Raw genomic sequence first — 82,435 nt, forward strand, 5'->3', positions numbered from 1 at the left:
GAGTTCGAAATTTGTTCACTTTGAGCGTGTTTTGATAGCGGCGCTCGACTTGAAGCTTAGTAATCTAAGTGAAAGGAGAGCAACAAAGAGCAAAGCGCGCTCAAATGAACCCGCAGGGCAGCGCGAGTTGGTCATTTCTACGGCGTTATCGCCTGACTCACGTAGAATAACTACGCTACGCAGGCTCTGCCTTGTATAAATACCCAACTCGCAGCTGCAAAAGTGAACAGCAAAGATAAACAGACCCTAGTGTACCTTGCAAAATATTAAATTGCAGATCTTTACGTAGTCTTTACATTGCTTTGCGTTGCTTTTCATCCCAGTGGTTAAGCTATTAATGACAAATTCAACGAGCATGTTTAAGGCAATATTATGAAAGCAATATCAGTATTAATTATCGGTGGTAGTTTACTATTTAGTGCTTTGAGTGAAGCGGGGCAAGGCAGACATCATGATGAGCACTTTTTACTGTCAGACAAAGCGGCCAGCACGCTTAACTTGAGTAAAGAACAGCAGCAAAAGATAGCCGACATTCTTGAGCAGAAAAAGGCCGCAATGAAAGGCCTAAAAGTTATGCGCCATAATCATAAAGATGAGTTTAAAGAGTTGATCGAAAAAGATTTCTTTGATGAGCAGCAAGCAAGGAGTTTGATAGCTAAAACCAGTGAAGCTAAAAATGAGGCGTTAATAGCTAAACTAAAAAGTAAGCAGCAGCTATGGCAAGTGCTTACTCCCGAACAACGCGAAAAACTTGAAAAAATAAAGCATCGAAAAGCGCATCGACATGCAAAGTAATCACGCAATTATGAACTAGGTGATGGGCGCAAAAGCGCCCTTTCTATTGTTTGAAAAATGTATCTTCGCTTTGCGCGAGCATCGCTTCGATATCTTCAAGCATTTCTTGCTGATCTTCAGCACTCATCTGCGTATTGGAGGTAATCGCTGTAGAGATTTTATTGTTCTCAAAAGACCATTCTCCTAGGTCTATCAGCTGGCATCGCTTAGAGCAAAAGGGTCTATTCGGACTTTGTTCTGACCAAACAACATCGGCTTGGCAGGTTGGGCACTTAACAATGGTGGGCATAAACGGCTCCCTTGAGATATTTTGCCCACAGTGTAATGAAAATCAAACGTAGATACCAGCGTAGGTATCGCTCTAGCATTGCCTAATAGCTGGTAACTCGGTTGATTTCGCTTAACGATGTGACCCCTGACGCAGCTTTTCTTAGTCCTGAAGTCCTAAGGTTAGCAAAACCGAGTTTGTCGGCTATTTTGGCTATTTCCATCGAATTTCCCCCAGACATAATTAGCTGTGAGATTTCCGGGGTTATTTTCACCATTTCGTAAATACCAACTCTACCTTTATAGCCATCGGTGCAATGTTCACAGCCTTTTGGTGTAAATAGGCTGATATTACTTAATTGCGCTTGAGTGAAACCTTGGTTCAGTAATTCTTCTTGGGGTAGGGTCTCAGGCTCTTTGCAATGCTTACATAAGCGTCTTGCAAGACGTTGCGCAATAATAAGGTTTACTGAGCTTGCAACATTATATGCCGGTACACCCATGTTAAGTAAGCGAGTGAGTGTTTCTGCAGCTGAATTGGTGTGCAAGGTACTCATGACCAAGTGGCCCGTTTGCGCTGCTTTAATCGCAATTTCTGCGGTTTCAAGGTCTCGGATCTCACCTACCATGATCACATCTGGATCTTGGCGCAAGAATGCTTTTAGGGCATTGGCAAAGGTCATTTCAGCTTTTGGATTGATCTGAACTTGATTGATCCCCTCTAGGTTAATCTCCACAGGGTCTTCTGCAGTACTGATGTTACGTTCAGGTTTATTGAGAATATTTAAGCCAGTGTATAAAGACACTGTTTTACCCGAGCCTGTAGGCCCTGTAACAAGGATCATACCTTGTGGCTGCGCAAGCGCATCAAGGTACATTTGTTTTTGCTCGCTCTCATAACCAAGTGCGTCTATGCCCATCATCGCGCTCGATGAGTCTAGAATACGCATTACTATCTTTTCACCCCACATGGTGGGCATGGTACTGACACGAAAATCGATACTTTTGCGTTCTGAAATTTTTAGCTTGATGCGGCCATCTTGCGGTTTGCGCTTTTCAGAAATATCGAGTCGCGACATTACTTTAATACGTGCAGCTATGCGCGTTGATAAAGTGGTTGGAGGGCTCGCCATTTCATGCAAAATGCCGTCAATTCTAAAACGAACGCGATATTTGTGCTCATAAGGTTCAAAGTGCAGATCCGATGCGCCTTTTTTTATCGCATCCATCAATATTTTGTTGATATACACGATGATGGGAGCGTCATCTTTGTCTTTTTCTTTATCATCAGTGTTTTGCAAAGACTTTTGATCGTCTTCTATATCTAGGTTTGCAAACTCTTTAAATTCGTCCTCGCTGAGCGAAAGACCTTGTGATGAGTCAAAAAGTTGCTCTATTTTCTTTTCTAATTGTTTGTGATCAACAACCACAACCTCACATTGAAGACCTGTGCTAAATTCGAAGTTTTCAAAGGCACCATAATCAGTGGGATCTGAGGCTGCGATGTAGAGCTTGCGACCTTTTTTATGCAGAGGCAAAACTTGGTGCTGACGGATCAGCTTATCGTTGATGAGCTTTTCGGGGATCTGATTGATATCAAATTCGCTCAAATCAAACAAAGGCACGCGGAATAAGTCTAGGCACTGCATGGCAAGCTCTGCGCTACTGATACCACTGCACATACATATGAGTTCGGCTGTTGAATGTGCTTCGTTTTGCTTTTTCTTGATTTGTTCTGGTGTTACTCGACCTAGCGTAATAAATTTACGTAATAATGGTGAATGATGTTCCATAAGCCCTCAGACATAGACATATCAACTACTTATCAATTTACATCAATTGGTTATAAATAAACTTATGAACCTCAATATGACAACTATAAGTTAAGCACTTGTTGAATGATTTACTGCAATAGAAACAAAGTTTTGATGCAAGATTTCTAACTCATTATACATATCAGTTAATGATTTATCATTATTTAGTATGGTATTTGCACGTTTTTGTTTCTCAGAGCGAGACATTTGTGCAGCAATAATGTTTTTTACTTGCTCGGTCGAAACCCCATCACGCGCGGCAGTACGCGCTAATTGAATAGCCTCTGGCACATCAACTAGTAAGGTGTGATCGCATAATTTATCAAGGTGGTTTTCAAATAGTAGTGGTGCAGATAGCACCACATAAGGACTCGTCGCATCTTTTAGCTGAGATAATATTTCATGTCGGATCATTGGATGTAACAGCTGTTCAAGCCATGTTTTACTCGGCTCATCAGCAAAGATAATGGCACGTAACTTCGCTCTGTCTAACGTACCATCTGTGTGAAGTATGGCTGCACCAAACTTATCTACAATGGCTTGCAAGCCTGAGCTGCCAACTGCAACCACTTGCTTTGCAATAACATCTGCATCAACAATCGTAATGCCTTTTTCAGCGAGGGCATTGCTGACTGCCGTTTTGCCTGCGCCAATGCCCCCTGTTAGTCCCAATACCCAATTACTCATACTATGATCACGCTAAGATTAAACTAAAATACCAGTTTTCAATGATGTCACCGAATAGCAACGTCAACCAACCCGCGATGGCTAAATAGGGTCCAAACGGGATCGGAGTGCTTTTGTCTTTGCCTTGTACAGCTAGTTGAATACTCCCTATAATGGCACCCACACAGCTTGATAGCAGCACAATAGTTAAGATTGCTTGCCAGCCTAAAAGTGCGCCAAAAATGGCTAATAATTTAAAATCTCCATAGCCCATCCCCTCTTTGCCCGTGGCTAACTTAAACAGCCAATATACACTCCACAAACTTAAGTACCCAACTGCAGCACCGATAATTGCCTCAGTGGGGGCAATAGTTATGTTGAAGGTGCTGGCAATGAGCATCAACCACAAAAGAGGCTGGGTAATTTGATCCGGCAACAACATATGGTCAATGTCAATAAAGATAAGTGCGATCAGCGCCCATGTAAGTACAAGATATAAAGCGGTTTGCTCGCTTGCACCAAAGTGCCAAGCAACCAATAGTGCGCTCAATGCAGTGCCTAGTTCAATCAATGGATAACGCATTGAAATGGGCGTTTTACAGTCGTTACATCGACCACGCAATATCAGCCAACTGAGCAGAGGTATGTTATGCCATGGCTTGATTTTGGCGTTGCATGCAGGACAATGGGAGCCGGGCGTTGCCAAGTTAAATGACAATGATGGGGTATTGTGTTGCTCGGTTATTTGCTCATTGAGCAGCGATTCACATTCGCAGCGCCATTGCTCGTGTAGCATTTTGGGCATGCGGTAAATCACCACATTTAAAAAACTACCAATACATAGACTGACAAGCCCCACCACCAGCAAAAAGAACCAAGTGTGTACTTGCATGAGTTGAAATACTTCAAGCATAGTTATTCTTATTCAAATGTAATGGGATTAAATAACGGATCCCAATTGGAAAATTGGTAAATACATGGCAATAATAAGGCCGCCAATTAAAACCCCTAAAACCGCCATAATTAATGGTTCAAGTAGGCTTGATAAGCCATCAACTAAATCGTCAACCTCTTGTTCATAGATATTTGCGACTTTTGCTAGCATGCTGTCCAAAGAGCCAGACTCTTCACCAATGGCGACCATTTGGATCACCATATCAGGAAACACACTGGTGTTTCTCATTGCCCAGTTCATTTGATTCCCTGAGCTTACTTCGCTTTTGATATCTAAAATGGCATTTTTGTAAATTGCGTTGCCTGAAGCACCAGCAGCTGAGTCAAGTGCATCTATCAAAGGCACACCAGCGGCAAAGGTAGTCGAAAGCGTTCTGGCATAGCGAGCTACCGCTGCCTTGTCTAGTATCAAGCCGACAACGGGCAGTTTAAGCAGCAATCTGTCATTAAAGTTACGCAGTGCTTTGGAGCGAAATAGCATTTCTTTATAGGTGTAGCCACCTAAAAATAGTACCCCAAGTATCATCCACCAATATTTTTGCATGACTTCAGAAATAGCGATAACCATTAAGGTAAAAGCGGGCAGCTCTGCGCCAAAACCATTAAATATTTCCTGAAATTGCGGTACCACAAAAATCAGTAGGATTGAGGTTACAACTAGGGCAACTACAATTACGGCGATAGGGTAAAACAGTGCTTTTTTAATTTTTGATTTGAGTGCTTCGGCTTTTTCTTTATAAATAGCAATACGTTCAAACACATGATCAAGCGATCCTGATTGTTCACCTGATTGGACTAAATCACAGTATAAATCATCAAAATAGCGTGGATAGGCACGAAGTGATTTAGATAAAGGTTGACCCGTTCTTACTTCATCCGCAATAGAAGTTATCAGCTTTTTCATGCTTTTGTTGTTAATGCCCGAGCCTATCATATCGAGTACTTGAATAAGCGGTACACCGGCATTGAGCATGGTGGCAATTTGTCGCGTTGTGATGGCGATATCTTTGGCGTTCACTTTCGGAGTGCGGCTCAAACCGAAAAGTGGTTTGGGTTTACGCTTAACTTTAGAGGGAGTAATACCCTGTTTACGCAGTTGCGCTTTAACCAGAGCAACACTGACTCCTGTCATTTCTCCTTCAAGGCGTTTGCCTCGAGTGCTTACTCCAACCCACTGAAAAGTATCAAGTTGTTGTTCAGGTTGTTTTTTCATAGTTATTGACCTTTCAGCATAAACCTACATCTGTACATGTTCCTGAAGCTTGCCAAGTAATAGTTTTCTGAGCATTAATCGTTGGAGTTAGTATATATGTTATAGCTACGCCATCATAAGATAGCGTACTTTTTATATTAATAACGCCATTTGAAACTGTAGCCTCATCAATGATTTCATGTCTTGTTACTTGTGTGGCATTATTCTGAGGGATACCGAGCTTACCACCATCAAAATCATCAAGTGTTGTGGACTTACCAGAATGAAAAGCAGTTTCAATAGAATTTTTGTATAAGCTTGAGGCTAAAATAACCTCAGAAAATCGAACCCTTTCTTCGTAGAGTCTATATTGAGGAATAGCTACAAGCATAAGTATAGTGATGATTGCAACCGCCACCAGCACCTCAATCAGTGTAAAACCCTTACAATAAGGAAAACATCTTTGTGACATAGAGGTGCTGGGCGTTATCAATTAGCAGTAACCGTTAGTTAAGCAGCTACCAGCTTGAGTCCATGTTACAGGCGGTGTAACGCCACCCGCTGTTAGCGTATAAGTAATACCTGCTAAAGATGAACTATCACTTTTCCATGTTACGGTAATAACACCATCAGCGACCGTAACTCCATGTGCAGTTGCTGATACTGCAATAGTTGCTGGAATACCCAACGTACCCGCATCAAGAGCCGCTAGATCAGCAGGGTTTTTAGTTTGAATAGCCACCTCTGTAGCTGTTTTGTAGGGCGTTGCAGCAAGAATTGCTTCTGCAAATTTAGCTCTATCAGCATATGTTTGATACGCTGGCAACGCAACCGCTGCCAAAATACCGATGATTGCAATTACTATCATTAATTCAATAAGGGTAAAACCACCCTGTTGTTGTTTTGCCATGATGTGTCTCCTCGAGGAAATTGTTTAACTTACCCAGTGTAAGTTAAAAAGATATTAAAATCTTTATGGTTATGAGTTGAGTCTATCTCTAAGTATAGCCATGATTAGCATAAATCGCTTTATGCAATTGATTTAAATACCTTAAGATAAGTTGCAATATAATCATGTGATTGATTTAAGTTTACAACTCATTCTTTTGTCGTATTTAAAAGCTTAGCTGCGATATTGTCAACAAGTTAGTAGCAAAAGCCAATAATTGGCGAGTAACTATTCAAAACGCATCGACAGATCAATGCTTTGTAAATGCTTTGTCAGTGCGCCACTTGAGATAAAATCCACGCCAGCTTGAGCATAAGTGTTTAATGTTTCAAGTGTCATATTGCCTGAAACTTCAAGTTTTGCTTTGCCTTGGGTCAAAGTCACAGCTTGTTTTATGTCTTCAACAGTAAAGTTATCAAGCATGATGATATCTGCCCCCGCTGTTAATGCTTGGTTTAACTCATCCAAGTTCTCGACTTCTACTTCTACAGGCTTATCTGGATGGTTGCTTCTTGCTTGTGATACGGCTTTATCAATACCACCGCATGCTGCAATGTGGTTTTCTTTGATTAAAAACGCGTCGAACAGGCCAATGCGGTGATTTTTTCCGCCACCACAGGTTACAGCGTACTTTTGCAGCGCACGCAAACCAGGAATTGTTTTACGGGTATCGAGTAACTGCGTTTGGCTGCCAGCTAGCGCTTTGACATAGTGTGCAGTAGTGGTTGCTGTACCTGACAGTGATTGTACAAAGTTTAGCGCTGTGCGCTCTGCGGTTAAAATTGCGCGGGCACTGCCCGATGCACTAAACAGCTTGCTGTTTGCCGCAACTTGCTGGCCATCTTCGACAAACACAGTGACTTTTACAGAAGGGTCTACTTGTTTGAAAACTTCTAAAATGAGCGCTTTACCGCAAAACACGCAATCTTCGCGGGTGATCACATATGCATTAGCTTGTTGCTCTTGGGGAATAAGCTGTGCCGTAATATCTCCTTGTGATGCCGATTGATAGTTTAAGTCTTCGTTAAGTGCTTGTTTTACCAGCTGGCTAATTAATTCGTTAGAGATATGTTGACTTTGCATAGTACTGTCACTTGTATTGGCTAATGTGGAGAGAATGCGAATTTTACTGTGTTGCGCGCATTTACACAATCGTCGCTAGTGAATTTATATCAAGCTTGATAAGGTAACAGTATGATAATTAGAGAGCATTTTGTATTATGTCGTTAGATTGGTTGGTTGAAGCTCAAAGGCGGCCATGTACCTTCTATAATGATAGGCCTGAGCAAGAAGAGATTTCTCTTTTGGTGATCCACAATATCTCTTTGCCTGCGGGGCAATTTGGCACGCCTTATGTGGATGCACTGTTTTGTGGCACATTGGATTGCAGCGCACATCCTAGCTTTGTAGATCTAGAAGGGTTAAAGGTATCAGCGCATTGCTTTATCAAACGAGATGGGCGTGTACTGCAGTATGTGCCTTTTAGCAAGCGAGCTTGGCACGCAGGCGTATCAAGTTTTGCTGGGCGAGAACACTGTAACGATTTTAGCATTGGTATAGAACTAGAAGGGACTGATGACTGTGCTTACAGTGAGGCACAATATAACCAGCTTGCTGCGATTACAACGCAGTTGATGCAAGCTTACCCTGCTATTACTAAACAACGAATTGTAGGTCATTGCGATATTGCACCTGGGCGCAAAACAGATCCAGGCGATGCGTTTCAATGGTCACAGTTTTTTAATCAATTAAAACAATAAAGAGCAATGTTATGATTTTAATTTCAATCATTTTGGCGTTAGCGATTGAGCGTTTAGCGGCGAGAGGGAAATATTGGCAGATGAGTCATTATGCTGAAGTTTACCTTGCCCAAAGTGCATCGTTCAAAAGCGTGTTCAAATCAGGGTTTGGCGTTATAACTTGGCTTGTTATGCCAAGTATTTTGTTGGCTTTAATATATGATGCATTTGATTCGGTTTTGCTAGAGTTGGTGCTAAACGTATGCGTGCTACTTATCTGTTTTGGCTGCGCGCAGCAGCGAGCACGTTATAAAGGCTATCTTAATGCATTAACGCGTGGCGACAATGAAGCTGCAACTTTATATGCCTTACAAATGGGACAAAAGCGCACTGAGCTTGAGCAGGGCGGTGAGTGGTTTGGACAAACCTTGGTGTGGGTTAATTTTCGCCACTACTGTGCGGTAATTTTTTGGTTTGTGTTTTTGGGGGCTGCTGGCGCAGTATTGTATGCGTTAGCGCGCAGTCTATTTGAAGCAATTGATGAAGACTCGGAACACGCATTGAAAAATCATGGCCAGCGTTTGCAAACCTTATTGCATTGGTTAGATTGGCTACCTGCTAGAGTTGCGAGTTTTGGTTACTTGATAATCGGTAACTTTTCAAAAGGCACAAGTTGTTGGCTTAAATATGTACTTGATTTCAAAGTGTCGAATCGTTGTGTTGTTACCTCTACAGCGCTTGCTGCAGAGCAAATCGAACAGCAGTATGCTGGTTGTACTTACGAAGCAACATGTATGATGCGTTTGGTGAAGCGCAATATCTTGTTTTATTTGGTATTGATTGCATTGCTAACGTTGTTTGGCAACTTAGCTTAACAGCTGAAACTTAATGCCGAGCAATGTTTTGCTCGGCATTTTAAACTTAGCTAGGACTTAGGTTTCTTAATTGTCGCGCCTCTTTAACTAGCATTAATATAGCAAATAACTGTAGCGCGATAACTATGCGTTTTAATATTGGATAATTGTAGTAGACCCAATCCCAACTCCAGAACATTTTTGCTGAGCTTTCTTCTAACCCTAAATATTCTAAATTGCGAATAAAGTTTTCACCGAGTGCAAGTAAATTAACAATAATAAAAAGCGCGTAAACACTAATGAGTAATACTTCAGCCTTCATCATATGCACGTCCTTTGTATAAGACGGACAGAGGGTCCTTGAGAGTGCAGGACGAAACATAACAGCAAACAAGGCAACAATATCGAACCCTAGGTATGTAGAATAGATAATCGTGTTCCGCCAAACATTTGCGAGTTCAGTATTGGGTATCAAAATTTGACTCACTTGAATGGCTGTTTCAGTAGAAATGATCACGAATAGTAAAATCGATAGATGCAACACATTAATATTGTGCCTACCTGAGATAGCGGCCAAAATTACGGCAGAAATTAGGATTGCTTCAGTATATGCTGATGTATCAAGTAAAATAAGTATAAACGCTGATGCAGCCAGTATGGCAAAATTAATCATGTTATTCCTAAGGCGACTGTGTTGATTGTACCATTGGTGGAACTGGAGCAAATTTAGCTACCTTTGGGCCATTGCCATTGCGATCGCCACTCCCCCCACATATTTTTTTTAGATCTTTCGTTGATAGTTCTTTCATCATGATTTTTTCTCTCGTGTTTTAATTTCATCTATTTTTTTGCCACGTATTTGAGAAAAGATGGAACTAAAGTCAATACAATGATAGGTGCAAAGTATTATAAATTGGTTTACTTTTGGTTGAGTAATATCGTTCTCCCAATTTTCATACGTTTGGCGAGTGACACCGAGTGCCTTTGCTACTTGTTTTGTTGTCTTACGTCTATTAACACGCATTCGACGCAAATCATCGCCTGTAATGTTATTAAAAAAATCTCGCAAGACTTATCCTTAGCCGTTAGTAATTTAAGGAATAAAGTACATTGGGTGTTTATTGTTTGTAAATTTATTTTACATTTAATTTGCAAAATAAATTTGTCATTCAGTACGCTATTATTTAGACACTATCTAATATGGAGTTACAATTGTGAATGAGAATAACATACTTATAAATGCCCTTTCTAATGCTGCTCTTGAATTGCTTCTCAGAACGTCAGGAACAAATTGCGATTACACAATCGCAATTGAGTATTTACTCTCTCAAATATCAGCTTTAACTAAGGAATAGCTAGCTTTTATCTGAATCTGGAACGTGCTCTCTGGATTGTTTAGCTCAGGATACTTTTAAGCCAAGCTTGCTTTCGAAGCTTCATAGCCGTGACCAATTTATTATCCAAATCAAGCGTTCTAAGGTGCTCATCAGTTACATCAATTAAGTCACACACACCGGTTACTTTCCATAACCCTTCTTCTAACTCCTTTGCTTTATGTAGCGCGTAATGGCTCACATATCGCAGTTCATTTGCTAAGTAATCAGTATCGGGGCGTCCTGTTTTTGACACATGTAAGTGAAACACAAACAAAATATTCTTCGACACGGCTTTTTTCAAAAACAACGTCAAAGGCTCTTGAGGCTCACCCTTTTCAATACAGTGACTTTTTAGGGCTTTGCTTAGCTCTTTTTCATTGCTGTCAAAACTCACGAACAGGTTGTATTTGAGTGGCTTACTCTTACGACTATGCTTTCTTACAGCTTCAGTTAAAGCACCTTCAACAAAGCCTGATGGGAACAGCGGCCTGATATTCAACTGGCCTTGCTTCGCATTGTGATAATACATCAATAAGCGATGTATTGGCGTAGGGTAGAGGCCTACGCCAACGGCACCAATTTTGTAATGTGACGTTTCTTTATGCAGATAAAACGGAAATTGACACACACTTTTGGTGATCATATTTCTCAAAGCGGTCGACAAGCCAGGGATCCTTGGTGACTCTTTGCAAGGCTGTAGCTTATCTTTGTTACTGTCAATCAGCAGCTTGAAAAACTCACTGGCTACTTGCGGTAAATCTGTAAGCTTACTTACCTTGAGGTTAATTGTGGTTTTAGTCTTACTAACAGCAACAACCTCATAACGCAGATTGCTCAAGGTATATTGTTTAGTGATTTTTTGTAGATCGGGTAAATCAAGGTGAATAATATCACCTTTGGTCATGGTAGTTGGTTGCGCCAGTTGTACTTGCAGCCCCATAACTGATAAATCAAGTGTGTAACCACTTACCTCTGTGTGATTGTCAATATGAATGACCACCGCAGTTTTGTACAGGTAGCGTTTGTGCGATCGTAAGTTGACATATTCTAACGAAACCACTTCTAATTTGGGCGGGTTTAATGCTTTTCCTCGGCCAAAAATCTTTAGCTGATTAACGATACTTTTATCAAACAATACCTTTTTATAGGCCTCTTTTTGATGCTCTGACGAAATATCTGTAATGAGTGCTAAATATTTGACATTGTTGATATGGCTTTGTACTCGTGGGGTAGGAGGCTTATTCAGTTTTTCAATATTTTTACTCGCGTTGGCCGGCAATGAAAGAGGAATGAAGGCATCTTCGTGGTGGCTGGGCATAAGTTGAACTTTAAAGGTTCTCCAGCTATTTTTCTGTGCGCCATAAGCAACAAACAAGTTACGCAGCTGTGCTTGCTTAGCTAATTCAAAATCAAAGGCAGAGTAATGATAAATTTTCCCTTCTTTGATATGTGTAAAACAATAAAGAATGCTTTCTTTAACCGCGCTTGGTAGCGCAAGCATAGTACTTAAACGTGTCTGCGATAAGATTTGATACAAGCAAGATGTTTTTCTTTCATCTTCAAAGTAATAATTAATAAAGGCGTTATTTTCGTTAGTTAAAGCAATAGTGGGGAGAAGTAGCTGCTCTGCTTGTGAAATAAAAACGAATAACGAGCTTACTCTTGGATGGTAATATTGCTCATATCCTTTGCAGATAATTGCATCCATGGTGTTGTCTAAGTTCACTTTATAGCGGCGCTTATTGCCATGGATAAAGCTGTTTAAAAATTCATCAAACGAGTTGCTGTTTTCAATAAAAGTTCTTTTCAGTCTGACGTGCTGTTGCTCTCTAGATAAAGGTTCTACAGCCACAACTTCATACTGAATGCCATCTTTTAGACCGAGCTCAAACTCTTGCTCTAAACCAATTAGTCGCACGCTGACCAGCTGTGAGGGCTTAACACGTTCTTTTGCTGGGATCTTTATTTTGGCACCACTGAGGGAAATATCAGAGGTTGTACCGCTGACAGAATGTCCTTTGCCAAGCTCGATAGAAATTTTTATTGAATAGTTCATTCGCTCTTCAATACGGCTCTCGTACGATGCAAAACGAATGAGCTTGGCATGGTTAGGAAGATCTGGAGCAATGTCATTTATTAGACTTTCATTATCAAGCGCTTTTTTTTGCATAACCCGAAAGTTATTTTCGGTCTGCATAACTTCTTCATAAACGGCTAACGTGTATTTACCATGGCGTTCAATTTCTCGTTCAAACACTTCTATGGCTAAATCATCCATAAAGTGTTGCTTTCCTTCGTACTCATAGGGCTTAACTTCGCCGTCAACTTGACCTCGTAAGTCGATAAAGCGGGCAATAGGCTGCGACAAACGAGACATTTCCATTTTTAGTAAGAACCTGTCAGGCTTGGAAATATCTTTAGTCATTTGATCAAAAATTTTATCGAAGTTAGGATCGCCCAACTGCGCTTTTAATTCTTTGATCAGAGGTTGATACTTCTGTAGCTTATCTTCAGCCATAATGACCCATTGTATTATCCATGTTTAAGCCCCAAGGCTTATTCGTTATTATTTGTTATACCAAGTCAGAACTATGACAATATTAAATCATAGTTAATTAATTCTAAACAATTCTGTTAACTTAGTCTGCTATTGCAGCCTTTATATTCTAAAGAGACAAAGTTACAGAATTTAAGCAATAAGTGTGCCCAATAGTATGGTAAAAAAGAAAACCGCCTTTGTATGTAGTGACTGCGGAGCAGAGTTTGCTCGTTGGCAAGGACAGTGCTCTGAGTGTAGAGCGTGGAACACAGTCACAGAATTTCGTGTCCCTTCTGTAAAGGCACCACCGCGCAGTGCTGCAATGGCAGGCTATGCGGGGATGGTGGACGCCAAGGTACAAACTTTGGATGAAGTAAATTTAGAAAGCTTGCCACGCTTTAGTACAGGCTTTAAAGAATTCGACAGAGTGCTTGGTGGTGGGGTTGTGCCAGGAAGCGCGATATTAATTGGTGGCTCACCAGGGGCGGGTAAAAGTACTGTGCTGCTACAAACCATGTGTTTGCTCGCGCAAACCATGAATACCCTTTATGTGACGGGTGAAGAATCACTGCAGCAGGTTGCGATGCGGGCTCATCGCCTTGGCTTGCCAACGGATAAACTACGCACTCTCGCCGAAACCAATGTAGAGACTATTTGCCAATTAGCCTTACAAGAAAAACCCAGCATTATGGTCATTGACTCCATTCAGGTTATGCACATGAGTGATGTTCAGTCGGCACCAGGTAGTGTGTCACAAGTGCGAGAAAGTGCAGCGTACCTCACTCGATTTGCCAAGCAAAACCAAGTTGCTATCTTCATGGTAGGGCATGTTACCAAAGATGGTAGCTTAGCTGGTCCTAAAGTATTAGAGCACTGTATTGATTGTTCGATTTTATTGGAAGGTAGTTCAGATAGCCGTTTTAGGACTCTACGAGGCAATAAAAACCGCTTTGGTGCGGTGAACGAGTTAGGGGTTTTTGCGATGACAGGGCAAGGACTTAAAGAAGTAAGCAATCCTTCTGCTATTTTCTTGAATCGAGGTGAAGAGCAAACGCCAGGTTCTTTAGTCATGGTTATCTGGGAGGGAACGAGGCCGCTGCTGGTCGAGGTACAAGCATTGGTGGATTATTCCCAACTGGCCAATCCTCGTCGCGTAACGGTTGGTTTGGAGCAAAACCGCTTGGCTATGTTACTTGCCGTATTACATCGCCATGGAGGTTTGCAAGTGGCTGACCAAGATGTCTTTGTTAATGTTGTGGGCGGTGTAAAGGTATCCGAAACCAGCGCTGATTTAGCTTTGATAGTTGCGTTGGTATCGAGTTTTAAAAACTATTCGTTAGAGCGTCAGCTGGTGGTTTTTGGCGAAGTTGGATTGGGAGGTGAAATTCGCCCAGTACCCAGCGGCCAAGAGCGCTTAAAGGAAGCGGCCAAGCATGGCTTTAAACGTGCAATCGTACCCAGTGCAAATAAACCAAAAGAGCCGATTGAAGGCATGGAAGTGATAGCGGTTAATAGCTTAAGTGAAGCACTCGATGCACTTTTTTAAAGAGACTTAATGATGAAAAAGGTACTACTTGTACTTGGGGCTGTACTGGTTGGTTATGGGGCTATGCAGCAAGTGGCCAATCATAATATTCAGACCAAGCTTGAACAGCAGCTAGTCAATATTCAAAAGCAAAGTGGTATCAATATATCTTACCAAGATGTTGGTGTTGATTTGTTGAGTGATACCGTGAATATACATAATCTGGTTGTGGACGACAAAGAGCATAACACTATGTTCAGCATCAATAAATTAACACTTATAGGGTATGAACCAAATAAGATAAGCGAGCTGACGCGTTTAAAACTAACGGGATTGACCTATAGCCAATATGCAAAGTCACTGCTGCCTGAGGTTGCTTCTTTGTTGAAAGATAGCCGACTTAACTTTGATATTTCACTTGCATATGACTCGCTCAATGGGGACTCTACATTGGTAGCTAAAGCAAATGCAGAGCAGGTAGTGTCTTGGGAGTTGGGCGTTGCATTGAGTAACACGACACCGCTAATGGAGTCGTCTTTACTTGTGCGGGAACAACAAGCCGAACCTTTTGCTAAAAATGAGAATGAACTGACATCTGATGAGAAGCAGCTAATTGAGGCGATATCTCGCGTTTATATCAATGCGTTGCACTTTAAAGTTAAAAACTTAGGCGCGATGTCAGAATTTTTGACGCAGCAACTAAAAATCAATCAATATGATGATAAGACGTTTTTAGTGCGCACTAAGCAATGGGTAGAGCAAAGTGAGTTGAAGCAGGAGGTTAAAGCGGGCTTAATGCGTTTTTTAAACGGACAACAGATGTTAAATATAACAATGACACTTCCTGAGCAAACAACACTTGAGTCTTTGTCTCATAACCTGACAATGTTAAATCATGATGTAAGCGCATTTTCAGAATATGTACAACTACAAGTGACAGGTCAATAAACAAAAAGGCCGCGAGCACTGCGGCCTTTAGATGCTTTTCTTTTAATTACAGAATTAATGTAAGATCCTAGCTCGGATAGTACCTTCAACAGCACTTAATTCTTTTAAAGCGACTTCTGAATGATCGCTATCCACATCAATAACAACGTAACCTATCGTATCGTCGGTTTGTAGATACTGAGCCGCAATGTTAATGCCGTGCTGTGCAAACGCTTGGTTGATCTGTGTTAACACGCCAGGACGGTTGTGGTGAACATGTAACAAACGACTGCGATTAGCAAGCTCAGGAAGAGACACTTCAGGGAAGTTAACTGCGCTAAGCGTTGAACCATTGTCAGAATACTTTGCTATTTTACCCGCGACTTCTATACCGATGTTTTCTTGAGCTTCTTGTGTTGAACCACCAACATGCGGTGTTAAAAGTACATTATCAAACTCTCGCAGCGGAGATATGAATTCTTCGTCATTTGATTTTGGCTCTACAGGGAAAACGTCAATAGCAGCCCCTGATAGCTTTTTGTCTCTTAGTGCTTCTGCTAGTGCATCAATATCAACAACGGTGCCGCGAGATGCGTTGATCAAAATAGCGCCTTGCTTCATCACTTCTAATTCAGCCATGCCAATTAGGTTTTTCGTTGAAGGGGTTTCTGGCACATGCAAACTGACGACGTCTGAGCGTTGCAAAAGCTGTGTCATGTTTTGAATTTGCTGTGCATTTCCCAGTGTTAGTTTGTCTTCAATGTCATAGAACTCGACTTTCATGCCGATATTCTCTGCCATGATCCCTAACTGAGTTCCGATGTGGCCGTAACCAATGATGCCTAACGTTTTACCACGTGCTTCATATGAGCCCACCGCTGACTTGAACCATTCACCACGATGCGCCATAGCATTGCGTTGTGGAATACCACGTAACAATAACAATATTTCACCTAATACCAGCTCGGCAACAGAGCGGGTATTTGAAAAAGGCGCGTTGAAAACGGCAATACCACGTTCTTTGGCGGCTTGCAGATCAACTTGGTTAGTTCCAATACAAAAACATCCTACAGCAACTAGTTTTTCTGCGGCATCAAGTATTGATTCGGTTAAATTTGTGCGAGAGCGGATACCCACAAAGTGGGCATCTTTGATACGCTCTTTCAACTCATTTTCAGGTAACGATGTTTTTACGTAATCTATATTACTGTAGCCATTGCGTTTGAGTGTTTCGACTGCGCTTTGGTGTACGCCCTCTAACAGCAAAATTTTGATTTTATCTTTGGCTAACGATACCTTACTCATGACTGATTCCTATTAACTGATCTTAGGGCCCTCAGGGGTCCCAATAATAACAATATCGGCTCCACGCTGCGCAAATAAGCCATTAGTCACAACGCCGACAATTTGGTTGATAGTTTGTTCTAACTGCTTAGGTTCCTCGATTTGCAAGTTATGCACATCAAGGATGACATTGCCGTTATCGGTGATAACACCTTGTCTATAAACAGGGTCACCACCTAATTTTAATAATTCTCTTGCAACATAGCTGCGTGCCATTGGGATCACTTCCACTGGTAGTGGGAAAGCGCCCAAAGTGGTAACATGCTTGGTATTATCCACAATACAAATAAATTGTTTGGCGACCGCCGCGACGATTTTTTCACGCGTTAGTGCAGCGCCACCACCTTTGATCATGTCGTTGCTAGCATTAATCTCATCAGCGCCATCAACATATATATCAAGGACATCCACATCGTTGAGCTCAAATACTTCAATACCAAGTGCCTTGAGCTTTTGTGTTGACGCTTCAGAGCTAGAAACAGCGCCTTTAATTTGTTCTTTAATGCTACCTAAGGCATCGATAAAGTGGTTCACTGTTGAGCCTGTGCCAACACCTACTATGGTGTCTTTTTTCACATATTCTAATGCAGCCCACGCAGCTGCTTTTTTCATTTCATCTTGGGTCATTACGTAATTCACTGTGTTGTCAAATAGAACACTGTGAGTATATCGTAATTGTGGCCTAAGAATGAGTCTGTTTATGTGTTACCACTGATAAAATTTGCTTGGCGTAATGATCTGCTGTAGCGGAACATCCCATGCTTCCACCGGGAGTTGTTCAACCTGCTGGCAATCATGTGCAAGGCCAATTAACTCAGGCTTTTGCAAGTTTTCTTGGTAATAGCGCGCCAAAGTTTTATCGTAATAACCGCCGCCCATGCCCAAACGATTTCCAAAGCTGTCAAATGCAACGAGAGGCATCAGCAAGTAATCGAGTTCATAAAGCGGACAAATATGACTACAGTTCAACTTGGGTTCCAAGATAGCATAGCGATTAAGCTTCATGGGTGAATTTTTTTCATATCTCTGGAAGAGTAATGTGGTGCCATTGAAAGGGTGGATTACAGGTAGGAATACTTGGTGTTTTTTATCATTAAGTGATTGTATTAATTCGGATGTATCTAGTTCTCCATCATTGCTTAGATAGAGGCCTATTTTGGCGTTTTTAGTGAGTTTTTTGTGTTGAAAAAAATTAATATTAATTTTTTTCGCGGCGAGTTTTTGCTCTGAATCACTCAGGTTATTTCTCGCTTTCCTAATATTCTTGCGAATATCTGAACGTGATAGGCTTAAACTTGATTGATGATGAGGCATTTATCTAATCTAAATTGAACCATTGTGGATACATGATAGCCAACGCTAATACCGTTAATAATACAATTAGCACGGTAGCGAGTAGGTATTGCAGTTTACGTGTTGGCAATTTCTTTTTTGTTTCAAGATCTAACTCTAATTCGTCGAACAACTCGTCATCTTGCCATTGAGGAGACTCTTGTTGTTGCTCTTCACGCACTTGCTCCGGTAGGCGTTGTTCAAGCTCTTCTAAGCGTTCCTCAATACGAATCAGGCTGCTGGTGATATAGTCTAGCGCTTCAAATACGCGTTCATCTTTTTGTTGTTGGGCAAGAATTTGAGACACATTTTCTTCTATGGGGATAAGCTTTGCTTGAATACCGAAACTAGCTAGGAGTTTGACTTGTTTTAAGCACTTGGCTTTATCAGCCACAGCAAATAAGGGTTTATTCGCTAAAAAGCCATTAGCCTTTTGCTCTGAGATTTTTAATTTAGCACATAAATTTGTCACAACTTCTTCAGCTGATGTAGTGTTCTCTAATCCCACAAATGAGACGCGGTATCTTTGTGACATGGTTATTCCTAAAGCTTTGCTAATGCTTTGAGTATACCGAAATTTTTATAGGTTGCGAATGTGTTGTGCAGTACATGCGTGGTGAGATAAATTAGGCCAGCTTGTCGCTGGCCTAAAGGAGTATTTATTGTTGCTCTCGAGCAATAGCGCGATACGCAATATCAGTACGATATTCTACGCCGTCCCAGTGGATATCTTTAACGAGAGAGTAAGCACGCTTTTGTGCTTCAGTCACAGAGTGGCCAAGAGCAGTTGCACATAACACTCGACCGCCAGCAGTAACAACATCTTCACCGTCTTGCTTAGTGCCCGCGTGGAATACTTTTTCCCCTTCAGGATAGCTCACTTGAAGGCCTGTTATAACGTCGCCTTTCGGGTAGTCACCTGGATAACCTTTAGCCGCTAGAACAACACCTACTGCAGCGCGAGGGTCAAACTTAATATCAAATTTATCAAGCTCTTCTCTATTTGCAGCTTCAATGAGTTCAACCAAATCAGATTGTAAACGCAACATGATAGGCTGTGTTTCAGGATCGCCAAAACGACAGTTATACTCAATAACTTTAGGCGTACCATCAGCGGTGATCATCAGACCTGCGTATAAGAACCCTGTATATGGGTTGCCTTCGCTCGCCATTCCCTCAACGGTTGGATAAATCACTTCATCCATAACTCGTTGGTGGATTTGCGCAGTAACAACCGGTGCAGGAGAGTACGCTCCCATGCCACCTGTGTTCGGACCTTCGTCGCCATTGTATGCACGTTTGTGATCTTGGCTGGTGGCAAATGGCAGTACATTTTTACCGTCAACCATAACGATAAACGATGCTTCTTCACCTTCTAAGAACTCTTCGATAACTACGCGGCTACCGGCTTCACCAAACGCATTACCAGCTAGCATGTCGCGAATAGCTTCTTCAGCTTCGGCTTCTGTCATTGCAACAATAACGCCTTTACCCGCAGCTAATCCGTCTGCTTTTACAACAATTGGTGCACCTTGTTCTTTCAAGTAGGCCAATGCAGGCTCTACTTGTTCAAACGTTTGGTACTGAGCTGTTGGGATATTGTGACGCGCTAAGAAATCTTTGGTGAAAGATTTTGATCCCTCTAACTGTGCTGCCGCAGCAGTTGGACCAAAAATAGCTAGGCCTTCTTCGCGGAAGCGGTCGACCACACCAATTACCAGTGGAGCTTCAGGACCAACAATAGTCAGTTCTACTTTATTGTCCTTTGCAAATGTAACCAGCGCTTCGATATCTTCAACACCAATAGCTACGTTGGTTAGCTTAGGCTCTAATGCAGTGCCGGCGTTGCCCGGTGCTACAAATACTGTTTTTACCGATGGGTTTTGAGCGGCTTTGAACGCAAGTGCATGCTCGCGGCCACCACTGCCAATGACAAGTACATTCATGGCGTTATTTTCCTATTAAAGCTTTTTAAATTTCAGAGTCATGCGATCGCTTTCCCCAATAGCGTTGTATTTATCAGCTTGCTCTTCACCTAGTGCTAAACGAGGCGGTAAAGTCCATACTCCTTTAGGGTGATCAGCCGTGTCTTTTGGGTTTGCGTTGATATCGCTTTGTGCGACTAATTCAAAACCTGCTTGTTTTGCTACTTCAATCACGTAACTTTGCTTCATATAACCTGAGCGTTTTTGGTCAGCATCATCACGCTCTTCTGGTAAGCGGTGCTCTACCACGCCTAAAATACCGCCAGGTTTAAGCGCTTTATTAAATGCTTTAAAGGCACTTAGCACACCTTGATGTTCTCCTCGCATGTACCAGTTATGTACATTTCGAAAAGTCAGAACCATATCGGCGCTGCTAGCAGGTGCAATATCTAAATGAGTAACAGGTGCAAATTCGGTTATTTTAACTTCACTAAAGCGCGGATCATTCGCCACTTTGTCTTTAAAGCCATCTAAAGAGCGTTTGTAATACCCTTGTGAGTCAGCAGGAAAGTGTGCAGCATACAATGTACCTTGACCTTTTAACGCAGGAGCTAAAATCTCAGAGTACCAGCCACCACCAGGGGCAATTTCAACAACCGTCATACCGTCTTGAAGACCAAAGAACGCGAGTGTTTCTATCGGATTGCGGTATTGGTCACGAGCTCGGTTTTCTTCAGAGCGCTCTGCATTTTGTGTCGCAGAAATAATAGCTGATGCGCTCGCAGATCCGCCTGTCACCTGAGTGCTGTTAGCGTTATTGCTATTACAGCCTGTTAGCGCGGTTATAATCGTTGCAGCAAGTAGTGTTTTTAAACCAAATTTCATTCTCTGTTCCTTCACTTTTGTGATTGTGTTTTAAGCAGAATACTTGAAATTAGTGCAAACAAAAAGCGCGAATCGTTAAACGGTTCGCGCTGTAATTTTTAGTGACGGAAGTGACGCATTCCGGTAAATACCATCGCCATGCCAGCTTCGTCGGCTGCTGCGATGACTTCTTCATCGCGCATCGAGCCACCAGGTTGAATCACGGCGGTAATTCCAGCTTCAGCCGCGGCATCAATACCATCGCGGAATGGGAAGAAAGCGTCAGAGGCCATAACAGACCCTTTGACTTCTAAGTTTTCATCCGCTGCTTTGATACCTGCGATTTTTGCTGAATATACGCGACTCATTTGACCTGCACCGACACCAATCGTCATGCCATCACGGGCATAAACAATGGCGTTTGATTTAACGAATTTAGCGACTTTCCAGCAGAACAGCAGATCTTGTAACTCTTGCTCAGTAGGTTGGCGTTTAGATACAACTGTTAGGTCATCTAAAGTAACCATGCCCTGATCTCTGTCTTGTACAAGAATACCGCCGTTAACACGTTTGATATCTGCTTGTGTGGTCTTGGCACCCCATTGTCCGCATTCTAATAGGCGAACATTCTTTTTCGCAGCAACAATTTGTGCCGCTTCTTCAGAGATGCTAGGAGCGATTATCACTTCCACAAACTGGCGAGATACGATGGCTTCAGCAGTATCACCATCTAACTCGCGGTTGAATGCGATGATGCCACCAAACGCTGAGGTTGGGTCAGTTTTAAATGCGCGGTCATAGGCTGCGAGGATGTTGTCATCTACAGCAACACCACATGGGTTCGCGTGCTTTACGATTACACAAGCTGGTGCATCAAATTCTTTTACGCATTCAAGCGCTGCGTCTGTGTCGGCAATATTATTAAATGATAAAGCTTTACCTTGCAGCTGTTTAGCGGTGGCTACAGAGGCTTCTTGCAAATCATTTTCTACGTAAAAAGCGGCATCTTGGTGCGAGTTTTCGCCATAACGCATATCTTGCTTTTTAGTGAATTGCATATTGATAGTGCGTGGAAATTTGGTTTCAACAGCCGCTTCATCTGTGTAATCAGGAACCATATTACCAAAATAGTTGGCTATCATACCGTCATACTGAGCGGTGTGCTCATAGGCTGCGATGGCTAAATCAAAGCGAGTTTTATAAGTTGTCGAGCCATTATTTTCTTTTAGCTCTTTAATAACGCGGTTATAGTCATGCGTATTCACAACAATGGTTACATCTTTATGGTTTTTAGCCGCGGCGCGAACCATAGTAGGTCCACCAATATCGATGTTTTCAATTGCATCTTCAAGGCTACAGTCAGCTTTTGCAACAGTTTGTGCAAAGGGGTATAAGTTAACCACAACCATGTCGATAGCGCAGATATCATTTTCGGCCATAACGGCTTCGTCTTGGCCGCGACGCGCTAAAATGCCGCCATGTACTTTGGGGTGCAAAGTTTTTACACGGCCATCCATGATCTCGGGGTGACCTGTATAGTCAGATACTTCCGTGGCAGCAATGCCGTTATCCGTTAGTAATTTAAATGTACCGCCTGTAGAGAGGATTTCTACGCCGTGTGCGTTTAGTGCGCGGGCAAGTTCTACGATACCGGTTTTATCTGACACGCTTAATAACGCGCGACGAATTGGACGATGTATATCCATGATGGTTTGGATTTCCTCAATGATAAGTTAAGGGCTAGCTTAGAAGGGCGCTATTTTAGCCTAATTTACGTAAGAAAACGATCATAAACCGCGATGTGCCATTGAGAATTTCTGAATTTATTGTTGGAGCAATATGTTAGCGCGCAGGCATAAGTATAGGAATGAAGCATGAAACGTAAAAAAGCACCCTAAGGTGCTTTTTTATTTACGTAATGAACAGATTTGATTTTAGTTCATGCCGTATTTTTTAAGCTTTTTACGTAAAGTACCACGGTTGATACCTAGTAAAATCGCAGCGCGAGTTTGGTTACCACGAGTATAAGTCATTACTTCCTCAAGTAACGGCGCTTCTAGCTCTGAAAGAACAAGATCGTAAACGTCTTGCACATCTTGACCGTTAAGCTGCTTTAAATAGTGATGAACAGCTTTTTTTACTGCATCGCGTAAAGGTTGCGGTTTCTCTTGTGACTGAACATGAGCGTTAGTGATAAATGGAGAAGTCACATTTTGTTCGAACATCATTATGTCTCTTTCTTTCTTAGTTAGCTGCTAGTGTTTCAAAGTATTGTTCTAATGCCTCGATCTGCTCATTTGGCGTCTCAAGAGCATTAAATACTCGCCTAAACTGACCTGCTTGGTCATGAGTTTGCAAATACCATGATACATGTTTGCGTGCGATGCGCGCTCCCATCGGCTCACCGTAAAACTGATGAAGATTTTCTAAATGCTCCATCAAAATGCTACGTACCTCAGAAACTTCTGGTGCTGGTAGCTGTTCTCCAGTTCGCAAAAAGTGGTCTATCTCCCTAAATATCCAAGGGCGACCTTGGGCGGCTCGACCAATCATGATGGCATCTGCGCCCGTATAATCCAGTACCTGCTTCGCCTTTTGAGGAGACGTAATATCCCCATTGGCAACCACAGGTATGTTCACTGCACGTTTGATATCCCTTATCGTGGCATATTCAGCTTCTCCTTTGTACATACACGCTTTAGTGCGGCCATGTACGGCAAGAGAGGCTATGCCATTACGTTCAGCAATTTTAGCTATTTCAACACCGTTGCGATTTTGCGTATCCCAACCCGTACGGATTTTTAGCGTTACAGGCACTTCTACAGCTTCGACCACTGCTTGAACTATCTGCTCTACTAATTCTGGATACTGCAACAGTGCAGAGCCTGCTAGTTTCTTATTCACTTTCTTTGCAGGGCAGCCCATATTGATATCTATGATCTGCGCCCCATTTGCTACATTGAACTGCGCTGCTTGTGCCATCAACAAAGGATCGGCACCGGCAATTTGCACTGAACGAATGCCAGACTCGCCACTATGATCCATTCGGTTCATTGACTTATCTGTTTTCCATACCTTAGGGTTTGACGACATCATTTCTGATACAGCTAAGCCTGCACCCAATCGACGACATAATTGTCGAAAAGGTCTATCAGTGATCCCCGCCATAGGGGCCACAATAATGTTGTTATCAAGTTGGTATGGACCAATACGCACAGTAGTTCAATCTGCCTCTTTTCAAGGGGCGCTAAGTTTACGGTTTTTTTTGCAAAAATCAAAGGCTATAAATTGAACATTATTGCTTTTTTTTTGAACTTTCTGGGTTGACTTTTTATAACAGTTTGAGTCGTGAGTCTATTTGTTTGATTTTTGTTCAGAAGAAGATAGGGAGTGTATAAAAATAAATCGATGCTTGCTGTGAAAAAACAGTAAAGCCTGTTAAACACAGGCTTTAGCTGTTACAAGTTACTAACTCTGAGTTCCAATAAAAACTCTGCTTTTAAGCTTTTTGACCACTTACTCGAGTCCATTCGCCATCTTGTGCAATGTCATCAAGCGCAATAAAAGGCGCATACACGTCAGCAACTGATTGTGCTTGCTCAGCTAAGATACCTGACATGGCAATTAGGCCATCAGGTTTTAAAAAGCCCAAGATAATTTCGTGCAGCTCTCTAAGTGGCTGTGCGAGGATATTTGCAACCACTACATCGGCCGCAAATTCAGGCTGATCTTCGGGTAAGTAAACCTCTAATTTATCTGCCACGCCGTTACGCTGCGCATTGTCTAAGCTCGCAGCTAGTGCTTGAGGATCAATATCAATACCTATCACGCGCTGCGCACCTAGCTTGATGGCTGCAATTCCCAAAATGCCAGAGCCACAGCCAAAATCAACTACTGTTTTACCTCTTAAATCTTGGCTCTCTAACCACTGCAAACATAGTGCTGTGGTTGCGTGTGAGCCAGTACCGAAAGCCAACCCTGGGTCTAACAATACATTGATTGCTTCAGGGTCTGGAACATCTCGCCAACTTGGGCATATCCATAACCGCTCACCAAACTTAATAGGATGGAAGTTATCCATCCATTCTCGTTCCCAGTCTTTATCTTCAAGTTGCTCGATTTTATACGTAAGCGGTTGTTCACTATTGGCTTTTAGATAAGCAACAACTACATCCATATCATGAGCGGCATCAAACAAGCCAATCACAATCGTGTCTGGCCAAAAGATCACTTCACCAGGTTTTGGTTCGTAAACGGGGTTGTTGCTGCCGTCCATAAAAGTGACCGAAGGGCAACCTACATCGAGTAATAAATCACTGAGTTTGTCAGCTGTTTCTTTGTTAGCGTGAATGCGGATTTGGATCCAAGCCATGAGCTTTCCTAAAATTTGCGAGTTATTAAAAAGGCCGCAGTTGCGGCCTTTATTCAATTCTTGTTGAATTAAAAGGGCATTAACCTTTTACATCCAAAAAGCTTTTCAGAAGATCTGAGCGTGAAGGGTGGCGCAGCTTACGTAGCGCTTTTGCTTCAATCTGACGAATACGTTCACGTGTTACATCAAACTGTTTGCCCACTTCTTCAAGTGTATGATCAGTATTCATGTCGATACCAAAGCGCATACGTAGTACCTTCGCTTCACGAGCGGTTAAGCCCGCTAGTACTTCGTTGGTTGCACCGCGAAGACTTTCCATTGTTGCCGAGTCGATTGGCGACTCAATGGTTGTGTCTTCGATGAAATCACCAAGATGAGAATCTTCATCATCACCGATAGGCGTTTCCATAGAGATTGGCTCTTTAGCAATCTTCAGTACTTTGCGAATTTTATCTTCAGGCATCATCATACGCTCAGCAAGCTCTTCAGGGTTTGGCTCACGGCCCATTTCCTGAAGCATCTGGCGAGAGATACGATTAAGCTTATTGATAGTTTCAATCATATGTACCGGAATACGAATAGTACGCGCTTGGTCAGCAATTGAACGTGTAATTGCCTGGCGGATCCACCATGTAGCATAAGTAGAGAACTTATAACCACGGCGATACTCAAACTTATCAACCGCTTTCATCAAACCAATGTTACCTTCTTGGATTAGATCTAAGAATTGTAAACCTCGGTTGGTGTATTTTTTAGCGATTGAAATTACAAGACGCAAGTTTGCCTCAACCATTTCTTTTTTCGCACGGCGAGCTTTAGCTTCACCAATACTCATACGACGGTTGATATCTTTAATTCTTTCAACGGTTAAGCCGGTGCTTTCTTCAATAGCTTTAAGCTTGTTGATACAACGCTCAATTTCAGGTTTAACTTCGGCTAGTTTCTCAGAATGCTTTTCACCCGCTGCGATTTCAGCGTCAATCCAAGACATATCTGTTTCGTTATTAGCAAAATGCTTAACGAATGTTTTCTTTGGTACTCTAGCAATTTGAACAGCTTGTTTCATGACGATACGTTCTTGTACACGTACTCTGTCCATCATTTCGCGCATGTTGTTAACCATGCGGTCAAACTGTTTTGGCACTAGTTTGAAAGTACGGAATAACTCGCCAATTTCAAAAATTGCAGCTTGTGAATCTGGGTGTGCACGGCCTTTTGCTTCAAAGACTTCTCTTGCTTTATTATATAAAGCACGAAGCTGTTCAAAGTGAACGCGAGCTTCTTCAGGATCAGGCCCCGTATCGGCATCTTCTTCATCTTCGCTGCTTTCATCATCTTCATCATCTTCATCAGCTAAGTCTTCATCGCTTAGCTCCGAGCCGATGTGCGTTGCAGAGATTTGCGTCTCTTCAGCGTTAGGGTCAAAAAAGCCTGATACGATGTCGCTTAGGCGCATCTCTTCAGCTTCAAACTTGTCCCATTGCTCAAGCAAATAAGTGATAGCTTCTGGGTACTCTGCTACAGAGATTTGAACTTGGTTGATACCTTCTTCAATTCGCTTTGCGATTAAAATCTCGCCTTCGCGAGTTAGTAGCTCAACAGTACCCATTTCACGCATATACATGCGTACCGGATCGGTAGTACGACCGATTTCTTTATCTACCGAAGCAAGTGCTGCTGCTGCTGCCTCTGCGGCATCTTCGTCGGTAGTGGTTTCCTGCATCATCAATTCATCGGCATCAGGGGCGCTTTCGGCTACCTGAATACCCATGTCATTGATCATACTGATGATGTCTTCTACCTGATCTGAGTCTATTATGTCTTGTGGAAGGTGATCGTTAACTTCTGCAAAAGTTAAGTAACCTTGCTCTTTACCTTTCTGAATCAGAAGTTTGAGTTGTGACTGAGGAGATTGATCCATAGAGATTTATGCTTCCACTCTGATAAGTTGATACAACAGGCGCCAGCTAAAAACACCCAACAATTTGCATGACGCAGTGAATAGAACATTATAGCAGCAAAATTTAATTTTGACTAGCTCTTCTACCGCTTTAAAGCTTGCATCAATAGTGCACATTCTTGTCGTTCTTCGCTGGTTAAACCTTGTGTTTTGTCTTTTATAAATAAGGTCTCTAACCTAAAGTTTAAACATTGATCTTCAATAAACTGAAAAGTATTTTGAAATTCTTGTATTAAAGCTTGGTCATTGATCTCATGTTGCCAAACGGCCAGTTTTTGTAACGCCTGATATTGTGGTTTGTCCCTAAAATATTCAAGTAGTTGTGCTGTGGTATAACTTGGATGATTTAGACAAACAGACTGCAGCTCTAACAGTAACTCAATACCGGGAATATTCATTTGCGCAAGTTCGGGTAGGTAGTCAATGCAAGTCGCTAGGCTTGGATGCTGTATTAGCAAACCAATCGCTCTGCGCATTGGGGTTACCTTAAACTTTCGCTCAATATTTTTTTGCTGTTTTGGGGTTGCAAGCTTGGCAGATAGTTGTTCAGTGGTTCTGCCTATAAGCCGTGCTAGCTTTTCTAGTAAACTTTCTTGGTAAAACTCACTGGGGAGTTTACTTATCAAAGGTAAAGCATCACTGAGTAATTTAGCTTTACCAGCATCATTTGTTAAATCGCAACTTTGCGCTAACTTATCAAATAATACTTTCGAGAATTCTTTTGCTTGCGATAAACGTTGCTCGAACTTATCTTTACCTTCTTTTTGTACTAATGAGTCAGGGTCTTCGCCATCGGGTAAAAATACGAATTGCAGAGACTTGCCATCTTTTAAATACGGCAAGGCATGTTCAAGCGCGCGCCATGCGGCATCTTTGCCGGCTCTATCGCCATCATAACAGCAGATAACCTTATCAGTGGTTCTGAATAATGTTTGCATGTGCTCAGCTGTGGTTGCCGTACCAAGAGCTGCAACGGCATAGGTTATACCTTGCTCTGCTAGCGCCACAACATCCATATAACCTTCAACAATCAATATTTTATCAAGCTTATCATTAGCTTGTTTAGCTTCAAAAAGACCATACAGTTCAAAGCCTTTATGGAAAATGCGTGTTTCAGGTGAGTTGAGATATTTCGGCCCTTGAGCGTCTCCCATAACGCGACCACCAAACGCAATTACGCGGCCACGCTTATCCCTGATGGGAAACATTAATCTATCTCGGAAAAAATCAAATTGGCGACCAGGTGTCTTTTCCGATGCGAGTTTCAACTCAATTAATTGCTGCTTTTGTTGCTGATTTCTACCAACTTGTTGGCATAGAGATTCCCATTCTGGCGGGGCATAACCAATCATGTAATGTTGAACTGTTTCACCAGACAGACCGCGGCTTTTAACGTATTCAATGACTTGACTGGCATTTTTATGATGTTTCAACTGATGTTGATAAAACTTGGCAGTTTGCATCATTAAGTCGTAATCGGAGCGCTTTTGTTCAACTGTTCGCTCAGGTTTGCCAGTGCTTTGTTCACGAGGCACTTCTAGATTTAGAAGACTTGCAAGTTCTTCTATGGCGTCGACAAATTCAAGTTTGTCGTACTCCATCATAAATGAAATTGCGTTGCCATTCGCACCACAACCAAAACAATGGTAGAACTGTTTGTCTCTTGATACGGTAAATGAAGGGGATTTTTCGTTATGAAAAGGGCAGCATGCTTGATAGTCTTTACCTGCTTTTTTTAGCCCAACACGAGCGTCGATCAAATCGACAATGTCGGTTCTATCAAGTAATTCATCAATAAACTGTCTTGGGATCTTTCCAGCCATACTTATTCTAACGAAGTTCCTTTATGCCTAGACGAAGAAACCGAGCGCTAGGCTCGGTTCACTTTATCATACAATCTGTATGCGGGATTACGCGCTTAATCGTTGTTTAATTAAACCTGAGATCTTACCCATGTCGGCGCGACCTTCAGCTTTAGACTTGATTATGCCCATAACTTTACCCATGTCTTGCATACCTGCTGCGCCGGTGTCGGCAATAGCAGTATCAATCAATGCGACTATTTCTTCTTCAGTCAAAGGCTGAGGTAAGAAAGTTTCTAGAACAGTGATTTCATTTGCTTCTATTTCAGCTAAATCGTCACGACCAGCATCTTTATACTGGGTGAAAGAATCACGGCGCTGTTTAACTAACTTCACTAAGACAGTGGTAATACCTGCATCATCAAGTGTTGTTTGATTGTCAATTTCACGCTGTTTAATTTCAGCAAGTACCATGCGAATTGCACTAAGACTTAATTTGTCTTTAGCACGCATGGCATCTTTTTGTGCGTCTTTTAGCTTAATTAGAAGACTCATTTATACAAGACCGAAACCGATTAGTATAATTTAACGCGACGTGCGTTTTCGCGAGAAAGCTTCTTCATGTGACGCTTAACCGCTGCAGCTTTCTTGCGCTTACGCTCAGCTGTTGGCTTTTCATAGTGCTCGCGACTACGAACTTCTGAAAGGATACCTGCTTTTTCACATGAACGCTTGAAACGACGAAGTGCAACGTCAAACGGTTCGTTTTCTCTTACTTTAATTACTGGCATTAAAAATTCACCTACCTAATTAATGAGCAATGCTCACGCTGATCAAATGTTGATCAAGTGGTTCAAAAATGGTGCGGTATTGTAATCTGAAGCAACACCACATGTAAAGCCTAAATTATAGCTAAATGTTCGACAGCTTACTTGTGTCGTTGGTAAAGTCGGCACAACACTTGTCCTGCCTGCTTTTCCTTGATGATTTGCCAGTTATTTGGCGCGCTTAAATTAAGCTCTTTTTCTACTTCTACATAGATTAATGCATCGTCAGTAAGCCAATTATTTTGCTCTAAAAGCTGACAAGTGTGTTGCGCAAGTTCTTTTCGAAACGGCGGATCAACAAATATTAAGTTAAAAACTAGATTATCGTCGTTATTGGATAGTACATCGATAGTATTTTTGTTTAAAACTCGGGCATTAGTTAATTTGAGTGTGGTAATATTATTTTGCAGTTGTTGAGCAGCTTGCTTGTCCAGCTCGATAAAACAAGCGCTCTCAGCAAATCTTGATAAACACTCAAAACCTAACCCCCCAGAGCCTGCAAAACAATCTAATACAGTAGCCTCTCTGGTGTCTTGCATTAACCAATTGAATACGGTTTCTTTGACTCTATCTGTTGTAGGTCGCAATCCAGTTACATCTTTTACTGGTAGCTTTCGTCCTTTGAATTGACCGCTAATGATGCGGATCACACCGTCATTTTGGTTAGCGTGTGAGCTTTTGTTTTTTCTCATATGTGCCATTGGTCATAGAATCTTAATATTTTCACTTGGATAAATCATGGCAGCTACATTTTTCATCCCTCAGGAACATGATACACTGCGCGCTAATTTTGAATTTAATTTGACGGTTGCACGCATTCAACGAGCGGAATAAGCGTGACAGTCATTAATTGTGGTTCCTGATTGCATTCAACGCGATCAAAATTGAACCTTTGTCAGTTTATCAGATTTATTAAATACGGTATTTAGCGAGCATGGGAAAAAAGAACAAATTTCTGTCTTGGTTTGGATTTGGCAAAAAAGAAACAGAGCAATCACAGCAACAAGCTGAGGTAGAGGAAAATCTCGCTAAAGCACAAGCAGAACAAGAAGCGGCGGAACAGGCTTCACGAGAAGAAGCAGAGCGTCTGCGTTTAGCTGCAGAAGCGCAGGCTAAAGCACAGGCCGAGCAAGAAGCCGCAGAGCAAGCAGCACGTGAAGAAGCGGAGCGTCAGCGTTTAGACGCAGAAGCACAGGCTAAAGCGCAAGCAGAGCAAGAAGCCGCAGAGCAAGCGGCGCGAGAAGAAGCTGAGCGTCAACGTATAGCGGCAGAGGCGCAGGCGAAAGCACAAGCAGAGCGAGAAGCGGCGGAGAAAGCGGCGCGTGAAGAAGCTGAACGTCAACGTTTAGCGGCAGAAGCACAAGCGACAGCACAGGCTGAACAAGAAGCAGCTGAGCAAGCCGCGCGTGAAGAAGCTGAGCGTCAACGTTTAGTAGTAGAGGCGCAGGCAAAAGCACAGGCCGAGCGAGAAGCTGCAGAGCAAGCGGCACGCGAAGAAGCAGAGCGTCAACGTTTAGCAGCAGAAGCACAAGCTAAAGCGGAACAAGAAGCGGCAGAGCAAGCAGCACGTGAAGAAGCCGAACGTCAACGTTTAGCGGCAGAAGCACAAGCTAAAGCGGAACAAGAAGCGGCAGAGCAAGCGGCACGCGAAGAAGCAGAGCGTCAACGTTTAGCAGCAGAGGCGCAGGCAAAAGCACAGGCCGAGCGAGAAGCGGCAGAGCAAGTGGCACGCGAAGAAGCAGAGCGTCAACGTTTAGCGGCAGAAGCACAAGCTAAAGCACAAGCTAAAGCACAAGCAGAGCAAGAAGCTGCAGAGCGAGCTGCGCGTGAAGAAGCCGAGCGTCAACGTTTAGCCGCAGAAGCACAGGCTAAAGCACAAGCAGAGCAAGAATCGGCTGAGCAAGCAGAAAAACCAAAAAAAGAAGGCTTTTTCTCTCGACTGAAAAAAGGATTGCTCAAAACAAAAGTTAATTTAGGGTCGGGGATCGCATCTATTTTCAAAGGTAAGAAAATAGACGACGAATTATTTGAAGAGTTAGAAACCCAACTCTTAACTGCCGACCTTGGCGTTGATACGACTATGAAGTTGATCGACAACTTAACTGATGCAGCTGATCGCAAACAGTTAAAAGACGGTGATGCACTTTATGAATTAATGAAGCAAGAAATGGCTGATATGCTAAAAGAAGCCGAAAAGCCGCTTGAATTACCTGAAAATAAAAAGCCATTTGTGATATTGATGGTGGGTGTAAATGGTGTTGGCAAAACCACCACCATAGGTAAACTTGCCAAGCAATTCCAGCAACAAGGTAAGTCAGTGATGTTGGCCGCTGGCGATACCTTTAGGGCTGCTGCAGTAGAGCAGCTACAAGTGTGGGGGGAGCGTAATAGTATCCCTGTTATTGCTCAACATACAGGAGCTGATAGTGCGTCTGTTGTATTTGATGCATTTCAAGCAGCTCAGGCTCGCAATGTTGACGTATTAATTGCCGATACAGCAGGACGTTTACAGAACAAAGATAATCTAATGCAAGAGCTTGAAAAAATAGCGCGCGTTATGAAAAAACTAGACCCTGATGCGCCTCATGAAGTGATGTTGACTATTGATGCGGGCACTGGTCAAAATGCAATTAGCCAAGTGAACCTATTTAATAAAGCGGTAGGGCTGACAGGTATTACTTTGACTAAACTAGATGGTACAGCCAAGGGCGGTGTTATATTTGCAGTTGCTGATAAATTCCAAATACCAATTCGCTACATCGGTGTTGGAGAGGGCATTGATGATTTGAGAACATTTAAAAGCGATGACTTCATCGAAGCATTGTTTAGCAATGACGATGCTTAACTAATGAGTGATAGGGAGACAAGGTGCTCCTTTTCTTTGGTCTAAAACACAATTATAAGCAGGCCTAACATGATCAAATTTGACCAAGTCAGCAAAAGTTATCCTGGTGGCCACAGAGCGCTAGAAAAAGTGAGCTTTGAGCTAGGCAATGGCGAACTTGCTTTTTTAACCGGTCACAGCGGTGCAGGAAAAAGTACTTTACTAAAGTTGATCAGCGTTATGGAACGCCCCTCTGCTGGGCACGTTTTTATTAATGGTGTTGACTTAAATGGCGTTAGCAATCGACAGATCCCTTTCGTTAGACGAGATATAGGGATTATATTCCAAAACCATCGCTTACTTGAGCGCTACAACGTATTTGATAATGTTGCACTGCCTTTGGTTATCGAAGGTATGCACCACAAACACATTGCTAAAAGGGTGCATGCAGCATTAGACAAAGTGGGTTTGTTAGATAAGGTACGTTGCCAACCCAGTACATTATCTGGAGGAGAACAGCAGCGAGTTGGTATCGCTCGAGCGATTGTAAATTCACCTCCGCTGCTATTGGCAGATGAACCAACGGGTAACTTAGACCCTGAGTTATCAATGGAAATTTTAAAGTTATTTGAAGATTTCAACCGTCACGGTACGGCTGTGCTTATTGCTACCCACGACCTCGGACTCATTGCCAGAATGAAATATCGTAGTTTGACGTTAAATCATGGTCGAATGAGTCAAGATCCGCTAATGGAGGGAGGGTTATGAGCTTATTGTTTAAAAGCCGTGAAGCGCAAACCATGAGCCAAAATAAATCTATGTTCATGCGTGTTTACTTTTTTGTGATGACGGTACTGCGTCAAGGGGTCAATAGCTTAGGTGAAATGTGGCGCACGCCGATGGCTTCTATGATGACTATTTTGGTATTAGGGCTAAGCCTAACATTACCGGCAACCTTGTACATAGTGGTCAAAAACGTACAACAAGTGAGCAGTGGTTTTAACGATGCTGCAGAAATATCGCTATTTGTTAAAGAGTCAATGACTGAACAACAAACGCAAACTTTAGCTAAGCGGCTTGCACTGTATCCAGAAGTTGCGGATGTAAAGCTTATATCCAAATCGCAGGCACTTGATGAATTTAAACGTATCTCAGGATTTGGTCAGGCTCTGGATTATTTAGAAGATAACCCATTACCCAATGTGGTACTGGTCACACCCACTAGCCGTTATCGAAAACCGCAAGCAGCGCAACAGTTGTTAGACAAGTTAGAAAAAGAACGTGAAGTAGAGTTTGGGAAACTCGATATAGAGTGGTTAGAGCGCTTAAATGCATTGTTGAGCTTATTGAAAGAAAGTGTTGTGACTATCGCACTACTATTACTTAGTGCAGTGATCTTGATTATTGGTAATACCATTCGACTATCGATTATGGATAAAAAAGAAGAAATTCAAGTTTTGAAACTGGTTGGTGCAACAAACACGTTTATTCACACACCATTTATATGGACTGGTATATGGTATGGCATTGTTGGTGGTTTAGTCGCATTTATGAGCGTAGCAATGATGTTATGGTGGCTTGAGTCGGCGGTCTCTATGGTTGCTGGAGTGTATCAAAGCTCGTTTGTGTTACAGGGACTCAATTTAAACGAACTGATGATTTTACTGCTTTTGGCAATAACCTTAGGGTTTGGTGGATCATTTTTATCTGTACATCGTTATATAAAAGATATCGAGCCGGACAAAGTATAAGCTCCTTCTTTTTGGCACTTAAGTGCAATAATAATTACCTTAAGTGCCCGTAAAATGTCACAGTTGAGTCATAAAAACACGCTAGACTAGCAAGGTTATTATCTGTTTTCTGCGTTTGTGTCGTATTTTGACCTTCTATAAATCAATAGTTTAAGTTTAAGATCCACAGCAAAAAGAAAAAGCTTGCATTTTCTTTTGAAAAAGTATTATATACACATTAGCACTCTTGCTTGAAGAGTGCTAAAATGGACTGAAATATTTATCACTGAGGTGAAAAATGAGTAAAGACTTATATGCATTAGCACTAACAGCTGGACAACAAAGCGCGAGCTTAGATGGTTACTTACAAACTGTAAGCTCTATTCCTATGCTTGATGCCGAGGAAGAGAAAGTGTTGGCCACTCGCCTTCAGCAAGAAGGGGACTTGGAAGCTGCTAAACAACTCATCGTTTCTCACCTTCGCTTTGTTGCCCATATTGCGAAAAGTTATTCTGGCTACGGCTTACCGCAGGCAGATTTAATCCAAGAAGGTAACATAGGTCTGATGAAGGCTGTTAAACGTTTTAATCCTGATGTCGGTGTTAGACTTGTTTCGTTCGCAGTACATTGGATAAAAGCCGAAATTCATGAATATGTATTGAAGAATTGGCGCATTGTTAAGGTAGCGACAACAAAAGCACAACGTAAATTGTTTTTCAATTTAAGAAAAAACAAAAAGCGTTTGGGCTGGTTCAATCAAGATGAAGTAACCACCGTTGCTAACGAGTTGGGTGTGAGTGAAAAAGAAGTACGTGAAATGGAATCGCGTATGAGCGGCCAAGATATGGGCTTTGACCTAACTGGCGATGATAATGATGACGCACCTACAAGCAGTTACTCTCCTGTTCAGTACCTAACAGATTCAAACGGTGATTTGGCTGATGTGGTAGAAGAAGAGCAATGGCAAGAACAATCGCAAACGCGTTTATTTAACGCGCTTAAAACACTAGACGAACGTTCGCAAGATATCGTCAGTGCGCGTTGGCTGGCTGATGAAAAGGCGACACTGCAAGATTTAGCTGAAAAATACAATGTATCAGCAGAGCGCGTACGTCAGTTAGAAAAGTCAGCAATGAAAAAACTGCAATTAGCCATGAGCTAACAGATAATTGAATTAAAAGAAAAAGCCGCTACTTAGTTAGCGGCTTTTTTGTTTTTTGTTTTCCGAGTTATTTTTTGAGCTTACAAGTGTTCGCTATTTTGATTATAATGCGCCTTCGTAAGTGAGGAGAAAAGATTTTGTTGGCAGTATTACGCGTCTTAGCGATGGCATTGTTTATTATTTTTAGCTGTGTGTTTGGATTACTTTTATGTATTTTCAGGCCATTTCACCCCAACAATGTTCATATAATTGCAAGTTGGTTTGGCAGAATGTCTGCGGTTATTGGGGTGAAACTTGTTGTTTCACGCCACCCTGAAAGCGAGCATGTTGGACCCGCCGTATATGTGGCAAACCATCAAAATAACTATGACCTTTTCACCTTGACCGCTGCTGTTCCTGAAAACACGGTGAGTATGGGTAAAAAAAGCTTGAAGTGGATCCCATTTTTTGGCCAGCTTTATTGGCTGTCGGGTAATATTCTTATCAATAGAAACAATCGCACTAAAGCAGTTGGTACGATAGGCAAATCTGCTGAGAAGATTAAAAACACCGGCTTGTCTATTTGGATGTTTCCTGAGGGAACTCGAAGTTATGGAAAGGGCTTATTGCCGTTTAAAACTGGTGCTTTTCATACTGCTTTAAATGCACAAGTACCAGTAGTACCTGTATGTATGAATAGCACTAGTAATTGTATTAAGCTAAACCGTTGGGACAATGGTATAATCTACATCGATATTTTGGCGCCGATTTATTTAGACAAAGAGATCAGTGCGCGTGACCACGCTAAAGCAATACATTCGTTAATGGCGCAACGTATTGCCCAGCTTGATGAAAAGGTAATAGAGAACAATGGAAAACTGGCGCGAAATTAGTGAAGATATTGTTGAGTCACTTTTAGAAGATGGTTCAGCAACCGATAAACTATATGAAGTGGAACATCACTTTGTATGTGAAGACTTTAAAAAGTTAGAAAACGTAGCGCTTGCAGCGTTTAGACTTGGTTATGATGTTGAAGACCCTGCTGAATTAGAACTTGAAGACGGCAGTAAAATTTGGGGTTTTGATGTTGTCGTTGAGGCTGAGTTAGACACTGATGTAATCATGGAAGATGTTGATAAACTTGCGGCTTTAGCGCAAGAGTATGATGTCGAATATGACGGCTGGGGCACGTACTTCCAAGAGTAGTTTGCAACTTTAAGCTGGCTTTGACTCGATTAGGTGTATACCGTGCGTTTACACCTAACAACTTTACTTCAACTCCACTCTATTGCTTTTTTATCTAATAGTTAATTATTATTTAGTGCGCGAAATATAGACTCTTAGGGTCAAAAAGTGCTATTAATCGTACCTGTTGTCCTTTTTTATATGATCCTACTATGCGAGTGACTCTGCCGATTTCTGAACTCAAGCCTGGTATGTTTGTAGACAGTGTTCACAAGCAACGCGCAGACACGGGTGTCAAAATCAAATCTCGCGGGATGGTTAGAGACAGCAACATAATAGATAAACTCTCCGCTGAAGGTGTTTTAGAGCTCAATATTGACTTTGATTTGAGTGAAATCGCAATTCCAGAAAAATATCAGGTTGAAGAGAAAAAAGACCGTAATAAGCCTGAAACAACCAAGCTTGATGCCCGAGAGCGACGCCGAAGAGCTGGCATGGCGGGTGAAAAGCAGCAACAGCCAAGACGCGCTAAAAAGAAAGCTCAGGAGTCTACAGAACCTACTTCACTTGAGCGAGAGTTTGAACTTGCTAGCCAAGCTTTTGAGCTACACAATAGAAAAATACAAATATTGTATGGCGATGTGACTTCAGGGTTAAAAGCCGATGTTGGGCTGATCAATCAAATAAGCAAAGAAATCGTTGAGTCTGTTTTACGTAACAGTAATGCCATGGCTATCTTGACGCGTTTGCAAGACAGAGACGGCTACAATTGGCGACATATGATCAACTGCGCCATTTTAATAAGCGTATTTGGTAAATATTTAGGCCTTTCACAAAGTCTTATTCAGCAGCTTGCAATGGGGGCGATGTTGCATGATGTTGGGCACGCACGTTTACCGCAAGGCATAGTCAATAAACAAGACAAGCTCACTGATATTGAATATAAAGCGGTAAAAAAGCACGTTGTTCATTCTTTAGGTTTAGTTAAGGGGGAGCAGGGTATCACCCCAATGATCATGGATATGATAATCAATCATCACGAGCGAATTGATGGTACGGGTTACCCTCGTGGCTTAAAAGGGTTGCAGATAAGTAAAGCGGCAAGGATGATGGCGATTGTTGATGTATATGATGCTATGACCTCAGAGCGGCCATATCAACAAGGGGAAGAGCCTGTTCATGCACTGCGCTATTTACTGACGAATAGAGATAAGTTTGACCCAGTGCTGGTACAGCGTTTTATCAAATGTCTAGGAGTTCATCCTGTAGGCTCAATTGTGAAACTAACGAATGAGCGACTAGCTCTAGTGCTTGCTGGTAATAAACATGCGCCGACTGCGCCACATGTGAGAATATTCTACAATACTAAGCATATGCACCATATCACGGCGAAGGAGCTTGATTTGAGTTCTCCTGATCATGATATTAAAGTCATTGCCAGTATACGGCCTTTAGACTATCAAATTAACCTATCTCGCCTATTAAAAGACCACCTTTTAGCTTAATTCTTCTACTTCGTTTTAGAGCGTTGAATTTGGCAGACATTGACGCGCCTGCTAAACATGACAGTGTTAAAATAAGCCACAGTGCTGTTCCTTTATTTGTGTGTAATGCCAAACAGCAAAGCAGCAACGCCAATAAGGAGGTGCATATTCCAATCAACCAATAACGACTGATAGGATTATCGCATTGCCCAGCATGTTGGCAAGCGCAGTAAGTTGCTTTACACCAGCAGTAAACACTCACACCTGAAAAAACTAGAGCGCCTAATATCAGTAATAACATGTCCTTTAAATCCATTGTTGGGCTTTTTGTGAAGTCTAAATAATGTCTTAACTTTAGTCAATGTAAATGAGAATTATTTTTGTTTGTGTGTTTTTTGATATATATGTCAGTGTGAATTTTAATCGTTGATGTAAATTTGTTCGATTGATTAGAGTATTATCTCGAAATTGCAGCTTTTTAATCTTGTTTTAGGTAGTGTGTGCGGGTTTTAAAAATGTGACTGTACACATGGGATTAAAAAATGTCTGTATTTAAAAAAACGTTACTTGCATCAAGTTTGATGTTGGTATCTTCACACACTTTTGCAGCTGCCTTTCAATTGGCAGAGCAAAGTGTTTCGGGGCTTGGGCGCGCTTATGCAGGTGAAGCATCAGTTGCTGATGATGCTTCAGTTATTGCACGAAACCCAGCGCTTATGAGCCAATTTGATGGCGCTCAGCTGAGTGTTGCTGCAATGTATGTCGAACCTGATGTTAGCCTTCGAGGCACCTCGACAAATAATGGTGTTGCTCCAAGTAAACTTGACGATTCAAGCATAGCGCCAAGCGCGATAGTGCCTGCGGTTTATTTTATGACGCCGATTAATGAGTCATTATCTTTTGGAATGGGGATTTACTCTCAGTTTGGTTTGGCAACCGAGTTTGCGGCAGACTACGCTGCAGGGCAGCTAGCGGGTGAAACTGAGATTGTTACGGTAAATACCAATCTGAGCGTTGCCTATGAAGTTTCAAAGGAACTTACTGTTGCTTTGGGCATTAACCATGTATACGCGGATGCTAAAATAGTACGTACCTTTGGTGAGTCACCGCTTCCTGTGCCTGCGGCAACGCAGGCAATGCACTTAGAGGGAGATGATACAGGGTATGGCTGGAACTTAGGTCTTAGTTATCAGATTGATGATAACAGCCGCTTTGGCTTGCATTATCGCAGCGAAACCGACATCGTATTTGACGGAGAGTTTAGTAATCAACTACCTGCTGGAGCGCCTTTTAATGGGACAGCTGGCAGTGCGTATCCTGGCAGTGTAGAACTCACTCTACCTGCTATTGCTGAGTTCTCTGGTAGCCACACTATTAGCGAAGGTAGCTCATTGCACTACAGTGTACTTTGGACTGGATGGAGCAGCTTTAAGACTTTAGCTGCCAAGGTTGAAGGGCGTGGTACAGTATTTAGCAAAGATGAAAACTTTTCTAATTCGATGCGATACGCAATCGGTGCAGACCATCAATATAGCAAAGATCTTAAACTGCGTTTTGGGATAGCTTATGATAAATCACCTGCGGATCCTTATCACATGTCTATTTCAATTCCTGATACCGATCGTATGTGGTATTCATTTGGTGCAGAGTATCAAGTTTCTAAAAGTAGCTCACTTGACTTCGGCGTGAGTTTTTTACGCGGTAAAACACAACTCTTTGTTGAAAAAGATAATCTCGGACAAGCATGGGGCTTTGAATCTAACGGCCATGCAACTGTGCTTGGTTTGCAATTTAACTCAGCTTTTTAAATAAAAGCCAAAGAAAAGGGCAGTATCTACTGCCCTTTTAATACAAACTAACTCAGTCTTTATAGACTTTCAATTTTTGCCTTTTGCTCAAGTAGTTTCGCTTTAGCATCAGAAAACTCAGCAAGTTTTTCTTTCTCTTTTGCTAATACCGCTTCAGGTGCATTATTTACAAACTTTTCGTTCGCAAGTTTCTTCTCAACTTGCTCCAGACCTTTTTGTGCTTTTTCAAGCTGTTTTGCTATACGAGCAAGTTCGGCTTCAACATCAATCAAGCCCGCCATAGGGATCATGATCTCAAGGTTGCCGATAAATGCCGTTGCACTTGCTGGAGCTTCATCTGCGCTATCAAGCACTTTAAAGCTTTCAAGTTTAGCAAGCGCACTTAAGAAGGCTTTATTGTCTTCTAAGCGACGTAAATCTTGCTCATCAGCTTTAGTAAGTAACACATTTAATGGTTTGTTTGGACTAATGTCCATCTCACCACGAATATTACGAATTGCCAGAATAAATTGCTTAACCCACTCAAGATCTGCCATGGCAGTCTCATCAACCAGGCTTTGGTCAAACTCAGGGAAGCTCTCAAGCATGATGGTTTTCGCATCTATGTTTGCAAGTGGTGCAACACGTCGCCAGATAGTTTCTGTGATATATGGCATAAGTGGGTGCATTAAACGTAGCAAGCCTTCAAGCACTGTGATCAAAGTGTGTCGAGTGCCACGTTGCTGCTCTTCATTACCTTTGAACAAGATAGGCTTAGTCAGCTCTAAGTACCAATCACAGAATTGGTTCCACGTGAATTCGTAGATAGTGTTTGCCGCTAAGTCAAAGCGGTAGTTATCTAAGTGCTCACTGAAGGTTTTTACCGTGCTTTGGAACTGCCCTAAGATCCAACGGTCCGCCAAAGAGTACTCTTTAGACTTATCATTAAAGCCACAGTCTTGCTCTTCAGTATTCATCAGTACATAACGGCTTGCATTCCAAAGCTTGTTACAGAAGTTACGGTAGCCTTCTAGGCGGTTCATATCCCAGTTGATATCACGACCCGTTGATGCCATTGCTGCCAAGGTAAAGCGTAATGCGTCAGTACCATGTGGCTCAATGCCATCAGCGAAAGTTTTGCGCGTGTTTTTCTCAATCTTTTTAGCTAGTTGTGGTTGCATCAGATTACCTGTGCGCTTTTCAACTAAGCTTTCAAGATCGATACCATCAATCATATCAAGCGGGTCAAGGACGTTACCTTTAGATTTTGACATCTTATCGCCATTTTCATCGCGAATTAGGCCCGTCACATAAACGGTTTTAAATGGTACTTGTGGTTTACCATTTTCATCTTTGATGAAGTGCATGGTCATCATGATCATACGCGCCACCCAGAAGAAGATAATATCAAAGCCTGTAACTAGCGTATCAGATGGGTGGAATACTTTTAAGTCGTCGGTATTTTCTGGCCAACCTTGTGTTGAGAAAGTCCAAAGCGCAGACGAGAACCAGGTGTCTAGAACATCTTCGTCTTGGTTAAGTGCAACATCATCGGCAAGGTTATTTTCGCGACGTACTTCAGCTTCATCACGGCCAACATATACGTTTCCGTCTGCGTCATACCAAGCAGGGATACGGTGACCCCACCATAATTGGCGCGAGATACACCAGTCTTGAACATCACGCATCCATGAGAAGTACATGTTCTCGTATTGTTTTGGCACGAATTGGATTTCACCGTTTTCAACCGCTTCGGTGGCTACTTTTGCAAGAGGTGCAACACGCACATACCATTGGTCAGTTAATAGCGGCTCAATGACAACACCAGAGCGGTCGCCATACGGTACAGTTAAGCTGTGGTCATCGATTTTTTCTAATAGGGCAGCTTGTTCAAATTCATCAACAATCTTTTGGCGAGCATCAAAGCGGTCTAAACCGTGGAAACGCTCAGGAATAGGTGCGTCTAACTCGAGTGGCTTACCGTCAAATGCGTAGCATTCACCGGCACTTAAAATTGCTGCATCTTTGTTGAATACGTTGATCATTGGCAGCTCATGACGCTTACCAACTTCGTTATCGTTAAAATCGTGTGCAGGGGTGATTTTTACACAGCCCGTGCCTTTTGCCATATCAGCGTGCTCATCGGCAACGATTGGAATGCGGCGGTTAACGATAGGCAGTAAAATTTCTTTACCAATGAGGTTTTGATAACGCTCGTCATCAGGGTTTACCGCAACGCCGGTATCGCCAAGCATGGTTTCTGGACGTGTGGTTGCTACTACGATGTAATCTTTGCCATCCAATGTTTTAACGCCATCGGCAAGAGGATAGCGCAAGTTCCACATGTGGCCTTGCTTGTCTTTGTTCTCTACTTCTAAATCTGAAATCGCAGTGTGTAATTTTGGATCCCAATTTACTAGGCGTTTACCACGGTAAATAAGGTCTTCTTTGTGTAGGCGTACGAACACTTCTTTTACGGCTTCAGATAAACCGTCATCCATGGTAAAGCGTTCACGATCCCAATCAACCGATGCGCCTAAGCGACGAAGTTGCTTGGTAATAGTGCCACCAGATTGATTTTTCCATTGCCAAATTTTGTCGATAAAGGCATCACGACCTAAATCATGGCGGGTTTTATTCTCTTCAGCTGCAAGTTTACGCTCTACCACCATTTGTGTGGCGATCCCCGCGTGGTCAGTACCAACTTGCCATAAAGTATTGTTACCTTTCATTCGCTTGTAGCGAATGAGCGTATCCATAATGGTATCTTGGAACGCGTGACCCATGTGTAGGCTACCTGTGACATTCGGCGGCGGGATCATGATTGAGTATGCATCGCCTTTGCCTGATGGCTTAAAATAGCCATTTTCTTCCCAGTCTTGGTATAAAGACTGTTCTATATCTTGTGGATTATAGGTTTTATCCATTTCACAGAACCTTAATAAATACTTTAATTTTCAATTTCTTTGGTTGAAATACTGGCGCCAAGTTGGCGTAGATGCTTAAACCGCTCGCGTGCTGCTTGTGTTGCCTCTGGCTCGCTCGGAACAAAATCATAAACTTGCGTAAAGCGACGGATAAAATCCGGAAGCTTAGTTGCTAAATTGATGAGTACCGAACGTCTGCCAACGGGAGGTGTTTGACCAATTTCTACAGGTGCACCACCTTTTGCGCCTTCACCTTGTAAGTTATGTGGTACAAAGCTATCAGCATCAAAACACCATAAATGCTCGTCAATGGCATGGGCATCTGCAACATTATCAACGTAGATAAATACGCGTTGACCTGCTCTATATTGCGCGGCAGCAGTGCGAGCTGCTAGATCAAAATGAGCCGGTAGTTTAGCGTCCGGCTCATTGTCATGCTTTAACACATAGAATTGTGCATTGATGGTCATGGCGTTGACTTCATAATGGGCGGTTATTCTGTATTTCTACAGGCAAAACTCAGCGTTCAAAATAAAGCCGCATTTTGACACAGAAACCCCATGCCATCAATCAATCTGGCTAGGTTAATCTTGCTGTGCGTCTGTCACGTTAACGCGATTTAGCAAGTATTGGGTTAACATTGGCACAGGACGTCCTGTTGCCCCTTTATTTTTACCACTGCGCCAAGCTGTACCAGCAATATCTAGGTGTGCCCAATTATACTTTTTAGTGAACTTAGATAAGAAACATGCGGCAGTGATAGTACCAGCTGCTCGTCCTCCTAAGTTGGTAAAGTCAGCAAATGGGCTTTCTAACTGCTCTTGATAATCATCCCACAAAGGCAGTTGCCATGCTCTATCACCACTTTGCTCACCTGCTTTAAGTAAGTCGTGTGCCAACGGGTTGTGTGTTGATAATAATCCTGTTGCATGGGCGCCTAGTGCAACGATACAGGCACCTGTTAAGGTGGCCACATCAATGACTGTTTCAGGTTCAAAGGCTTCCACATAAGTCAATGCATCACACAGCACTAAACGGCCTTCGGCGTCCGTGTTTAGTACCTCAACAGTTTGACCTGACATGGTGGTTAATATGTCACCTGGACGATAGGCGTTTGAACTTGGCATGTTTTCACAGCCAGCCAGTACGCCAATAACATTGATTGGCAGTTGCATCTCAACGAGTGAACGCATTAAACCGAGTACGCCCGCTGCACCGCCCATATCGTATTTCATCTCGTCCATGGCTTCGCCAGGTTTTAAAGAAATACCGCCAGAGTCAAAAGTCAGACCTTTACCCACAAATACGATCGGCGCTTGATCTTCTGCACCACCATTATAGTGAATAACAGACATGACCGATTCATTGGCGCTGCCTCGTCCAACTGCTAGGTAAGAGTGCATGCCTAGCTCTTCCATTTCTTTTTCGCCAACTAGGTTTACAGAAACATTATCATACTCTTCTAGCGCTTTTGCTTGCTCGCCCAAGTAGCGAGGATTGCAGATATTAGGTGGCATATTAGCCACATCCTTACACAATTTAGCACCTGCGGCGATTGCCAAACCATGCTCAATTGCCGATTCACCAATGGTCAATTCACGACGAGTAGGGACATTGAAAACAATTTTACGCAGTGGACGGCGAGGGTCTACTTTTTTACTTTTCAATTGATTAAATGTGTATAGGCAATCTTGTGTTGTTTCAACAGCTTGACGTACTTTCCAGTAGGTGTCTCGACCTTTAACGTGCTGCTCGGTTAAAAAGCAAACGGCTTCCATTGACCCTGTGTCGTTAAGGGTGTTGATGGTTTTAGAGATAATTTGCTTGTATTGTTTATCGTCTAATTCTCTTTCTTTACCGCACCCTACTAGCAATACGCGCTCACTGAGTACATTAGGAACATGGTGCAGTAATAATACTTGTCCTGGCTTACCTTCTAAGTCACCACGACGTAATAAATTTGAGATGTAGCCATCACTGATTTTATCCAGCTGTTCACCGATGGGAGATAAACGGCGTGGCTCATATACACCAACTACGATGCAGGCACTACGCTGTTTCTCTGGGCTACCACTTTTTACGCTGAATTCCATTGCGACTCCTGAGTCTAAAGTTATGTCTTTTTGAACTTTATGCCGACGTTACTATCAATACCATTAATGCGTGATTATCTCTGACTGTTGGTATGATAATTAAATTTGATGGCATATAATAAACTGACTAAAATAACCAGTTTACTCAAAATTTCCCACTATTCCAGTGAAACACGAAGTTTTATAGGGGCAAACATTGCTAATCTTTCGTTATTTAACTGCTGAGGTATTAAAATCGCAGATCGCCGTGTTTCTCACGTTGATGACGATTTTCTTGTCGCAAAAGTTCGTTCGGATCCTCAGTGATGCGTCAGACGGTGACTTACCAGCAAAGCTTGTGGCGTCGGTGTTGATGCTAAAACTACCACAACTGGCTGTCTATATTTTACCGCTAAGCTTGTTTTTGGGCATTATTTTAGCTTACAGCCGCGTGTATGCTGATAGTGAAATGACCGTGTTGAGGGCTTGTGGCGTCAGTGAGTGGTATGTGGTTCGCGTCACTTTAGTGTCGAGTGTTTTTTTTGCACTGCTTGCTGGAGTGGTTAGTTTGTATGTTGCCCCTTGGGCGTCTGAAAAAGAATATCAACTCAAAGAGCAGGCAGAAGCTGAATCTGGGTTGTCGGCTTTGCGTGCCGGTCGATTCCAACAAACAGGTAACGAAAAAGCAGTGGTGTTTGTGCACAATATTTTGGATCAAGGTAAGGAGTTGGATAAAGTCTTTGTGGCACAACTTCCGAACAAAGATTCAAACCAAGCAGCGCGCATAGTTTACGCTCAAAAAGGGCGCGTTATCGAGCAAGAAAGTGGTGAGCAACAGCTCGTGCTCAATGATGGAAAACGTTACGAAACGGACGGCTTAAGTCAGGCATTAAACAAAACCGAATTTGCCAGTTATCAAGTGCAAATACGAGAGCAAATCATTGAACATCAACGACGTAAGTTAGAAGCAATACCGACCTTACAGTTACTCGCAATGGATACACCTCAAGCCGCTGCTCAGCTTCAGTTACGCCTGTCAGTACCCATTTCTATTATTCTGCTGACGTTACTGGCGGTTCCCCTAAGCGTTGTTAATCCTCGACAAGGTAAATTTGCCAAGCTAGTGCCTGCAATCAGTTTATATCTTGGTTACTTCATTTTATTAAACGCCGGAAAGTTTTTGGTTGCAGAGGGTAAGATCCCTCCAGCTGTAGGGCTTTGGTGGATCCACTTAAGTGTATTATTTATTGGTGCTTATTTGATTGCTAAAGGGCGACCATTTGGTGTGTGGGTACGCTCACTGTTAACAAAACAGGCGTCGGTTGCATGATGAAAACATTAGATTGGTATTTGGGTAGAAGCATCTTGCAAACCACAGGGTTTGCGCTTTTGGTGTTTGTTGGGATCAATACTTTAATCAAGTATATTGAACAGCTGAAATCTGTTGGCCGCGGTAGCTACGATATGACTGACGCTATGCTGTATACCTTTTATAGCATGCCATCGGATATTGTGGTGTTCTTCCCAATGGCTGCATTAATTGGCGGATTGACTGGACTGGGCGCGTTGGCATCGAGCAGCGAGCTGGTTGTTATGCAGGCTGCAGGTATGTCACGTTTACAAATCATCGGCTCAGTAATGAAAACAGCGATTGTACTTGCTCTTTGCATGACGGCATTGGGTGAGTGGGGAGTGCCGCAAGCCGAAAAGGCCGCTAAACAACTGCGCAACAATGCTATTTTTGGCGGTGAGGTGTTTAATGCGCAAAAAGGTGTTTGGGCTAAAGATGGCAGTAACTTTATTAATATCGGCAATATTGAAAAGTCGGGCGATCTTAAAGATGTGAGCATTTACTATTTCAATGATGATTTAGAGCTTACTAAAGTGATGCGGGTAGAACATGGTAAAAGTGTTCCACAAGGTTGGATTTTTAACGGTATCGAAGAAGTCACTCTAGGTGAAAATAAAATCACTACGCATTATCGTGAGTCGCAAATATACAACTCTCAGCTTACAGCAGAAAAGCTCGATGTGGTGTCTGTCGATCCTGAGTCGTTATCATTTAGAGGGATTTGGTCTTATTTGTCTTACTTAGAGCAAAATGATCAAGATACCAGCAGCTATGATTTAGCACTTTGGCGAAAGGTTATGCAGCCACTAACGATTGCGGTGATGCTTTTGGTGGCCCTCTCGTTTATTTTTGGTCCGCTGCGCTCAGTGAGCATGGGAGCCAGAATTATCATGGGTGTTGTTACGGGGTTGGCTTTTCATTTGAGTAATGAAATATTTGGTCCAATCGTGATGGTATATAACGTGCCTGCGGTGGTTGGTGCGATGATGCCAAGCTTGCTGTTTGTGGTTATTGCCAGCTACTTGCTCAAGCGTAATCAGTAAAGCGATTAAGCCCAGCATGCTATGCTGGGCTCAACCATGTTAATCTAAACTATTATATACTTTCTTATTTTCTTCTTTAGTCAATACAACTACTTCGGTGTTACAAAGCAGGTCTTGTAAAGCACGCTTCTTTTTAAAATCAACTAACACGAGTAAATTTCCTAATCCACACAGTGCACATACGCTTCGTAATAAAGCTGTAGACCATGGTAAGAGTTCACCAGAGTGTGTTTGCACTTTTAATCTCCACGCCCGCATACCAATAGTTTGGCCGCTTTTAGTCCAAAAGTAGGCGTAGAACAAGATACCAACTAACACCAACAAAACGGCGCGAATTGCGTAAAGAATAGGAGATGCTTGAATATAAGCTGAGACATCAGGATGCTCTCCGATAGCTAACACCCCCGCAGATATAAAGCCTTGTACAATTAATAGATAAATCACGGTTGTTAGCATTGCAAAAGCAATAACAACTAATCCGTCATAGATTAGTGAAGCGAATCGACGAAAGAAACCAGCGCTGGGAAACTGTGACATGTGTGAACTCTCACTCAAAACAAACGATCAGATTTGCAGTATTTTACACAACCCAGCAAATAATGGCGAAAATCATTGTAAATGGCGGTTTTATAGCTGTTTTGTACAAATACCAAGCAGTTGGTGTGGCTCTGTTAAAAAATTGCTTGCCCAGTGAAGCGATGTTTGTATAATGCATGGCATAGAGACGAAGGCATTATAAACAAAGCCTAAGCTCAAAGTGGTTTTTCTTTATTTTCTCTTGCTTTAGAAGATGAAAGAAAAATTATGCCAGTGTGATGGAATTGGTAGACATGACGGATTCAAAATCCGTTGCCTTCGGGCGTGGCGGTTCAAGTCCGCCCACTGGTACCACTTTTTATAACCCTAACCTCTTGGTTAGGGTTTTTTTATGCCTGAATTTTGCGATGAAAACTCTATAAAACTTTAACATCCTTGATGAGTTATGGGGGCGACGCTCTCTGTCGGGTTTCCTTGCCACAAAATTGATCGCTTACTTAAGCTTATTGATACGAAGTTTCTATTCTAGTCTTAAATTAAAATCTGTAAGAGATAACTTGTTTTATATAAGGTTACAGCAAGCATTTTTTATTTATCTGCGCTAAAATAAGCGGTTACAACTTAGGCTGCTTTAAGTGCTTTCTTGGTGTTTCGAGAAACTTTTTGAAGTGGCGTACACACGACATTATTCGCATTCTCACGGGGTTTTTGTATGTCAGATAAGTGCTATATCACCGCACAACAGTTGCTAGAAGATTCATTTCGTCTTGCTGCACAAGTTTATGAAGATGGCTTTCGCCCAGACTTTATTATCGGTATTTGGCGAGGTGGTGCGCCAATAGGTATCGCAGTTCAGGAATATTATGACTACAAAGGCATCGACACTGATCATATCGCGGTGCGTACTTCATCGTACTATGGCATTGGTAAGCAATCAAAAGAAATAAAAGTGCATGGCCTGCATTATATTATTGAAAATGCCAATGCAGGCGACTCGTTATTGATTGTGGATGACGTATTTGATTCTGGGCGCAGTATCTATGCCTTAAAAGAGAAATTAGCAGAACTAATGCGTCTTAATTTACCGAAAGAAATTCGTGTTGCTTGTCCGTATTACAAACCTACAAATACCAAAGTTCCCATGAAGCCAGACTACTTTATTCACGAGTCTGATGAATGGTTGGTATTTCCTCATGAGTTATCGGGCTTAACACCGGATGAGATCATTGCTGGTAAATCAGATCTGAGCAAGATCCAAGATCTTTTTAAATAACCAGTCTATGCACTAAGCTGGTTTACTCACCAGCTTAGTGATCACACTTGTGAAAAGCTATCAACAAAATCTTGTAATGCGTCTAAATCTACCGGTTTTAATCCCTCGCTGCTTCTCACTATCAGGCCCTTATCAACCAGCTCAGTAACCACGCGTCTGTATGCCCGTTCAGTGGTTGCAAATCGCTCAGCTTCGGCATTAACGGTAGGGTAAGCGCGCAGTAACGTTGGGTTGTTGTTTTCGGCTCTTAATAAGCAGTCTTTGGCTATGTTATAGCTTAAAGGCAGTAACAGTTTATCTAAGTTAATTTTTTGATTTTCAGCAAATTTTGCCGCAATTGTTTGCGCCGTATAAAGACTCAATTCAGGCTGATCGAGTAATAATTGACGCCAGTGTTTTAGCTCAATTAAATTGTATTGCACGTCGCTTAAACAGGTTACTGTATAGATACACGGCTGGTTGTTGAGCGCTTCGATCTCGCCAATGAGCGTATTATTACAGTCAAGCTGTCCGAGCAGTAGGCGACGACCGTTGCCAACATCATAACTAAAAGAAACTGTGCCGCTTCGAACTAAAATAAGTTTAGTTAAAGGTTCGTCTTGATGGATTAATACGTCTTTTTTACTGTGAACAAATGCATTGCCAGCGAAGCTTAGCAACTGTTCTACAAGATTGCTTGAAAAATGATATTGAAACATCTAGATGGCTCTTCGGACATTTGTCCTATTTATTAATATTGAATAAAGATAGCATGACCACAATGATTTTATGCTAACTCACACCTGCTATTGAGGTTTTTCTCGTTTAGCCCCCATCCCGTGTTAGAGCTTACTAGGGTACTAATTCAAAGGGGTTTGTGAGTTAGCTTTTTTATTCTAGGCTTTACCATACATATATCGTTATTACGCGACCCTCTATGCTAACTCAACTAATTGGAGAGAACAAATGACTTGGGAATATTTAGGCTACATTGCCTCAGTTTTTTTAGTTATCTCTCTGATGATGAGCAATGTGATTAAATTACGCTGGTTTAACTTAACGGGATGTGTGTGTTTTACCATCTATGGGGTGATGATAGAGGCTTGGCCGGTGGCTTTAACCAATGGGTTATTAGCATTGGTTAATATTTACCATTTGTATAAGCTGCATCGAGTGCAATAACCTCAATGCAGCTACAAAAAGCTATTGCTGGTAAGCTAAATTACCAGCCAGCCATGTTTGTATGACTTTTATGTCATCGATTTCAGACGCATCAATATTAAAATAATCTTTGTCGATTAGAATAAAATCCGCCCACTTTCCTTTTTCTAAGCTACCTAGTTTATGTTCTTGAAACGCGGCATAGGCTGCATCAAGGGTAAATGCTCTCAGTGCTTGCTCTTTATTTAGTTTCTCTTGAGCTAGCCAGCCTTTTTCTGGTTTGTTATCGCGAGACATTCGGGTAACTGCCGCGTGCAAGCCATAGAAAGGGTTTGCTAACTCCACCGGATAATCTGAACCAGCTGCAATTTTACTACCTTGCTTTAAGAATGTTTGCCATGCATACGCGCCACGAAGTTGTTGTTCATCTAAGCGCAGCTCGGCCATATGCATATCAGATGTTGCATGAATAGGTTGCATAGAAGGGATAATACTAAGCGTTTTAAAACGAGGAATATCATCGGGGTGGACTATTTGTGCATGTTCAATGCGATTACGCAGTAGTTTCCCGCCCACGGTTTTAAATATATTTTCATAGCTATCAAGCACTATGCGATTGGCTTTATCGCCAATGGCGTGAGTATGCGCACTGTAGCCATGGGCAAAGCTTTGTTTAAGCAATGATTCTAGCTGCGCTTGTGTCTCAAGCATCAAGCCTGTGTGGCCCTTTCTATCGTGATAATCTGCCAATAACGCGGCTCCTCGACTGCCAAGTGCCCCATCTGCATAGATTTTTACGCTGCGAATACTCAAAAAGTCGTCTTTTTCTTTGATAACGCCGTGTTTGAGCATAGTTAGTAAGCGCTCATCACTGGCACTTAACATAGCGTAAATTCTCAAAGGCAATGTGTGTTGCTCTGCACGCTGTTGATACAATTGCCAAGTCCCATGATCAATGCCTGCATCATGGGTTGAGGTAATACCCAAACTTAGCAAATGCTGACCCGCTTTGTTTAAAGCTAATTGCCTTTGCTCATCAGTGGAGGGGGGAATGTGAGTTTTGATTAGTTGCTCAGCTTTATCAATAAATACACCACTTGGTTGGTCATCTGATAGACGAATGATCTCCCCCCCTGCGGGTGCTTTAGTTTGTTTATCAATGCCTGCAAGCGCCATGGCTTTGCTATTAACCCATATGGCATGCCCATCTACTCTGGTGAGAACGACGGGCCTGTCACTTACATACTGGTCTAACTGTTTAGCAGTTGGGAACTGTTTATCAGGCCAAAGGGTTTGATCCCAACCCCTGCCAATTAACCACCCCTTAGGTGCTTGTTTTGCATAGTCACGTAACTTTTCACCAATGGCTGATACTGATGTTATGCCTCTGACATCGAGCCTTAACAAGTTATCACCCAAACCAATAACATGGCCATGCGCATCAATTAAACCGGGTAACAGTGTGTGGCCTTTACCATCAATTTGAGTTGCTTGAGGGAACTCTTTAATAATGTCTTTTTCGCCAGTTTTTACCACTTTACCGTCTTTGAAAACCAGCACATTAAAAGTGTTTAATTCTCCTTTGAGTGTAGGACTGTAGCCCTTTACATTGTGAATCACGATTGTTTGAGCATAGGTTAGGGTGCTGCATATCAGCACAGCTAGACTTGCCAACAGTTTCATACGGTCACCTATTTTTGTAGTTATTGTTAGCCACCATAACTTAGTTTTAAGATGGACTCAAAATAATGATATGATTGAATTTTGTAGTTAAAAAGGAAACTTTCAATGCAGTTGTTTATGGTTTATTTGGGTGGACGAGTGAGTGGCTGCCATATTGAAATGCACGATGTACGATTTGTTATTGGCGAAAAAATCGAAGATTGCTACCAAAAATTAAAAGCACAGTGGGTTGGGGATAAAGCTGCTGTGCATATGGACTCTTATGTCGCTATCAATCATGTAGATGGTTATGAAGTGAGTTTAGTGAAAGAGCAGCCTAAGCATGCATTAAAACTTTATTTTGTAAATATGGGGGCTTATGTGCCAGAGCGCTTAGCCGAGCAACACGATTTTGCCTTGTTTGTAGCACAAAACGAGCAAGAAGCTAAAGCAAAGGCCAAACAGCAGCTACTTAACGGTATGAGCCACCTTCATAAAGACAACTTACATGATGTGGATGACTGCTTTGCCATTGACTTACTAGATGAGCAGTACTTTATTGAGTTAAAGGCAAGCGGCAAAAATCAAACCTTGTCACCAGATTGGTTTGGCTATCACATCCTGTGATCATTACTCGTGCTTATCAGCTTTTATCGCAATTTTTATCGCAATAAGCACGATAGCAAACATTAAAAATGGTAACGCTGCTAAGGCATATTCGGCGATATTGCTGTCTTGATAGTTAGGTTGCAGGATATAATGTCCACCTATGCATAACGCAATTGTCACAAGTAAAAGCGGTAGCATTATCAGTTCTTTGCGTTTTGAATGTGCTTTCATAATATTTAATCTCCTAACCACCAGTGTGATGCCTTTTTCACAAATACTTATTGATACTGATCATTAAAAGCCATCGAACATTCTCATTTAATTATTACCTTGAAAACTGTTTATTTTTTATAGCCACAAGGCAAGTAAATGACGCGCGATTCTAGCACTATATCGACATATGAACAAAATTAACTTGTGCCACGCACAGGCTTTGATATAACTGCTTTTTTAAATACTGGAATAGGGCTATGGGGCAGCAAATAATAGTAATAAAATTGGGAACTAGCGTGCTTACTGCGGGTGATGTTCACTTGAACAAGCCACGCATGGTTGAGTTGGTTCGCCAGTGTGCCGAACTAAAAAAACAAGGTCATCAAATCGTATTGGTTTCAAGTGGTGCTGTTGCCGCTGGCCGTTCTCAATTAGCCCAGCCCTGTGGCGATTCTATTTCAGAAAAACAAATGTTGGCAGCGATAGGCCAAGGTCAGCTTATCCACTTATGGCAAACCTTGTTTGCTTTGTATGATATTCCTGTCGCTCAAATGCTACTTACCAGAGCGGATGTAGAGCATCGCGAACGGTATCTTACGGCCAGAGACACCCTTACACAGCTGTTAAAGCATCAAGTGATCCCCATTATTAATGAAAACGATGCGGTTGCGACGAGCGAAATCAAAGTAGGTGACAACGACAACTTATCCGCGATGGTGGCTATTTTAGCTAACGCCAGCAAGTTGATCCTGCTGACTGATCAAGTTGGTTTATTCACTGCTGATCCTCGCATCAACCCTGAGGCCGAATTAATTGCCCAAGTACACCGCATAGACGATGACTTACGCGCATTAGCGGGTGGCAGTGGTACCTCTTTGGGCACAGGTGGTATGGCAACTAAGTTGCAAGCAGCAGATATTGCGCAGCGCGCAGGTATTGAGACTGTCATAGCCAAAGGCAGCGAAGCGAATATTGTACTTAAAATCATGGCAAAAGAGGCACAAAGTACCACGTTTATGCGTTTTGACGCGCCTGTTGAAGGACGCAAAAAATGGTTACTCTCAGCGCCTAAATCGACCGGAACTGTGATACTTGATGACGGCGCTTGCAAAGCAATTACGCTACAAGGTGCGAGCTTATTGGCTAAAGGTGTTGTTGCTGTGTCAGGGCAGTTTGTTAGAGGTGACCTCGTGAGCGTTACTAATCAGAGCGGGCAGATCATCGCCAAAGGATTATGTGGCTTTTCAGATAGAGAACTAGATACGATTAAGGGCTGTCACAGCGCTGAAATTGCATCGGCGTTGGGCTATAAAGCTTCCAGTGTAGTGATCCACAGAGATGATATGGTACTGCTGTAAAATTATCCTAAACACATGCAAAATGAGAACCTTACGCTAAGATTAAACTTACAGTATACAAGGTGAGGAAACAAATGAGTAAGGTCTCATCATGTGGCTATGAATGGACAATTCAGCTTGTGTCACAAAACAGTGAGCATACGCTTGATAAATGCTTATCCAATATCTTAAGCACAGCGCTTGCTAAGCCTTGTCCGTTTGCATTTTATTTCAGTAAAAGTTTATCGATACAGCAAACGCCTTGTGTAATATTTACCTCAAGTGAACAGTGGTTTGACGAACAATTAGATGTACCAGCACTTGTTACGCGCTTAAACAAACTTAACCATGATGTACAACTGCTTAGTTTAGCGCAGATGCAAATACTTCCGGTGCGTTATCAAGGTTTGATACTGGGGTTTTTGGCTGTAGACAATAACGCCATCATCCCCACCTCTGAACACAATGTCTTAAATCACATCTTAAATATTTATGTACATCAATTAGCTACTTTGCAATACGCTAGAATAGACCCGCTAACTCAGCTATTAAATCGTCAAACGTTCGATGAAAAAGTAATAGATATTGTTGCTGGAAAAGAAGCGTGGCTTGTTAGGGAGCATGGCAATGACGTGAAATGGTATATGGCGATGGCAGACATAGATCATTTCAAACACGTTAATGATAATCATGGTCATGTTATTGGTGATGAGGTGATATTGCTGGTGGCACAGTTGCTAAAAAGTAACTTTCGTATTGGTGATTATGTGTTTCGCTATGGTGGTGAAGAGTTTGCAATAGTATTCCCTTGTAAAAATGAAGGGGAGGCAATCGAAAAACTCGATAATGTGCGCGCAATTATCGCTGCAACACGTTTTCCGCAAGTTGGTCACGTTACAATTAGTTTGGGCGTTGTGGAGCTTAAGGATATTGCGCAAGTAGCAGATTTTGTAAATCGCGCCGATCAAGCTTTGTATCAATCGAAGTTAGATGGCCGCAACCGAGTAACCGCTTTTTCTAGCTTAGATAGTGGTAAGGACAGTCATCGAACAGGTGATATTGAATTATTTTAGGTTGTGATATGATGGCGCCCATTAGAGTTTAGTAATGGGAGCAAACATGAAGTTTGTACGTTGGTTTTTAGGGCGCATTATTTTGTTGCTCGATTTTATATTTACTCCGCGCAGCAAAAAACGTCCATCAGATGAACAGCAAAAATTAGACGCTCACACCGCAAACATGAAGCTGTATCAATTCAAAGCATGTCCATTTTGTGTCAAAGTTCGTCGCGCCATTAAGCGTGAGGGACTAAAAATAGAGACTCGTGATGCCAAGAATAATCCGCAATTTAGAGAAGAGTTAGCTCAGCAAGGCGGTAAAATAAAAGTTCCGTGTTTGCGTATTGAGCAAGATAATCAAGTTACTTGGTTGTACGAATCAAGCGATATTGTTAGCTACCTAGAAAAGCTTGAAAAAGCCGCATAATTTCACTCACTATCTATGCGTGAGCGTTTGAGTTACCAAGCGGTTATGCTAGCATAACCGCCCATCATCTATTGTCAGAAATTTAAAGAGAAACACCATGACTATCCGTACTCGTGTTGCACCTTCACCTACAGGTGATCCGCATTTAGGTACCGCTTATATTGCCCTTTTTAACTACTGTTTTGCTAAGCAGCAAGGCGGAGAGTTTGTTTTACGTATCGAAGATACCGACCAAGTCCGCAGTACTTTAGAGTCGGAGCAAGCGATTATGGATAGCTTACGCTGGTTAGGTCTTAACTGGGATCATGGTCCAGACGTAGGCGGTGAATTTGGTCCGTACCGTCAATCAGAGCGTAGCGAATTATATAGAAAATATGCGCACCAACTTGTTGAACAAGGTAAAGCATTTTACTGTTTCGCTACCGCCGAAGAATTAGATGAAATGCGCGAACAGCAAATGGCAGAAGGTCTGCGCCCTAAATACGATGGCCGCGGTCTACTGCTCAGCGAAGAAGAAGTAAAAGCCAATCTTGAAGCGGGCAAACCTTATGTGATCCGTATGAAGATCCCAAGTGAAGGTACGTTCAAGTTCAATGATTATCTACGCGGTGAAATAGAGATCCCGTGGGAGAACGTTGACATGCAAGTGCTGCTAAAAGCAGATGGATTTCCAACTTACTTCTTAGCGAATGTTGTGGATGATCATCATATGCAGATCAGCCATATCTTCCGTGGTGAAGAGTGGATCAACTCAGCCCCTAAGCTGCTTAAACTTTACGAAGATTTTGGCTGGCAAGCGCCTGTGCTTGGCCATTTACCACTACTACGTAACCCTGATAAGTCAAAACTATCGAAGCGTAAGAACCCAACGTCAATCAACTACTACAAAGAAATGGGCTTTTTACCTGAAGCCGTGTTGAACTATCTTGGTCGCATGGGTTGGTCTATGCCCGATGAACGTGAAAAGTTTACTTTGGCTGAAATGATTGAACATTTTGACATGAAACGTGTATCACTGGGTGGTCCTGTATTTGATGTTGATAAACTCAGTTGGTTAAACGGTTTGTGGATCCGTGAAAACTTAACTGACGAGCAGTTAATTCAGCGCTTCGTGGATTGGAAGTTTAATACGCAGACTTTGAGCCGCATTTTACCTGAGGCAAAAACACGTATTAATACGTTATCTGATTTAGTTGATTTAGCGGGGCACTTTGTAGCTGGCCAGCCTGACTACGATCCTGCGCTGTTAACAGCAGGGAAAGCTGATGAAGACACGGTACGTCAAGCACTGCAGTTCTTTATCTGGCAATTAGAAGGGCTAAGAAGCTGGAACAAGTCTGAGATCTTTGCAATCGCTAAAAATGTAGCGACGTTCCATGAGCTGAAAATTAAGGATTTCCTAGAGCCAATCTTTGTCGCCATTACAGGCAAACAATCATCAACATCGGTGATTGATGCGATGGAAATTTTAGGCTCTGATCTGTCTCGCGCACGTTTACGTGTTGCTTTGGCACACATTGGCGTGTCTAAAAAGCAGGCTAAAAAGCTAGAAAAAGCATACAGAGATTTTTCAGAATCATAATTTATCTTGATGATATTTAATGAAAAAGCCGCATAGAGCATTATGCGGCTTTTTTTATTATGCATAAAAATAAACAGATATGACCTCTAGTTAGTAATATTCTGCTAACATAGCGCGGTTTTATAATCATGAAAGAAAAGGTTTATGTTAAGTCAATTTTACCAACTAGACGGTGATCAGGTTGTGATCTCTCGCCAGCAAGGCAGTGAATTTGCCAAGCGTGTGGCTGATGATTTTAACCCTTTGCATGATGTCGATGCGAAAAAGTTTTGTGTGCCGGGAGATCTACTGTTTTCTTTGGTGCTAGCACGTTATGGTGTAAGTGAAAATATGCACTTTACCTTCGCAGGAATGGTTGATGAAACCTCTAAACTGGACTTTCCTGCTGGTGGTGAAGAGTTTGATATCACCTCTGACGGTAAAGTGATGCTCAGTGTTAAGCGCGATGGCGTAAATAACCAGTGTCAAAGCTTAGTGAATAGCCTGACAAAAAATTATGTTGAGTTTTCGGGCACTGCGTTTCCTCATGTCATTATCCCTTTAATGGCAAAGCAGCAAGTGATGATCAATCCAGCCCGTCCAATGGTTATTTATGAATCAATGGCAATTCATTTAGATACGCTGGACGTAAAAGAACTTGAACTTGAAACAGATACGCCTGAATTTAGTTACGAAGGGAAACGCGGAAAAATCATTCTTAGGTTTAACTTGCTTAGCGATGGAAAGCGAGTAGGGCGCGGAGAAAAGCATATGTTGGTATCTGGGATCCGTGATTATTGCCAAGATATGGTTGATGGTCTAATTGATTACTACAATAATCGTAAAGACACGTTATAAGCTGCAATAGATTATCAAGCGCGCATCCAAAGCGCGCTTTTGTTATACTGGCAGCTATCTTAAGATTGCCCTAATTACATACATGTCATTTAAAGCCTTTTTGCTCGCTGATGAGCTCAATCAAGCATTAGAACAACTTAATTTTGTTGACCCAACTCCCGTGCAAGAACAATGTATTCCACTGTTGTTGTCAGGGCGTGACTTAGTAGCAACAGCGCAAACTGGTACCGGTAAAACCGCTGCGTTTATGTTGCCAATTTTACAGCAGCTATTAGCACAGCCACAGCAGCAAGGCGTTGTTAGGGCCTTGGTGGTTGCGCCTACCCGAGAGCTTGCTCAACAAGTGGCACAAAACACCGAAAGTTATGGGCAATATACGGGACTAAAAGTAGCTTGCTTGTATGGCGGCGCAAACATTGGGCCTCAAGAAAAGGCGCTTAAAGCGGGTGTTGATATTGTTATTGCCACGCCTGGAAGGCTGCTTGATCATCTTATTAAAGGGACCTTATCACTTGCTCAAGTGAAACATTTGGTGTTTGACGAGGCCGATCGTATTTTGGATATGGGGTTTATTGGTGAGATCAAACGTATCATGCGTCATCTGCCTGCAAAGCGGCAAACCTTGCTGTTTTCAGCCACAATAGATGAACAAGTGCAGACGCTTGTTAAACAGTGGTTGAACGATCCCAAACGGATCAGCGTAGATAAAGAAAACAGCGCAGCACAAAAGATAGAGCAAGTATTTTACGCGGTAGATGAAGACAGAAAGCGAGAGCTTATGTCTTATTTGATTGGTAAGAATAATTGGCAGCAAGTGTTGGTGTTTACCCGCACCAAAAATATGGCTGATGACTTAGCTAAGGAACTAAATAAAGACGGTTTAGCGACGCAGGCGATCCATGGTGATAAATCACAAGGCGCTAGAGATAAAGCGTTGGGCCAGTTTAAAAGTGGTCAAACTAGAGTGCTGGTTGCAACAGATGTCGCTGCCAGAGGTATCGATATATTAGACTTAGATTATGTGATTAATGCTGAGTTACCTTATGTCGCAGAAGATTATGTGCATCGTATAGGCCGTACAGGACGTGCAGGAAAAACAGGACATGCAATTTCGTTAGTGAGCATTGATGAGCAGTGGTTACTTGAAGAGATAGAGGTATTATTAGATGAGCGCCTTACACCGCAATGGCTGCCAGGTTATGAGCCGGATTTAAGTAAAGAGCCAAAAGATAATCGTAAAAATACCAATAAATCACGTAAGCAAAGAGATAAGAAAAAAGTGTTAAATAAGCGCTCATCAAGGCGCAGATAATAACCACTTAGGCAATGAAAAAGCACCGATTAAGGTGCTTTTTTACGTTTTAAGCAATTTGTTTTTCGGCTAGGGTCAGTTCCATCGTCGCTTTGAGTAGGCGATATAAATTAATGGATGCATCAATTTCTTCTTTTCGATTGGTTAAGCTCTCGATATTTAACCCAAGCGGTACGTCTAAGTGCGCGCAGCTTTTTAGGATCTGATCAAGGCTTTCTTTACAGATCCTAATTGATTCACTCAAAGAGTTTTCAGCGTCTAGAATACGCCATTGTGTGGCTTCAGGTACCGAAATTCCCAACCACTGCATAAATTCAAGCGTCTTTTGCCCACCGCATGGCGTAAAAGTTAAGATAATACGCTTAGGCGTTTGTCCTTGCTGACGGCAAGAGCGTGCATAACTGGTGATCAGATCAATGGTTGCTTGTGCGTTATACACCGCTTGCGAAATGAAAAACTCACACCCTTGTGAGGTTTTTTCTAGTAAACGTTCATGTTCGTTGTGCTTACTTGCGTGACGTTCCGCAATAGTTACGCCGCCAAGAAAAAACTCATCCTGATGCTGGCTAAGAGCCTGATAAGCATCTGATAGGCCTAATCTAATCTCTCCATGAGAAGAAGGGCTGCCAACCAGAACGAGGTTTTTTAAGCCATATTGATGCTTAGTGCTGGTTAACCATTCGTTGAATTCGCTGGCTTCACGTTGTGCAACACTTTTATAGGTGATCACATCGAGATTCGATAGCTTATGTATTAACTGACTATACTCACAAGGGTCTACAGTGTGCTTAAATGGAAATGGACGAGGAGCTTGAGTGCGGCTACTTTCGTCTTGGATATCATAAATGACCACACCGTCGTATTCAATTTCGTGCAAACGACCCAGCAGCTTAGCGGCGATATTTTCCAGCTTTTCTTTATCAGTGCCAGCTTTAGGTGGCGTTGTACCAATTAAGTATACCCCTTGGTTAGGGTCTAATATTTTCTCTTGCAGTGATAACGCCATGATCCTCATCCCAGCTCAATGTGTGTCGATTGGGGATAATATAGCAGCCATTTAGACGTCTAGATAGATTTTTTTGATGAAAGATATTCAATGACTATGAATTTATTTCAAGTTAAGGGCTCTCTCAGATGTACTTGGATAAATTTGTTTACACTATTTTGCTCTCGGAAATGTCATCACGCTTGAAAAGTCATGCATAATGAAACTGGTTTACTCATCTTTTGATGATAACTGCGCGATTAAATAAAAAACTCAGGGAATACTATGAAATTTAAACTTTTGGCAACGAGCCTTGCGGTAACGCTTGCGCTAACAGGGTGCGTGAGTACTGATAAACAGCGTGCGACGAGTGAGATACAAGCACAAGCGAATGATAAGGTATTTTCGCAAGACTATCTTTTAGAAGAGCTAGAAAATGGCTTGCGCGTAATGGTAGTTAAAACCGATTACCCTGACGTGGTTTCTGTACAAATCCCGGTCTCTGTCGGTTCGAGAAACGAGGTTGAGGCTGGTCGCACCGGTTTTGCGCACTTCTTTGAACATATGATGTTCAAAGGTTCAGAAAAATACCCACAAGATGTTTATGCTGATATTTTGAAAAACTCTGGTGTTGATAACCGAGCTTATACTACCAATGATTACACAAACTACTATCTGAGCTTCTCAAAACAACACTTAGATAAGGTGTTGGAAATTGAGGCTGATATCTTTCAAAACTTAACTTATACACAAGCGCAATTTCGCACAGAAGCACTCACCGTTAAAGGCGAGTATTTAAAAAATAATGCAAATCCAATTCGTCAATTGATTTCAGCGGCGCGCGATGTAGCCTTTGAAAAGCATACTTATAAACACACCACCATGGGCTTTTTTGAAGACATTGAAGCAATGCCGGATCAAATGAGCTATGGGCAAACATTTTTTGAGCGTTTTTATAACCCAGAATATGTATCTTTGGTGATAGTGGGTGATGTTGACCCACAAAAAGCCATGGCAATGGTGAAAAAGCACTGGGGCAGCTGGCAAAAAGGCAACTACGTGGCTGATATTCCACAAGAGCCAAAACAGCAAACAGCAAAATATGTGCATAAGCAAAGTGAAGGACTTCCAGGTCATTGGTTGTTGGTGTCTTATAAGGGCACGGCATGGCAGCCCGAAAAGAAAGACCGTGCAGCACTGGATTTAATCGCTGATCTGTATTTTTCGAAAACATCTGAGTTGTATCAGCAATTGGTTGTTGAGCAACAAGTAGCCAGTCAGATGTTTACATACAATCCTGAAACAAAAGACCCAGGCTTGCTACACGTTTTTGTTAAAGTTGAGAATGAAAAAGACGTTGCTATGGTACGTGATGCTATCAATCAGACGTATGCCAAAGCGCGCACTCAATTAGTTGATGAAGATAAGCTTGCGGCGTTGAAGTCTAATCGTAAATATAGTTTTATTAATGAGTTAGATTCATCAGAGGCGATTGCCTCGACACTTGCCCAGTATATGCATTTTGAGCGAGATCCTGAAGTTATCAATCAGCTTTACGCCACAGCTGATGCAATTAGCGCGCAAGATATTCAAGACATAGCCAATAAGTATTTTGTTGATTCAAACCGCACAACGGTGACTATGTCAGCATTAGAGTCTATTACCGGGTTTGATAACGAAGTATCTCTGCAGGCCTTAGTTGACGCTGAAAATCAGCCTAAAGAACGTTATTTCAATGTGTTAGATAAAACTAATAGTTCGCCATTAGTGGATATGAATTTATTGTTTTACACCGGTGCTGCAGCTGATCCTCAAGGTAAAAAAGGTCTTGCTGCTATGACTGCGGCGATGATTGCCAATGGTGGTTCGCAAAGCAAAGCCTATAAAGACATTCAAAAAGCGCTTTACCCAATAGCGGGCTCATTTAACTATCAAGTAGATAAAGAAATGCTGTCTCTGCGTGGACGTGTTCACAAAGACAACATAGATCAGTGGTATGACTTGGTCAGTGAGCAGCTGTTAAATCCTGGGTTTAGAGAAGATGACTTCAGTCGTTTGAAAAAAGAAATGTTAGATAACATTAAAGCCAGCTTAAAATCTTCTAATGATGAAGAGCTGGGTAAAGAGGTCTTATATCACAAGCTTTATCAAGGTCATCCATATGAAAGCTACAATTATGGTGACTTATCAGATCTAGAGTCATTAACGCTTAATGATGTTAAAGCGTTTTATGCGGAGCACCTTACGCAGGCTAAGTTAAATGTCGGGATCACTGGTGCTATGCCGCAACAGGTGAAAGATAAGTTGTTCATGGATTTAGCTAAGTTACCAAAGGGTGATGAGAAGCGCTTAACAATTCCAGATGCACCTAAGCTTACAGGTCGTCATGCAACTATCGTTGAAAAAAGTGCAAAATCAACGGCGGTCTCTTTTGGTTTCCCTATCGACACAATTCGTAGCAGTAAAGACTGGACGGCTCTTTGGCTAGTGCGTTCGTACTTTGGTGAACACCGAAACTCGAATAGCTTCTTGTATCAGCGTATTCGAGAAGTACGTGGTATGAACTACGGTGATTATGCATACATTGAATATTTTCCACGCGGTATGTTCCAAACCAAGCCTGATGCCAACTTGGGGCGCACAGAGCAAATATTTCAAGTGTGGTTGCGACCACTGCGTTCAAACAACGATGCACACTTTGCAACACGAGTTGCGATGTATGAGCTAGATAAGATGATTAAAGAGGGCATGAGCGAGGAAGATTTTACTGCAACGCGTAACTTTTTAACTAACTATGTCGCGCAACTTGTTGCTAGCCAAGATAGACAATTAGGGTATGCGCTTGATAGTCAGTTCTACAATATAGAAAGCTTTGTAGATTATGTACGTGAACAGCTTGCTAGCTTGAGTGTTGAAGACGTTAATCGTGTCATCCGTGATAACCTACAAACTCAAAACGTACAGTATGTGTTTGTGACTGGTGACGGAAAAGACATGCAGCAGCGTTTAGCTGATGAGATATCTTCGCCATTAAGCTACAACTCTGAAAAACCAGAGCAGTTGCTGACAGAAGATAAAAAAATTGCAGATTATAAACTTAATATCCCAAGCGATAATATTGAAGTGCTTGATGTGAAATCAGTATTTGAGTAAATATTTGCGCTGTTAGTTTAAGCCGCACACCATGTGCGGCTTTTTAGTCTGCGCGCTTTATTGCTCGCACATTGCACTGTAAATAGCACTTTGTTATAACTAATTACTATATTGTTTTCTATTACGATAACACTTGCTAAAGTTTTATCGTTAGAATCACAACAGTTGATATGAATTAAGGTACCGCTATGCGTCATGAAATATGGCAACAACTTCGTACAGAAGCACAGGAGCTTGTTAGCCGAGAACCATTACTTGCCAGTCATGTTTATTCAAGTGTTTTGAATCATGAATGTTTGGGAGCGGCGTTGAGCTTTATTGTGGCTAATAAATTGGCAGATGCTGTGGTATCGGCATTTACAATTCGTGAACTGTTTGATCAAGCGTTTGTTGACTGTGATCACATGCTCACTCATGTTGCTCACGATATCAAAGCGGTAAAAGACCGGGACCCCGCCGCAGATAGCTACTTGACGGTTATGCTCAACCTCAAAGGGTTTCATGCCATACAAGCCCATAGGTTGGCGCATTGCTTATGGCGACAAAACCGCAAAGAGTTAGCTCGATTCATCCAAAGCAGAACCTCTGAAGTATTTGGCGTTGATATTCACCCTGCGTGTAAAGTCGGTCATGGCATCATGTTTGACCATGCAACAGGCATCGTGATTGGTGAAACAGCAGTGATAGAAGACAATGTGTCTATATTACAATCGGTTACTTTAGGTGGTACGGGTAATGAACAAGGTGATCGCCATCCTAAAATTAGGGCGGGGGTGCTTATTGGCGCAGGAGCTAAGGTGTTAGGCAACATCGAAGTAGGTGAAGGGGCTAGAATAGGCGCGGGCTCTGTAGTGCTTCGAGCTGTAGCGCCTCATACTACGGTGGTGGGGGTTCCTGCTAAAGTTGTAGGCAGACCTTGTAGCCCTTGTCCTGCAGAAAGTATGAACCAGAACTTCCTAGATGATGATCCTGAAAACGAATCGCATACTAGTGCGATGATCTAAGGGGACCTATGCGAGGGTTAGTTGTCATTATTTTAATGCTACTGGCCTTTGCGCTGGGAATTATCGTTGAGCGATTATGGCTATCTGCACAGCCTGTCACTTATAACGCTTCGCGTCCATCTGACTTAAATCCAGAGAAAGAGCAAGTCGTTCAACACAGTGAACAACCACTGGTACAGTTAAATGCACCTCTTAAGGTGCATGAACAAAGTACAATCACTAATCAACTCACACTAGCTCAGCAGCAAATATCGCGTTTAGAAGCCGAAAATGAGCAATTGCAACAACGTTTACTCCAAGATAAACAAGCCTCAGAATTGCCACCCGTTGCTGTTCCCAATGGCGATTTGAATGCTATGTTGGAGCAGCAGTATCAACAACAAAGCCGGGACGCTGTTTGGGCCGATGAAATAGAACTGCAAATGAACGACTTTCTTTATCAAAGTGATTTAAGTCACCTAGTTAAGTTGCAAGAATACGGATGTAAATCTACCGTGTGCCAAATGAAACTGGTGCCACAGGGAGATGCGAAAGACTTTGACGAAGACCTATGGCGGGTGGTCAGTGAAAAGCTCTTTTCGCAAACCTGGTTTAAGCGTTTTACCATGAGTACCTCGACAAGCACCCAAGATAAAATGGTGGTCCATCTCAGTAAACAACAAGTATATGATCAGTAGGTATTAATTTTTAATACTTTTGAGTGTACTTCGCCATCGTGTAGTTGTGTAACAAGCCGTTGGTTTTGTGAAACATCGGACACCGACTTGATCACTTTATCCTCATGTTTGGTAATACTATACCCTCGAGCTAACACGTTTAAAGGGCTGATGCTATCTAGCCGTGCAGCATACAGTGCTAATCTATTTTGATGACTATTTAAGTTTTTTTGCACAGCTTGGTACAAAGCTTCTTTCAACTGCTCAAGCTGCTTTTGCGCATCATTGAGTTGCTTGCTTGGATGCTGGTGGTAAAGGCGTTGCTTTGCAAGCGCCAATGTATTGCTGCGTTTAGCTTGTATCTGCATAAACCCGCGGGTTAGACGACTAATTAGTTCATCAACTCTTTGTTGTTGCTGTAGCAGTTGGTTTTCAGGGTGTTGTAACTTAAGTCTTTGCTCAAGCACTTTACAGTGCTGCGTGGCATGCTTAAGGGCTTGCAAAATTTGGATATGTAAGGCTTTGCGATATTGTTGTACTTGTTGTTGTAAAGCTTGTCTGTCGGGACTAACAAGTTCAGCCGCAGCAGAAGGGGTTGCGGCGCGCAGATCTGCAACATAATCGCAGATGGTGGTGTCTATCTCATGTCCTACGGCACTGATGACCGGTAATTGGCTGGCAAATATAGCACGTGCTAATTGCTCCTCATTAAAACACCATAGATCTTCAAGTGAACCACCGCCGCGACCGATGATTAATACGTCAACTTCATTACGCTGATTGGCAAGTGCTAGTTTTTCGCATAACTGCAGGTGTGCTTCTTTACCTTGCACTTGCGCTGGATAAATGATGACTTCGAGCTGTGGCGCACGACGTTTTAAGACCGTTAAAATATCTTTTATTGCAGCGCCAGTCGCTGAGGTGATAATTCCTACCTTGTTAATTTTGTCAGGTAAAGGCTTTTTATACGTACTACTAAATAATCCTTCAGCTGCCAAGCGCATTTTTAAGGCATCGAACTGCTGCTTGAGCATTCCTTCACCAGCAGGCTCCATTTTTTCGACTATCAGTTGATAATCGCCGCGTGGTTCATACACAGAAACCCTTGCTTGTACTTCAACTTGTGCACCGTTGCTTGGTTTGTATTGGCAATAACGATTGTTACCACGCCACATTGCAGCTTTAATTTGGGCTTTGTCATCTTTTAAGGAAAAATACCAATGTCCTGATGCCGGAGCAACAAAGTTTGAAATCTCACCAGTTAGCCTGATAGAGGCAAAACCTTGCTCTAAAATGGCTCGTATTTCGCGGTTTAGTTTCGAAACGGTGTAAGTTGTATTCGAAGTCGATGCAAAGCTTGTCAATGACATAAGTCGCTCCATAAAAAATTCATGGCTACTTTATCATATTTTTTACTAAATATTATTTACTCGCATAAGGAACGCTGATAAAATTTGCACGCAATTCCTTATACTCAGTTCCACGTGAGAGAAACCGCAACCATGCTAAGAATTGCAAAAGAAGCCCTAACCTTTGATGATGTGTTATTAATACCTGCACATTCTACTGTTTTACCTCATACAGCAAATCTATCAACGCGATTGACGCGTGGTATTAAACTTAACCTGCCTCTTGTTTCTGCATCAATGGATACAGTGACAGAAGCTCGCCTTGCTATTGCCCTTGCGCAAGAAGGCGGTATTGGTTTTATTCACAAGAACATGACCATTGAAGAGCAAGCTCGTAACGTGCGCAAAGTTAAAGCTTACGAAGCGGGTATTGTATCTTTTCCGGTTACCGTTTCTGCTGATTTAACGATTGCTCAAGCAAACGCATTAGCAGAAGAAAAAGGTTTTTCAGGATTTCCAGTTACTGGCAAAGACAACCAGTTAGAAGGCATTGTTACTAGCCGTGATATGCGTTTTGAGACAAGGTTGGATCAGCCTGTTTCAACCGTTATGACCACGAAAGAAAATTTGGTGACAGTAAAAGAAGGTGCATCTCGCGAAGAGATCTTAGGTTTAATGCATGAGCACCGCATCGAAAAAATTTTAGTGGTTGATGATGCGTTTAAACTTAGAGGCATGATCACTGTAAAAGATTACCAAAAAGCTCAAGATAAACCTAACGCTTGTAAAGACGAGCAGGGCCGCTTACGCGTGGGGGCGGCTGTAGGTGTTGGCCCAGGTACTGATGAGCGTATTGCTGCGCTAGTTGAAGCGGGTGTTGACGTGTTGTTGATTGATACCTCGCATGGTCATTCTCAAGGTGTTATTGACCGTGTTAAAGCTACACGTGAAGCATACCCTGATTTACAAATCGTAGCTGGTAACGTAGCAACAGCTGAAGGTGCGATTGCATTAGCTGATGCGGGTGTTGATGCTGTTAAAGTAGGTATTGGCCCAGGTTCAATTTGTACAACTCGTATCGTAACGGGGTGTGGTGTGCCGCAGATCACTGCCATTTCAGACGCAGTGGAAGGTTTAAAAGGCCGTGACATTCCAGTTATTGCTGACGGTGGTATCCGCTTCTCTGGTGACATCGTAAAAGCGCTCGTTGCTGGTGCATCATGCGTTATGGTTGGGTCAATGCTTGCCGGTACTGAAGAAGCGCCGGGTGAAGTAGAGCTGTATCAAGGCCGTTACTACAAGTCATACCGAGGTATGGGGTCATTGGGTGCAATGAACCAAAAAGAAGGTTCATCTGATCGTTACTTCCAAAAATCAAATGAGGCAGACAAGCTAGTGCCTGAAGGTATTGAAGGCCGAGTTGCTTATAAAGGTCCAATTGCGACGATTATTCACCAGCAGGTGGGTGGTATTCGCAGCGCGATGGGCTTAACTGGCTGTGCCACAATTGAAGAGTTAAATAACAAACCGCAGTTTGTACGTGTCACATCTGCTGGTATGGGTGAGTCTCACGTTCATGACGTACAGATCACCAAAGAAGCCCCGAACTACCGCTTGGGCTAACATCAAAACGGGGCTAGCGTTTGCTGGCCCTTCTTAATTTTAAGTAAAGCGTCAATTTGTGCTTTACTGAATTAGTCGTTTACTAACTAACGAGATTATCAATGAGCAAAGATATCCACGATTCCCGCATTTTGATCTTAGACTTTGGTTCGCAATATACGCAGTTGATCGCACGTCGTATCCGTGAGATTGGCGTGTACTGTGAGCTATGGGCTTGGGACGTTACCGAAGAGCAGATCCGTGAATTCAATCCGCAGGGTATTATTCTATCTGGTGGCCCAGAGTCTACGACGCTAGATAATAGCCCAAGAGCGCCTGAGTATGTGTTCAATGCAGGTGTGCCTGTATTAGGGGTTTGCTACGGAATGCAAACAATGGCTATGCAGTTAGGTGGATTGGTACACAGCTCTGATAAGAAAGAGTTTGGTTATGCGCGCGTTGAAAAAGTAGGTAACTGTAAGCTGTTTGATCAAATTCAAGATCATATCGAAGATGGTGCTGATTTCTTAGATGTTTGGATGAGCCACGGCGACAAAGTTGTAGAGATCCCTGATACGTTCGTAACGACGGCAAAAACAGATACCTGTCCTCATGCGGCAATGTCATGGGAAGAAAAACGTTTTTACGGTGTACAGTTCCACCCAGAAGTAACACACACACAACAAGGTCAACGCCTTCTAGAGCGCTTTGTAATTGATATTTGTGGTTGTGAAAAGTTATGGACACCAGCGCAAATCATCGAAGATGCTGTTGCACGTATTAAAGAGCAAGTCGGTGATGATGAAGTTATTCTTGGTTTATCAGGTGGCGTTGACTCATCAGTGGTAGCAATGCTGATTAACCGTGCAATTGGTGACAAGCTGACGTGTGTATTTGTAGACAACGGTTTACTACGTCTAAACGAAGGCGAGCAAGTAATGGAGATGTTTGGCGACAAGTTCGGGCTGAACATCATTAAAGTGGATGCCGAAGAGCGATTCTTAAAAGCGCTTGAAGGTATTGATGAACCAGAAGCTAAGCGCAAGTCAATTGGTCATACATTCATTGAAGTATTCGATGAGCAAGCTGGTAAGCTGCAAAATGCTAAATGGCTAGCACAAGGGACTATTTACCCAGACGTTATTGAATCTGCGGCATCTGCAACAGGTAAAGCACATGTTATCAAGTCTCACCACAACGTGGGTGGCTTGCCAGAAGATATGGAAATGGGCCTAGTTGAGCCACTACGTGAGTTGTTTAAAGACGAAGTACGTAAGATTGGTTTAGAGCTAGGCTTGCCTTATGACATGTTATACCGCCACCCATTCCCAGGTCCTGGTTTAGGTGTGCGTGTACTGGGTGAAATCAAAAAAGAATACTGTGATTTATTGCGCCGCGCTGATGCTATCTTCATTGAAGAGCTACACAAAGCTGATTTATACCATAAGGTATCGCAAGCATTTACTGTGTTCTTACCAGTTCGCTCTGTTGGTGTAATGGGTGATGCGCGTAAGTACGACTGGGTTGTTTCACTACGTTGTGTCGAAACGATTGATTTCATGACAGCACGTTGGTCACACCTACCTTATGAGTTCTTAGGTCAGGTATCAAACCGTATTATCAACGAAATCGATGGAATTTCTCGTGTTGTATACGATATCTCAGGCAAACCACCTGCGACCATTGAATGGGAATAACAGCAAATAGCTGATAAAGCCTTAAAATGAAGGGCGAATAGTTAAATATTCGCCATTTTGCTTATTTAAAAAGCAGTTAAACGCTATTTTTATAATTTTTCTTTACCTTTTCAAAAAGCTCTTTATAATGCGTCGACATTGCAGGGGCGTAGTTCCAATTGGTAGAACAGCGGTCTCCAAAACCGATGGTTGCGGGTTCGAGTCCTGCCGCCCCTGCCACTTCCTTACTTTTTGCTTTATGCTCTTTAAAGCAGTATATTCCCAAAAGATAAAATAGCAGTACCGCAGGTTATTATGCACCCTATGTACGCCGAGATTCTAGATGTTACGCCATTATCATTAAATGCGCATTTTCGCGCACAAGATAGTGTTGATAGTTCAACTTCGCAGCACCTAGCTACAAAGCTTGTAAAAGAATCTACCGAGGAATCTTTGGATATCAATTCAACGTTGTTTGCGGATATAAACCGAGCCGCTGGGCAAGCGTTTTCCGGTATATTTGTGGCAAATAAAATGCAGCGCCAAGAAGGGCGTTTGTATATTCCATCAGCAACATTAAGCAGTGCGCAAAAGCGCCAACTATGGGCATTAATTAGTGGATAAAGTTGTTCAGCGTGACATTCTATCGAGCCTGCCATTGACAGAATTAATGGCGATAGAAGTAGCATGTCATGATTTTCCTTGGTCAGAAAATACCATGAAGTCTTGTTTATCAGGACGATACTTTAATGGTGCTATTTACCAGCAGGATACCTTAGCTGGGTTTTATATCGGTGAAGTGGCGGGACCTGATCATACTCTGATGGATATATGTGTTGCACCCGCCTATCAAGGTAAAGGCTTAGCCAAAGCATTGTTAAACGATTTTATGTTGGCGAGTGAACAAGCTGGCGCAGAAAACTTATTTCTAGAAGTAAGAGAATCAAATACAACGGCTATTGGGTTATATCAGTGGGCTGGCTTTAGTGAAGTGGGTATACGTAAAGACTATTATCCTCGTGTAAATGGTAAAGAAGATGCCATTCTCATGGCTAAAACTCTTAGCTTTGGCTCTGGGAGTAGCTTTTAGTATTCGAAGGCTGCTTTTTTAGCGTGTATTTAATTGCTTCACTCAAAGATAGCATCGCATAGTGCCAATGGCTCTCATCGTTAGTGCGAAGGCTTTCTTCGAACGTTTGTGCTGCGCTATGAATATTCATAAACCCAAAGCACCCAGCACTGCCTTTAAGGCTATGCGCCAGCGCTCTTAAGGCATCCCAGTCTTGCTCTTGATAGTGTTGCTCTAATTGCGCTAAATAGTTGGGTAACTTTCGCTTATAGTTTTGGGTGATCTGTGCAAATTTCTCACTTTTTAACAAAGAATCCCATTTTGAATCACTAGCAGCTTGTATTTGCAGGTGTTTTAAGAGCACGGTACCCAGTTGTAATCTGTCAATGGGCTTTGCAAGAGTTGCATCGCATCCTGCTTTTAAATATGCATCTATGTCATGCTTCATAACATTTGCTGTTAGGGCGATAATGGGGCCATCATAGGCTGCATGTCGAAGCATTTGTACGGCCTCTAGGCCTCCCATCACAGGCATTTGCATATCCATAAGAATGATTTGATAGTCATTAACTAGGGCTTTTTCGACGGCTTGTGCGCCGTTGTTTACCACATCAGGAGTGATCCCCCAAGCATTGAGCATAAGACAGATGAGCTCTTGGTTATCGGGGTTATCCTCAGCAAGTAAAACTCGCGCATCAAATTGCGTTTGAGCGAATTCTTGAGAAATATTGTCTTTTGCTGATGGTTCATCAAGCCTCTCAAGCATATCCGGTACTTTGCCATGAAAGTTGGCATGCACAGTAACGATAAACTGACTACCAACACCTTGCTTGCTTTTAACATTGACATCACCGCCGAGCAACTGAGCCAGATTTTTTGCAATACATAAGCCTAACCCAGTGCCGCCAAAGCGGCGGGTAATGGTACTATCAGCCTGCTCAAAAGGCTTAAATATCCGTGCTATTTCTCCTTGAGACATGCCAATGCCCGTATCTGTGATGATAAACTCAAAAAGCTCTGTGGATTGCTCAAAGGCAATATCTATAACCACACTGCCAGACTCGGTAAACTTAACTGCGTTGCTACAAATATCAATTAATATTTGTTTTAACCGAGTAGCGTCACTGTTCAATGTACGAGGAATCGGTAGTTGATAATTGATCGACAGGGAAAGTGCCTTTTGTTCGCACAGTGGCTTAATGATATCAACGACATCGTCAACAATGCCTTGCAAGTCAACTTCAGATTGATCTACAGCGAGTTTTTCCGCTTCTATCTTTGATAAATCTAGAATGTTATTGATTAATTCGAGCAAGTGCTTTGAATTTCTGAGCATGGTTTCTAGATGACGTTGGGAGTATTGCGTATCAGGGTTATGTAGCAACTGTTCGGTAAAGCCAATTATGGCAGTTAAAGGCGTGCGGATCTCGTGACTCATGTTGGCTAAAAAGTGACTTTTTAGCTCATTTGCTTGCTCTGCTTGAGTATAAGCGGCTTCCAACTGTTGGTTCATACGTTCCAGAGCCAAGGTGCGATTATCCACTTTCTCTTCTAGGTGTAGTTTGTAATCTTCTAACTCTCCTTGGAAGTCTCTGATCTGCTTTACCATATGATTAAAGTCTTGAAACAATTTACCAACCTCGTCGTTATTTTGATTTGGTAAAAAAACACTTAGATCGCCATCGCCAACTCGATGGCTCGCTTCTCCCAGCAACTCTATAGGGTTGATCAAAAGCTTTTTCACGACAATAAAGACTAAAATCGGCAGTGCGATAATGGATAAAACAACGATCAGTGCTGTAAGGCTTGTAATTGCTTGTCCAGATTCATAGAGCAGGTGATTGGGAATAGTAGACAAGTAATAATAATCATCGCTTAGTTGCACTGCATAACCAACCATGTTTGGCTTGTCGATGCTATCAAGATTGTTATTTGCTAACTCTTCATGCTCAGATAGAGACTTTATTTGGTTTACTTCATTTGGGCTGAGTCTCACTATATTTAAAGGCGCTGATGAGCTAAATAGTATCTCGCCTTTGCCAGTGATAAGGGCGTTAAATGCGCTTTTGTAAGGAGACTCAAAGATAGAATAATTAATAATTGATGGGTCGACTCTAATCACCACGTAGCTGGCCGTGCTCACAGAGTTACTATTAAGTAATTGCTGTACAAAAAATAAATGTGTGGTTCCCTCGTCGGTGGGCATCATAAAATACTGTTGGCTCAAATTGCTGTTTAAAACTTGAGGGAAAAAAGGGTAGTCTTTAGGCGGCTTACTTAAGTTACTTGCTTTATAGGCCAAACTTTCGCTTTGTTGATTAACCAAATTAATACTTAGAATATCTGGATAGGCTTCGCTGTAACTTGCAAATACGTCTTGTAAAGCAACTTGGCGTTTATTTTTGTCAGCTAAGTTACCCATATCATTACTCAAATACTCGCTTAATACCGGTGAGGTAGAAAGTAACTTTGCCGTAGATTGATATACTTTTATATAACTGAGGATCTTTTGCTGCTGTTGTTCAACAAAGCTGCTTACTGTTAATTTGGCTTGTTTTTGCGTTGAGTTTGTGACCGTTGTTAGAGTAAAACCACCCAAAAAAAGCGAGGGCAAAATCACAAGAGGCGTAATATAACGCAGTAGCTTTATGCTTAACTTACTTATTTTCATAATATTAAAGTTATTTCCCTATTACGTGGTCAAGTTAGATTTCAAGCCCAAACTACCTACATAATCTTATGTCTATATATGGCATTACTCAAGTTTGATACAGGCTTTGTAGTAGCTAATTATTATTGTGATTTGATAAATAGCCACCGCTCTGTATAGGCGAATTTGCCCAATAACGCTATTTAGTCAGCTTGCTGTGTTGCTGTTAGCGCAGGTTGTTAAGAGGTTTCGTTGTTCTTAAAAAGCCGCAATAAGCTCTTTAAAGCAATTTAGAATGTCGCAAATCTATATGACATTATTATCAATAAACGCTGTTGATAAAGCGGTGAATACGAACACCTAACAGCAGCGTGCAACAACAATTTAAATTACTCAATCATGTGCCTTTTTTGCCCAGAGTAAAACAGGTATAATCGGCAAAATTTTAATTTAGTTCGCGCAATTGAAGACGCGACTTACAGGGCAAAAGCTGCTTACATGTCTAATATCGTCAACGAAATTCAAAAGCGACGTACGTTCGCTATTATCTCGCACCCTGATGCGGGTAAAACAACCATTACCGAAAAAGTATTGTTATTCGGAAAGGCACTACAAAAAGCGGGTACTGTAAAAGGTCGTGGCTCAAACCAGCACGCAAAATCAGATTGGATGGAAATGGAAAAAGAACGTGGGATCTCGGTCACCACCTCTGTAATGCAGTTTCCTTATAATGACGCACTGGTTAACTTGTTAGATACTCCCGGACACGAAGACTTCTCGGAAGATACATACCGTACGTTAACAGCCGTTGACTCATGTTTGATGGTGATTGATGCGGCAAAAGGTGTAGAAGACCGTACCCGTAAACTGATGGAAGTAACCCGTTTACGTGATACGCCGATCGTGACGTTTATGAACAAACTAGACCGCGATATTCGAGATCCTATGGAGTTGCTAGATGAAGTAGAAACTGAGCTGAATATTGCTTGTGCACCAGTATCATGGCCAATTGGGTGTGGTAAAGAGTTTAAAGGTGTATATCACATCCATCGTGACGAAACTGTGTTATATCAAACGGGTCAAGGTCACACTATTCAAGAAAAACGTGTGATAAAAGGCTTAGAGAATCCAGAGCTTGACGATGCGGTGGGCGCAGAGCTTGCTGAACAGCTGCGTGAAGAGCTAGAGCTGGTGATTGGTGCATCGCACGAATTCGATCAAGAACTCTTTTTAAAAGGTGAGCTAACGCCCGTATTTTTTGGTACGGCCCTTGGTAACTTTGGTGTTGACCACATGCTAGATGGTTTAACGCAATGGGCTCCAGCGCCTATGCCACGTCAAACAGAAGAGCGTGAAGTAAAAGCTGAAGAAGACAACTTCTCGGGTTTTGTATTTAAAATTCAAGCCAACATGGACCCTAAACACCGTGACCGCATTGCGTTTATGCGTATTGTGTCTGGCAAATACAGCCAAGGTATGAAAATGAACCATGTGCGTATTGGTAAGCAAGTGAGTATTTCTGATGCGGTTACCTTTATGGCCGGTGACCGAGAGCGTGCACAAGATGCTTTTGCAGGCGATATAATTGGTTTACATAACCATGGCACGATTCAAATCGGTGATACTTTTACGCAAGGTGAAAAGCTTAAGTTCAGTGGTATTCCTAACTTTGCACCAGAGCTATTTCGTCGTATTCGCTTAAAAGATCCATTGAAGCAAAAGCAGTTGTTAAAAGGCTTAGTGCAATTATCTGAAGAGGGGGCTGTACAAGTATTTAGACCTCTGATCAACAACGATTTAATTGTAGGCGCTGTGGGTGTACTCCAGTTTGATGTGGTTGTCGCCCGTTTAAAAGCTGAGTACAACGTTGATGCGCTATATGAGAGTGTTAATGTACAAACCGCACGTTGGGTAAGCTGTTCTGATGAAAAGAAAATGGCTGAATTCAGACGCAAATGTGAAGCCAACCTTGCATTAGATGGCGGCGATAATCTTACTTATATAGCGCCAAGTCGTGTCAATCTTAACTTGTCGATGGAGCGTTACCCAGATGTTGAGTTCCACCATACTCGTGAACACTAAGCCGCAGACAAAGGATAAAGCATGAACATTAAAAAGATTCTAATTGAAAAAGCCAATGCGGCAATGCTAGCTGCAGGTATTCCTGAAGGTAGTAACCCTGCGGTGACACAAAGTACCCGCCCACAATTTGGTGACTACCAAATAAATGGCGCAATGGGAGCGGCTAAAGCACTCAAAACCAACCCAAGAGAGCTGGCGCAAAAAATCATTGATAACCTCGATGTGAGTGATATTGCAACGCAGACCGAAATTGCAGGCCCAGGTTTTATCAATATTCATTTAAAGCCAGAGTTTTTATCAGCGAGTTTAGAGGCTGCTAACAACGACGCGAAGCTTGGTGTTTCTGAGCACCAACCGGCTAAGAAAGTTGTGGTTGATTACTCTTCGCCAAACCTTGCCAAAGAAATGCACGTGGGCCATTTACGCTCGACCATCATTGGTGACGCAGTGGTGCGTGCGTTAGAGTTTCGTGGTGATACCGTTGTGCGTCAAAATCACATGGGTGATTGGGGTACTCAGTTTGGTATGCTTATTGCTCACCTTGAAGATTTATTAAACCAAGGTGTAGACCTCGAAAACGTTGCATTAGCAGATCTTGAAAGCTTTTACCGTGATGCTAAAAAACGCTTTGATGACGAAGAAGGTTTTGCAGACAAAGCCCGTAATTATGTTGTGAAGTTACAAAGTGGTGATGCGCACTGCAAAAAGCTGTGGCAAATGTTTATCGATACCTCAGTGAAGCACTCAGAAGAAGTATATCAGAAGCTGAATGTAACACTTAGCCGTGACGATATCATGGCTGAGAGTGCATATAACGACCGCCTAGCTAGCGTGATTGAGTTACTCAAGTCAAAAGGTATTGCGGTTGAAGACCAAGGCGCACAAGTTGTGTTCTTGGATGAATTAGCCAACAAAGATGGCGAACCTTCAGTCTTTATCGTACAAAAATCGGGTGGCGGTTTCTTGTATTCAACCACAGACTTAGCTGCATGTGACTATCGCTCCAATGAACTGGATGTAGATCGTATCTTGATTTTTGTCGATGCACGTCAAGGGTTGCACTTTAACCAGGTTGAGATCACCGCACGTAAAGCTGGTTTCCTCAAAGACAAAACGACATATGAGCCAAGCTTATTTGGTACCATGATGGGCGATGATGGTAAGCCATTCAAAACCCGCACAGGTGGTACAGTTAAACTAGCGGACTTACTTGAAGAAGCAGTAAGTCGCGCGGCAGATAAAATAGCCGATCGAACAGCCGATTTGAGTGAACAAGAGCGTAGCGAAATTGCCCGTAAAGTAGGTATTGGTGCGGTTAAATATGCGGACCTCTCTAAGCACCGCACCAGCGACTATATCTTCAACTGGGATTCTATGCTGAGCTTTGAAGGTGCAACGGCGCCTTACTTACAATATGCGTATACGCGTGTCAGTGGTATTTTCCGTAAAGCGGGTGTAGAGCGTACAAGTCTTGCTGGCAGCATTAATATCGTTGAGCCACAAGAAAAAACGTTGGCGCTTAAACTGCTTCAATTAGAAGAAGTGCTTGATTTGATGATCAGTGAAGCGACCCCACACGTACTATGCGGATACTTATATGAATTGGCGAGCTTATACATGACATTCTACGAAGCATGTCCAATTTTAAAAGATGATGTGGCAACTGATGTACGAGAAAGTCGTTTGGTACTGTGTAATCTAGTTGCAAACACTTTACGAACAGGCCTTGACTTACTTGGTATCGAGGTAATGGAGCAAATGTAATTTAGCATTTGTTTGATTATTTGTAATACACAAAATGTGTTAACTTAAGAGCCGCATCGAACCCTGTTTATGCGGCTTTTTTGTAAGGAAAAATCATGAAGCTTGAAGATATTCGCCGAGAATACACAAAAGGCGGTTTACGCCGAGAAATGTTGGCCGATAGCCCCATTACGCAATTTGAAAACTGGTTACAACAAGCAGTTGACGCAAAGTTTGCAGATCCTACCGCAATGGTTGTTGCTACGGTGGATGAACACGGTCAACCATCACAGCGTATCGTTTTATTAAAGCATTTAGACGAGCATGGATTTGTATTTTTTACTAATACAGGCTCGCGTAAAGCACAAGAGATAAAAAGTAACAACAAGGTGTGTTTGCACTTTCCTTGGCATGAAATCGAACGCCAGGTGATAGTATACGGTGAAGCAAAAGCCTTATCGACGGCTGCTGTTGCTAAGTACTTTTTGTCACGACCACAAGAGAGTCAATTGGCTGCGTGGGCATCGCAGCAATCACGCCCAGTATCTTCGCGTAAGGCGCTGATGGAAACCTTTCATGCAATGAAAGCCAAATTTGCCAAAGGGCAAATTCCGCTACCAGACTTTTGGGGCGGCTACTGCGTGGAACCTACAAAAATTGAATTTTGGCAAGGTGGTGAGCATCGCCTGCATGACCGTTTTATGTATATAAAACAAGATGATGGTTCTTGGCAGGTCGATAGGCTAAACCCTTAAATCAGCTTCCGCGCAGCATACCTGAGGTCGGGCTATCACTCGACCTAGGCTGTTTAACGTGTTTATACTTACAGATAAACCAATAGTCAGCTATTGCCATGCACTTTATTGATAGCCATTGCCACTTAGATTTCAGTGAACTCAAGAACGACCTACATGGCCATATAGCACGTGCCCATGAACTAGGTGTTCGGTATTTTGTTGTTCCAGGGGTTACTTACCCACAAAGTGCCGCTTTGTTGAAGTTTGCAAAGACCTACCCAGCGTGTCGTATCGCTTTGGGGCTGCATCCATACTTTATTGAACAGCATAATGATGACGCATTCTTTTCGTTGCAGACACTGGCGCAGACTCATCGTAATGAAATTGTGGCTATCGGAGAGTGTGGGATCGATGGCACTTGCCCCAATATTGAATATCAAAGCAAATTATTTGTTGAACACATCAAACTCAGCAATGCTTTATCGCTTCCTTTGATAGTGCACCACAGACAAAGCCACCATTTAATTGCACAAGCACTTAAAACTTGCCCTGCACAGTATGGCGGCGTGATACATGCTTTTTCAGGTTCTCTACAGCAAGCGCAATACTATATAAATCGAGGTTTCAAATTAGGCGTGGGAGGCACGATTAGCTATACACGTGCGAGTAAAACTCGGCAAGTATTAAGCCAAGTGCCATTAGAGAGCCTGTTGCTAGAAACCGATGCCCCTTCAATGCCGTTATCAGGGTATCAAGGGCAGGTGAATGAGCCTCACAGGCTCGTTGAGGTATTTGAGCATTTGTGTGCACTGAGAAGCGAGCGTCCAGAGCAAATAGCGCAACAGCTTTATTCGTCGTCTTGCACACTTTTTCGGATTTGACGTTTTACTTCCCAGCCCTTTAGAGCTCTGCCAATTTGCCACGTAAAAATACAAGTAATGAGTAACATGACGAGTACCATTCTTCCTAGTTCATGAAAATGATAGTGACTTTGGCTCATCGCGGAAGTTGTTAGGTAAACCATACTTGCAAAGCCTAAAGGTTGTCCTTGAAAAATAATGGGCTCAACAATTGGCGTTTTTAGTTTACTGATCCCCGCTACATCTGCAGGTAAGCCATAAACATTATCGCTATCTAACGCTTTGCTAATAGGAAGAATAAGTTCGCCGTCTTGGCTATACAGGGTGATGCTTAGTACATTGTCATCACGCTCAAGATGTTCACTGAGAGTTGTTAATTGAGTGAAGTTGTCTTCGCTTAGAGGCTTGGCAGCGTTCAAAGCAAACTGCTTAATTAAGCTTCTAGCATTCAAGTCAGCTTGTTTATGTAGTAGTTGGTGAGATTGAAAGCTGGTATTTACGCCCAACCAAGCGATTGCAATAAAGCATGCCGCAGCGATCAATAGACGGATCAAGCGCCTTCCTCGAGAAGATTTTAATAAATCAATAGCATGTGTATTTTTCATATTACCTGCGTTGGATGCTGACAGTATCCATGATAGATGTTAAAAAGGACGAGTCTGTTATTTAGGAGTCTATGTATGCCAACCTCTAGCCTTGTGCAATTACCTGATCATGATTTGTCTCATATCTTCACTTTAGCAAAATGGTATCAAATTGAAAATGGACAATATGAGTTAAGCGAGCGTGCGCCTGAAGCATATAGTGGGGTATACATCACTTTGTTTGGTGAGCAGCTTACCACTGCAAAGCTACAGAACTTTTTGGCTTTTTTGCACGACTCTAAATGGCCTGTCAGTGCCATATGCCAATATCACCCTCATCCCGCTTTGCCCGAAGCTATGGTCATGTTTGTGAAAAGCCAATACATATTGACTGTCACCGAGCAACTAAAAGCTCAATTGAGAGAAGCTGCGCACTCACTTTGTTTGCAAACGGCCGTTTTGCTTAACCCACCCACAACAACTAAGCGAGGCTTGTTGGTGATGGATATGGACTCAACGGCAATTAAGATTGAGTGCATTGATGAGATAGCACGTCTTGCCAATGTTTATGACGAAGTAGCCGAAGTCACCGCGCAAGCGATGGCGGGTCAACTTGAATTTAGTGAAAGCTTACATCAGCGGGTAAGCAAGTTAGAGGGAGTCAAACTTAGTTTAATTCAAGCGTTAAAAAGTGATTTGCCACTGATGGAAGGGGTGCAGGCATTATGTGCCCACTTAAAGAAGCACAACTGGCAGCTTGCAATTGCCTCCGGCGGATTTACTTGGTTTGCTGAAGCTTTACAAGCGCCATTGCAGCTGGATGCGTTCTATGCCAATGAATTGGAGATCAAGGATAACAGCTTAACAGGCAAGGTATTAGGTGACATTGTTGATGCCCAGAAAAAAGCCGATATTTTAAATATGCTGGCAAATGAGCTTGAATTACCAAAAGCACAAACTGTTGCGATGGGGGATGGTGCCAATGATTTACTCATGATGGCACAGGCAGGATTAGGCATTGCTGTGCACGGTAAGCCTAAGGTTGTTGCACAAGCTGATGCGGCGATATGCGAAGGGTCATTGTTACAAGTGCTTTATTTACTTTCTATTCCCCAATAAAGGGTACTATTTATAAAATAAAATGGAGAGTTAGATGGGCTGATTCTCCATTTTCGATATCAATGCTACAAGGTCGCCCTAGCCGTTTACTCTTCTGTGATTGCCAACCTTCTTGTTATTATAAAAAGCGCTATTTTAAACTGGGTTTTCACTCTAAAACTTAGAGTGAAGTGTGAAAGTCGGTACTGTGATTACCCAAAGTGAAAGTTTTTTATTTGCTAGTATTGGCCTTTTATAATGCAGGAAGTTGTGTTTTTCTTGTTTTTATATATTAATTTTTTGTTTTTTGTTTTTTGTTTTTTGTTTTAATTCCAAAAAACAGGATAAAAAGTTATTCAGGTTTTACTAGCAAATTTGCCCGCTTACTCAACCTTAAACGCAATTACTTCAGGTATTTTTGTTACCTGTTTATCGTTTTTTGAAAAACAAAAATGGGGGTTGTAGCCTCTTTATGTTTTTTAAAATGTAACAGTCTAATAGCCCTATTCAAAAGTGCTATTTTAAAGGGACAAAAAGCACCATGTCTCGCCTATTCAGATGTAAGTTACCTCGGTTTTTTAAATTCCTTGTTGTTATTTTGTTAACTCACTTATCGCAATAATCAAGGGGGTGGGTGTTGATTTTTGTGTTTTTTTTGTTAATGGTTCTTTTTGTTTTGATTTTTTTAGAGTTGTTATCCTTATGTTTTTAAGGTTTTTTTTTATTTTTGATGAATTTATTTATTTTTACTTTGTTTTATTTTTGTTTTGATTTGTTCCTTTTGTGTTGCTAGTATGCTGCCGTTATTTTCTCTGCTTTGCAGAAATGTTTCATTAGTTGTATTTTTTGGCGGTGTTGGTTGTGAAAGTAGAAGATTTGCCAGTTTTTAGTCACCTTTCTGATGGACAAATGTCCAACTGGTATATAGAGCGTTTAGAAAATGGTTCGAATAAAGCTGCATCAAGTAATAACATAACCGCTGCGTTTGAATTAATAGGGCCGCTAGATGGATCGCGCTTATGTATCGCTATTGAAGAAGTTGTAGAACAAAGTGGTTTGGTAAGATATGCATTTTCGGAAATAGATGGTACGCCTGTACAGTATCTATTTGAACCTCCTGCTTTTCATGTTGAGCAAATTACATTGCGACGTGAACAAATCAAAGCGAATCTTAATGCATTTTCTCAAGCTACTTTCGACCTCAGTAAAGGTAATTTACTAAGTTTTAGATTGATAAAGGTAGAACCACAGCTGAGTATACTTGCTTTTTGCATACACCATTTAGTCTGTGATGGTATTAGCATTAAGCTATTATTAAAGAGTATATCTGCAAGGTATAATGGCATTGAACGCAATGTTAGGGAGATACCTGACTATATTGAGTTCTGTAAACATCAAAAGCTTAATATAGACAATGGCAGGTTTGAAAATCAGTTAGACTTTTGGAAAAGCTTACTGCAAGGTAAAAATTATAATTTAGCGCTGAATATATCCAAGTCTATCAGGCCTAAAGGGACCCTGTAACTAAATCTGTGTAACTGCCTATTATTAATCCCTATAAAGGGTTTAGGATAGGCAATGATGAATAAAAAAGAACTGGAAGCGTTTGCCAAGCAAGCTGCTAAATCAATTA

General features: G+C 42.1%; 75 protein-coding genes and 2 tRNA genes. 40 read left to right on the forward strand and 37 right to left on the reverse strand.

Features of this window, described 5'->3' with window-relative positions; translation table 11 throughout:
- The first annotated feature begins 372 nt into the window (after positions 1-372).
- A complete protein-coding gene (locus HC733_RS05540) occupies positions 373-795 on the forward strand; it encodes a Spy/CpxP family protein refolding chaperone (RefSeq protein ID WP_190364053.1) in 423 nt (140 codons plus the stop codon).
- 43 nt (positions 796-838) lie between these two features.
- On the opposite strand, the gene yacG is transcribed toward HC733_RS05540, so the two are convergent.
- The 8 genes from yacG to nadC all read right to left on the reverse strand — a co-directional run bounded on the left by yacG (position 839) and on the right by nadC (position 7,720).
- Positions 839-1,084, reverse strand: coding sequence for a DNA gyrase inhibitor YacG (gene yacG, locus HC733_RS05545; protein WP_190364054.1), 246 nt, complete (start codon positions 1,082-1,084; stop codon positions 839-841).
- A gap of 82 nt (positions 1,085-1,166) precedes the next feature.
- On the reverse strand, positions 1,167-2,855 hold the full coding sequence (pilB, locus tag HC733_RS05550) for a type IV-A pilus assembly ATPase PilB (protein ID WP_190364055.1): 1,689 nt from the start codon (positions 2,853-2,855) through the stop codon (positions 1,167-1,169).
- Positions 2,856-2,945: 90 nt separating this feature from the next.
- Positions 2,946-3,563, reverse strand: coding sequence for a dephospho-CoA kinase (gene coaE, locus HC733_RS05555; protein ID WP_190364056.1), 618 nt, complete (start codon positions 3,561-3,563; stop codon positions 2,946-2,948).
- Between the two features lie 7 nt (positions 3,564-3,570).
- Positions 3,571-4,455 carry a prepilin peptidase gene (locus tag HC733_RS05560; RefSeq protein WP_190364057.1) on the reverse strand — a complete coding sequence of 295 codons (885 nt, stop codon included), beginning with the start codon at positions 4,453-4,455 and terminating at the stop codon, positions 3,571-3,573.
- Positions 4,456-4,482: 27 nt separating this feature from the next.
- Positions 4,483-5,709 (reverse strand): type II secretion system F family protein, encoded by a 1,227-nt coding sequence (locus HC733_RS05565; protein ID WP_190364058.1) that lies wholly within the window; start codon positions 5,707-5,709, stop codon positions 4,483-4,485.
- 13 nt (positions 5,710-5,722) lie between these two features.
- A complete protein-coding gene (locus HC733_RS05570) occupies positions 5,723-6,160 on the reverse strand; it encodes a pilin (protein WP_238937461.1) in 438 nt (145 codons plus the stop codon).
- 21 nt (positions 6,161-6,181) lie between these two features.
- On the reverse strand, positions 6,182-6,598 hold the full coding sequence (locus tag HC733_RS05575; RefSeq protein WP_190364060.1) for a pilin: 417 nt from the start codon (positions 6,596-6,598) through the stop codon (positions 6,182-6,184).
- 267 nt (positions 6,599-6,865) lie between these two features.
- Entirely contained in the window at positions 6,866-7,720 is an 855-nt protein-coding gene (gene nadC / locus HC733_RS05580; protein WP_190364061.1) for a carboxylating nicotinate-nucleotide diphosphorylase, read from the reverse strand.
- 137 nt (positions 7,721-7,857) lie between these two features.
- Between nadC and ampD the strand changes: the two genes are divergently transcribed.
- On the forward strand, positions 7,858-8,397 hold the full coding sequence (gene ampD, locus HC733_RS05585; RefSeq protein WP_190364062.1) for a 1,6-anhydro-N-acetylmuramyl-L-alanine amidase AmpD: 540 nt from the start codon (positions 7,858-7,860) through the stop codon (positions 8,395-8,397).
- Between the two features lie 11 nt (positions 8,398-8,408).
- Complete coding sequence (ampE, locus tag HC733_RS05590) at positions 8,409-9,251, forward strand: beta-lactamase regulator AmpE (protein WP_190364063.1); 843 nt, start codon at positions 8,409-8,411, stop codon at positions 9,249-9,251.
- Positions 9,252-9,297: 46 nt separating this feature from the next.
- Here ampE and HC733_RS05595 read toward each other — a convergent pair whose 3' ends face one another.
- The 3 genes from HC733_RS05595 to HC733_RS05605 form a co-directional block, all read right to left on the reverse strand.
- Positions 9,298-9,903 (reverse strand): hypothetical protein, encoded by a 606-nt coding sequence (locus tag HC733_RS05595; protein ID WP_190364064.1) that lies wholly within the window; start codon positions 9,901-9,903, stop codon positions 9,298-9,300.
- A gap of 135 nt (positions 9,904-10,038) precedes the next feature.
- Complete coding sequence (locus HC733_RS05600) at positions 10,039-10,299, reverse strand: helix-turn-helix transcriptional regulator (RefSeq protein ID WP_238937462.1); 261 nt, start codon at positions 10,297-10,299, stop codon at positions 10,039-10,041.
- Positions 10,300-10,625: 326 nt separating this feature from the next.
- The gene (locus HC733_RS05605) at positions 10,626-13,124 is read right to left on the reverse strand and encodes a PilZ domain-containing protein (protein ID WP_190364065.1); all 2,499 of its coding nucleotides are present in this window, start codon (positions 13,122-13,124) and stop codon (positions 10,626-10,628) included.
- Positions 13,125-13,320: 196 nt separating this feature from the next.
- Between HC733_RS05605 and radA the strand changes: the two genes are divergently transcribed.
- Together radA and HC733_RS05615 are read left to right on the forward strand one after the other, a co-directional pair.
- Positions 13,321-14,691, forward strand: a complete 1,371-nt coding sequence (gene radA, locus HC733_RS05610; RefSeq protein ID WP_190364126.1) for a DNA repair protein RadA — start codon at positions 13,321-13,323, stop codon at positions 14,689-14,691.
- Between the two features lie 9 nt (positions 14,692-14,700).
- A complete protein-coding gene (locus HC733_RS05615; RefSeq protein ID WP_190364066.1) occupies positions 14,701-15,618 on the forward strand; it encodes a hypothetical protein in 918 nt (305 codons plus the stop codon).
- 54 nt (positions 15,619-15,672) lie between these two features.
- Here the strand turns inward: HC733_RS05615 and serA are convergent, their stop codons facing one another.
- The 15 genes from serA to rsmD form a co-directional block, all read right to left on the reverse strand.
- A complete protein-coding gene (gene serA / locus HC733_RS05620; protein ID WP_190364067.1) occupies positions 15,673-16,902 on the reverse strand; it encodes a phosphoglycerate dehydrogenase in 1,230 nt (409 codons plus the stop codon).
- Between the two features lie 12 nt (positions 16,903-16,914).
- The gene (rpiA, locus tag HC733_RS05625) at positions 16,915-17,568 is read right to left on the reverse strand and encodes a ribose-5-phosphate isomerase RpiA (RefSeq protein ID WP_190364068.1); all 654 of its coding nucleotides are present in this window, start codon (positions 17,566-17,568) and stop codon (positions 16,915-16,917) included.
- Between the two features lie 78 nt (positions 17,569-17,646).
- Positions 17,647-18,255 (reverse strand): 5-formyltetrahydrofolate cyclo-ligase, encoded by a 609-nt coding sequence (locus HC733_RS05630; RefSeq protein WP_190364069.1) that lies wholly within the window; start codon positions 18,253-18,255, stop codon positions 17,647-17,649.
- A 4-nt stretch (positions 18,256-18,259) separates the two neighbouring features.
- Positions 18,260-18,808, reverse strand: coding sequence for a hypothetical protein (locus HC733_RS05635; protein ID WP_190364070.1), 549 nt, complete (start codon positions 18,806-18,808; stop codon positions 18,260-18,262).
- 124 nt (positions 18,809-18,932) lie between these two features.
- Entirely contained in the window at positions 18,933-20,219 is a 1,287-nt protein-coding gene (purD, locus tag HC733_RS05640; RefSeq protein ID WP_190364071.1) for a phosphoribosylamine--glycine ligase, read from the reverse strand.
- Positions 20,220-20,234: 15 nt separating this feature from the next.
- On the reverse strand, positions 20,235-21,083 hold the full coding sequence (locus HC733_RS05645; RefSeq protein WP_190364072.1) for a class I SAM-dependent methyltransferase: 849 nt from the start codon (positions 21,081-21,083) through the stop codon (positions 20,235-20,237).
- A 98-nt stretch (positions 21,084-21,181) separates the two neighbouring features.
- Entirely contained in the window at positions 21,182-22,768 is a 1,587-nt protein-coding gene (gene purH / locus HC733_RS05650) for a bifunctional phosphoribosylaminoimidazolecarboxamide formyltransferase/IMP cyclohydrolase (RefSeq protein ID WP_190364073.1), read from the reverse strand.
- Between the two features lie 228 nt (positions 22,769-22,996).
- Positions 22,997-23,287 (reverse strand): DNA-binding transcriptional regulator Fis, encoded by a 291-nt coding sequence (gene fis / locus HC733_RS05655; protein ID WP_005491017.1) that lies wholly within the window; start codon positions 23,285-23,287, stop codon positions 22,997-22,999.
- 19 nt (positions 23,288-23,306) lie between these two features.
- On the reverse strand, positions 23,307-24,278 hold the full coding sequence (dusB, locus tag HC733_RS05660) for a tRNA dihydrouridine synthase DusB (RefSeq protein WP_190364074.1): 972 nt from the start codon (positions 24,276-24,278) through the stop codon (positions 23,307-23,309).
- 283 nt (positions 24,279-24,561) lie between these two features.
- The gene (gene prmA / locus HC733_RS05665) at positions 24,562-25,434 is read right to left on the reverse strand and encodes a 50S ribosomal protein L11 methyltransferase (RefSeq protein ID WP_190364075.1); all 873 of its coding nucleotides are present in this window, start codon (positions 25,432-25,434) and stop codon (positions 24,562-24,564) included.
- A gap of 79 nt (positions 25,435-25,513) precedes the next feature.
- Positions 25,514-27,355: an RNA polymerase sigma factor RpoD gene (gene rpoD / locus HC733_RS05670; protein ID WP_190364076.1), complete on the reverse strand. Its 1,842-nt coding sequence runs from the start codon at positions 27,353-27,355 to the stop codon at positions 25,514-25,516.
- Positions 27,356-27,477: 122 nt separating this feature from the next.
- The gene (gene dnaG / locus HC733_RS05675; RefSeq protein WP_190364077.1) at positions 27,478-29,217 is read right to left on the reverse strand and encodes a DNA primase; all 1,740 of its coding nucleotides are present in this window, start codon (positions 29,215-29,217) and stop codon (positions 27,478-27,480) included.
- A gap of 87 nt (positions 29,218-29,304) precedes the next feature.
- On the reverse strand, positions 29,305-29,751 hold the full coding sequence (locus HC733_RS05680) for a GatB/YqeY domain-containing protein (protein WP_190364078.1): 447 nt from the start codon (positions 29,749-29,751) through the stop codon (positions 29,305-29,307).
- A gap of 20 nt (positions 29,752-29,771) precedes the next feature.
- On the reverse strand, positions 29,772-29,987 hold the full coding sequence (rpsU, locus tag HC733_RS05685; protein WP_190364079.1) for a 30S ribosomal protein S21: 216 nt from the start codon (positions 29,985-29,987) through the stop codon (positions 29,772-29,774).
- A gap of 137 nt (positions 29,988-30,124) precedes the next feature.
- Positions 30,125-30,715, reverse strand: coding sequence for a 16S rRNA (guanine(966)-N(2))-methyltransferase RsmD (gene rsmD / locus HC733_RS05690; protein WP_190364080.1), 591 nt, complete (start codon positions 30,713-30,715; stop codon positions 30,125-30,127).
- Between the two features lie 242 nt (positions 30,716-30,957).
- Between rsmD and ftsY the strand changes: the two genes are divergently transcribed.
- From ftsY to HC733_RS05730, 9 genes are all read left to right on the forward strand, one after another.
- The gene (gene ftsY, locus HC733_RS05695) at positions 30,958-32,868 is read left to right on the forward strand and encodes a signal recognition particle-docking protein FtsY (RefSeq protein ID WP_190364081.1); all 1,911 of its coding nucleotides are present in this window, start codon (positions 30,958-30,960) and stop codon (positions 32,866-32,868) included.
- Between the two features lie 69 nt (positions 32,869-32,937).
- Positions 32,938-33,615, forward strand: a complete 678-nt coding sequence (gene ftsE, locus HC733_RS05700; RefSeq protein WP_190364082.1) for a cell division ATP-binding protein FtsE — start codon at positions 32,938-32,940, stop codon at positions 33,613-33,615.
- Complete coding sequence (gene ftsX, locus HC733_RS05705; RefSeq protein WP_190364083.1) at positions 33,612-34,598, forward strand: permease-like cell division protein FtsX; 987 nt, start codon at positions 33,612-33,614, stop codon at positions 34,596-34,598. Before ftsE ends, ftsX begins: the two co-directional genes overlap by 4 nt.
- A gap of 277 nt (positions 34,599-34,875) precedes the next feature.
- Positions 34,876-35,739 carry an RNA polymerase sigma factor RpoH gene (rpoH, locus tag HC733_RS05710; protein ID WP_190364084.1) on the forward strand — a complete coding sequence of 288 codons (864 nt, stop codon included), beginning with the start codon at positions 34,876-34,878 and terminating at the stop codon, positions 35,737-35,739.
- Positions 35,740-35,876: 137 nt separating this feature from the next.
- Positions 35,877-36,611 (forward strand): 1-acylglycerol-3-phosphate O-acyltransferase, encoded by a 735-nt coding sequence (locus HC733_RS05715; RefSeq protein WP_190364085.1) that lies wholly within the window; start codon positions 35,877-35,879, stop codon positions 36,609-36,611.
- Positions 36,589-36,924 (forward strand): ribonuclease E inhibitor RraB, encoded by a 336-nt coding sequence (gene rraB, locus HC733_RS05720; protein WP_190364086.1) that lies wholly within the window; start codon positions 36,589-36,591, stop codon positions 36,922-36,924. The genes HC733_RS05715 and rraB overlap by 23 nt, the downstream gene beginning before the upstream one ends.
- 191 nt (positions 36,925-37,115) lie before the next feature.
- Positions 37,116-38,408: an HD-GYP domain-containing protein gene (locus tag HC733_RS05725; RefSeq protein WP_190364087.1), complete on the forward strand. Its 1,293-nt coding sequence runs from the start codon at positions 37,116-37,118 to the stop codon at positions 38,406-38,408.
- A gap of 29 nt (positions 38,409-38,437) precedes the next feature.
- Complete coding sequence (locus HC733_RS23370; protein ID WP_274602012.1) at positions 38,438-38,572, forward strand: hypothetical protein; 135 nt, start codon at positions 38,438-38,440, stop codon at positions 38,570-38,572.
- Positions 38,573-38,929: 357 nt separating this feature from the next.
- The gene (locus tag HC733_RS05730; RefSeq protein WP_190364088.1) at positions 38,930-40,195 is read left to right on the forward strand and encodes an outer membrane protein transport protein; all 1,266 of its coding nucleotides are present in this window, start codon (positions 38,930-38,932) and stop codon (positions 40,193-40,195) included.
- A 59-nt stretch (positions 40,196-40,254) separates the two neighbouring features.
- Here the strand turns inward: HC733_RS05730 and HC733_RS05735 are convergent, their stop codons facing one another.
- The 3 genes from HC733_RS05735 to pepA form a co-directional block, all read right to left on the reverse strand.
- Positions 40,255-43,101, reverse strand: coding sequence for a valine--tRNA ligase (locus tag HC733_RS05735; protein WP_190364089.1), 2,847 nt, complete (start codon positions 43,099-43,101; stop codon positions 40,255-40,257).
- Positions 43,102-43,124: 23 nt separating this feature from the next.
- The gene (locus HC733_RS05740; protein WP_190364090.1) at positions 43,125-43,571 is read right to left on the reverse strand and encodes a DNA polymerase III subunit chi; all 447 of its coding nucleotides are present in this window, start codon (positions 43,569-43,571) and stop codon (positions 43,125-43,127) included.
- A 114-nt stretch (positions 43,572-43,685) separates the two neighbouring features.
- Positions 43,686-45,194, reverse strand: a complete 1,509-nt coding sequence (pepA, locus tag HC733_RS05745; RefSeq protein WP_190364091.1) for a leucyl aminopeptidase — start codon at positions 45,192-45,194, stop codon at positions 43,686-43,688.
- Positions 45,195-45,390: 196 nt separating this feature from the next.
- On the opposite strand from pepA, the gene lptF reads away from it, so the two are divergent.
- On the forward strand, positions 45,391-46,503 hold the full coding sequence (gene lptF, locus HC733_RS05750) for an LPS export ABC transporter permease LptF (RefSeq protein ID WP_190364092.1): 1,113 nt from the start codon (positions 45,391-45,393) through the stop codon (positions 46,501-46,503).
- On the forward strand, positions 46,500-47,567 hold the full coding sequence (lptG, locus tag HC733_RS05755; RefSeq protein ID WP_190364093.1) for an LPS export ABC transporter permease LptG: 1,068 nt from the start codon (positions 46,500-46,502) through the stop codon (positions 47,565-47,567). Before lptF ends, lptG begins: the two co-directional genes overlap by 4 nt.
- Before the next feature lie 39 nt (positions 47,568-47,606).
- On the opposite strand, the gene HC733_RS05760 is transcribed toward lptG, so the two are convergent.
- Positions 47,607-48,104, reverse strand: coding sequence for an RDD family protein (locus HC733_RS05760; RefSeq protein ID WP_190364094.1), 498 nt, complete (start codon positions 48,102-48,104; stop codon positions 47,607-47,609).
- 269 nt (positions 48,105-48,373) lie between these two features.
- Between HC733_RS05760 and HC733_RS05765 the strand changes: the two genes are divergently transcribed.
- Both HC733_RS05765 and HC733_RS05770 read left to right on the forward strand, forming a co-directional pair.
- A tRNA-Leu gene (locus tag HC733_RS05765) sits at positions 48,374-48,458 on the forward strand.
- Positions 48,459-48,816: 358 nt separating this feature from the next.
- A complete protein-coding gene (locus HC733_RS05770) occupies positions 48,817-49,377 on the forward strand; it encodes a phosphoribosyltransferase (RefSeq protein ID WP_190364095.1) in 561 nt (186 codons plus the stop codon).
- 41 nt (positions 49,378-49,418) lie between these two features.
- Here HC733_RS05770 and HC733_RS05775 read toward each other — a convergent pair whose 3' ends face one another.
- Positions 49,419-50,075, reverse strand: a complete 657-nt coding sequence (locus HC733_RS05775) for a Crp/Fnr family transcriptional regulator (RefSeq protein WP_190364096.1) — start codon at positions 50,073-50,075, stop codon at positions 49,419-49,421.
- A gap of 193 nt (positions 50,076-50,268) precedes the next feature.
- On the opposite strand from HC733_RS05775, the gene HC733_RS05780 reads away from it, so the two are divergent.
- Positions 50,269-50,538 carry a YgjV family protein gene (locus HC733_RS05780; protein WP_342365991.1) on the forward strand — a complete coding sequence of 90 codons (270 nt, stop codon included), beginning with the start codon at positions 50,269-50,271 and terminating at the stop codon, positions 50,536-50,538.
- 21 nt (positions 50,539-50,559) lie between these two features.
- Here HC733_RS05780 and HC733_RS05785 read toward each other — a convergent pair whose 3' ends face one another.
- Positions 50,560-52,200: an amidohydrolase gene (locus HC733_RS05785; protein ID WP_190364098.1), complete on the reverse strand. Its 1,641-nt coding sequence runs from the start codon at positions 52,198-52,200 to the stop codon at positions 50,560-50,562.
- Positions 52,201-52,305: 105 nt separating this feature from the next.
- Here HC733_RS05785 and HC733_RS05790 point away from each other — a divergent pair, with 105 nt between their 5' ends.
- Positions 52,306-52,806, forward strand: a complete 501-nt coding sequence (locus HC733_RS05790) for a DUF1543 domain-containing protein (protein WP_190364099.1) — start codon at positions 52,306-52,308, stop codon at positions 52,804-52,806.
- A gap of 3 nt (positions 52,807-52,809) precedes the next feature.
- On the opposite strand, the gene HC733_RS05795 is transcribed toward HC733_RS05790, so the two are convergent.
- Complete coding sequence (locus tag HC733_RS05795; RefSeq protein ID WP_190364100.1) at positions 52,810-53,019, reverse strand: hypothetical protein; 210 nt, start codon at positions 53,017-53,019, stop codon at positions 52,810-52,812.
- Between the two features lie 239 nt (positions 53,020-53,258).
- On the opposite strand from HC733_RS05795, the gene proB reads away from it, so the two are divergent.
- The 6 genes from proB to HC733_RS05825 all read left to right on the forward strand — a co-directional run bounded on the left by proB (position 53,259) and on the right by HC733_RS05825 (position 59,554).
- The gene (proB, locus tag HC733_RS05800) at positions 53,259-54,359 is read left to right on the forward strand and encodes a glutamate 5-kinase (RefSeq protein ID WP_190364101.1); all 1,101 of its coding nucleotides are present in this window, start codon (positions 53,259-53,261) and stop codon (positions 54,357-54,359) included.
- 74 nt (positions 54,360-54,433) lie between these two features.
- A complete protein-coding gene (locus HC733_RS05805) occupies positions 54,434-55,411 on the forward strand; it encodes a GGDEF domain-containing protein (RefSeq protein ID WP_238937463.1) in 978 nt (325 codons plus the stop codon).
- A 46-nt stretch (positions 55,412-55,457) separates the two neighbouring features.
- Positions 55,458-55,823 carry a glutaredoxin family protein gene (locus tag HC733_RS05810; RefSeq protein WP_190364102.1) on the forward strand — a complete coding sequence of 122 codons (366 nt, stop codon included), beginning with the start codon at positions 55,458-55,460 and terminating at the stop codon, positions 55,821-55,823.
- A 97-nt stretch (positions 55,824-55,920) separates the two neighbouring features.
- Entirely contained in the window at positions 55,921-57,405 is a 1,485-nt protein-coding gene (gene gltX / locus HC733_RS05815) for a glutamate--tRNA ligase (protein ID WP_190364103.1), read from the forward strand.
- Between the two features lie 144 nt (positions 57,406-57,549).
- Positions 57,550-58,242: a DUF3581 family protein gene (locus tag HC733_RS05820; RefSeq protein WP_190364104.1), complete on the forward strand. Its 693-nt coding sequence runs from the start codon at positions 57,550-57,552 to the stop codon at positions 58,240-58,242.
- 82 nt (positions 58,243-58,324) lie between these two features.
- Positions 58,325-59,554 carry a DEAD/DEAH box helicase gene (locus tag HC733_RS05825; protein ID WP_190364105.1) on the forward strand — a complete coding sequence of 410 codons (1,230 nt, stop codon included), beginning with the start codon at positions 58,325-58,327 and terminating at the stop codon, positions 59,552-59,554.
- A 49-nt stretch (positions 59,555-59,603) separates the two neighbouring features.
- Here HC733_RS05825 and HC733_RS05830 read toward each other — a convergent pair whose 3' ends face one another.
- Positions 59,604-60,560: a methylenetetrahydrofolate reductase gene (locus HC733_RS05830; RefSeq protein ID WP_190364106.1), complete on the reverse strand. Its 957-nt coding sequence runs from the start codon at positions 60,558-60,560 to the stop codon at positions 59,604-59,606.
- A 264-nt stretch (positions 60,561-60,824) separates the two neighbouring features.
- Between HC733_RS05830 and HC733_RS05835 the strand changes: the two genes are divergently transcribed.
- From HC733_RS05835 to HC733_RS05845, 3 genes are all read left to right on the forward strand, one after another.
- The gene (locus HC733_RS05835) at positions 60,825-63,692 is read left to right on the forward strand and encodes a M16 family metallopeptidase (RefSeq protein WP_190364107.1); all 2,868 of its coding nucleotides are present in this window, start codon (positions 60,825-60,827) and stop codon (positions 63,690-63,692) included.
- 188 nt (positions 63,693-63,880) lie between these two features.
- Positions 63,881-64,696, forward strand: a complete 816-nt coding sequence (gene cysE, locus HC733_RS05840; protein ID WP_190364108.1) for a serine O-acetyltransferase — start codon at positions 63,881-63,883, stop codon at positions 64,694-64,696.
- Positions 64,697-64,704: 8 nt separating this feature from the next.
- Positions 64,705-65,373, forward strand: a complete 669-nt coding sequence (locus HC733_RS05845; RefSeq protein ID WP_190364109.1) for a hypothetical protein — start codon at positions 64,705-64,707, stop codon at positions 65,371-65,373.
- Here the strand turns inward: HC733_RS05845 and xseA are convergent.
- Positions 65,367-66,722 (reverse strand): exodeoxyribonuclease VII large subunit, encoded by a 1,356-nt coding sequence (xseA, locus tag HC733_RS05850; RefSeq protein ID WP_190364110.1) that lies wholly within the window; start codon positions 66,720-66,722, stop codon positions 65,367-65,369. The two genes, HC733_RS05845 and xseA, sit on opposite strands and share 7 nt — an antisense overlap.
- Positions 66,723-66,854: 132 nt before the next feature.
- Here xseA and guaB point away from each other — a divergent pair, with 132 nt between their 5' ends.
- The 5 genes from guaB to rimI all read left to right on the forward strand — a co-directional run bounded on the left by guaB (position 66,855) and on the right by rimI (position 71,069).
- Entirely contained in the window at positions 66,855-68,324 is a 1,470-nt protein-coding gene (gene guaB, locus HC733_RS05855) for an IMP dehydrogenase (protein WP_190364111.1), read from the forward strand.
- Between the two features lie 101 nt (positions 68,325-68,425).
- Positions 68,426-70,000: a glutamine-hydrolyzing GMP synthase gene (guaA, locus tag HC733_RS05860; protein ID WP_190364112.1), complete on the forward strand. Its 1,575-nt coding sequence runs from the start codon at positions 68,426-68,428 to the stop codon at positions 69,998-70,000.
- A 142-nt stretch (positions 70,001-70,142) separates the two neighbouring features.
- Positions 70,143-70,219, forward strand: a tRNA-Trp gene (locus HC733_RS05865).
- Positions 70,220-70,303: 84 nt separating this feature from the next.
- Positions 70,304-70,603 carry a hypothetical protein gene (locus HC733_RS05870; protein ID WP_190364113.1) on the forward strand — a complete coding sequence of 100 codons (300 nt, stop codon included), beginning with the start codon at positions 70,304-70,306 and terminating at the stop codon, positions 70,601-70,603.
- A gap of 46 nt (positions 70,604-70,649) precedes the next feature.
- On the forward strand, positions 70,650-71,069 hold the full coding sequence (gene rimI / locus HC733_RS05875) for a ribosomal protein S18-alanine N-acetyltransferase (RefSeq protein ID WP_190364128.1): 420 nt from the start codon (positions 70,650-70,652) through the stop codon (positions 71,067-71,069).
- Here rimI and HC733_RS05880 read toward each other — a convergent pair.
- Complete coding sequence (locus tag HC733_RS05880; protein ID WP_190364114.1) at positions 71,041-73,719, reverse strand: ATP-binding protein; 2,679 nt, start codon at positions 73,717-73,719, stop codon at positions 71,041-71,043. The two genes, rimI and HC733_RS05880, sit on opposite strands and share 29 nt — an antisense overlap.
- A gap of 477 nt (positions 73,720-74,196) precedes the next feature.
- On the opposite strand from HC733_RS05880, the gene prfC reads away from it, so the two are divergent.
- The 4 genes from prfC to HC733_RS05900 all read left to right on the forward strand — a co-directional run bounded on the left by prfC (position 74,197) and on the right by HC733_RS05900 (position 79,141).
- The gene (prfC, locus tag HC733_RS05885; protein WP_190364115.1) at positions 74,197-75,780 is read left to right on the forward strand and encodes a peptide chain release factor 3; all 1,584 of its coding nucleotides are present in this window, start codon (positions 74,197-74,199) and stop codon (positions 75,778-75,780) included.
- Between the two features lie 21 nt (positions 75,781-75,801).
- Positions 75,802-77,544 (forward strand): arginine--tRNA ligase, encoded by a 1,743-nt coding sequence (gene argS, locus HC733_RS05890; RefSeq protein WP_190364116.1) that lies wholly within the window; start codon positions 75,802-75,804, stop codon positions 77,542-77,544.
- Positions 77,545-77,636: 92 nt separating this feature from the next.
- Complete coding sequence (gene pdxH / locus HC733_RS05895) at positions 77,637-78,278, forward strand: pyridoxamine 5'-phosphate oxidase (RefSeq protein ID WP_190364129.1); 642 nt, start codon at positions 77,637-77,639, stop codon at positions 78,276-78,278.
- Between the two features lie 98 nt (positions 78,279-78,376).
- Positions 78,377-79,141 carry a TatD family hydrolase gene (locus tag HC733_RS05900; RefSeq protein WP_190364117.1) on the forward strand — a complete coding sequence of 255 codons (765 nt, stop codon included), beginning with the start codon at positions 78,377-78,379 and terminating at the stop codon, positions 79,139-79,141.
- Here HC733_RS05900 and HC733_RS05905 read toward each other — a convergent pair.
- Positions 79,108-79,725, reverse strand: coding sequence for an AhpA/YtjB family protein (locus HC733_RS05905; protein WP_190364118.1), 618 nt, complete (start codon positions 79,723-79,725; stop codon positions 79,108-79,110). The genes HC733_RS05900 and HC733_RS05905 overlap by 34 nt on opposite strands.
- A 75-nt stretch (positions 79,726-79,800) precedes the next feature.
- Between HC733_RS05905 and serB the strand changes: the two genes are divergently transcribed.
- Both serB and HC733_RS05915 read left to right on the forward strand, forming a co-directional pair.
- Positions 79,801-80,823, forward strand: a complete 1,023-nt coding sequence (gene serB / locus HC733_RS05910) for a phosphoserine phosphatase SerB (protein WP_190364119.1) — start codon at positions 79,801-79,803, stop codon at positions 80,821-80,823.
- Positions 80,824-81,663: 840 nt separating this feature from the next.
- Positions 81,664-82,326, forward strand: a complete 663-nt coding sequence (locus HC733_RS05915) for a condensation domain-containing protein (RefSeq protein ID WP_190364120.1) — start codon at positions 81,664-81,666, stop codon at positions 82,324-82,326.
- Positions 82,327-82,435: the final 109 nt, after the last annotated feature.

The organism is Pseudoalteromonas sp. S16_S37 (assembly GCF_014694405.1).
GTDB lineage: Bacteria > Pseudomonadota > Gammaproteobacteria > Enterobacterales > Alteromonadaceae > Pseudoalteromonas.

What these genes read in the sequence shown, in the direction of transcription:
- HC733_RS05540 (WP_190364053.1), top strand. Translation starts at nt 373, where the DNA reads ATGAAAGCAATATCAGTATTAATTATCGGTGGTAGTTTACTATTTAGT.
- yacG (WP_190364054.1), bottom strand. Translation starts at nt 1,084, where the DNA reads ATGCCCACCATTGTTAAGTGCCCAACCTGCCAAGCCGATGTTGTTTGG.
- pilB (WP_190364055.1), bottom strand. Translation starts at nt 2,855, where the DNA reads ATGGAACATCATTCACCATTATTACGTAAATTTATTACGCTAGGTCGA.
- coaE (WP_190364056.1), bottom strand. Translation starts at nt 3,563, where the DNA reads ATGAGTAATTGGGTATTGGGACTAACAGGGGGCATTGGCGCAGGCAAA.
- HC733_RS05560 (WP_190364057.1), bottom strand. Translation starts at nt 4,455, where the DNA reads ATGCTTGAAGTATTTCAACTCATGCAAGTACACACTTGGTTCTTTTTG.
- HC733_RS05565 (WP_190364058.1), bottom strand. Translation starts at nt 5,709, where the DNA reads ATGAAAAAACAACCTGAACAACAACTTGATACTTTTCAGTGGGTTGGA.
- HC733_RS05570 (WP_238937461.1), bottom strand. Translation starts at nt 6,160, where the DNA reads ATGTCACAAAGATGTTTTCCTTATTGTAAGGGTTTTACACTGATTGAG.
- HC733_RS05575 (WP_190364060.1), bottom strand. Translation starts at nt 6,598, where the DNA reads ATGGCAAAACAACAACAGGGTGGTTTTACCCTTATTGAATTAATGATA.
- nadC (WP_190364061.1), bottom strand. Translation starts at nt 7,720, where the DNA reads ATGCAAAGTCAACATATCTCTAACGAATTAATTAGCCAGCTGGTAAAA.
- ampD (WP_190364062.1), top strand. Translation starts at nt 7,858, where the DNA reads ATGTCGTTAGATTGGTTGGTTGAAGCTCAAAGGCGGCCATGTACCTTC.
- ampE (WP_190364063.1), top strand. Translation starts at nt 8,409, where the DNA reads ATGATTTTAATTTCAATCATTTTGGCGTTAGCGATTGAGCGTTTAGCG.
- HC733_RS05595 (WP_190364064.1), bottom strand. Translation starts at nt 9,903, where the DNA reads ATGATTAATTTTGCCATACTGGCTGCATCAGCGTTTATACTTATTTTA.
- HC733_RS05605 (WP_190364065.1), bottom strand. Translation starts at nt 13,124, where the DNA reads ATGGCTGAAGATAAGCTACAGAAGTATCAACCTCTGATCAAAGAATTA.
- radA (WP_190364126.1), top strand. Translation starts at nt 13,321, where the DNA reads ATGGTAAAAAAGAAAACCGCCTTTGTATGTAGTGACTGCGGAGCAGAG.
- HC733_RS05615 (WP_190364066.1), top strand. Translation starts at nt 14,701, where the DNA reads ATGATGAAAAAGGTACTACTTGTACTTGGGGCTGTACTGGTTGGTTAT.
- serA (WP_190364067.1), bottom strand. Translation starts at nt 16,902, where the DNA reads ATGAGTAAGGTATCGTTAGCCAAAGATAAAATCAAAATTTTGCTGTTA.
- rpiA (WP_190364068.1), bottom strand. Translation starts at nt 17,568, where the DNA reads ATGACCCAAGATGAAATGAAAAAAGCAGCTGCGTGGGCTGCATTAGAA.
- HC733_RS05630 (WP_190364069.1), bottom strand. Translation starts at nt 18,255, where the DNA reads ATGCCTCATCATCAATCAAGTTTAAGCCTATCACGTTCAGATATTCGC.
- HC733_RS05635 (WP_190364070.1), bottom strand. Translation starts at nt 18,808, where the DNA reads ATGTCACAAAGATACCGCGTCTCATTTGTGGGATTAGAGAACACTACA.
- purD (WP_190364071.1), bottom strand. Translation starts at nt 20,219, where the DNA reads ATGAATGTACTTGTCATTGGCAGTGGTGGCCGCGAGCATGCACTTGCG.
- HC733_RS05645 (WP_190364072.1), bottom strand. Translation starts at nt 21,083, where the DNA reads ATGAAATTTGGTTTAAAAACACTACTTGCTGCAACGATTATAACCGCG.
- purH (WP_190364073.1), bottom strand. Translation starts at nt 22,768, where the DNA reads ATGGATATACATCGTCCAATTCGTCGCGCGTTATTAAGCGTGTCAGAT.
- fis (WP_005491017.1), bottom strand. Translation starts at nt 23,287, where the DNA reads ATGTTCGAACAAAATGTGACTTCTCCATTTATCACTAACGCTCATGTT.
- prmA (WP_190364075.1), bottom strand. Translation starts at nt 25,434, where the DNA reads ATGGCTTGGATCCAAATCCGCATTCACGCTAACAAAGAAACAGCTGAC.
- rpoD (WP_190364076.1), bottom strand. Translation starts at nt 27,355, where the DNA reads ATGGATCAATCTCCTCAGTCACAACTCAAACTTCTGATTCAGAAAGGT.
- dnaG (WP_190364077.1), bottom strand. Translation starts at nt 29,217, where the DNA reads ATGGCTGGAAAGATCCCAAGACAGTTTATTGATGAATTACTTGATAGA.
- HC733_RS05680 (WP_190364078.1), bottom strand. Translation starts at nt 29,751, where the DNA reads ATGAGTCTTCTAATTAAGCTAAAAGACGCACAAAAAGATGCCATGCGT.
- rpsU (WP_190364079.1), bottom strand. Translation starts at nt 29,987, where the DNA reads ATGCCAGTAATTAAAGTAAGAGAAAACGAACCGTTTGACGTTGCACTT.
- rsmD (WP_190364080.1), bottom strand. Translation starts at nt 30,715, where the DNA reads ATGAGAAAAAACAAAAGCTCACACGCTAACCAAAATGACGGTGTGATC.
- ftsY (WP_190364081.1), top strand. Translation starts at nt 30,958, where the DNA reads ATGGGAAAAAAGAACAAATTTCTGTCTTGGTTTGGATTTGGCAAAAAA.
- ftsE (WP_190364082.1), top strand. Translation starts at nt 32,938, where the DNA reads ATGATCAAATTTGACCAAGTCAGCAAAAGTTATCCTGGTGGCCACAGA.
- ftsX (WP_190364083.1), top strand. Translation starts at nt 33,612, where the DNA reads ATGAGCTTATTGTTTAAAAGCCGTGAAGCGCAAACCATGAGCCAAAAT.
- rpoH (WP_190364084.1), top strand. Translation starts at nt 34,876, where the DNA reads ATGAGTAAAGACTTATATGCATTAGCACTAACAGCTGGACAACAAAGC.
- rraB (WP_190364086.1), top strand. Translation starts at nt 36,589, where the DNA reads ATGGAAAACTGGCGCGAAATTAGTGAAGATATTGTTGAGTCACTTTTA.
- HC733_RS05725 (WP_190364087.1), top strand. Translation starts at nt 37,116, where the DNA reads ATGCGAGTGACTCTGCCGATTTCTGAACTCAAGCCTGGTATGTTTGTA.
- HC733_RS05730 (WP_190364088.1), top strand. Translation starts at nt 38,930, where the DNA reads ATGTCTGTATTTAAAAAAACGTTACTTGCATCAAGTTTGATGTTGGTA.
- HC733_RS05735 (WP_190364089.1), bottom strand. Translation starts at nt 43,101, where the DNA reads ATGGATAAAACCTATAATCCACAAGATATAGAACAGTCTTTATACCAA.
- HC733_RS05740 (WP_190364090.1), bottom strand. Translation starts at nt 43,571, where the DNA reads ATGACCATCAATGCACAATTCTATGTGTTAAAGCATGACAATGAGCCG.
- pepA (WP_190364091.1), bottom strand. Translation starts at nt 45,194, where the DNA reads ATGGAATTCAGCGTAAAAAGTGGTAGCCCAGAGAAACAGCGTAGTGCC.
- lptG (WP_190364093.1), top strand. Translation starts at nt 46,500, where the DNA reads ATGATGAAAACATTAGATTGGTATTTGGGTAGAAGCATCTTGCAAACC.
- HC733_RS05760 (WP_190364094.1), bottom strand. Translation starts at nt 48,104, where the DNA reads ATGTCACAGTTTCCCAGCGCTGGTTTCTTTCGTCGATTCGCTTCACTA.
- HC733_RS05770 (WP_190364095.1), top strand. Translation starts at nt 48,817, where the DNA reads ATGTCAGATAAGTGCTATATCACCGCACAACAGTTGCTAGAAGATTCA.
- HC733_RS05775 (WP_190364096.1), bottom strand. Translation starts at nt 50,075, where the DNA reads ATGTTTCAATATCATTTTTCAAGCAATCTTGTAGAACAGTTGCTAAGC.
- HC733_RS05785 (WP_190364098.1), bottom strand. Translation starts at nt 52,200, where the DNA reads ATGAAACTGTTGGCAAGTCTAGCTGTGCTGATATGCAGCACCCTAACC.
- HC733_RS05790 (WP_190364099.1), top strand. Translation starts at nt 52,306, where the DNA reads ATGCAGTTGTTTATGGTTTATTTGGGTGGACGAGTGAGTGGCTGCCAT.
- HC733_RS05795 (WP_190364100.1), bottom strand. Translation starts at nt 53,019, where the DNA reads ATGAAAGCACATTCAAAACGCAAAGAACTGATAATGCTACCGCTTTTA.
- proB (WP_190364101.1), top strand. Translation starts at nt 53,259, where the DNA reads ATGGGGCAGCAAATAATAGTAATAAAATTGGGAACTAGCGTGCTTACT.
- HC733_RS05805 (WP_238937463.1), top strand. Translation starts at nt 54,434, where the DNA reads ATGAGTAAGGTCTCATCATGTGGCTATGAATGGACAATTCAGCTTGTG.
- HC733_RS05810 (WP_190364102.1), top strand. Translation starts at nt 55,458, where the DNA reads ATGAAGTTTGTACGTTGGTTTTTAGGGCGCATTATTTTGTTGCTCGAT.
- gltX (WP_190364103.1), top strand. Translation starts at nt 55,921, where the DNA reads ATGACTATCCGTACTCGTGTTGCACCTTCACCTACAGGTGATCCGCAT.
- HC733_RS05820 (WP_190364104.1), top strand. Translation starts at nt 57,550, where the DNA reads ATGTTAAGTCAATTTTACCAACTAGACGGTGATCAGGTTGTGATCTCT.
- HC733_RS05825 (WP_190364105.1), top strand. Translation starts at nt 58,325, where the DNA reads ATGTCATTTAAAGCCTTTTTGCTCGCTGATGAGCTCAATCAAGCATTA.
- HC733_RS05830 (WP_190364106.1), bottom strand. Translation starts at nt 60,560, where the DNA reads ATGGCGTTATCACTGCAAGAGAAAATATTAGACCCTAACCAAGGGGTA.
- HC733_RS05835 (WP_190364107.1), top strand. Translation starts at nt 60,825, where the DNA reads ATGAAATTTAAACTTTTGGCAACGAGCCTTGCGGTAACGCTTGCGCTA.
- cysE (WP_190364108.1), top strand. Translation starts at nt 63,881, where the DNA reads ATGCGTCATGAAATATGGCAACAACTTCGTACAGAAGCACAGGAGCTT.
- HC733_RS05845 (WP_190364109.1), top strand. Translation starts at nt 64,705, where the DNA reads ATGCGAGGGTTAGTTGTCATTATTTTAATGCTACTGGCCTTTGCGCTG.
- xseA (WP_190364110.1), bottom strand. Translation starts at nt 66,722, where the DNA reads ATGTCATTGACAAGCTTTGCATCGACTTCGAATACAACTTACACCGTT.
- guaB (WP_190364111.1), top strand. Translation starts at nt 66,855, where the DNA reads ATGCTAAGAATTGCAAAAGAAGCCCTAACCTTTGATGATGTGTTATTA.
- guaA (WP_190364112.1), top strand. Translation starts at nt 68,426, where the DNA reads ATGAGCAAAGATATCCACGATTCCCGCATTTTGATCTTAGACTTTGGT.
- HC733_RS05870 (WP_190364113.1), top strand. Translation starts at nt 70,304, where the DNA reads ATGTACGCCGAGATTCTAGATGTTACGCCATTATCATTAAATGCGCAT.
- rimI (WP_190364128.1), top strand. Translation starts at nt 70,650, where the DNA reads ATGGCGATAGAAGTAGCATGTCATGATTTTCCTTGGTCAGAAAATACC.
- HC733_RS05880 (WP_190364114.1), bottom strand. Translation starts at nt 73,719, where the DNA reads ATGAAAATAAGTAAGTTAAGCATAAAGCTACTGCGTTATATTACGCCT.
- prfC (WP_190364115.1), top strand. Translation starts at nt 74,197, where the DNA reads ATGTCTAATATCGTCAACGAAATTCAAAAGCGACGTACGTTCGCTATT.
- argS (WP_190364116.1), top strand. Translation starts at nt 75,802, where the DNA reads ATGAACATTAAAAAGATTCTAATTGAAAAAGCCAATGCGGCAATGCTA.
- HC733_RS05900 (WP_190364117.1), top strand. Translation starts at nt 78,377, where the DNA reads ATGCACTTTATTGATAGCCATTGCCACTTAGATTTCAGTGAACTCAAG.
- HC733_RS05905 (WP_190364118.1), bottom strand. Translation starts at nt 79,725, where the DNA reads ATGAAAAATACACATGCTATTGATTTATTAAAATCTTCTCGAGGAAGG.
- serB (WP_190364119.1), top strand. Translation starts at nt 79,801, where the DNA reads ATGCCAACCTCTAGCCTTGTGCAATTACCTGATCATGATTTGTCTCAT.